Source organism: Geodermatophilus sp. SYSU D01186, assembly GCF_054050215.1.
In genome coordinates, this window is sequence record NZ_JBJGYW010000001.1 from 1 (window position 1) to 111,681 (window position 111,681).

A 111,681-nucleotide genomic window follows, 5' to 3' on the forward strand; every position below is an offset into this window, starting at 1 on the left:
GTGGCCCCCTCCCGCGACGGGAGGGGGCCACTGCCGTGTGTCGGTACCCGCCCTCAGTTGGTCTGGCGGGGCTTCGGCTCGGCGCGGGCGTCGAGCTGGATCTCCTTGTGCGCCTCGGGCACGCCGCTCTTGAGCTCCTTGGTCCGCTCGATCTCGGCGTCGAGCTCGATGCCGAACAGCAGCGCCACGTTGGTCAGCCAGAACCAGATGAGGAAGACGATGACACCGGCCAGCGCCCCGTAGGTCTTGTTGTAGCTGCCGAAGTTGGCGACGTAGAAGGCGAACAGCGCGGAGGCGACGGCCCAGACGACGATCGCCACGACGGCGCCGGGGCTGACGAACTTGAACCCGCGCAGCCGCACGTTGGGCGTCGAATAGTAGAGGACGGCGATCATCAGCGCGAGCAGGACGACGATCACCGGCCACTTGACGACGTTCCAGATGGTCAGCCCCGTCTCGCCCACGCCGATGGCCTGGGCGATCGCGTCGACGACCGGGCCGCTGAGCACGAGCAGCGCCACGATCACCGCGGCGAACAGGATGCCGATCAGCGTGACCAGCAGCTGCAGCGGCTTGAGCTTCCAGACCTTGCGGCCCTCGGGGGTCTCGTAGACCACGTTCGCCGCGCGGGTGAACGCGCCGACGTAGCCGGAGGCGGACCACACGGCGCCGGCCAGACCCAGGATCAGGCCGAACCCGGCCGCGCCGGTGTTGCCGGCGATCTGCTGGATGACCGGGTTGAGCGTGCTGGCCGCCTGCTGGGGCACGACCGCGGTCAGGGCGGTGGTCAGCTGCTCCGGGTTGGTCAGCAGGCCCACGATCGACAGCAGGGCGATCAGCGCGGGGAACAGCGCCAGGACGCCGTAGTAGGTCAGCGCCGCCGCCCAGTCGGTGAGGTTGTCCTCGCTGAACTCCTTGAGAGTGCGCTTCAGCGTGCCGACGGTGGTGGGCTTCGTGTCGGCGCCGTGGGGCTTGCTGTCGAAGCGGGTGTCGTTGACCTTGGGGTCGTCGGGCGCGGGATCACCGGCGACGTTGCCGGAGAACCGGGTGTCCTTCGCGGCGGCCTCGCCGCGGGATCCGGTGGAGCGGGCCATGGGTTCGTCCTCCGGTGGAGTGGTTGCTCGTCAGCGCTCCCGGTTCCCCGGACGGTCCCGTTCCATGCCCGCCCGCGGTGTGTCGCGACCACCCTGTGACCTGCTCGGCGGCCGTGTGCGGCGTCCCTCGATGGGGGTGGGTCCGCGCCGGAGTGTCAGCAAGACCTCACGCCGTGACGATTGAGACGGCGGTCGGCGGGGGAAGGAGGAGCCCGACGACGTGCTGCGGGGCCCGCCCCGCGGCAGAGCCGAGAGAACACATGGGGGATGTACAGATGGTGCTGTGGCCGGCCGTGACCCTGATCGGGTTCCTGGTCCTGACCGCACTCGTGATCGTCATGGGCACCTCGTCCACGGCGCGGTACGAGCGGGAGCAGCGCGCCGCCGGCGCGCGCTCCACCAGCCGTGCCGCGGCGGCCGAGCCGGTGGGTGCCGCCCGCGCCGCCTGAGGGAGGACCTCCCTCCCCCCACGCCTCGCAGGCTCGGCGTGGGCCCCTGGAGGGCGGCCGTTCCAGCGCGTCACATGGTGACCCGCGCGCCCCGCGCTCCGTTCCGGAGTCGCGGGGCGCGGGCGCGGGCGCGTCAGAGCCAGGCCTCCGGGGTGTCGAGGACGGTGCGGTCCAGCGACTCCAGGAGGTCGAGCTGGACGGCGACCTTCGGCAGCTCGTACCGGTGGAACCAGCGCGCCGCCGCCCGCTTGCCCTGGTGGAAGTCGCTGGTCTCCTCCCGGGTGGCCAGCGCCTGTTCCAGCCACAGCCACGCCACGACGACGTGGCCGGCCGCCTCGAGGTAGACGGTGGCGTTGGCCAGGGTCACCGCCGGGTCCCCCGCGCCCCAGAGCGTCGCGGTCACCGAACCCAGCCGGGCCACGGCGGCATCGAGGTCCGAGGCGAACCCCGCCCACTCCGTGCCGGCCGCGCGGGCCGTCGTCGCCCCGATCGTCTCCCCGAGCAGCGCCAGCCCCGCGCCCCCCTGCATCACGACCTTGCGGCCGAGCAGGTCCAGCCCCTGGATCCCGGCCGTCCCCTCGTGGATGGGGTTGAGCCGGTTGTCGCGGTAGAACTGCTCGACCGGGTAGTCGCGGGTGTAGCCGTAGCCGCCGTGCACCTGGATGGCGAGGTCGTCGGCGACCGGTCCCCACTGCGACGGCCACGACTTCGCGATCGGCGTCAGCACCTCCAGCAGCAGGTGCGCCCGCGCGCGGTCCTCCGGCGTCGCGCCGGTCTGCTCCTCGTCGACCAGCCGCGCGCAGTACAGCGCCAGCGCCAGGCCTCCCTCCGCGTAGGACTTCGCGGCCAGCAGCATCCGGCGGACGTCGGTGTGCGCCACGATCGGCACCGGCGGGGCCATGCCGCCTCCCGGCCCGCCCCGGTCGGTCGGCGGGCGGCCCTGGGTGCGGGTGCGGGCGTAGGCGAGGGCGTGCAGGTAGCCGGTGTAGCCGAGCGCCGCCGCGCCCGCCCCGACGCCGACCCGCGCCTCGTTCATCATGTGGAACATGTAGGTCAGGCCCCGGTGCTCCTCGCCGACGAGGTACCCCACCGCGCCGGCCCGCCCGCCCGGGGTGTGCACGCCCTCCCCGAAGTTGAGCAGCGTGTTCGTCGTCCCCCGGTAGCCCATCTTGTGGTTGAGCCCGGCGAGGACGACGTCGTTGCGCTCGCCCAGTGAGCCGTCGTCGGCCACCAGGTGCTTGGGCACGACGAACAGCGAGATGCCCTTCACGCCGGGTGGGCCGCCGGGCACCTTGGCCAGCACCAGGTGGACGATGTTCTCGCTCAGCTCGTGGTCGCCGGCGGAGATCCACATCTTGTTGCCGGTCAGCCGGTACGTGCCGTCGTCCTGCCGCTCGGCGCGGGTGGTGATGTCGGCCAGGGACGAGCCGGCCTGCGGCTCCGACAGCGCCATCGTGCCGAACCAGCGGCCCTCGAGCATCGGCCGCACGTAGGTGTCGACCTGCTCGCGGCTGCCGTGCGCGACCAGCAGCCGGGCGTTGGCCATGGTGAGGAACGGATAGGCCGAGGTGCCGACGTTGGCCGCCTGGAACCACGCCATGGCGGCCTGGGAGACGGTGTGCGGCAGCTGCATGCCGCCGAGCTCCTCGTCGAACGTGCCGGCGACCAGCCCGGCGTCGGCGAACACCCGCAGCGCCCGGCCGACCTCGGGCACCATCTCCACCCTGCCGTCGACCATGCGCGGCTCGTGCTCGTCGGCGGCGCGGTTGTGCGGGGCGAAGTGCTCGGTGGCGATCTGCTCGGCCAGGTCCAGCACCGCGTCGAAGGTCTCCCGCGAGTGGTCGGCGTGGCGGGGACGCTTCACCAGCTCCTCGACGCCCAGCCACTCGTGGAGGAGGAACTCCAGGTCGCGGCGGGACAGGATCAGCGACGGGCGCACGGGTGCCTCCAGGAGCGGGGAGCGGGAGCCGCCGCCACAGTAGGCCGCGGGCCGGGGCGGTCGTTTCGCATCGCCGGTCGTGCGGCCGGGGAATCCAGGTCGTATCGTCCCGAGCGCGGGGGTCGTCGCCCGCCGGACCGTGCGGGGAGCGCCGATGGCGAGCTCGGAGGGCTCGCCCCGGCAGCGCGGGACCTCGTGGCGGCGGCGGGCGGTCGAGGCGCTGGCGTCGATCGGTGAGGCGGTCTACTTCCTGGACCCCCAGGACCGTTTCACCTGGCTCAACGCCGCGGCCGAGCGACTGCTGGAGAGATCGGCCGGCGATCTGGTCGGCCGCACGGTCTGGGAGGCGTTCCCTGAAGCGCTCACGTCCCCTCTGCGGGACGCCTACCGCGACGCCCGCGGGCAGCGGCAGCCCCAGTTGGTGGAGTTCTTCTACGGTCCGCTGGACCGGTGGTTCCAGGTCCGGGCCTACCCGACCGGCGATGACGTGGTGGTCTTCTTCCGCGACGTGCACGAGCGGCGCACGCTCGACGAGGAGCGGGCGGCGGAGTCCTCGCTCATCCGCGCGGTGCTCAACGCGCTGCCCGCCCGGACCGCGATCCTCGACGCCGACGGCACGATCCTGACGACCAACGCGGCGTGGGCTGCCGGCGCCGCGGTCGACGGCCGCCCGTTCGCCAGCGGCGGTGCGAACTACCTCGAGGCCTGCCGCGCCGCGGCGGCCGCCGGCGTCCGGGACGCCCGCACCGCCGTCGAGGGCCTGGAGGCGGTGTTCGAGGGGCGGGCGCCGTCGTTCTCCCTCGACTACGCCTGGCCGGTGGCCGCCGGGCGGGGCGGCGAACCCCGCTGGTGGCACATGCAGGCCTTCCCGGTGGACGACGGGCCGCGCGTCGTCGTCACGCACAGCGACATCACGGACCGGGTGACCGCCGAGCAGCGCGCAGCCTGGCAGGCCCGCCACGACCACCTCACCGCCCTGCCCAACCGGGCGGCGCTGCACGAGGTCATCACCGACGCGCTGGCCGAGGACGACAGCGGGCGGGTCACCGTCCTGTACATGGACGTCGACGGCTTCAAGCACGTCAACGACTCACTCGGACACTCCGCGGGGGACCTGCTGCTGCGCGAGCTGGCCTCCCGCCTCGCGCACCGCACGCGCCCGACCGACGTCGTCGGCCGGCTGGGGGGCGACGAGTTCGTCGTGGTCGCCCGCGACTGCGACGCCGCCGGCGGGGAGGCCCTGGCCCGGCGGTTCCACGGCGTCTTCGACGAGCCCTTCGAACTCGCCGGCACCCGGCTGCCGCTGACCGTCAGCATCGGCATCGCCGCATCCGACGCCGCGCATGCCGGCCCGGAGGACCTCCTCCGGGACGCCGACGCCGCGATGTACGCCGCCAAGGCCGGCGGTCCGCACCGGTACGTGGTCTTCACCCCGGCCCTGCGCAGCGAGCTCGAGGACCGCTGGCAGATCGCCAGCCGGCTGCGGGACGCCGCCGCGAACGGCGAGTTCGAGGTGCACTGGCAGCCGGTGGTGCACCTGGCCAGCGGGGAGGTCACCGGCTGCGAGGCGCTCCTGAGGTGGGACCACCCCCGGCGCGGGCCGGTCTCGCCGGCGCAGTTCATCCCGGTCGCGGAGGAGAACGGGCTGATCGTGCCGGTCACCCGGTGGCTGCTGCAGGTTGTCGGCGCCCAGGCCGGCGCCTGGTCGCGGGAGGGGCTGGACCTGACGGTCGCGGTCAACATCAGTGCCGTCCACCTGGCGTCCGGGACGCTGGTCGAAGACGTGCTGGGCGCGCTCGCCGACAGCGGCCTCGACCCGGGTCGGCTGGTCGTCGAGCTGACCGAGACGAGTCTCGCCGGGGATCCGGAGCAGGCGGCCGCACAGTTCGCGGTCCTGCGCGAGCACGGGGTTCGCATCGCGATCGACGACTTCGGGACCGGCTACAGCTCGCTGTCGGCCCTGGCCACGCTGCCGGTCGACGTGCTCAAGGTCGACCGCACCCTCGTCTCGGGCCCACCGGGGGACCGCGCCACGGCTCCCGTGGCGATCCTCGGCGCGGTGTCCGCGCTGGGCTCAGCGCTGGGGCTGCAGGTCCTGGCGGAGGGCGTCGAGACCGCCGAGCAGGTGGCCCGCGCCCGGCGGGTGGGCTGCACGTACGCCCAGGGCTTCGCCCTGTCCCCGCCGCTGCCGGCCGAGCGGCTGGGCGCCCTGTTGGCCGACGGGCTGCGGCGCACCGGGCGGCAGGTGCTGCCCCCACCGGACCAGGCCCCCTGACGCGAGGCGGCCGCCCGGCGCGATCCAGCCGCCGAACGCGACGAGACCCCTCCCCGCGGGTGCGGGGAGGGGTCTCGGTCGAGCGGGTGCGGTCAGCCGCGGTGGCGGCCGCCGGTGGTGCCGGCGTTCCCCGGGCGGCCGGCCGGCGGCGCGGTGGACGTCGGAGCCGCGGCGCCGACCGCCTGAACGGCCTGCTCGAGCTCGTCGTCGGCGACCGGGTCGCCCGCGGTCTGCTCGGCGGCCTGCCGGGCCTGGATGCCGGACTTGTTCGACAGCGCCAGCTGCGGCAGGAACAGGAACACGAAGAACCCGAGAGCCACGACGCAGGCGGCGATCAGGAACACCAGGTCGATGGTGTTCGAGAAGCCGGTCTTGAACGGCAGCGCGAGGTGGGACGGCAGCTCCTGGATGAAGGAGGTGTCCGACAGGTCCCCGCCGCCCTGGAGCTGGCCGCTCTGCAGCGCCTGGGCCACCCGCGGGTCGGTCGAGGCGGCCAGGGCGTCGCTGATCTCCGTGGGCAGCCGGGTGAACAGCACCGACAGGAACGCGGCGGTGCCGATCGTGCCGCCCATCTGGCGGAAGAACGTGACCGACGAGGTGGCCACGCCCATCTCCCGCGGCGAGACGGCGTTCTGCACGGCCAGGATGACCGGCTGGAAGTTGAACCCGAGGCCCAGGCCCATGAGGACCATCAAGGGCACCAGCGCCCACACCGAGGTGTCGGCGTCCACGACGAACGACATGGCCACCAGGGCGACGGTCATCAGGGCGATGCCGACCAGCGGGAAGACCTTGTACTTGCCGGTCTTGCCGATCGCGATGCCGGAGCTCATCGCGCCGACCATGATCCCGGCGACCAGCGGGATCATCTGCAGGCCGGCGACCGTCGCGCTGGAGCCGTGCACGATCTGCAGGTACTGCGGGAGCAGCAGCAGCCCGCCGAACATGCCGGCGCCCATCACGATGCTGCCGATGCCGCTGACGGTGAAGCTGCGGTTGCGGAACAGCCGCAGGGGGAGCAGCGCCTCGTCGCCGTAGGCCCGCTCGGCCAGGACGAACAGCAGGAAGCCGACGGCCCCGATCACGTAGCAGACGAGCGACCGGCCGGAGTCCCAGCCCCAGAGGCGGCCCTGCTCGGCCACGATCAGCAGCGGGACGAGGAAGGTGATCAGCGCGAGCGCACCCGGCCAGTCGATGCGGTGGTCGCGGCGCTCGTGCGGCAGGTGCAGGACGCGGTAGACCGCGGCGAAGGCGAGCAGGCCCAGCGGCACGTTGATGAAGAAGATCCAGCGCCAGCCGGTGAGGCCCAGCAGCGAGGTCTGGCCGGCGAAGAAGCCGCCGATGACCGGGCCGAGCACGCTGGAGGTGCCGAAGACGGCCATGAAGTAGCCCTGGTACCGGGAGCGCTCCCGGGGCGGCACGATGTCGCCGATGATCGCCAGCGCCAGCGACATCAGGCCGCCGGCGCCGACGCCCTGCAGGGCCCGGAACGCGGCCAGCTCGTACATCGAGCTCGCGATGCCGCACAGCACCGAGCCCACGACGAAGACCGCGATGGCGAACAGGTAGAACGGCCGCCGTCCGTAGATGTCGGAGAGCTTCCCGTACAGCGGCGTGGCGATCGTCGAGGTGATGAGGAAGGCCGTGGTGGCCCACGCCTGCAGGTCGTAACCCTGCAGGTCGTCGGCGATGGTGCGGATGGCGGTGGAGACGACGGTCTGGTCGAGGGCGGCCAGGAACATGGCGACCATCAGCCCGACCAGGATCGTGACGATCTGCCGGTGGCTGAAGACGCCGTCGGAGTCCGGGGCGGCGGAGGCCGCGCGGGCGCTGCTCCGCCCGGACGCGCCGGCTCGGGTGCTGTGGGTCATGACTTCTCTCTCGGGGACGGCGCGGTCGGGGACTCGGCGGGCAGGGACGAGGCGACGTCGTCCAGCAGGCGGCCGAAGAGCGTGGTGAACGTGGTGAGGTCGGCGGCGGACCAGTCGGCGGTGATGCGGGCGAGGACGGCCTCGCGCTCGCTGCGCATCTGCTCCAGCGCGGCCTGCCCGGCGTCGGTGACGACCAGCCGGCTGGCCCGGCCGTCGGTCTCGTCGGCGACCCGCCGCACCAGGCCCTGCTCGATGAGGGTGGCCACGTGCCGGCTGACGGTCGACGGGTCGGCGTGCACGAGGTCGGCGAGCGCGCCCTGGCGCAGCGGGCCGATCCGGACGAGCGGGAACAGGAGCACGAGCGCGGCGCGGTCGCGACCCTCGCCGGCCTGCGCGCTCTTCAGCGCGTGGACCAGGCGCATGAACCGCGGCAGCTGCTCGCCGAGGGTGCGGACCCCGGCCGCGCGGTCGGCGGCCGCGGTGGGCTCGGTGGAGGTGGGGGGCACGGGGATCTCCGGGGCAGGACGATGGAACACATGCACGCTACAACCGGTTGTTCGAGGCAAGCAAACAGTTGTGCCGTGCACGTAAGTGAGACGGGCCACGTCCGAGGGCCGCGGTGCGGTGGGATCCTGGACGGGAACCCGCCGACCGGCGCGCCACCCGCGCGGTCGTCCGTCTGCGCCCGACCGTCGCGCCGGGCCGCGATGCACCCCATCCCGAGGAGGACCCGTGGCCACCCCGCCCGACGACCTGCGGACGCGGCTGGCCGGCCTCACCCTCGAGGACGAGCACCGCCTGGGCCGGCGGCTCGACGGCACCCGGCGCACCCGGGACGCCGGCGCCCGCGCCCGCCAGCGGGCGGCCATCGCCGCCGACGTCGCCGCCGCCGAGGAGCGGATCGCCCGCCGCCGGGCCGCCGTCCCGCCGGTGGGCTACCCCGCCGAGCTGCCGGTCAGCGCCCGCCGCGACGACATCGCCGCGGCGCTGCGGGACTCGCAGGTGGTCGTCGTCGCGGGTGAGACCGGGTCGGGCAAGACCACGCAGCTGCCCAAGATCGCCCTCGAGCTGGGCCGCGGCGTCCGCGGGCGGATCGGCCACACCCAGCCCCGCCGGATCGCCGCGCGCACCGTCGCCGAGCGGATCGCCGAGGAGCTGGACCGCCCGCTGGGCGACGTCGTCGGCTGGAAGGTGCGCTTCACCGACCAGGTCGGCGACACGACGCTGGTCAAGGTCATGACCGACGGCGTCCTGCTCGCCGAGATCGGCCGCGACCGGCTGCTGCGCCAGTACGACACGCTGATCATCGACGAGGCGCACGAGCGCAGCCTCAACATCGACTTCCTGCTCGGCTACCTCGCCCGGCTGCTGCCGCAGCGGCCCGACCTCAAGCTCGTCATCACCTCCGCGACCATCGACGTCGAGCGGATCGCGAAGCACTTCGGTGCGGACGGCGCCGAGGTGCCGGTGGTCGAGGTGAGCGGGCGCACCTACCCGGTGGAGGTCCGCTACCGGCCGGTGGTCGACCCCGACGCCCCCGAGGGGGACCCCGCCGCCGACCCCGACCGCGACCAGGTCAGCGCGATCGCCGACGCCGTCGACGAGCTGGTGGCCGAGGGGCCGGGCGACGTGCTGGTGTTCCTCGCCGGCGAGCGCGAGATCCGCGACACCGCCGACGTCCTCACCGAGCGCTTCCCGGCCGCCGAGGTCGTGCCCCTCTACTCGCGCCTGTCGGCCGCCGACCAGCACCGGGTCTTCGCGCCGCACACCGGCCGGCGGATCGTGCTGGCCACCAACGTCGCCGAGACCTCGCTGACGGTGCCCGGCATCCGCTACGTCGTCGACACCGGCGTGGCGCGCATCTCGCGGTACAGCTCGCGGCTGAAGGTGCAGCGACTGCCGATCGAGCCGATCAGCCAGGCCTCGGCGCGGCAGCGGTCGGGGCGCTGCGGACGCACCTCCGAGGGCATCGCCATCCGGCTCTACACGGAGGAGGACTTCGAGAGCCGGCCGGAGTACACCGACCCGGAGATCCTGCGCACCAGCCTCGCCTCCGTGCTGCTGCAGATGGCCGCCATGGAGCTCGGGGACGTCGCCGACTTCCCGTTCATCGACCCGCCGGACCGCCGCGCGGTCGCCGACGGCCTGGCACTGCTCGAGGAGCTCGGCGCCCTCGACGAGCGCGGGAAGCTCACCCCGACCGGGCGCGCCCTGGCCGCGCTGCCGCTGGACCCGCGGATGGCGCGCATGGTGGTCGAGGCCGACCGGCGCGGCGTGCTCGAGGAGGTCCTCGTCATCGCCGCCGGCCTGACCATCCAGGACCCCCGCGAGCGGCCCACCGAGCACCAGCAGGCCGCCGACCAGATGCACGCGCGGTTCGCCGACGAGAACTCCGACTTCCTGGCGCTGCTCAACCTGTGGCGGTACCTCGGCGAGCAGCAGGAGGCGCTGTCGGGCAGCCAGTTCCGGCGCACGATCAAGCGTGAGTTCCTGCACTACCTGCGCATCCGCGAGTGGCAGGACCTCTACGGCCAGCTGCGCAGCACGGCCCGCCGCCTCGGCATGTCCGTCGGCGAGCTCGCGCCCGAACCAGACGAGCGCGGCATCTCCACCGCGCTGCTGTCCGGCCTGCTCTCGCACGTCGGGGTCCAGGTGGAGGACGCCAGACGCAAGGACGGCGACCGGCGGCGCGGGGGCCGGGAGTACCTCGGCGCCCGCAACGCCCGGTTCGTGATCGCGCCCGGCACGCCGCTGGCGAAGAAGCCGCCGCGCTGGGTGGTCGCCGCCGAGCTGGTCGAGACCAGCCGGCTGTTCGCCCGCACCGTCGCCCGCATCGACCCCGAGGTCGTCGAGCGGCTGGCCGACCACCTGGTGAAGCGGCAGTACTCCGAGCCGCGCTGGGACGCCAAGCGTGGCTCGGTGGTCGCCACCGAGCGGGTGACCCTCTACGGCATCCCGCTGGTCGTCGGCCGGCGCGTGCAGTACGGGTCGATCGACCCGGTGGTCTCCCGCGAGCTGTTCATCCGGCACGCGCTGGTGCAGGGCGAGTGGACGACGCACCACCGGTTCTGGCCGGAGAACCAGAAGGCCATGAAGCGGGTCGCCGAGCTGGAGGAGCGGGCGCGGCGCCGCGACATCCGGGTGGACGACGAGACGCTGTTCGAGCTCTACGACGCCCGCATCCCCGCCGACGTCGTCTCCACCCGGCACTTCGACAAGTGGTGGAAGACCGCCCGGCGGGAGACCCCCGACCTGCTCACCTTCACCCCGGAGATGCTCACCAACGCCGCGGCGGCCGGGCAGGTGCGGGCCGAGGACTTCCCCGACGAGGTGCCGCTGTCGCAGGGCCTGACCCTGCCCCTGTCCTACGCGTTCGCGCCGGGCACCCCGCAGGACGGCGTCACCGTCGACGTCCCCCTGGCCGTGCTCGACGCCGTCGCCGAGCGGACGTCGGGGGAGTCGCTGGCCTTCACCGTCCCGGGGCTGCGGGAGGAGCTGGTCACCGCGCTGCTGCGCACCCTGCCCAAGCAGTTCCGCCGCGCCCTGGTGCCCATCCCCGACCGGGTGCGGGAGGTGCTGCCGCACATCGCCCCGACCGAGCCGCTGCTGCCGGCGCTGGAGCGCGAGCTGCGCCGGTCGGCGGCGATCACCGTGCCGCCGGACGCCTGGGCGCCCGACCAGGTGCCCGACCACCTGCGGGCCACGTTCCGCGTCGTCGACGACCGGCACCGGCCCCTGGCCACCGGCAAGGACCTGCAGGCACTGCGCCGCGAGGTGGCGCCGCAGAGCCGGGCGAGCCTGGCCGCGGCGGCGTCGGACGTCGAGCGCACCGGGCTGACCTCGTGGTCGTTCGGCACCCTGCCCCGCACCGTCGAGGTCCGCCGCGGCGGGCACGTGGTCACCGCTTTCCCGGCGCTGGTCGACGAGGGCGCCACGGTGGGCGTCCGGGTGGTCGCCACCGAGGTGGAGGCGACGCGGCTGACCTGGCGCGGCGCACGGCGGCTGCTGGTGCTGGTCGCGGGTTCCCCGGCACGGCAGGTGGTGAAGTCGCTGTCCCCGCGCACGCGGCTGGCGCTGCAGTTCAACCCGGACGGCGAGATCCCCGCGCTGGTCGACGACTGCGTGGACGCGGCCGCCGACGAGCTCGTCGCGGCCGCCGGCGGCCCGCCGCGGGACGAGGCCGCCTTCGCCGCCCTGGTCGAGACCGCCCGGGCCCAGCTGCTGCCCCTGACCACCGACACGGTCGGCAAGGTCGAGGCGGTGCTCACCCAGGCCCGCGAGGTCGCGGTGGCGATCGGCGCGGCCCCCGGACGGCGGGTGCCCGAGGCGGCGATCGCCGACCTGCGCCGGCAGATGGGTGGGCTGCTGCACCGCGGCTTCGTCGCCGCGACCGGCCGCCGCCGGCTGCCCGACGTCGTCCGCTACCTGCGGGGGATGGCGTACCGGCTGGAGAAGCTGCCGGCCAACGCCGTCCGCGACGAGCTGTGGACGGCGCAGGTCGCCGCGGTCACCGCGGAGTACGAGCAGCTGCGCACGCAGGTGCCGGCCACCGGGGCGCCGGACGACCCGGTGACGCGGGTGCGCTGGATGGTCGAGGAGCTCCGGGTCGGTCTGTTCGCGCAGACCATCGGGACGCCGCGGGCGATCTCCGAGCAGCGGGTCTACAAGGCGATCGACGCGCTGACCGCGTGAAGACGTCCGTCCCCGTCCCGCGTTGATCACGGGGTCGGTGCGGCCCTGGCCGCACCAACCCCGTGATCGACGGGCGGAGGACTAGTCCTGCCCGCCGGTCGCCCCTTCGGCGTCCCGCGGCGTCAGGTCTGGGCGGCGGCGCGGTCGCGCAGCAGGGCGGAGATGCGCTGCCGGGTGACGCCGAAGAGGGCGGCGATCCGGTTGATGCTGACCTGCTCGGACTGCAGCGCGTGCGCCTGCTCCCGCCGCCAGGCGCCGCCGGCGGTGGCCAGGGACGCCATCACGCTGCTGAGCTGCTCCACCACGAGGGGCCGCCGCTCGGTGGTGACGATGTCCAGCCACGCCCGGCCGGAGCGTCGTTCCTCGAGCAGTCGACCGGCCCGCTCACGGGCGTCGGTCAGCTCGGTGAGGCAGGTGTCCAGCACGGTGAGCAGGTCGGCCAGCGCGTCGGCGGCGACGTCGGGTGTCTCCGCGGTCTCCTGCTCGACGTCCACGACGCCTCCCCCCACCGCCGCAACGGCGATGAATCGACAACAACCGGATTGCACACTACGGGGCCGGAACTCGGGTTGCACGCAAGTCCCGTGACGCCGACGCCGACGGCGGGCAGGGTTTGTCCTCGGTGCCTGGCGGGGAGCCCCCAGGGCACCGACCGAGCCAGGAGGAGATGCGATGAGCGAGCCGACCGGCCGCACCGAGAGCGCCGGCGAGGGCCTGTCCGACGAGGAGATGGTCCGCACCGTCGCCGAGCAGACCGACAGCGCCTCCGAGCACGCCGACGTGGCGGGCAAGGACTGGGACGGCGACCCGTCCTCGGCGCCGGACCCCAACAGCTGAGCGGACGGCGGGGGTGAGCTCCCCCGCCGGGCCCCGGGTGCGGCGGGCGCGTCCGTCCGCCGTGCCCGGACCGGCCCGGACGGTCGCCCGCTGGGCCGTGCGGCACGGGATGCCCGCGGCCTACCTGACCCGTGCCGTCCGCCGGGGTGACCTCCTGGCCCGGCTGCTGCGCGACCCCGCGCTGCGGGCCGAGCCGTACGCGCTCTACGAGCAGCTGCGCGCCCGCGGCCCGTGGGTGCCCAGCGCGCTCGGGCCGGTGACCACCTCGCACGCCGCGGCGTCGGTGCTGCTGCGCTCGGACCGCTTCGGCGTCGGGTTCGACTGGGCGGCCACGCCCCGCACGGTGCGCTGGGCCCTCGCCTTCGGCGACGACCCGGCCGCCACCGGCGTCGCCGAGCCCCCCTCGATGCTGGTGGTCGACCCGCCCGACCACACCCGCTACCGCCGGCTGGTGAGCCGCTCGTTCACCCCGCGCGCGACGGCGGACGCCGAGCCCCTGGTGCGGCGGATCGCCGACGACCTGCTCGACCGCCTGGAGGGCCCGGCCGCCCGCGGCGAGACCGTCGACCTGGTCGCCGCCTACGCCGCCCCGCTGCCCGTGCTGGTCATCTGCGACCTGCTCGGGGTGCCCCCCGACCGGCAGGCGGACTTCCTGCACTGGGGCGCGGGCGCGGCGGCCACCCTCGACCCCGGCCTGCCGTTCCGCCGCTTCGTCGCCGCCGACCGGTCCCTGCGGGACCTGCACGCGTTCCTGGCCGGGCACTTCGCGCGGCTGCGTCGCGAGCCGGGCGACGACCTCGTCAGCCGGCTCGTCGCGGCCGCGGACGACGGCGCGCTCACCGACCGCGAGCTGCACGCCACCGTGATGCTGCTGCTCGGCGCCGGCTTCGAGACGACGGTCAACCTGCTGGGCAACGCCGTCGTCCTCCTCGACGCCCACCGGGAGCAGTGGGACGCCCTGCGCGCCGACCCGTCGTGCTGGCCGGACGCGGTGGAGGAGGTGCTCCGCCACGACAGCCCCGTGCAGATCACCGGCCGGATGGTCCGCGAGGACACCACGGTCGCCGGTACGGACCTGCGGGCGGACACCCGGGTCGTCGTCCTGCTGGGGGCGGCCAACCGCGACCCGGAGGTGTTCACCGACCCCGGCCGGTTCGACGTGACCCGGCCCGACGCCCGCGAGCACCTCGCCTTCTCCGCCGGCATCCACTACTGCGTCGGCGCGGGCCTGGCGCGGCTGGAGGGTGCCGTCGCGCTGCAGGCCCTCACCGAGCGCTTCCCCCGCCTCCGGGTGGCCGGTCGCCCCGTCCGCCGGGACCTGCAGACCCTGCGCGGCTTCGAGCACCTGCCGGTGACGCTGCGCTGACCTCGGGCGGCCGCTCCTCCACCCCGGTGGCTGGACCCGGCCCGTGGCGCTGCTGCTCGTCGTGCTCGCGCCGATGACCTGGGCCGGCTGGGGTGCGGCCCGGGACGTCGCCCTCCGGCCGTCGCCGAGGCCGGCCCGGTCTCCGCCCTCGGGTCGCCCAGCACGGCGCGACGCCGACCACGGCGGGCCGCTGGTCGAGGGCCACGGCGACGACCGCGGCCACGAGGAGCAGCGTGGCTCCGCGGGACCGCGCCGTCCTCCCGGCGTCCATCCTGGTCAGCTCACCACAGCGGGGACGCCTCGCGGAGCGGCGCCGGTCATTCCGCAGGACGGGAGGGGGTTGGCGCGACGGGGTCCGGGCGGCGATAGTGACCGCGGTCTCTCGCCCGACGGAAAGTGAGCGCATGAGCATCCTCGGTACCCGCGTGGTCCGCACGGAGGACCCGCTGTTCCTCACGCGTGGTGCGACCTACACCGACGACCTGGTCGACGACCGGCTCACCGGTGCGCTGCACGCAACCTTCGTCCGCTCGCAGGTCGCCCACGGCCGCGTGCTCTCGGTCGACGCCTCTGCCGCCCGCGAGGCGCCCGGGGTCGTCGCCGTGTACACGGCCGAGGACTGCGCGGACCTCGCCCCGCTGCCCGCCGGCCTGCCGATGGTCCCGCCCGCCATGCAGCGGCCGTGGCTGGCCACCGACAAGGTCCGGTTCGTGGGCGACATCATCGCCGTCGTCCTCACCGAGGACCGCTACCAGGGCGAGGACGCCGCGGAGCTCGTCTCCGTCGACATCGACCCGCTGCCGGCCGTCGTCTCCACCGCCGACGCCGCCAAGGACGAGGTGCTGCTGTTCGAGGAGGCCGGCACCAACGTGGCGGCCGTCTTCGGCGGCCCGCCCCCGGAGGACTTCTTCTCCGGCTGCGAGGTGGTCGTCCGGCAGGCGGTCAAGAACCAGCGCGTGGCGCCCGTCCCGCTGGAGACCCGCGCCGCCGCCGCGGCCTGGGGCGAGGACGGCCGGGTCACCATCTGGTGCACCAACCAGGGCGCCCAGCAGGCCAAGGGCGAGATCGCCGGCTGGCTCGGCGAGGACCCGGCGAACGTCCATCTGATCACCCCCGACGTCGGCGGTGGGTTCGGCGCGAAGATCGGCGCCGACCCCGAGTACGCGTTCGTCGCCTGGCTGGCGCGCAGGGCCGGCCGGCCGGTCCGCTGGACCGAGAACCGCTCCGAGAACCTGCTCGGCATGCTGCACGGCCGCGGCCAGGACCAGGTGGTCACCATCGGAGGCCGCCGCGACGGCACCGTCGAGGCCTACGCCATCCACGTCGACCAGGAGGCCGGCGCCTACCCGCGGGTCGGCATCATCCTGCCGACCCTCACGATGCTGATGGCCGCGGCGACCTACGCCTTCCCGAAGGTGCACGCCTCCGCGCGGGCGCTGGTCAACAACGCCACCTCGATCGGCGCCTACCGCGGGGCCGGCCGCCCCGAGGCCACCGCCGCGGTCGAGCGGGCGATCGACATGTTCGCCGCGGAGATCGGGATGGACCCGGCCGAGGTGCGCCGGAAGAACCTCGTCCCCTCCTTCCACGAGCCGCACACGACCCCCTCGGGGGCCACCTACGACTCCGGCGAGTACGTCGAGGCGCTGGACAAGGCGCTCGAGGCGGCCGGCTACCAGGAGCTGCGCGCCGAGCAGGCGCGCCGCCGCGAGTCCGGCGACGTGAAGCAGCTGGGCATCGGCCTGTCCACCTACGTGGAGATCACCGGCGCCGACACCGGCCTCGGCGCGGCGGAGTCCGCCGAGCTCGAGGTCCACGCCGACGGGACGGCGACCGTGCTCACCGGCACCTCGCCGCACGGTCAGGGCCACGCCACGGCCTGGGCGATGCTGGCCAGCGACCAGCTCGGCATCCCGGTCGAGAAGATCACCGTCCTGCACGGCGACACCGACCGGATCCCGCGCGGCGGCGGCACCATGGGCTCCCGCAGCCTCCAGCAGGGCGGCGCCGCGGTGCACCAGGCGGCCACCGAGCTGATCGAGCTGGCCCGGCAGCGGGCCGCCGAGCAGCTGGAGGCCGACCCGGGCGACCTCGAGGTGGACCTCACCTCGGCCGGGCTGAGCGTCCGCGGCACCCCGGGCTCCGGGCTCACCTTCGCCCAGCTCGCGGAGAAGGAGCCGCTGGTCGTGCAGACCCGGTTCGAGGCCGCGGCCCCGACGTTCCCCTTCGGGGCGCACGTCGCGGTCGTGGAGGTCGACACCGAGTCGGGCAAGGCCGAGCTGCAGCGGCTGGTGGCCGTCGACGACGCCGGGATCATCGTGAACCCGCTCCTCGCCGAGGGGCAGCGCCACGGCGGCTTCGCCCAGGGTGTGGCGCAGGCGCTGCTGGAGGAGGTCCTCTACGACGCCGACGGCAACCCGCAGACCTCGACCCTGGCCGACTACCCGTTCGTCTCGGCCACCGAGCTGCCGAGCTTCGAGCTGGTCGACATGGCCACGCCCACGCCGATGAACCCCCTCGGCGCGAAGGGCATCGGCGAGGCGGGCACCATCGGCTCCACCCCCGCGGTCCACAACGCCGTCATCGACGCCGTCGCGCACCTCGGCGTCCGGCACATCGACATGCCCACCACCCCCATGAAGGTGTGGCGGGCCATCCAGCAGGCTCAGCAGGAGGGCACGAACTGATGAAGGTCTCCCTGACCGTCAACGGTCAGCAGCGCACCGACGAGGTGGAGCCCCGCCTGCTGCTGGCGCACTACCTGCGGGAGGTGTGCGGGCTCAAGGCCACGAACATCGGCTGCGACACCACCTCGTGCGGCGCGTGCACCGTCGTCGTCGACGGCCTGACCGTGAAGTCGTGCACCGTGCTCGCCGCCCAGGCCGACGGCTCGCAGGTGACGACGCTGGAGGGCCTGGCCGGTCCCGACGGCGAGCTGCACCCGATGCAGAAGGCGTTCCGCGAGGAGCACGGGCTGCAGTGCGGGTTCTGCACCCCCGGCATGGTCATGGCCGCCATCGGCGTCCTGGCCGACAACCCCGACCCCAGCGACCGCGAGGTCCGGGAGGGGCTGGAGGGCAACCTCTGCCGCTGCACCGGTTACCACAACATCGTCCGGGCGGTGCAGTCCGCCGCCAAGGCCGGCCCGGCGGCCGGTCAGGTGCCGCAGTCGCAGGAGGTCGCCCGATGATCCCCGGCTCCTTCGAGTACGTCCGCCCCGGCTCGGTGGACGAGGCGATCGCCGCCCTCGTCGAGCACGGGGACGACGCGAAGGTCATGGCCGGCGGGCACTCGCTGCTGCCGATCATGAAGCTGCGGCTGGCCATGCCCGAGGTGGTCGTCGACATCAGCCGGATCCCCGGCCTGTCCTACGTCCGCGTCGACGGTGACGAGGTCGCCATCGGCGCGGGCACGCGGCACCACGAGCTGGAGAAGGACGACGTCGCCCGGGCCGAGGTGCCGATCCTGCCCTACACCGCCAGCCAGGTCGGCGACCCGCAGGTCCGGCACCGGGGCACCATCGGCGGCACCGTGGCGCACAGCGACCCCGCCTCGGACCTGCCGACGGCGCTGCTCGCGCTCGGGGGCACGGCCGTCGTCCAGGGCCCGAACGGCCGGCGGAGCATCCCGCTGACCGAGTTCTGGCTGGGTTTCTTCGAGACCGCGCTGTCGCCCGACGAGCTGATCGTCGAGATCCGGGTGCCGCGCACCGGCTCGGCCGGCTGGGCCTACGAGAAGTTCACCCGGCGGGCCAACGACTGGCCGATCGTCGCCGCAGCGGCGGTCGACGGCCGGGTGGCGCTGGCGAACATGGCCGGCACGGTCGTGCGGGCCACGGCGACCGAGGAGGCGCTGGCCCGCGGCGCGTCGATCGCCGAGGCCGCGGCGCTCGCCGACGAGGGCACCAGCCCGGGCGCCGACATGCACGCCGACCAGGAGTACCGCCGCCACCTCGCGCGGCTGCTCACCCGTCGGGCGCTGGAGAAGGCGGCCGGGGGAGCGTCGGCAGCCGCCTGAGGCGGAGTGCGCCCCGGCCCGGTTCCCGCACCGGGAACCGGGCCGGGGCGCGCACACGCACGAGGCCCGGTCCCCTGGTGGGGAACCGGGCCTCGGTGCGTCCTGCGGTGGTTCAGCCGGCGGGGGTGAGCATCCCGGCGCCCACGGTGGCGTTGGTCGCCTCGTCGACCAGGATGAACCGGCCGGTCGCCCGGTTGCGGGTGTAGTCGTCGACGAACAGCGGCTGGGTGGCCCGCATCCGCACCCGGCCGATGTCGTTGAGGCCCAGCTCGGTCGCCTCGAGGTCGCGGTGCAGCGTGTTCACGTCCAGGCGGTAGGCGAGGTCCTTGACCATCGCCCGCACGGTGCGGGTCGTGTGCTTGACCGCGATCCGCTGGCGCGGGCGCAGCGGCTCGTCGGCCATCCAGCAGACCAGCGCGTCGAGGTCCTGGGTGGCGGTCGGCGCGTTCTCCGGTCGGCAGAGCAGGTCGCCGCGGGAGACGTCGAGGTCGTCGGCGAGCCGCACGGTGACCGACATCGGCGGGAACGCCTCGTCCACCGGGCCGCGGGGGCCGTCGATGCCGGCGATCGTCGTCGTCAGGCCGCTGGGCAGCACCTGCACCTCGTCGCCCGGGCGCAGGACGCCGCTGGCCACCGTGCCGGCGTAACCCCGGTAGTCGTGGAAGGCGTCGGACTGCGGGCGGATCACGTACTGCACGGGGAACCGGGCGTCGGTGAGGTTGCGGTCGCTGGCCACGTGCACGTGCTCGAGGTGGTGGATGAGCGTCGGCCCCTCGTACCACGGGGTGTCGGGGGAGTGCTTGACCACGTTGTCGCCGTGCAGCGCGGAGATCGGGATGACCGTCAGGTCGGGCACGCTCAGCTTGGCCGCGAACGCGCTGAACTCGTCGGCGATGCCGTCGAAGACCTCCTCCGACCAGTCGACGAGGTCCATCTTGTTGACCGCGACCACCAGGTGTGGCACCCGCAGCAGCGAGGCGAGGAACGCGTGCCGGCGGCTCTGCTCCACCATGCCCTTGCGGGCGTCGACCAGCACGATCGCGAGGTCGGCGGTGGAGGCGCCGGTGACCATGTTGCGCGTGTACTGCACGTGCCCGGGGGTGTCGGCCAGGATGAACGTGCGGCGCGGGGTGGCGAAGTAGCGGTAGGCGACGTCGATCGTGATGCCCTGCTCGCGCTCGGCCCGCAGGCCGTCGGTGAGCAGCGCCAGGTCGACGAAGTCGCCCTTGCTGGCGCGGGCGACCGCCTCGTACTGGTCCTCGAAGATCGCCTTGCTGTCGAACAGCAGGCGGCCGATCAGCGTGCTCTTGCCGTCGTCCACCGACCCGGCGGTGGCGATGCGCAGGATGTCCTTGCGCGCGGTGGCCAGCTCGACGGCGTGCTCGGCGACCGCGGAGTGCAGGTCGACGGCGCCGTCGGCGTCGAGCGGGACGGTGCTGCTGGTGTCCGAGGCCATCAGAAGTAGCCCTCCTTCTTCCGGTCCTCCATGGCGGCGTCGCTGACCTTGTCGTCGCCGCGGGTCGCGCCCCGCTCGGTCATCCGGGTCACCGCGATCTCGGCGATGACCTCCTCGACCGTGGTCGCCTCCGACCGGACGGCGGCGGTGAGGTTCGCGTCGCCCACGGTGCGGTACCGGACCGTCGCGGTGAACGGCTGCTCGTCGTCCCGGGGGCGGATGAACTCGTTGACGGCGTAGAGCATCCCCTGCCGCTCGACGACCTCGCGCTCCTGGGCCAGGTACAGCGGCGGGATCGCGATGTCCTCGCGGGCGATGTACTGCCAGATGTCGAGCTCGGTCCAGTTCGACAGCGGGAACACCCGGATCGACTCGCCCAGGTGGATGCGGCCGTTGTAGAGGTCCCACAGCTCGGGGCGCTGGTTCTTCGGGTCCCACTGGCCGAACTCGTCGCGGAAGGAGAACACCCGCTCCTTGGCCCGCGCCTTGTCCTCGTCGCGGCGGGCCCCGCCGAACAGTGCGGTGAAACCGTGCTCCTCGACCGCGTCGAGCAGCACCGGGGTCTGGATGCGGTTGCGGGAGCCGTTGGGCTCCTCCTTCACCAGGCCCTTGGCGATCGCGTCGGGCACCGAGGCCACGATCAGCTGGACGCCGAGCTCGGCGACCCGCTTGTCGCGGAACTCCAGGACGTCGGGGAAGTTCAGCCCGGTGTCCACGTGCATGACGGGGAACGGGATGCGGGCCGGTGCGAACGCCTTGCGCGCCAGCTCCAGCATCACGATCGAGTCCTTGCCGCCCGAGAAGAGCAGTACGGGACGTTCCAGCTCGGCGGCCACCTCACGGATCACGTGGATGGACTCGGCCTCCAGCGTCTCCAGCTGGGAGAGCCGGTAGTCGGGTGTGCTCACGTGCCAGTGCTCCGGGGGTCAGGGGACGGGGCTCGAACCAGCACCAACCGCACCGGTCCGGGGGAGATTCCCGTCCAGTCTCCGCCATGCCCGCGCCGCTGCGGCAGTGACCCCGGACTCACCCCGCCGTGGCGACGGCGTCCAGCAGCCGGCCGGCCACCTCCGGACGGCAGACGACCAGGTCCGGCAGCGACGGGTCGGCCCCGTTGTAGCGCAGCGGCGACCCGTCGATCCGGACGGCGGTCAGCCCGGCGGCGAGCGCGACGGCGACCGGGGCGGCGGAGTCCCACTGGTACATCCCACCGGCGTGCACGTAGGCGTCGACCTCCCCGCGGACGACGGCGGTGACCTTGTAGCCGGCCGAGCCCATGGGCACGAGCTCCGCGTCGAGCGCGGCCGCGGCGGCGCCGGCGGCAGCGGGCGGTCGGGTGCGGCTCACCGCGATGCGCAGCCGCCCCCCACCGGACGCCGGGACGACGGCCGGTGGGTCGGTCACGAGCACCTCCCCGAGCGCGGGCAGGGCCACCGCGGCGGCGGTCAGGTCGCCACCGGCCCACAGCGCCACGTGCACCGCCCAGTCCGGCCGGTCCTCGCCGTACTCGCGGGTGCCGTCGAGCGGGTCGACGATCCACACCCGGTCCGCGGTCAGCCGGGCCGGGTCGTCGACCGCCTCCTCGCTGAACACGGCGTCGTCCGGACGGCGGGCGGCCAGCAGACCGCTGATCGCCGCCTGCGCCGCAGCGTCGCCGGCGTCCCCGAGCGCGCGGCCGGTCCGCTGCCCGTCGGCGCGCAGCTGCAGCAGCGCGGCGGCGGCGGCGCCGGCGGCCTCCGCGGCGACCTCGACGTCGGTCACGACCGGTCCGCCAGGGCCGTCGCGTCGGTGGGCCGGCCGGGTGGGGCGTGCCGGCCCGAGGCGTCGGTGATGGCCCCGAAGTAGGCCGCGTGCCGCTCCTCCCGCGGCATGACGAACACCCCGTGCGCCGCCACGAGGACGTGGTCGGGGGTCTCGGCCGTCGCGATGGTGCCGGTGACGACGCACTTGCGGCCGGCCGCCTCGGTGACGCGGGCGCGCAGCAGCAGCGGCGTGGACAGCGGCACGGGGCCCCGGTAGTCCACCTCCAGGCGGACCGTCATGCCCCACAGGCCCGCGGCGATCGCGGCCGAGCCGAGCAGCTGGTCCATGAGCAGGCTGCTCACCCCGCCGTGCACGTACCCGGGTGGCCCCTCGTACGCCATGCCGAGGGTCGCCTCCGCGACGACGCCGTCCTCGGTCGGCCGGATCGACAGCGGCGGGGCGATCGCGCTGCCGACGCCGCTCACCGGGTTGTAGACGCGGCGGAACACCAGCGGGTCGTCCAGCGCCGGCAGCTGCGTCGGGGGGCGCCGGGCCGCGGTCAGCCGGGCGGTGGCCGCCCGGGCCTCGGCCGCGGCGGCGCGCAGCTCGGCGGCGGGGACGGTGGTGCGCACCGAGGCGTCGACCAGCTCCCGCAGGGCACTGCCGAGCTCGCCCACCGCGGCCATCAGGTCCGGGTCGTACGGGCGCGCGCCGTCGTCGGAGTCCACGGTCGGACCGTAACCGCCGTGCTCGCGGTTCAGGCCCCCGCCCCGTCGTCCGCGGCCGGGCCGCCGGCGACGTCGTCCGCCCCCGGGGCGCCGGCCCCGTTGGCGACGGCCGGCCCCGAGCGGGGCAGACGGACGGTGAACACCGCCCCGCGGCCCGGCGCGGTGTCCAGGTGCACCGTCCCGCCGTGCGCGGTGACCAGGGCGGAGACGATCGCCAGGCCCAGCCCGGTGCCGCCCTGGGCGCGGTTGCGCGACGGGTCAGCGCGGTAGAAGCGCTCGAAGACGCGGTCGGCGTCCTCCGGGGCCATCCCCGGACCCTCGTCGGCGACCCGCAGGACGACGACCCCGCCGTCCTCCGCGTCGCCGGGGACGTTCCCGACGGCCGGCTCGTCGGAGATGCCGACGGTGACCGGGGTCGTGGCCGGCGTGTGCACCAGGGCGTTGGTCACCAGGTTGCCCACGACCTGGCGCAGCCGCGCCTCGTCGCCCAGGACCACCGGGAGCTCGCTGAGCGACTCGTCCAGGTGCAGGGTGATCGGCCGGTCCGGCTGGACGGCCCGGGCGTCGTGGACGGCGTCACCGGCCAGCTCGCCCAGGTCGACGGGGGTGATCGTCAGTGGGCGCTGCTGGTCCAGCCGCGCCAGCTGCAGCAGGTCCTCGACGAGGACCCCCATGCGGGCGCCCTCGGACTCGATCCGCTGCATGAGCCGGCCGGTCTCCTCCGGGTCGCGGACCGCGCCCTGCCGGTAGAGCTCGGCGAAGCCGCGGATGGAGGTCAGCGGGGTGCGCAGCTCGTGACTGGCGTCGGCGACGAAGCGGCGCATCCGGCTCTCGGAGGCGCGGGCCTGCTCCTCGGAGGACTGCTGGGCGCGGAAGGCGCTCTCGATGCGGCCGAGCATGCCGTTGAGGGCGGTGGTCAGCCGGCCGACCTCGGTGCGCTGGTCGCCCTCGGGCACCCGCTGGGACAGGTCGCCGGCGGCGATCGCCCGTGCCGTGCGCTCCACCTCGGTCAGCGGCCGCAGGCTGTTGCGGACGACGAGGTACCCGGCGGCCCCGAGCAGCACCAGCACGATGAGCCCGACGACGACCTCGATCCGCACCAGCCGGGCGATGGCGGCCTTGTCGCCCTCCAGGTCGGTGCCGATCACGAGGGTGTAGCCGCCGGGCAGGTCGCCGGTCAGCACCCGCCAGTCGGTCCGGCCGTCGGCGGAGGAGGCGGTGAACGGCCGGCTGACCGGCCCGTACTCGTCGAGGTCGCCGTCCAGCACGGGGGCGTCGGCGAGGTCGGGCGGGCCCTGCAGGTCGACGACCTCGTCGGAGTCCGGGGCCTGGCAGCCGTAGTAGGCCGAGCCCGGCATCGCGCCGTACTGGCCGCCGAGACAGGCCTCGAAGATCTGGCGGCTGCGCTCGCCCTGGTGCACCGCGGCGCGCAGGGCACTGTCCTGCTGGTCGATCAGGTACCCGCGCAGCAGGGAGGTGGCGGCGAAGCCGGTGGCCGCCAGGCCGACCGCCACCAGGGCGACCAGGAGGGCGACCAGCGTGATCCGCAGCGGGACGCGCGGGCCGCTGCCTCCCCGGACCGGGGGCGGACCGCTCGGGTCCCGCGGGGGAGCCGGGGAGGGGCCGTTCACGTCGTCACTGGTTCGCTGCCGCGGGGCGTTCCGCTCCTCGCTCGCTGGCGCTCGCTGCGATGCTCGCGCCCCTGTCCGCTCACGAACCGCGGGGGAGCCGCAGCGTGTACCCGACGCCGCGGATGGTGTGCAGCAGGCGCGGCTCGGTGGTGTCGACCTTGCGCCGCAGATAGGAGATGTAGGACTCGACGACGTTCGCCTCGCCGTTGAAGTCGTAGTTCCACACGTGGTCCAGGATCTGCGCCTTCGACAGCACCCGCCCCGCGTTGGCCATCAGGTAGCGCAGCAACTTGAACTCCGTCGGCGAGAGGCTGACCAGCTGGCCGGCCTTGACCACCTCGTGCGACTCCTCGTCGAGCTCGATGTCGGCGAAGGAGAGCCGCGGCGACTCGGCAGGGCGCTGCGGACCGTTGCTGCGCCGCAGCACCGCCCGGATGCGGGCCAGCACCTCGTCGAGGCTGAACGGCTTGGTGACGTAGTCGTCGCCACCGAGGGTGAGGCCGGAGACCTTGTCCTCCGCCGCGTCGCGGGCGGTGAGGAACAGGACCGGCGTGTGCCGCCCGCTCTCCCGCAGCCGGCGGACGACGCCGAAGCCGTCCAGGCCCGGCATCATCACGTCGAGGACGAGCAGGTCGGGGCGGAAGTTCGCCGCCATCGCCAGGGCCTGCTGACCGTCGGCGGCCGTGGCCACCTCGAACCCGGCGTAGCGCAGGCTGGCTGAGAGCAGTTCCCGGATGTTGGGCTCGTCGTCCACCACGAGGAGGCGCGCCTCCGGTGCCGAGCTCCTGCCGGTGCCGCTCACAGCACCTCCCGTCGAACGTGCAGCCGTCGTCATGGTCCCAGCGTGCGGCCGCGCGCTGGAGCACTCCTGGGCACCGGCTGTGAGAAGTCTGTACGACGTCAGCCGGTGGGCGACATGGCGCGGCCGCGCCGCCAGTAGCCGATGGCGTGGTGCTGGGCCCGCCCCAGGCCCCAGCGGCCGCGCAGGTCGGCTCGGATGGTGCGGACGGCGGCGGACTCGGCGGCCACCCACGCGAAGACGTCGTCGCCGTCGGGCCGGTCGAGCCCCGCGACCGCGTCGGCGAGCAGCGGGCTCTCGCCCGGCAGGGTGCCGTCGCGGTGCAGCCAGCGAACCGTGACGCCGTCCGGCGCGGGCAGCGGCTGCTGCTCGGCGGCGTCGGCCACCTCCAACAGCGCCACCCCGCGCGTGTCCGGTGCGGCCGCGGCCAGGATCCGGGTGATCGCCGGCAGGGCGGTCTCGTCGCCGGCCAGCAGCAGCCAGCCGGCGGCCCGCTCGCCCAGCGGCCCGCCCCCGGCGACGGCGATCGGCGTGCCCGGGACCGCCGCGGCGGCCCACGCGGCGGCGGGGCCGTCCCCGTGCAGGACGAAGTCGATCTCCACCTCGCCGCGGTCGGGGTCCTGCCGGCGGGCGGTGTAGCTGCGCAGGTGCACCCCGTGCGCCCCCTGCGGCCACACGATCCGGCCGTCGCGGGCCACCGCTGGCCAACGCGGCGCCGGGTCGCCGACCCGGGGCACCAGCAGCGAGATCGTCGGGCCGGCGGCCGCCACCGCGGCCGGGGTGCCCGACAGCAGCACCCGGCGCATCGAGGGGGTGACGTCGGTGACCGAGACCACGGTGAGGACGTCGACCGGGCGGGTGGCGTCAGGAGCGGTCACGGACACCGAGCCTAGAACGGGCCGACCCGGCCGACCCCGGGGGAATGGAGTCGACCGGGCCGGCGATCGAGGACGGGACCACGTGACCGTGGGTAGCTGCGGCGTCGCCGTCCACCAGGGGCGACGTCGTAGCGCTTCCCGTCTGTGGCCACGCTACGTGACTTGAGACCGTTGGGTAGTGCCCGCACGGGTGATGCGGCGTTCCGATCGGGTGATGTGTGTCGGCACCGCCCCGGGGGCAGGGGCAGGGGGACAGCGTCGGAGGGCCTGGAGGCCGCACATGGCAGACGAGTTCAGCACGGGCGACCACGTCACGTGGAGCAGCCACGGCAGCCGGACCGAGGGCACCGTCACGCGAAAGATCACCGAGGAGACGGAGGCCTCCGGCCGGAAGGTCAAGGCGAGTCCGGAGGAACCGCAGTACGAGGTGGAGAGCGACAAGAGCGGGAAGACGGCGGTGCACAAGCCCGGCGCCCTGCACGAGAAGTGACGAACGGACCAGGAGGGACGCGATCGTGAGCGAGACCGGAGACCAGTTCGCCGGCGTGTCGGCGCGCAGTACCAAGCACAACCCGCGGCTCGACGAGGAACTCGAGCACGAGGTCCAGGGCATGTTGAAGGCCGAGCGCGCGACCCGCGCCGAGGAGTGGCGCGAGGCCGAGCCGGTCGCGGAGGGGGACCCCGACCTGACGGCCGACCCGACCGGCACGCTCGTGGGCGGCACCCCCGTCGGCATGGACGCCGACGCCGTCGTCCGCCGGGCCGAGCTGGCCCGCTGGCTCGACCGCGCCGACTTCCCCAGCGAGGGCCCCGCCCTCGTCGAGGCCGCACTGGACCACCGCGCCCCCGACGCCGTCGTCGACGAGCTGCGCCGGCTGCCCGAGGGGGAGACCTACGAGCGCATCGGGGACGTCGTCCGCGCGCTCGGCTACCCGACCGAGACCTGAGCCGCGGCGGTCAGGAGCCGGCGCGGTCCGGCTCCTGACCGCCGTCCACGGCGGCGCGCTCCTCGTCCTCGGCGATCTCCTCCGCGCCCCGCCGCCGGAACAACCGCGAGCCGGGGAAGCCCTTCACCACGTGCCGCAGGTCCTGCATGGTGTCGAGCAGGTCGTGCACGTCCTCGGCGACGTTGCCCATCGAGGCCACGACCGGCAGCACGTCCTCGTCCAGGTGCGTCATCAACTGCGGCAGCCGGTCGATGAAGGTGACCACCGCCTCGACCTCGTCCGGGTCGACGCTCGCGGCCAGCCGGCGCACCGCCGGTGCCAGTGCCAGCAGGGGGCCCTCGAAGACGTCGACCAGCGGGTCCACCCGGCCCAACAGGCCCTCCGCCGAGCCGACCGCACCCTCGGCCCGCGCGATCGTCCCGCCGACGGCCGCGATCGCGTCATCGGCCTTCTGCTGGGTCTGTCCGACGGCGCTGATGGCGTCGTCGGCCTTGCGCTGGGTCTCCCCGACGGCGCTGATGGCGTCGTCGGCCTTCTGCTGGGTTCGTCCGACGGCGCTGATGGCGTCGTCGGCCTTGCGCTGGGTCTGTCCGACGGCGCTGATGGCGTCGTCGGCCTTGCGCTGGGTCTGTCCGACGGCGCTGATGGCGTCGTCGGCCTTCTGCTGGGTTCGTCCGACGGCACTGATGGCGTCGTCGGCCTTGCGCTGGGTCTGTCCGACGGCGCTGATGGCGTCGTCGGCCTTGCGCTGGGTTCGTCCGACGGCGCTGATGGCGTCGTCGGCCTTGCGCTGGGTCTCCCCGACGGCGCTGATGGCCTCGTCGGCCTTCTGCTGGGTCCGGCCCGCCGCGTCGATGGCCTCGTCGGCCTTGCGCTGCGTCTGTCCCACGGCGCCGAGCAGGGCCTCGGCGCGGCCGGCGGCGCCCTCGACGCGACCCACCACGGCGTCGACACGGTCCAGCAGCGACTCCACCCGACCGACCACCGCTGCCACCCGGGGGACCAGCGCCAGTGCCTCGGAGACGCCGTCGCGCAGCCCCTCCACCGCGGTGATCACGTCCGACGGCCCCGGTACGAACGGCAGCTTCACCTCGGCGACGCTACGGCTGCGCCAGGAGTCACGCTCGGTGACTCCGCGCGTCGGCAGGGTGCGAGCCGTTCCGCCCGTATCGTGGGGTGCGGTCGCGACCGCGCGGTGCGCAGTCACCCGCGCCCGCGCGAGAGCAGGCGGCGCGGGTCACGGCGCCATGGGTACGACGATGGGAAGTCGACGCCGGTGGGGGACAAGCGGACGCGCGACGACGCGGGCGACGGCCGCGCGCCCGGCCGGTTCCGGGGCCGCCGCAAGCCGTCGTCCCCGGAGCCGGGCGTGCCCGCCCGCGAGCCCATCACCGTCGAGCAGCTGATCGCCCGTCAGGGCGGCGAGGTCGGCCGCCGCCGGGCCGCCCGCACCGGCGAGATCCCACTGCCCCTCGGCGAGCAGGCGCCGGCCCACCGGCGCGGCCTGCCACCGGTGCCCGGCGACGACGCCCGTGCCGAGCCGCGGGAGCGCCGCGCCGACGACACCCCGGCCCGGCCCCGCGAGCGCGCCGCCGACGAGACGCCCCGCCGCGGCTTCCCGCCCGTCCCCGCCGCCTCCGCGGCCGGGACGACCCCGCCGGAGCCGCGCCCCACCTCGCCGCCGGGGCCTCCCGCCCCCTCCGAGGAGCCGCCCGCGGCCCGGTCCGCGCGCAGCGGGCTCCCCCCGGTACCGCCGCTGCCGGGGCGTCCCTCCACCCCGCTGTTCCCCCCGCTGGCCGACCAGCCCGGCCACCGCCCGTCGCGGCCGATCGCGCCGCTGCCCCCGATCCCGGGACGCGACGTCCCCCTCTCCGGTGCGACCCGCCTCGGCCCGCCCGGGCCCCGCGCCCGGCGCGCGGCGCGACGCGCGGCCCGCACCCCCGGACGCCGGCGGCTGATCCGTGCCGCCCTGGGCCTGCTGGTCGTGGTCGGCGTCGTCGTCGCCTACCACCTGGGGCTGTACTTCTACGTCGACCAGAGCATCCAGCGGGTCCAGGCGCTGGCCCCTCAGGGTCCGGAGGTGCTGGCCCCCCGGCTGCAGGAGGGCGCGGCCACCTACCTCGTGGTCGGCACCGGCCTGCCCGGCGCGGAAGGCCCCGCGGCGGTCGCCACGCTGCTCGTCCACGTCTCGCCGGACGAGGAGCGCGCGGCTCTGGTCAGCGTCCCGCCGACCGCGCTGGTCGACACCCCGGCCTGCGTGGGAGCCGACGGCGAGCTGCGGGAGCCCGCGACGGAGGCCTTCGCCGCCTCGCTGCTCGACGGCGGGCCGGCCTGCATGGTCCGGGCCGTGCAGCAGGTCTCCGGGCTGCGGGTCGACCACTACCTCGGCGTCGACCTCACCCGCCTGCCCGACATGGTCGACGCCCTCGGCGGCGTCGCCATGTGCCTGCCCCAGCCGACCGAGGCGGTGGCCGCCTCCGCGCAGCCGCTCCCGGCCGGCGGCAGCCAGGTGACCGGCGAGCAGGCGTCGGCCTTCCTCACCCCGGGGGACGCCGGTTCCGACGTCACGGGCGCGGCGGTGGCCGAGCGCGCCCAGCTGCTGCTCACCGCAACCCTGCGGACGGCGATGTCGTGGGGCGCCCTCGGCAACCCCGTGACCCTCACCCAGTTCCTGATGCGCTCCTCCGGCGCGCTCACCGTCGACGAGGACACCAACCTCGGCGACCTGCGCACGCTGGCCGGCACGCTGGGCGACCTCACCGGGGACGCCGTCCAGCGGACCGGCCTGCCGGTGTCGCAGGTCGGGTACGTGCCGGCCGGCACCGAGCAGGCCTACGTGCTGCTGGACTCGGGTGCCTCCCGGTCCCTGTTCGACGCGGTCATCGACGAGGGCGGCCTGCCGCCGGAGTTGACCGCCCAGGCCGCGGCGGACGACGCCGCCGCGGCCCCGCCCACGGCGGAGGCCCAGGCCGAGCAGCCCGCTCCCGCGCCGGCCGAGCAGGCGCTGACCGTCCCTCCCGGCGGGATCACCGTCGACGTCCTCAACGGAACCGGCACCAGCGGTCTGGCCGCCACCGTCGCCGACCTGCTGCGCGGGCAGGGCTTCGGCGTGGGCGCGGTCGGCAACGAGCCGGGGACGGTCAACGAGTCCGTCGTCCGCTACGGGCCGGGCGCCGAGCAGCGGGCCCGCACGGTCGCCGCCGCCGTCCCCGGCTCGGTGCTGCAGGCCAGCGACACGATCGGCGACGCAGTCCAGCTGGTGATCGGCCCGGGGTACTCGACCGTCGTCCCCGTTCCGGCGCCCTCGGGGGAAGCCGCCGCCGCGGCGCCGGCCCCGGAGGCCGCGCCCGCGCCGCCGACCGAGCCCGCCTCGAGCACGGCCCCCGTCAGCTGCAGCTGAGCCGGACGGCTCAGGCCAGCTCCTGGATGCGGACCGTGTTCCCCGCGGGGTCGCGGAAGGCGCAGTCGCGGACGCCGTAGGGCTGCTCGGTGGGCTCCTGCATGACCTCGGCCCCGCTGGCCTGCACGCGCTCGAAGACGCCGTCGAGGTCCTTGGTGGCCAGCACGATGGAGGCGTAGGTGCCCTTGGCCATCATCTCGGCGATGGTGCGGCGCTCGTCGTCGGTGATGCCGGGGTCGGCGGCCGGCGGGTGCAGGACGACGGAGGTGTCGGGCTGGTCGGCCGGGCCCATCGTGAGCCAGCGCATCCCGCCGTACCCGACGTCCATGCGGAGCTCGAAGCCGAGGGTGTCGCGGTAGAACGCCAGCGAGGCGTCCGGGTCGTCGTGGGGGAGGAAGGTGTGGTGGATGGTGATGTCCATGGCGATCACGCTAGGGACGGCGCGCTGACCGGCGCTTCTCGATTCCTGACCGGTCTGGTCACCTGCTTGGCCACGCACGACGGGATCCCGGCCGTCGTGTGCGCCGCGAGCCGCCGGTAGGTGCTGGGCGGCATCCCGACCAGCTCGCTGAACCGGGTGCTGAAGGTGCCCAGCGACGAGCAGCCGACCGTGAAGCAGACCTCGGTGACGCTCAGGTCGCCCCGCCGCAGCAGCGCCATCGCCCGCTCGATCCGCCGCGTCATGAGATAGCCGTACGGCGACTCCCCGTACGCGAGCCGGAACTGGCGGCTGAGGTGCCCGGCCGACACGTGCACGCCGCGGGCCAGCGCCTCGACGTCCAGCGGCTGTGCGTACTCCCGGTCGATCCGGTCCTTGACGCGGCGCAGCAGGGCGAGGTCGCGCAGGTGCTGCGCCTCCACGGGTCTACTGGTCACGGCCGAGATGGTGCCAACACCGCGGCACGGCCGTCGACCTGTTCGCCGGGATCGGCGGCGCTCCCGGCTGGACGGGCAGCAGGGGGCCGCCGCGGTGCGGCGACCCCCTGCTGCGCGGAGCGCGTCCGCGGCCTCAGGTCACCCGAAGCGGCCGGAGATGTAGTCCTCGGTGGCCTTCTGGTCGGGGTTGCTGAAGATCTTCTCGGTCGGGTTGAACTCGATCAGGCGCCCCGGCTGGCCGACGCCGTTGAGGTTGAAGAACCCGGTGAAGGAGCTCACCCGCGCGGCCTGCTGCATGTTGTGCGTGACGATGACGATGGTGAAGCGCTCCTTGAGCTCCGTCATCAGGTCCTCGATCGCCAGCGTGGAGATCGGGTCGAGTGCCGAGCAGGGCTCGTCCATGAGCAGGACGTCGGGCTCGACGGCGATCGCGCGGGCGATGCACAGCCGCTGCTGCTGACCGCCGGACAGACCCGACCCGGGCCGGTCGAGGCGGTCCTTGACCTCGTTCCACAGGTTGGCGCCCCGCAGGGACTTCTCCACCAGGTCGTCGGCCTCGGACTTCTTCATCCGCTTGTTGTTCAGCCGGTTGCCGGCGATGACGTTCTCGTAGATCGACATGGTCGGGAACGGGTTCGGCCGCTGGAAGACCATCCCGATCTGCCGGCGCACGTTCACCGGGTCGACGTCGGCGCCGTAGAGGTCCTGGCCGTCCATGACGACCTTGCCCTCCACCCGCGCGCCCGGGATCACCTCGTGCATCCGGTTGAGCGACCGCAGGAAGGTGGACTTGCCGCACCCCGACGGACCGATCAGCGCGGTGATGTTCCGCGGTTCGATGGAGACGTTGACGTCCTGCACGGCGAGGAAGTTGCCGTAGTAGATGTCCAGGTCCGAGACCTCGATGCGCTTGGCCACGTACGTGTCCTCCTGACGGGATCGGTCAGCGACCGGTCTTGGGGGCGAAGAAGCGGGTGATCAGGCGGGCGACGACGTTGAGCGCCATGACCAGGATGATGAGGAGCAGAGCCGCCGTCCAGGCGCGGTCGAGGAACGCCTGCGTGTCCGTACCCGGCTGGGTCAGCTGGAAGTACGCGAACACCGGCAGGGTCGCCATGCGCCCGTCGAACGGGTTGAGGTTGGTGCCGGTGATGAGACCGACGGTCACCAGCAGCGGCGCGGTCTCGCCGACGACGCGGGCCACGGCCAGCGTGACGCCGGTGCCGAGGCCGGCGATCGCGGTCGGCAGGACCACCTTCACGACCGTGCGCCACTTCGGGACGCCCAGGGCGTAGCTGGCCTCCCGCAGCTCGTTGGGGACGAGCTTGAGCACCTCCTCCGACGACCGGACGACGACCGGGATCATCAGCACCGACAGGGCGACGGCGCCCATGACACCGAGCCGCACGTCGTTGCCGAAGACCAGCGTGAACAGCGCGAAGGCGAACAGGCCGGCGACGATCGACGGGATGCCGGTCATGACGTCGACGAAGAAGGTGATGGCCTTCTTGAGGCGGCCGGAGCCGTACTCGACCAGGTAGATGGCCGTCATGAGGCCGATCGGCACCGAGATGATCGTGGCGAGCACCGTGATGATCAGCGTGCCGAGGATGGCGTGGTACGCGCCGCCGCCCTCGCCGACCACCCGGAACATCGAGTTGCTGAAGAACGTGCCGTCGAGGCGGTCGAGGCCCTTGTCGAGCACCGTCCAGACCAGCGAGACCAGCGGGACCATCGCGACGCCGAAGGCGGTGGTCACCAGCGCCGTCATCAGCCGGTCGGTGGCCTTGCGGCGGCCCTCGACCGCCCGCGACACGACGTAGACCGCCAGCGTGCCCAGGATGACGCCGTAGATGACGGTGGAGGTGACGGCGAAGCCGGTCGCGGCCGAGAGCGCGGCGCCCAGGGCGATGCCCACCAGGTACAGCCCCAGCGGCGCGGGGCGGGGCAGGCGGCGCTCGACGCGGACCGGCCCGCGCGACGGCGCGGAGACCTCGGGCGCGGACTGCGTGTCGGTGCTCATCAGTTGGCTCCGGAGAAGTCGGCGCGACGGTTGACGATCCAGCGGGCGATCATGTTGACCGCCAGCGTGATCACGAACAGCACCAGCCCGCTGGCGATGAGGGTGTTGACGCCCAGGCCCGTGGCCTCCGGGAACCGCAGCGCGATGTTCGACGCGATCGTCGAGGGGTTGGAGTTGCTGATCAGGTTGGCCGTGGCCCCCGCGCCGCCCGACAGGACGATCGCGACCGCCATCGTCTCGCCCAGCGCGCGGCCCAGCCCGAGCATCGCGCCGCCGATGACCCCGGACTTGCCGTAGGGCAGGACGGCCATCCGGATCATCTCCCAGCGCGTCGCGCCCAGGGCCAGCGCCGCCTCGCGGTGCAGCGCCGGCGCCTGGCTGAAGACCTCGCGCGAGATGGCCGAGATGATCGGCAGGATCATCACCGCGAGCACGAATCCGACGGTGAGCATCGTGCGGCCGCTGGTGGAGGCCGGCCCGGCGAAGAGCGGGATGAAGCCCAGGGTGTCGGCCAGCCACTCGTGGAACGGCACGAGGGTGGGCGCCAGGACGGCCAGACCCCAGAAGCCGTAGACGACGCTGGGGATGGCCGCCAGCAGGTCGATGACGTAGCCCATGCCCGACGCGATCCGCCGCGGGGCGTAGTAGGTGGTGTAGAGGGCGATCGCGACGGCGAGGGGCGTGGCGATCACCAGCGCGAGGACCGCGCCCAGCAGCGTGCCGACGACGAGCGGCCAGACGTAGCTGCCCAGCCCCTCCCCACCGGGGATGTCCTCCGCCGGGGCGGTCAGGGCGGGGACGGCCTCGCTGATGAGGAACGCCGCCACCCCCGCGAGGACGACGAGGATGAAGATGCCGGAGCCCTTGGCGCTGCCGGCGAACAGACGGTCGCCCGGCCGGCGGACGGTCCGCTGCGACGTCGGTTCGGATGGTGCCTTCGTGGCGGTCACCGCTGCTCCGTGGGATCGATCAGGTGGGGATCTCGGGGGCCCGTGTCCGGGCGGCACGGTGGCCCGGGGCGTCAACCGACGTCCCGGGCCACCGCTGGTGCTCGGCTGGGGTCAGCCGGCGGTGATGGCGTCGACGGCGCTCTGGGCCTGCTGGCGGAGCGTGTCCGAGATCGGGGCGTTGCCGGCGTTGTCGGCGGCGGCCTGCTGCCCGTCCTCGCTGATCACGTACTCCATGAAGGCGCGGACGTTGTTCGCCGTCTCCTCGTCGTCGTACTGGATGCAGCCGACGTGGTAGCTGACCAGGACGACCGGGTACTCGCCCGAGCCCTCGGTCTGCCGGTTCACCTCGATGGCGAAGTCGTGGTCGCCGCGGCCCTCGAGGGCCGGGGAGTTCTCGACGACGGCGGCAGCGGACTCCGGCGTCGGGGCGACGAACTCGTCCCCGACCGCGACGCTGACCACGCCGAGGTCGCCGGCGCGGCTGGCATCGGCGTAGGTGATGGCGCCGGCCGTGCTCTCGACGACGCCGACGACACCCGAGGTGCCGTTGGCGGCCTCGCCGCCCTGCAGCGGCCAGACGCCGTCGGGCTCGGAGGTCCACACGTCACCGGCGGCCTGGAACAGGTAGTCGGTGAAGTTCTCCGTGGTGCCCGAGTCGTCACCGCGGTGCACCGGCGTGATGGCGGTGTCCGGCAGCGTGGCGTCGGGGTTCTCCGCCGCGATCGCCGGGTCGTTCCAGGTGGTGATCGAGCCGTTGAAGATGTTGGCGATGGTCGCGGGCGACAGGTTCAGCGAGTCGACGCCCTCGAGGTTGAAGATGACCGCGATCGGCGAGATGTAGTTCGGCAGCTCGAAGATCTCGCCACCGGCGCAGCGCTCCTGCGCGGAGGCCAGCTCCTCCTCGTCCAGCGCGGCGTCGGAGCCCGCGAAGTCGGTGGTGCCGGCGATGAACTGCTCGCGGCCGGCGCCGGAGCCCGCCGGGTCGTAGCTGAAGTCCACGTCGGGGTACTCGCCCTGGAAGCCGGCCTGCCAGGCCTCCATGGCGGCCTGCTGGCTGCTGGCGCCGGCGCCGACGAGGGCGCCGCTCAGCTCCTGGGTGGCCTCGCCGCCGCCCCCGCTGCCGGAAGCGTCCCCCTCGTTGGCCGCGCCACACGCGGCCAGGGCCAGCGTGGCGACGAGCGCCGTGGACAGGGTGAGGGCGCGCGTGCTGCTGCGCAGCTTCAAGTCAGTGCCTTTCGAGCGGGTGCCCGGACCTCGATGCCAGGCAGGGTGGACCAACGAGGCCCGAAGGTAGGCAGCCGAAGTGGACGCATCCGGGTCGCTCGGTGAACGACCGGTGAACGCACGCGGAGCGTTTCCCGACGGGGTGAGAACCAGGTCACGTCGAGCAGGTGAACGCGCGCGCGGCCCGCTTGCGGACGGGATCGTCCGGTACTAGTGGGTCCGCCGCCAGGAGACGTCGACGGCGTGCCGGGCGAAGCCGCTGCGCTCGTAGAGCGTCACCGCGGCGGTGTTGTCCTCCTCGACGTAGAGGAGCACCTCGCCCAGGCCGCGGCCCCGCAGGTGGGCCAGGCCGACGTCGGTGAGCGCGCGGCCCAGACCGAGCCCCTGGGCGTCGGGGTCGACGCCGAGCACGTAGACCTCGCCGACGGCCTCGGGACCCTCGTCACCGGGCGGGTGCACCTTCGTCCAGTGCGAGCCGAGCAGCGTGCCGCCGTCGTCCGGGTCGCCGCGCCAGGCCAGGAAGAAGCCCTCGGGGTCGAACCACGGCTCGGCCTCGCGCAGCCGCAGGTCCTCCGGCGTCCAGCTGCCCTGCTCGGGGTGGCCGGCGAAGGCGCGCGCGTTGACCCGCAGCCAGGCGTCCTCGTCCCGGCCCGGCCGGAACGGCTGCACCCGGACGTCGCCGGGCAGGGCCGGCCGCGGGTCGGGGTCGACGCCGGCGAGGTCCCGCCGCATCTTCAGCAGCACCCGGGCGCGGGTGTAGCCGCGGCCGGCGGCCAGGTCCGCGGAGCCGGGGAGGTCGCCATGCGCCCACACCCGCAGGGGGCGGTCGCCGGCCAGCTCCTCCAGCCGGGTCAGCAGCCGGCGGCCGACCCCGTGGCGGCGGACGTCGGGGGCGACGACCAGCTCCGCCTCGGCGTCACCGGTGCCGTCCCCGCCCTCGAAGCGCGCGTAACCGGCCAGCTCGCCGTCCGCCGTCGCGACCAGCACGTCGCGGCCACCGGCGGGGCCGCCGTGCTGGAGCCGCAGCTCGGCCTCCTCCGACAGCGGGCGGACGCCGTCGGCCGCCGTCGCGGCGCGCAGCAGCGCGAGCACCGCGGGGACGTCGGCCGCGTCGAGGCGGCCGACGTCCCGGACGCGGAGGGCAGCGGACAGGGCGGCCTCAGACCAGCTCGGTGTCGGCCTCGGCGCGGGCGGCGGCCGCCGTCGCGTCGGCGACCTGCTGGTCGAGCTTGTAACCCACGTTGCGGACGGTGCCGATCAGCGCCTCGTGCTCGGTGCCGAGCTTGGCCCGCAGCCGGCGCACGTGGACGTCGACGGTGCGGGTGCCGCCGAAGTAGTCGTAGCCCCAGATCTCCTGCAGCAGCTGGGCCCGGGAGAACACCCGGCCCGGGTGCTGCGCCAGGTACTTGAGGAGCTCGAACTCCTTGTAGGTCAGGTCGAGCGGGCGGCCGCGCAGCTTGGCCGAGTAGCTGTGCTCGTCGATGACCAGTTCGCCGGCCTGGGTGACGCCGCCGTCGACGCCGTCGGCGGGGGTGGCGGCGGCCATCCGACGGGCGGTGGCCCACTTCAGCCGGGCGTCGACCTCGGCCGGGCCTGCGGTGTCGAGCAGCACGTCGTCGACGCCCCAGTCGGCCGACAGCGCGACCAGGCCGCCCTCGGCGAGCACCGCGACCAGCGCGGAGGCGACGCCGGTGGAGGACAACAGCCCGCAGAGGGTGCGGGCCTGGATGAGGTCGTGGCGGGCGTCGACCAGCACGACGTCGCCGGCGTCGCCGTCGAGCAGGCTGGAGAGCTCGGGCGCGACCACGCGGACCTGGTGGCCCAGCAGCCCGAGGGCGGGCAGTACCTCGGTCGTGGCCTGCCGCGCCGCGGTCATGAGCACGAGTCGCATGTCGTCTCCTCGGGGGAGGCGGGGACGCGGACGTCCGGGGGCCCACGACGGCGCTGTCGAGAGAGAGACAGCAGGATAACCGACGTGTTGCCGATCCCGTCCGCCGTGACCGAACCGCGACCAGTGACGGTGACCACGGAGGACGGCGTCCGGCTCGCGGTGTCGTCGTCCCGTCCACCCTGCCGGCGCAACCGCCGCCCGGGGCGCGTCCGCTGACGTTCGTCGTGGCGCACGGGTTCACCGACTCCGTCGACCGGCCGGACTCCAGCCGCCTGGCCGGTCGCGCCCACGCCGCTGCTGCTCGTCCACGGCGACCGCGATGCCTACTCCCCCCTCGAGCACTCCCGCGCGCTGGCCCGGGCGGCCGGACCGGCGGCCACCGCGTGGGTCGTCCCCGGTCCCGGACACGCCGAGAGCGGCGTGGCCGGTCCGCTCGTCGAGCGGACCGGCCGCTGGGCGTCTGAGACGATCAACGGGTGACAGCGGCCACCCTGCGCACCGGCATCCCGGCCCGCGGGTACCACCTGCCCGCGCTCGGGGCGGCCGCCGCCGGGGCCGCGCTGCTGGTGCTGCTCGGCCAGTTCGCCGGGAGCCCCGGCCGGGTGGCGGCCGTCGCCGTCCTGCAGGTCGCGCTGGTGGCGGCCTGGGTGCCGGCCACCGGCATCCCGGCCCGGGCCGGCGCCCCGGCGCTGGGCCTGGCCGCGGCCGCCGGCGCCGACCTGCTCGTGGTGCTGCCGGAGCGTCCCGAGCTGGGTTCGCTGCTGGCCGTCCCGGGCCTGGGCTTCCTCGCGGCGGTGCTGCACCAGATGCTGCGCCGGGCGCCCCGCCGGGACGTCGTCGGCTCGCTGGCCGGGGTCGTCCTCCTGCAGTGCGCGGTGACCGCCCTGGCGGTGTGGGTGCTGCTGGGCCCCGAGGGCGCGGACTCCGCGGCGGCGACGACGGCGCTGCTGGTGGTCGGCGTCACGTTGGTCGCGGGCCACCTGGTGGACCTGGCGCTGCCGCGTCCGGCGGTGGCCGACGGCGTGCCCAGCGGCGTCGTCGGCCTGGTCGTCTCGGTGCTCACCGGTGCCGGCGCCGCGCTGGCCCGGCACGGCAGTGCGCAGCTGGCCGACGTCCTCACCGTGCTGCTGTTCGGGCTGGCGCTGGCGGGGGTGACCGCGCTGGTGGGCCTGGCCGCCGGCTTCCTGGTGGCCGAGGGGCCACGGACGGCGTGGGCCGTGCCGCTGGTCCAGACGGCCCTGCCGTTCGCCGCGTGCGCCCCGGTCGCCTTCTCCCTCGTCCTCCAGAACGCGCTGTAGGGGCCGGCCGGTGCGCGCTCTGCTGGTGGTCCTGCTCCTCCTCGTGGGGCTCGCCGTCCTCGCCGACCGGGTCGGCGTCGGCATCGCCGAGGACCGCGTGGGGCAGGCGATCGCCGAGCGCGGGCAGCTGGCCGGGCAGCCGGAGGTCGACATCGCGGGCTTCCCGTTCCTCACCCAGGCGATCGCCGGCCGGTACGACGACGTCCGGATCGACCTGACCGCGGCCGACCTCGGCCAGCCGGAGGGCACGCGGGCCGACGTCCGGCTGCACGGGGTGGAGGTGCCGCTGTCCGACGTCCTGTCCGGGTCGGTGGAGCAGGTGCCGGTCGACCGCGTCGACGGGACGGCCACGCTGTCCTACGCCCTGCTGTCCGCCCGGCTGGGCCCGGGCACGACCCTGAGCCGGGACGGGGACGGGCTGCGCGTCGAGAGCACCGTGGAGGTGGCCGGCCTCTCCGTGCCGCTGACCGCCGTGGGCACCGTGAGCCTCGACGGCGACGCCGTGGTCGTCGAGGTGTCCGACGCCTCCGGCGCCGGGGTGGACGTGCCGGGCTTCGTCGTCGACCGGGCCGCGGACCTGCTGGACCTGCGCTACCCGATCCCCGCGCTGCCCTTCGGGCTGCACGTGACCGGGGTGACCCCCGGCGAGGAGGGCGTGGACGTCGCCGTCGAGGCGACCGACACCGTGCTGCGCGGCTGAGGGCGCGGGGAATCCGCACGGGTCCGGCCGGGTTGGGGCGGGGGATGAGTGCGACAGGAGCAGCCGTGCTGGCCGTCGCCCTGCTGGCAACGGCGGCCGCCGCCTGGTGGCTGCGGAGGAGGGACGGCGCCGTGCGCAGCCCGGGCAGCGAGCCGTCGACGGTGACCGCCGTCCTGGAGGGGCTGGGCGTGCGCCCCCAGGACGCCGACCTGACCGTCGTCCAGTTCTCGACGGCGTTCTGCGGGCCGTGCCGCGCCACGCGGGCCCGGCTGCAGCAGCTGGGCGCGACCCGGCCGGGCCTGGCCCACGTCGAGGTGGACGCCGAGAGCCACCTGGACGCCGTCCGTCAGCTCGACGTCCGCCGCACCCCGACGCTGTTCTACCTCGACCGCTCCGGCGCCGTGATCGGGCGCAGCAGCGGGGCCCCGCGGGCCGAGGAGCTGACCGCGCTGGTCGACGCCCGTGTGGGTGGACCCGCCGGTGCGCGGGACGGGCGGAACGTGTGATCGGTTACCCTCGCGCCGTGGGCATCCTGCTGACCTCGCGCCGCACAGTCGACCTGTGCCGCGTCGGCAGCTGCCTGTGTCCGGGCGCCTGAGGGCGAGCCCCGCCTCGTCCAGACGTGCCCTGACCGCCGTCCGGAAGCTCCGTCCACCATGCCCCCTGCCCCACCCCGAGCCGACCGCCAGGTCGACGTCCGGGGCCCGCGCTTCGCCGCGTGGGTCACCAGCGCCGTCCTCGCGGTCGCCCTGCTGACCGCCTCCGGCTGGTTGGTGGCCGTCCAGGCCGCCGTCTTCGCCGTCGGTGCGTTCGCCGGCCTGCGGTACGCGCCCTACGGGGTGCTGTTCCGTGTCCTCGTGGCCCCGCGGCTCGGCCCGGTCCGCGAGCGGGAGCCCGAGGCGCCGCCGCGCTTCGCCCAGCTCGTCGGGCTCGGCTTCGCCGTCGTGGGCGCGGCGGGGTACCTGCTCGGAGCGCCGCTGGTCGGCGCCGTCGCGACCGGTCTCGCGCTGGTGGCGGCCCTGCTCAACGCGGCCACCGGCTTCTGCCTCGGCTGCGAGCTCTACCTGACCGTCCGCCGGGTCCGTCCCGCGCGAACCGCCTGACCGACCCCCACACCCGACCACAGGGAGGAACACCCCCCATGAGCCGCAACGACGTGCTCGTCTCCGCCGAGTGGGCGCAGGAGAACATCGGCGCCCCCGGCATCGTCTTCGTCGAGGTCGACGAGGACACCACCGCCTACGACGGCGGCCACATCGAGGGCGCGGTCAAGCTCGACTGGAAGAAGGACCTCCAGGACCCGCTGCGCCGCGACTTCGTCGACAAGAGCGCCTTCGAGGCGCTGCTGTCCTCGCGCGGCATCGGCAACGACGACACCGTGCTGCTCTACGGCGGCAACAACAACTGGTTCGCCGCCTACGCGTACTGGTACTTCAAGCTCTACGGCCACGAGTCGGTCAAGCTGGTCGACGGCGGCCGCAAGAAGTGGGAGCTCGACGGCCGCCCGCTGTCGAAGGACGCCGTGCAGCGCCCCGCCACCCAGTACGTGGCCAAGGACCCCGACCTGTCGATTCGCGCCTTCCGTGACGAGGTCGTCGCCTCGATCGGCTCGAAGAACCTCATCGACGTCCGCTCGCCCGACGAGTTCTCCGGCAAGATCCTCGCCCCGGCCCACCTCCCGCAGGAGCAGGCGCAGAAGGGCGGCCACGTGCCCACGGCGAAGAACATCCCGTGGAGCAAGGCGGCCAACGAGGACGGCACCTTCAAGTCCGACGAGGAGCTGGCCAAGCTCTACGACGAGCAGGGCTACGACGACAGCAAGGCCACCATCGCCTACTGCCGGATCGGCGAGCGCTCGAGCCACACCTGGTTCGTGCTGCGCGAGCTGCTCGGCAAGCCCGACGTCAAGAACTACGACGGCAGCTGGGTCGAGTACGGCTCGCTCGTCGGCGTCCCGATCGAGAAGTGAGCTGACATGTGCGGAGCTCCGAAGCAGGGCGGTGCCCTCGCCGGCATCGACCTGACCACCCAGACGGTCATCCAGGGCTCGGTCTGGCACGACGGCGCGCCCGTGGCCGGCGCCTACGTGCGGCTGCTCGACGAGACCGACGAGTTCACCGCCGAGGTCGTCACCAGCCCCGAGGGTGAGTTCCGGTTCTTCGCCGCGCCGGGCGAGTGGAAGCTGCGCTCGCTCGCCCCGGTCGGCAAGGGGGAGCGCGTGCTCACCGCCGAGGTCGGCCTGAACGAGACCACCGTCGCCATCGGCTGACGACCCACCCGCGACAGCGCCCGTCCCGGCAACCGCCGGGGCGGGCGCTGTCGTGTGTCGGCACACCGGCGCCGATCGGTCAGGGTGGCACCGCCGCCGCGTGGCTCGGCGTGACCGGCAGGTCAGAGGCCGAGCAGGCCGGCGAGCTCGCCCATCGCCACGTCGAAGTAGCGCTCGGCGTCCTCGACCGAGCCGACGAGGTGCCCGAACAGCTCGAAGCTGATCGTGCCGAAGAGCCCGCTCCAGGCCAGCAGCGCGCGCAGCCGGACGGCGTCGTCGAGGGCGGGGTGCTCCCCGCCGAGCACCTCCACCGTGCCCTCGCTGAGCAGCGACGGGTCCCGCGGGACCCCGGCCGCCGGGGGCAGTGCCCCGCCGCGGGCGGCGTCGCCCAGGACCCGGCCGAGGACGACACCGACCCGGGCGGCGGCCGGCACCGTGTCGCGGGGTGCCGCGTAGCCGGGCACCGGGGAGCCGTAGAGCAACGCGTACTCGTGCGGATGGGCGCGGGCCCACGCCCGGACGGCGCGGCAGACCGCCAGCCAGCGCTCGCGCGGCGCCGCGGCGGGGTCGTCGGCGGCCTCGGCGGCGGCGCCGAGCGCGTCGTAGCCGTCGATGATCAGCCGGGTCAGCAGGTCGTCGCGGCTGGGGAAGTACCGGTAGAGCGCCGAGGAGGCCATGCCGAGCTCCCGGGCCACCGCCCGCAGGGACAGCGCCGCCGCGCCCACCTCGGCCAGCTGTCGTCGCGCGGCGTCGGTGATCTCGGCGGTCAGCTCGGCGCGGACGCGCTCGCGGGCGGTGGGCGGCATGGGGACCATCGTGGCGCGCCGTGAGCGGTGGACGCAACAGAGAGCAGCGCTCTTGACGTGTGCCGAGACGGTGTGCGAGCGTCGTCCGCGAGTGAGAGCACTGCTCTCGAAACGGCGAGGAGGCGACGTGGCACTGCACGTGATCGTGGGCAAGGGCGCGGTCGGGACGACGACGGCGGAGCTGCTGACCGCCCGGGGCCACCGGGTGCGGGTGCTCTCGCGCAGCGGCGGCACGTCGACCGACGCGGTGGAGCACCGGGCCGTCGACGCCGCCGACGCCGGCGCGCTGGCCGAGGCGGCCCGGGGCGCGCAGGCGATCTACAACGCGGTCAACCCCGCCTACTCCCGCTGGGCCACCGACTGGCCGCCCGTCGCGGCGGCCCTCCTCGACGCGGCCGAGCGCACCGGCGCGGTGCTGGTGACCATGGCCAACCTCTACGTCTACGGCCGCCCGAGCGGCCCGATGAGCCCGGACAGCCCGCTGGCCGCCACCGACCTCAAGGGGCGCGTCCGGACGGCGATGTGGCGGGACGCGCTCGCCGCCCACGAGGCGGGCCGGATCCGCATGGCTGAGGCGCGCGCCGCGGACTTCGTCGGACCGCAGGTGCCCGCCGCGCACTCCCACCTGGTGCGCCAGTTGCCCGCGCTGCGCCGCGGCCGTCGGGCCTGGGTGGTCGGCGATCCCGACGTCCCCCGCAGCTGGGCGTACCTGCCCGACGTCGCGGCGACGCTGGCCACCCTCGGCACCGACGAGCGGGCGCTCGGCCGGGCGTGGCACGTGCCCAGCCCGCCGCCCCGCTCGCAGCGGCAGGCGATCGGCGACCTGGCCGCGGCGATGGGGGTGCCCCCGGTGCCGGTCAGCGGCATCCCCTGGCCGGTGCTGCGGGCCGTCGGGGTGCTCTCGCCGACGATGCGCGAGGTGGTCGACGTCCGGCACCAGTTCGACCAGGAGTTCGTCGTCGACGCCACGGCGACCACCGCCACCCTCGGCCTGACGGCGACGCCCTGGTCCGAGGTCGTGGCCGCGACGGCCGCGGTGGTGCCCACGACCGCGTGACGAAGGACCCCGTCCTCCTCGCCACTCGCAGGCTCCCGGCGAGCCTCTGGACGGGGCCGTTCCAGCGCGTCACCAGCCGGCCCTACGGTGGGGGCCATGGTCTCTGCCTGGGTCCTCGTCGCCCTGACGTCTCTCGCGGCGCTCGGTTGCGGGTACGGCGCCGCCCGGCTCGCCCGCCGGCCGAAGGGGGCGCGACGGTGACGGACGCGACCGAGCTCCCGGTGCCGGACACCGCCGACGTCCGCACCGGCCCGGAGGTCTCCGAGCAGCTGCTCGGCGTCCTGCCGCTGCTGGGCGAGTGGCACGGCGAGGGGCAGGCCACCGGCGCCGGCGGCGACCACCGGTTCGGCCAGTGGATCCGGTTCAGCCACGACGGCCGTGGGTTCCTCGCCTACGAGTCCCGCACCTGGCGGCTCACCGACGACGGGAAGATCGTCGGCCCCGACGTCCGGGAGTCCGGCTTCTGGCGCCCGCGCGGCGGGGACGACGTCGAGCTGCTGGTGGCCAGCCCCGACGGCCTGGTCGAGATCTACGTCGGGCGGGCGCGGACGACGACCAGCTGGGAGCTCACCAGCGACGTCGTGGCCCGGACGCCGGACGCGCCCGACGTCGCCCGCGCCGTCCGGCTCTACGGCATCGTCGAGGGCGCGCTCATGTACGCCGTCGACCGCGCCGGCACCGACTCGCCGCTGCGCCCCACCATGTCCGCCCGCCTGGAACGGATCCGATGACCGACGCCGCGCGCCCCGGCACCCCGCCGTCGCCCACCCGCCCACCACCCCCCGCCAGGTCGCCGACCGCTACGTCGACGCCGTCTGCGACCTGGACCCGATCGTCGCCACCTCGCTGGGCACCCGCCCCGGCGACGACCGGCTGCCCGACCCGAGCCCCGCGGGGCTGGAGGCCGAGGCGCAGCTGGCCCGCGACACCCTCACCGAGCTGGACCGGGTGCTCGCCGCCGACCCCGCGCTGGCCGACGACCCCGTCGAGCGGCGTTGCGCCCGGCTGCTGCGCGAGCGGCTGGGCGCCGAGCTGGCCCTGCACGAGGCCGGTGAGGGGCTGCGCGCGCTGTCCAACCTGTTCAGCCCGGTGCACTCGATCCGGCAGGTCTTCCTGCTGATGCCGTCGTCCTCCGAGGAGGACTGGGCGGTGATCGCCCGGCGGATGGCCCGGGTGCCGGAGGCCTACCGCGGCTTCCGGGCGTCGCTGGAGGAGGGCGCCCGCCGCGGGCTGTTCGTCGCGCCGCGGCAGGTGTCCACGGTCGTCGGGCAGCTCGGCGAGTGGCTGACCGGGCCCTTCTACGCCGGCTTCGCCGCCGGGGGCCCGGACGCCCTGCGCGCGGAGCTGGAGAAGTCGGCGCGGGCCGCCGACGAGGCGGTCGCCGAGATCCGCGACTTCCTGCGCGACACCTACGCCCCGCAGGTCGAGGGGACGCCGGACGCCGTCGGCCGGGACCGCTACGCCCTGCACGCCCGCCGCTGGACCGGCTCGGACCTCGGGGCCGGCAACGGGCTGGAGGAGGCCTGTGCCTGGGGGTGGGCCGAGCACCGGCGGATCCTCGCCGAGCAGCGCGCCGCCGCTCAGGAGATCGTGCCGGGCGGCACGCCGATGGAGGTCATGAGCTGGCTGTCGACCCACGGCGAGGCCGTGGACGGCGTCGACGCCATCCGCGAGCGGCTCCAGGCGATGATGGACGAGGCGATCGAGGCCCTCGACGGCGTCCACTTCGACCTGGCCGAGCCGGTGCGCCGGGTGGAGGCGATGATCGCGCCGCCCGGCAGCGCCGCCGCCCCGTACTACACCCGGCCGGCGCAGGACTTCTCCCGCCCGGGCCGTACCTGGCTGCCGACGCTGGGCCGGGAACGCTTCCCGCTGTGGGACCTCACCTCGATCTGGTACCACGAGGGCGTCCCGGGTCACCACCTGCAGCTGGCCCAGTGGGCGTACGTCTCCGGGCAGCTGTCGACCTACCAGACCTCACTCGGCTCGGTGGGGGCCAACGTCGAGGGCTGGGCGCTGTACGCCGAGCGGCTGATGGACGAGCTCGGCTACTTCCGCGACCCCGGCACCCGGCTCGGTTACCTGGACGCCCAGCAGCTGCGCGCCATGCGGGTCGTCGTCGACATCGGCATGCACCTGCGCCTGCCGGTCCCCGACGACGCCGAGGGCGTGCTCGCCGAGCACCGCGGGCAGCCGTGGACCCCGGAGCTCGGCCGCGCCTTCTGCGGTGAGCACAGCGGGGCCAACCCCGCGTTCCTCGACAGCGAGCTGGTCCGCTACCTGGGCCTGCCGGGTCAGGCGATCAGCTACAAGCTGGGGGAGCGCGCCTGGCTGGAGGGCCGGGCCGCGGCTCGGCGCGCGGCGGGGAACGGCTTCGACCGCAAGGCCTGGCACATGGCGGCGCTGTCGCAGGGCTCGCTGGGCCTCGACGACCTCGCCGCGGAGCTCGCCGTCCTCTGAGGGGACGCGCTAGTCGTCGGGGGCGTCGAACGGCAGCGGGTTGACGATGTCGGCGTCCCAGGTGACGCGCTGGCCGGGGGACACCTCGGCCACCTCGATGCCCTCGGCGCCGAGGACCTCGTCGATGCACGCCCGGCTGCCCCCGACGTAGGTGGTGACCAGGTCGATGTCGGTGGCGACGAACCAGGCGCGGTCGGCCGGCCACCACAGGTTCGCGCTCTGCTCGGAGGGCTCCGGCGCCAGGTTGGCCGCGGCCAGCCCGATCGGCCCCCGCAGCAGCCAGTGCTCGCGCCCGGGCAGGGCCAGCGTCGGCCGGTCCGAGACGATGGAGCCGAACCCGGACCAGACGCCGAACCAGCAGTCCCCGGGCGTGGTCGTGTGCCGGGCGAGGACGTCGGCCAGCCGGCCGGCCACGGCCACCGGCAGGTGACCCATCGCGGGGGCGCCGTCCCACAGGGGGGACTGGTCGGCCTCGGTGAAGAACTCCATCGCGCCGGTGATCGAGCCCCACTCCATGGCGGGGTGGGCCACGGTGCGGTTGGCGGCGGCGACCTCGGTCCAGGAGACGTCGACGTCGCGCAGGCCGTGGTAGCGGGCCGCGGGGTGGAAGACGCGGGCGTAGGCGGCGAACACCGGGGGCACCAGCCCGCCGACGACGTGCTCGGAGAAGGGGCGGACCGCCTCGGCGATCCAGGCGCCTGGGGAGACGTCCTCCTGCACCGGGCGGCCGGCGAAGGTCACCTGACTCCCCCCGGAGAACGGACAACCCCCGGGCTGCTCCGCGGCGCGGCCCCTGCCGGAGCAGGGGAGCAGCACGCGGGCCGACTGGACAACGGTCGGCGGCCCGGGGGTCGGGTGACTGTCCGGTTCTCGCTCGCCGCCGTACGACGGACGGGCGATCTGCCGTCGCTCAGACTGTCGTCTGAACGGGCGGCCCATCTGGACGGCGGCTAGCGGACAGCCACCTCACGAGTCCGATAAGCATGCAAGTTACGGACCACCTCCTCTCTCGTGTACCTCGACGGTACGTCGCGTCCGAGGGGTCGGCAACGCGGTTTCTCAGCCCTCAGCTGAACCGCCGATCGTGCGTCCCGGTGGCGTGGCACCCGGCGGCCGGACCCGGTGCTCGGCGGCCTGGTCGACCGTCGTGACCTGGTAGACGTCCGGGATGCCGTCGGAGTCCCGGTCGACCCGCTCCTCCTCGTACATGCGCCGGTAGCGGCGGTTGCGCAGCCGCAGCAGGACGGCGGCGAGGAGGGCCGCGAGCAGCGTGCCGGTGAGGATGCCGACCTTGGCGTGTTCGTAGGTCGGCGAGCCCAGGCCGTAGGCCAGCTCGGTGATCAGCAGCGAGACGGTGAAGCCGATACCGCCGAGGAGCGCGAGCCCCACGACGTCCGGCCAGCCCAGGTGCTCGTCCAGCTCCGCGCGGGTGAAGCGGGCGACCAGCCAGGTGGCGGCGGTGATGCCGATCGCCTTCCCGGCCACGAGACCGACGGTGATCCCGAGGGCGACGCTGTCGGTGATCGACGCGGTCAGGCCGGAGAGCCCGCCGAGCGCCACCCCGGCCGAGAAGAAGGCGAAGACGGGGACCGCGATGCCGGCCGACAGCGGCCGGATCCGGTGCTCGAAGTGCTCCGCCAGCCCCGGACCGGCGTCCGGGCCGCCGGCCGCCGCGCTGCGCACCACCGGCACGGTGAAGGCCAGCAGCACCCCGGCCACGGTGGCGTGCACACCCGACTCGTGCACCAGCACCCAGGTGACCGCGGCCAGCGGCAGCAGCAGCCACCAGGAGCGGATCCGCTTCTGCACCAGCAGGCCGAACAGCGCCAGGGGGACCAGCGCGAGCGCCAGCGGCACCAGCGAGAAGTCGTCGGTGTAGAAGATCGCGATGACGACGATGGCCAGCAGGTCGTCGACCACGGCGAGGGTGAGCAGGAAGGTGCGCAGGGCGCTGGGCAGGTGGGTGCTGATCACCGCCAGGACAGCGAGGGCGAAGGCGATGTCGGTCGCCGACGGGATGGCCCAGCCGCGCAGCGCGCCGTCGTCCCGGCCCAGGTTGAACAGCACGAAGAACAGCGCCGGCACCGCCATGCCCCCGACGGCCGCGGCCACCGGCAGGGCGGCCCGGCGCGGGTCGCGCAGGTCACCGGCGACGAACTCGCGCTTGAGCTCCAACCCGGCGACGAAGAAGAAGATCGCGAGCAGGCCGTCGGCCGCCCAGGTGCCGAGGGTGAGGTCGAGGTGCAGCGAGGCCGGACCGACCCGGGTGTCGCGCAGCGTCTCGTAGCTCTCCGCCCACGGGGAGTTGGCCCACACCAGGGCCAGAGCGGCGGCCGCGAGCAGCAGGGCGCCACCCACGGTCTCGCGGCGGAGGACCGTCGCGATGCGGCTGGCCTCGGTCCAGGACCCGCGGCCGAACAGGCGGGTGGTTGTCGTCACGGGTGGCTCCAGGGGGAGGGGTCGGGTCGGACGCCGCCGACCAGACTTCCCGGCACACCTTCCCCGAACCCTACCGGCCCGCGACCAGGAGCGGATGGAGGCCGTCTGCTCCGTACAGTGGACGCCGTGACCCCCCGCCCGGCCGTGCCCACCCGCAGGCGCCGGTGAGGCTCGCCGAACTGGCCGGGCGGCGGATCGGGGTCTGGGGGCACGGGCGTGAGGGGCGCGCCGCGGTCCGGGCCGCCGTGAGCGCCGGCGCGGCGGGGATCGTCGTCGTCGACGCGGTCCCACCGGATCCGGCGCAGCTGCCGCCGGGAACCGAGGTGGGCACGGACGTCGGCGCGCTGGCCCGCTGCGACGTCGTCGTCCGCTCGCCGGGCATCAGCCCCTACCGCGAGGACGCGCAGGCGCTGGCCGCCCGCACCACCCTCACCTCGGGCACCGGGCTGGCGCTGGCCGAGTTCGGCGCCCGGGCGGTGCCGACCCTCTGCGTCACCGGCACCAAGGGCAAGAGCACCACCAGCGCCCTGGCCGCGACCGTGCTGGAGGCGGCCGGCCGGCCGGCGGTGCACGCGGGCAACATCGGCACGCCGCTGCTCGACGTCCTCCTGGACGGCGCGGTCGGCGAGGGGACGTCGCTGGTCGTCGAGGTCTCCAGCTACCAGGCCGCGGCCGTCGACGACTTCACCGGCTGGGGCGCGATCACCTCCCTGGCCCCCGAGCACCTCGACTGGCACGGCGGGGTGGAGGCCTACTACCGCGACAAGCTGCACGTCTTCGCCGGCTGCGCGCCCGGGACGGTGGTCGCCGGCGCCCAGCCCCGCCCGATCGCCGAGCGGTACCTGGACCCGGCGCTGCTGGTCGACCCGGGCGACGTCGTCCCCCCGGCGCAGCTGGAGGGTTTCCGCCCCGAGCACCTGCCGGGCGGGCACAACGTCGCCAACGTGCACGTCGCGCTCGCCGCCTGCGTCCGGATGGGCGTGGACCTCGACGCCGCCGGGGACGCCGTGCGCGCCGCGGTCGCCGGCTTCCGGGCGCTGCCGCACCGGCTGTCCCCGGTCGCCATGCTGGACGGCGTCACGTTCGTCGACGACACGCTGAGCACCACGCCCGTGTCGGTGCTCGCCGCGCTCGACGCCTTCGCCGACCGGCCGGTCACGCTGGTCGCCGGCGGCCAGGACCGCGGCCTGGACTACACCGACCTGGCCCGCGCCGTCGTCGCCCGGGCCGGCGGGGTGCGGGTGGTGACCGTGCCCGACACCGGCGCCCGGCTGGCCGCCGACGTCCGGGCCGCGGCCGCCGACCAGGGAGTGGCGCCCCCCGTGACCGAGACGGCCGGCCTCGCCGAGGCCGTCGCCGAGGCGGTGCGGACGACGCCCGCCGGCGGCGTGGTGCTGCTGTCGCCGGGCGCGCCCAGCTACAACCGCTACCGCAACTACGAGGAGTTGGCGCGGACCTATGAGCACATCCTCCGGGACGCCGGTGCCCAGCGTGTCTGACGACGTCTTCGTCGTCGCGGAGCGCTCGCTGGACCTCACCACCGGCGAGGCCGCGTTCACCTACCGGCTGGGCGAGGACGAGTTCACCGAGCGGCTGGTCGTGGACACCGAGCGGGTGGCCGAGGTCGACCTGGCCCGGCTGGACGCCGCGCTGGACCTCGTCCACCTGGTCATGGGCACCAGCTACTACAAGCTGCGCGCGCCCGGCCGGGTGCGGGTGACCCGGCCGCTGACCGCCGCCCAGCTCGCCGTCGCCGAGGCCGCCTACACGCACGGCCTCGGCGAGTTCGCCGCGGTGAACCGGCTGCCGGTGCCGCACGCGGTGGAGTTCGACGTCCAGCTGCGGCCGGCCGACGCGCCGCCCGCGGACGCCGCCGGTGCGGGCGCGCTGCTCCCGGTGGGCGGCGGCAAGGACTCCGCGCTGGCGCTCGTGGTGGTCTCCCCGGCGACCGCGCTGGCGATCAACCCGACCGGCGCGCAGCGCGACGTCACCGCCGCTGCCGGGGTGCCGCTGATCGGCGTCCGCCGGCGGCTGGACCCGCTGCTGGCCGAGCGGACGGCGGCCGGTGGGCTCAACGGCCACGTGCCGGTGACCGCGATCAACTCGGCGATCTCCACCCTGGTCGCGGTGCTGTGCGACTTCGGGCCGGTCGTCTTCGCCAACGAGCGCTCCGCCGACGAGGAGACCCTCGAGATCGACGGCGCCGGGGTGAACCACCAGTACTCGAAGTCCTACGAGTTCGAGCGGCTGTTCGCCGCGGCAGCCGCGGAGCTGGGCGTCGGCTACTTCAGCCTCACCCGGCAGCTGTCGGAGCTGGCCACGGTCGCCGCGGTCGCCGCGCTGCCCGGGCTGCGCGACGAGATCCTGAGCTGCAACCGCTCGTACACGCAGAAGCACATGGGTGGCGAGGCGACCCAGCGCTGGTGCCTGCACTGCGACAAGTGCCTGTTCACCTTCCTGTGCTTCGCGGTCTTCCTCACCCCCGACGAGGCGGTCGCGATGTTCGGCGGCAACCCGCTGGCCGACCTCACCCTCGTCGACGGGTTCCGCGTCCTGTGGGCCACCGAGAAGCCGTTCGACTGCGTGGGCGAGCGGGCCGAGAGCGCCGCGGCCATGGCGCACCTCGCGGGCAGCACGGCCTGGGGCGGGTTCCCCGTGGTGCAGGCGCTGGGGGAGGAGGCGACGTCCTTCGCCGCGGTCACCGGCGCGACGGTCGCCGGCTTCCTCGAGCCGCACGGGCCGCACGCCGTCCCGGCGGCGTACCTGGACTCGCTGCGGCGGGTGCTGGCGGAGGCCCGCCCGCCGGTCACGTGACCGAGCCCGCGAGGTCACGCAATGGACAGGTGAGCGACCGCCTGGCCGCCATCGAGCGGGCCGTGCTGCGCCCCGGTGCCCGCGACGTCGCCGGCCTGGGTGCCGCCGTCCGCGGGCAGCTCGGCCGGCTCGCCGAGGGCCTGGCCGCGGCCGGGGCCGCCGGGAGCCGCGTGGGGCTGGTCACCGGCGTGCACATCGCGTGGGCGCCGGCGCCGGCGGCGGAGACCGACGGCCCGGTCGGCACCGCGGTGCTGGCCGCGGCGCTCGCCCGGATCGGCGCCGAACCCGTCGTGGTCACCGACGAACCCTGCGCCGACGTCACCGCCGCCTGCCTGGACGTCCTGGGCGCCGGCCGGCTCACCGTCGTCCCACCGGCGGACGACGAGGCCGCCGTCGTCGCCCGCGTCGAGGCGCTGGCGCCGTCGCACCTGGTCGCGGTGGAGCGGCTGGGACCCAACGCCGAGGGGCGGGTCATGACGATGCGGGCGGTGGACATCACGGCGTCCACCGCGCCGCTGCACGCGGCGTTCGCCCTGCCGGGCCTGGTCACCGGCGCGGTCGGCGACGGCGGCAACGAGATCGGCATGGGCAACGTGCCGGCCGCGGTGGTCGCCGCCGAGATCGCGCAGGGCGAGCGGATCGCCTGCCGGGTGCCGGTGGGCGCGCTGGTGACCGCCGGGACGTCGAACTGGGGGTGCTCGGCGCTCGTGGCGGCGCTCGCCGTCCTGGTGCCCGGGCACGGCGCGGCGCTGCGGGCGCTGCTGGACCCCGCCGTCGACGGGGCCGTGCTGGACGCCGCCACCGCCGCCGGCGCGATCGACGGCGTCACCGGGGTCGCGGGGGCGACCGTGGACGGCATCCCGGTGCCCGCCTACGCCGACCTGCTGGCCGAACTCAGGGATCTCGCGCGGGCTTAGGCTCGCAGGCGTGGCCGACTCGCACCGCACGGAGCTCGCCGCCCCGCTCGCCGAGCGCCTGCGGGCGCGGGGTCTCCGGCTGACCACCCAGCGCCAGCGGGTGCTGGCCGCGGTCGCCTCCCTCGAGCACGCCACCCCCGAGGCGATCAGCGCCCGGCTGCGCGAGGAGGCCGGCCCCGACGGCGCCGCGCCCGACACCTCGACGGTGTACCGCGCCCTCGAGCTGCTCGAGCGGCTCGGCCTGGTCTGGCACACCCACCTCGGCAAGGGCGCGCCGGTCTACCACGCCGCCGAGCACCCGCACCTGCACGTCGTGTGCCAGGGCTGCGGGGAGATCTCCTCGGCCGACCCGGCGCTGCTCGACACGGCCGCGGAACGTCTGGCCGCCGACCTGGGTTTCCAGCTGGACGTGGGGCACGTCGCGCTGTCGGGGACGTGCCGCACCTGTCGTGCACGCGCTGGAACGGAGACCTCATGAGCACCTCACCCCTCCTCTCGCGCCCCGGCGCCGTCGCCGTGGAGGACGGGTCGGTCGCCGCCCACTACGGCGACCCCCTGCGTGAGCAGCGGGCACTTGCCGAGGGCGCGGGTCTCGTCGACCGCAGCGACCGCGACGTCCTGGCCGTGCCCGGCGCCGACCGCCTGACCTGGCTGCACAGCCTCACCACCCAGCACCTCGACCGGCTGGCCGACGGCACCGGCGCCGAGGCGCTGCTGCTCTCGCCGAACGGGCACGTCGAGCACCACCTCGTCCTCGCCGACCTCGCCGGCACCACCTGGGCCGACGTCGAGCCGGGGTCGGGTGCGGCGCTGCACACCTTCCTCGACCGGATGCGCTTCCTGCTCCGCGTGGAACCGGCCCTGGTCACCGCCGAGTGGGCGCTGCTGTCGCTGGTCGGCCCGCGGGGGTCCGAGGTGCTCGCCGCGGCCGGGCTGCCCGTGCCGGCCGCCCCGTACGCCGTCCTCCCCGTCGACGGCGGCGGCTGGGTGCGCCGCATGCCCGCCGTCGGGGACGGCGCCGACGTCGTCGACCTGCTGGTGCCGCGGTCGGAGCTGGGCGCGCGGGCCGACGCGCTGCTCGCGGCCGGGGCGACACCCGCCGGGCTGGACGCCTACGAGGCGCTGCGGGTCGAGGCGCGCCGCCCGCGGTTCGGTGTCGACACCGACCACCGCACGATCCCGAACGAGACCGGCTGGCTGACCAGCGCCGTCCACCTGGACAAGGGCTGCTACCGCGGACAGGAGACCGTGGCGCGGGTGCACAACCTCGGCCGCCCGCCGCGGCGCCTGGTGCTGCTGCACCTCGACGGGCTCAGCGAGGAGCTGCCCGCCCCGGGGACGCCGGTCCAGAGCGGCACCCGCGAGGTGGGCCGGGTGGGCACCGTGGTCCGGCACCACGAGCTCGGGGTCGTCGCCCTGGCGCTGGTCAAGCAGTCGGTGAAGGCGGACGCCGAGCTGAGCGTGGGCGGCGCGCGGGCGGCCGTCGACCCCGACGACGCGCCGGCGGAGCTGGACGACACTCGCGCCGCCGCCCGCGACCGGGTGCGAGCCGTGCGGTCTGCGACGATCGGCCGGTGAGTCCGAGCACGCTGATCACGGTCGCCCCGACGGGGGCGGAGTCGGCGAAGGCCGACGTCCCGGCGCTGCCGGTGACCGTCGAGGAGGTCGTGGCCACCGCGCGGGACTGCCAGGCGCTCGGCGCCTCCGTCGTCCACCTCCACGTCCGCGACGCCGAGACCCGGCCGACGCTGGACCTCGGCCGGCTCCGCGAGGTGGTCGCCGCCGTCCGGGAGGCCACCGACCTGGTGGTGCAGCTGTCCACCGGCGGGGCGGTGACCGACCCGTTCGACGCGCGCCTCGCCGTCCTCGACGCCGGGCCCGACGCCGCCTCGCTGTCGCTGGGCACGGTGAACTTCGGCCGCGACGTCTTCAGCAACCCCTGGGACCTCATCGTCGAGCTGCACACCCGCATGCAGCAGCAGGGCGTCGTGCCCGAGTACGAGGTCTTCGACCTCGGCCACCTCGCCACCCTGGCCCGGCTGCTGGACCGGTACGGCCCGCCGCACGGCGGGCACGTGCACGTCGACCTGGTCATGGGCGTGCCCGGCGGGATGCCGGGGACGACGCAGGCGCTCGCGGCCTGCCTGCCGCACCTGCCGCCGGGGGCGACGTTCGCCGCCACCGGCGTGGGCCGCACCTCGCTGCCGGTGATGCTGGCCGCGCTCTCGGCCGGGGGTCACCTGCGGGTCGGCATGGAGGACACCCTGACCTACGCGCCCGGTGAGCCGGTGCGCGACAACGCCCAGCTGGTGGCGCGCGCGGCCGGGCTCGCCCGGATCGCCCAGCGTCCGCCGATGAGTACGGGGGACGCCCGCGCGTTCCTCGCCATCGACCCGCCCACCCCCACCCGCACCACCGTGGAGGCTGTCCCGTGACCCCCGAACCCACGCCCGCCGGCGGCGCCGCCGTCGACGCCCTGCTCGACCCGGGCTTCCTGGAGGCCGCCGTGCAGCGGCCGATGGCCGACGTCCGCAGGCTGCGCCGCCAGGCCGAGCAGGAGGAGGTCAACCTCTCCTACACCCGCCGGCTGCTGCAGGGTCGGCTGGACATCGTGCGCCGGGAGCTGCAGCGCCGCGCCGAGCACGACGGCCGGTCGCTGGTCGACCTGCTGCCGGAGATCCTCGCCGAGAAGGGCCGCGGCCCCGCGCACGGTCTGGGCCGGCACCAGACCGTGCAGCCGGCCGCGCCGGAGGAGTACGAGTCCTGGGTCAACGGCCTCACCCGCGGCATCGACCTGTCGGCGGTGCCGGAGCTCGGCGACGGCGACCTGGAGCAGGCCGCCCGCTCGCTGGCCGCCGCGGAGAGCTCGCTGTCCGAGCGCCGCCGTGGCGTGCAGAAGGTCATGGACGGGCTGGCCGCGGAACTCGGCCGGCGCTACCAGAACGGCGAGGCCGACGTCGCCGCGCTGCTGGCCGACGAGGGCCGCCACTGATGGAGGACCCCCTCCTCCCCACCTCTCGCTCCGCTGGATGCGGGACCCGGGAGGGGGCCGCTCCGGTCGTGACACAGCCCGGCTCCGCGCCGCTGACGCCGGCCGTCTGGCCGGAGAACCCGGTGCTGGTCGAGGTGTGGCGGTCGGGGTTCCTGGAGTCGGTGCACCGCGGGGCGGCGGTCGTCGTCGGCGCCGACGGCGAGGTGCTGTGGGCGGCCGGGGACGTCGACCGGCCGATCCTGCCGCGCTCGGCGAACAAGCCGGTGCAGGCCACCGCGATGCTGGCCGCGGGCTGGGCGCCCCGGTCGGAGGAGGAGCTCGCCATCGGCGCCGGCTCGCACTCCGGGGAGGACGCGCACCGCGAGCTCGCCGCGGCGGTGCTGGCCGCCGCCGGGCTGGGCCCCGACGACCTCGGCTGCCCGCCGGCGCTCCCGCAGCACGAGCCCACCCGCGCCGGATGGCTGGCGAGCGGGCGGGCGCCGGAACGCCTGGCGATGAACTGCTCCGGCAAGCACGCGGCGATGCTCGCCGCCTGCGTGGCGGCCGGCTGGCCGACCGAGGGGTACCTCGACCGCGAGCACCCCCTGCAGCAGGCGATCGAGGCGCGGCTGGGCGCGGCCGCCGGGACCCCGGTGACCGCGGTCGTGGTCGACGGGTGCGGGGCGCCCCAGCACGCGCTGCCCCTCACCGGCCTGGCCCGGGGGGTGTCGTCGCTGGTCGAGGCGTCGCCGGGCAGCCGCGAGCGTGCCGTGGCCGACGCCATGCGGGCGCACCCGTGGTTCGTGGCGGGCACCGGGCGGGAGGACACCGATCTCATGCGCGCCGTCGACGGCCTGCTGGTCAAGGGCGGGGCGGACGGCGTGCACGTGGCCGCGCTGCCCGGGCGCGGAGCGGTGGCGCTGAAGCTGGACGACGGCGGCGAGCGGGGCCGCACGCCCGCCCTGTGCGCGGGCCTGCGGCGGCTCGGCGTCCCTGCGGAGCTGCTGGCCCCGTGGTCGCTGGTGCCCGTGTCCGGTGGGGACGACGTGGTCGGTGAGGTGCGCTCGGCCACGGTGGCGGAGGGTTGAGCCGAACCGCCGGGGTGTGAGGCGGCTCACGTCCGGGTGCTAGCTCCACCGCTTGCAGGAGCTAGCACCCGCGGTTAGCGTCGGAGGCGTGCAGAAGCCCGGCGAGTTCGTCCGCGAGCAGGTGACCACCGTCCGCGAGAAGGTGGACCAGCTCGCAGGCAGCGTCGCGGAGACGGTGGCCGCCGAGCGGTCCAAGGTCTCGGCGACCAGCTCGCAGGTGGGTGACTACATCCGGGAGCAGCGCAACGCCGCGCGGGTGTCCCTGCGAGAGCTCGCCCGCAGCGCCGGGGTGAGCAACCCGTACCTGTCCCAGGTCGAGCGGGGCCTGCGCAAGCCGTCGGCGGAGATCCTCGCGGCCATCGCCAAGGGCCTGCAGATCTCGGCCGAGACGCTCTACGAGCAGGCCGGGATCCTCGACCGGCGGGCCGGCAACCCCGACACCGTGGCGGCGATCCGCAACGACGAGTCGCTCTCCGAGCGGCACAAGGCGGTCCTGCTCGAGCTCTACGAGACCTACGTCCGCGAGCACGCCGCGACCGCACCCGCTGCACCGACCACAGCTCCGCGCCCCACCCCCGTCCCGAGTTCCTCCAAGGAGTCCGCATGAGCACCGCCGAGACCCTCAAGAAGGTCGGCGAGACCGTCGCCGTCCAGAACAAGACCGTCCTGCTGGCCGCCGTCGGCGCCGGTGACCTCGCCGTCGAGCGCGCCCGCGCCGTCGTCGGCACGCTGCGCTCGCGCGCCGAGGCCCTGCCCGGCGAGGCCCAGGTCCAGGCCGACCTGGCGGCCAAGGAGGCCCGCGCCCGCGTCGAGGAGGCCGCCGGCCGCGCCCGCAGCGCCGCCCAGTCCGCCCGCACCTCGGCCCAGCACGTGGCCGCCGCCGTCCGCCCGGAGTCGGTCAAGACCACGGTGACCGGCCTGGTCAGCACCGCCCGCACCCAGACCGTCGCCACCCTCGAGACCCTCGCCGTCCGCGGCGGCGAGGTCGTCGAGGAGCTGCGCCGTCAGCCGGCCTTCCGCAAGGTCGTCTTCCGCGCCGAGCGGGCCGTGGACGCCGTCGAGGACCGCCTCGAGGAGGTCCTCGAGGAGACCGCCGAGACCGTCGCCGAGGCCTCCAACGAGGTCACCTCCGTGGCGCAGAAGGCCGCGGCGAAGACCGCCAAGGTCGTCGACGCCGCCGAGGAGAAGACGGCGCAGGCCGCCGACAGCGCCAAGGCCACCATCGCCGAGGCCGACGCCCCCAAGGCTCCGGCCAAGAAGAGCTCGGCCGCACGCAAGAGCACCCCGGCCAAGGCCTCCGCGCGGGTCTCCCGCGCTCGCACCGCCAAGCCGGCCGACCCGACCGCCGTGCCGGCCAAGAGCGACGCCTGACACACCGCACCACCGTCCAGGGCCCCGGAGCGCACCGCGCTCCGGGGCCCTGTGCCGTCCCGTGACCGGTGGTCGCCGGCCCCCCTGATGGGGTGGCGGCGTGCCTGAGAACACCGCGAGTGCCCCGGACGGCGGCCCTGCGGCGGGTACCCTCCGGACATGCTGTCCTTCGACGGGGTCATCTACCTGGGGCTGTACTACGGAGCCCTGGCGCTGACCGCGTACGCGCTCGTCGACGCGCTGATCCGGCCGGCCGCTGGCTACGTCGCCGCTGGCAAGCTGACGAAGCCCGCCTGGGCCGCGATCACCGGCCTCGCCGTCCTCGTCGTGTTCTGGCAGGGCCCGATGAGCTTCCTCGGGCTGCCGGCCATCATCGCGGCGATCGTCTACCTGGTCGACGTCCGGCCCGCGGTGCGCGGGCTGCGCCGGGGCGGCAGCAGCTGGTGACCGTCAGCCCCGGTCCGCGGGCATGACGATCCACAGCACCAGGTAGGCGATGAACTGCGGGCCGGGCAGGATGCACGACAGCACGAACGCCAGGCGCAGCCCGGTGGTCGACAGTCCGTAGCGCCGGGCGATCCCCGAGCAGACACCGGCGATCACCTTGTGCTGGGTGTCGCGGCGGAGCGGTGGGCGGACGGGCGAGGTCATGCGCCCGACCCTACGGTTCGAGCGTGCTCCTGCGGGCGGTCCTCGGCGACATCACGCAGGCCGACGTCGACGTCGTCGTCAACGCGGCCAATCCCGGTCTGCTCGGCGGGGGTGGGGTGGACGGCGCGATCCACGCGGCGGGCGGTCCGGACGTCCTCGCGGAGTGCCGGGCCCTGAAGGCCGGCCTGCCCGGCGGCCGGCTGCCCCGCGGCTCCGCCGTGGCGACGACGGCCGGCCGGCTGCCCGCCCGCTGGGTGGTGCACACCGCCGGGCCGATCTGGTCGGCCACCCGGGACCTGTCGGCGGTCCTGCGCTCCTGCTACACCGAGAGCCTGCGGGTCGCCGACGGCCTGGGCGCGCGCTCGGTGGCCTTCCCCGCGATCTCGGCCGGCGTCTACGGCTGGCCGCTGGAGGACGCCGCCGTCCAGGCGGTCGCCGGGGTGCGTGCCGCCGAGGTGGAGCACGTGCAGGAGGTGCGCTTCGTGCTGTTCGGCGACGCCGCGCTGGCGGCGTTCGAGGCCGCGCTCAGCGGCTGAAGACGCCCTCCGGGGGCTCGGGCGAGGCGACGGCGTCGGCGTCGTGCACCGGCTGGACCTTCCCGGCGAACCGGTCGAGGTCGGCGCCCTCCACCACCCGGCTGGGCATGGGGTCCCCGGCGCAGCGGCGCACCAGGGCCGCGATCGGCAGCTCGGCGTCCGAGGCGACCGCCACGAGGTTGCCGAAGCGGCGGCCGCGCAGCGTGCCGGGCTCGGCCAGCAGGCACACGTGCGCGAACACCGCGCGCAGCGTGGCGGTCTGGGCGCGGGCGAAGCGCAGCGGCGGCCCGTCGGCGACGTTGGCCGCGTACACCCCGCCGGGGCGCAGCACCCGCCGCGCCTGCTCGGCGTACTCGACGCTGGTCAGGTGCGCGGGCGTCCGGGCGCCGGCGAAGACGTCGCTGACCACCACGTCGGCGCTCCGGGCCGGCAGCGCCTCCAGGCCGGCGCGCGCGTCCGCGGCGCGGACCCGGATGCGTGCGCCGCGGGGGAGCGGGAGGTGGGCGCGCACCAGGTCGGTGAGCTGCTGGTCGATCTCCACGACCCGCTGCCGCGAGCCGGGGCGGGTGACCGCGACGTAGCGGGGGAGGGTCAGCGCCCCGCCGCCCAGGTGGACGACGTCGATCGGCGCCCCCTCCTCGCCGGCGAGGTCGAGCACGTGGCCCATGCGGCGGACGTACTCGAACTCCAGGTGCGACGGGTCCTCGAGGTCGACGTGCGACTGCGGCGTCCCGTCGACCATGAGCACCCAGGAGCCGTCGCGGTCGGCGTCGCCGAGCAGCTCGGCGGTGCCGCCGTCGACGGGCGTGGGGCCCGGGGGGACGACCTCCGGAACGGGACGACGGCTCATCGGCCGCGCAGCAGGGCCTCGGCGGCGGGCTCCCCGTCGACGGTGACGTCGGCCGGGCGGCCCCACAGCCGGCGGAGCAGGGAGGCGGCGGGCGCCTCCAGCCGGGCGTCGGCGGGGCCGTCGTCGTCGCGCACCTCGACGACGCCGTCGGTGAGGCGGACCAGCCACGTGCGGCCGGTGTCGGTGCTGTGCACGGCGACGCTCGCGGTGGCGGTGGCCAGCGGCTCGGTGTGCGCCCAGCGGGGGACGACGACCCGCAGCAGCTCGTCGACGCCGTCCTCGGCCAGGTCGGGGTCGACGGCGGTGAGCGGAACGCCGGCGGCGCCCTCGAGGTCCATCCGGTGGACCACGAGCTCGTGCGCCTGCCGGCGGGCCCAGGAGGCGGCGGTCTTCTCCGCGGCGGGGCTCATGTGCCAGCACGGGGAGTCCGGGGGCGTGTCGCGCAGGGCGTGCAGCAGGCCGGTCAGGCCGGCGGCGTACCAGTCGACCAGCCCGTCCTCCGGCGGGACCGGCGGCGGGGCGGGCCGGTCGGCGGTGCCGGCGCGCACGATCGCGGTGGCCCACCGGTGCACGGCGCCGAGGTGGCCGACGAGGTCGCGGACGGTCCAGGCGGGCACCCACGGCACCGGGGTGCTCCAGTCTGCCGCCGTGAGCCCGGCGTCGACCTCCTGCACCAGGACGCCGAACCGCTCGCCCTCCTCGACGACGGCCTCGATGCAGCGCTGTCGCAGGGGTTCACCGACCAGGGACGTCACGCTCCCATCGTGCCCGAGCCCGGCGAGACCGCCGATCTCGCGTGGTGGCGGGGGCGCATCGCCACGAGATCGCCGATCTCGCGTGGTGGGCCGGGCTCAGGTGGGGGCGACGGCCGACCAGCGCACGGTCACCTCGCCGTGCCGCCACCGCCGCGAGGAGCCGACGAACGGCCAGCCCTGGTCGGCCAGGGACTGGACGGCGGCGGTCCAGCGCTGGCGCGGGCCGAAGGTGGACAGCCCGGCGGCGGCGGCCCAGGCGGCGTCGAACGCGCGCAGGAACTCGTGCACCGGCTGGCCCGGCACGTTGTGGTGGATCAGCGCCTTGGGCAGCCGTTCGGCGAGGTCGGAGGGCTCGTCGAGGTCCGACACCCGCGCCGACAGCGTGAGGGTGAGCGGCCCGTCGGCGTCCAGGGCCACCCACGCCGCCCGCCGTCCCCACTCGTCGCAGGTGCCCTCCACGAGCAGCCCGCCCGGGCCGAGGGCGGCGCACATGGTCTCCCAGGCGCGGCCCGCGGACTCCTCGTCGTACTGGCGCAGCACGTTGAACGCCCGCACCAGCACCGGGTGCAGCCCGGCCAGCTCGAACCCGCCCACGCGGAAGTCCACCCGCGGCGGGTCGCGGTCGTCGGCGACGGCGGCCACCCGCGCGGGGTCGATCTCCAGGCCGACGACCTCCAGGCCGTGGACCTCCGGACCCAGCCGGTCGGCCATCTCCAGCGTGGTCACCGCCGAGGAGCCGTAGCCCAGGTCGACGACGAGCGGCCGGGCGGCGTCGCGCAGCCGGGGGACCTGGGTGGCCAGCAGCCAGCGGTCGATGCGGCGCAGCCGGTTGGCGTTCGTGGTGCCCCGCGTCGGCAGGCCCAGTGCCCGCGCGCGGCCCGCCGCCAGGCGGGGGTTGGCCTTCTTCGGGGTGAGGACGGCCCGGCGCTTGTGGTCCCCGCCTCCCGCCTCGCTCACCGGTCCAGAGCGTAGACCCGGTTAGCGTGGAGCCGTGCACGTCCGACGGAACGCCCCCCTCGCGGAGCTGACGACGCTGGCGGTGGGAGGTCCCGCCGAGCGGCTCCTCGAGGTCACCGACGCCGGTGAGCTGGTCGCCGCCGTCCGCGACGCCGACGAGGCCGGCCGGCCGCTGCTGGTGCTCGGCGGCGGCTCCAACCTGATCGCCCCCGACGACGGCTGGCCCGGGGACGTCGTCGCCGTCCGCAGCCGCGGGGTGCAGCGCAGCGGCGGGCAGCTGGTGGTCCAGGCCGGCGAGCCGTGGGACGACCTCGTCGCCGCCACCGTCGAGCAGGGCCTGGCCGGCATGGAGGCGATGTCGGGCATCCCCGGCTCGACCGGCGCCACCCCGGTGCAGAACGTCGGCGCCTACGGCCAGGAGGTGGCGCAGGTCCTCACCTCGGTGCGGGTGTACGACCGGGCGGAGAAGGCCGAGCGGGTGCTCACCCCGGCCGAGTGCGGGTTCGGCTACCGCGACAGCCGGCTCAAGCGCGAGCCCGGCCGGTTCGTCGTCCTGGAGGTCGGCTTCGCGCTGGAGCCCGGGGCGCTGTCCCGGCCGGTCGGCTACGCCGAGCTGGCCCGCCGGCTGGGCGTCGAGCTCGGGGAGCGGGCGCCGCTGGCCGACGTCCGCGCCGCGGTGCTGGAGCTGCGCCGCGGCAAGGGCATGGTCTGGGACCCGGCCGACCCCGACAGCCGCAGCGCCGGCTCCTTCTTCACCAACCCGATCGTGCCCGCCGCGCAGTCGGTCGAGGGCTGCCCGAGCTGGCCGGCCGGCGACGGGCGGGTCAAGCTCAGCGCCGCCTGGCTGGTGCAGCACGCCGGGTTCGGCCGCGGCACCCGCGAGGGCCGCGTCGGGACGTCGTCCCGCCACAGCCTGGCCCTGACGACGGCCGACGGCGCCACCGCGGCCGAGCTGCTGGCCTTCGCCGACAAGGTGGTGACCACCGTGCGGGAGCGCTTCGGCGTCACCCTGGAGCGCGAGCCGACCGCCGTCCGGCCCTGATGCCGGCCACGGACGCGCGGTTCCGAGTGGCGGTCCGGGAACCCTGCCGGGTGAGCAACTCCGGGGACCATGCGCTCTGAGCGGCCGGGCGACCCGCACCGTCCCCGGAGTTGCTGCAGTATCCGGCCGGGGGCGTCAGCTCAGGACTCGCGGTGCACCTTGTGCTGGGCGGCCTGGGCGCGGGGGCGGACGACGAGCAGGTCCACGTTGACGTGGTGCGGGCGGGTGAGGGTCCAGGCGATGCAGTCGGCGACGTCCTCGGCGACCAGCGGCGCGCGCACCCCGCGGTAGACCGCCTCCGCCTTCTCCTGGTCGCCCACCCGGTTGAGGGTGAACTCGTCGGTCTTCACCATCCCGGGTGCGATCTCGACCACACGCACCGGCTGGTCGAACAGCTCCAGCCGCAGGGTCTCGGCCAGGGTGTGCACCGCGTGCTTGGCCGCCGTGTACGACGCCCCGCCCTCGTAGCTGATCAGGCCCGCGGTGGAGCCGACGAACAGCAGGTCGCCCGCGCCGGAGGCGATGAGCGCGGGCAGCAGCGCCTTCGTCAGCCGGACGGTGCCCAGCACGTTGACCTCGTAGGTGCGGGCCCAGGAGTCCAGGTCGGCCTCGGCCACCGGGGCGGCGTCGAAGGCCCCACCTGCGTTGTTGACCAGCACGTCCACCCGGTCCAGCGCGCCGGTGAACTCCGCGACCGAGGCGGGGTCGGTGAGGTCCAGGGGCAGCGCCCGGGCGCCGATCTCCTCGGCCAGTGCGGTCAGCCGGTCCATGCGCCGGGCACCGAGGACGAGGTCGAACCCCTCCGCCGCGAGACGCCGCGCGGTGGCCGCGCCGATGCCGCTGGAGGCGCCGGTGACGACGGCGGTACGGCCCTGACCGGGCAGGACGGCGGGACCGGAGGGAGACTGGGGTGAGGGGCCGGGCATGAACCCCATCCTGGCGCTGTTGCAGGATGGAGAGTCGAGCGGGTGCCGTCCGGTGCCCACAGCCGAGGCGGGAGGTCGGACGTGGCCGCTCGCCGACGTCCCCGGTCGGCCGTGCCCCGGCGCGTGGCGACGCTCTCGGTGCACACCAGCCCGCTGGACCAGCCCGGCGCCGGTGACGCCGGCGGCATGAACGTCTACATCGTCGAGGTCTCCCGCCGGCTGGCCGCCCGCGGCATCGAGGTCGACGTCTTCACCCGCGCCACCTCCAGCGACCTGCCGCCGGTGGTCGAGATGAGCCCGGGCGTCACCGTGCGGCACGTGAGCGCCGGTCCGTTCGAGGGCCTGGGCAAGGAGGACCTGCCCGGGCAGCTGTGCGCCTTCACCGCCGCGGTGCTGCGTGAGGAGGCCCAGCACGAGCCCGGCCACTACGACGTCGTCCACTCGCACTACTGGCTGTCCGGCCAGGTGGGGTGGCTGGCCCGCGACCGGTGGAGCGTCCCGCTCATCCACACCGCCCACACCCTGGCCAAGGTGAAGAACGCCGCGCTCGCCGCCGGCGATCGGCCCGAGCCGCAGGGCCGGGTGATCGGTGAGGAGCAGGTGGTCGCCGAGGCCGACCGGCTGATCGCCAACACCGACGACGAGGCCCACCAGCTGGTCGACCACTACGCCGCCGACCCGCGCCGCACCCTCGTCGTCCCGCCCGGCGTCGACCTCGACCGGTTCACCCCCGGCGACCGGACGGCGGCCCGCCGCGGGCTGGGCATCGCCGACGACGCCGTGGTGCTGCTGTTCGTGGGGCGCATCCAGCCGCTCAAGGCGCCCGACCTCCTGCTGGAGGCCGCCGCGCGGATGCTGGCCGACGACCCCGCGCTGCGCGACCGGCTGCAGGTGCACGTCATCGGCGCACCCAGCGGCTCCGGTCTGGAGGCGCCCCGCCAGCTCGAGCAGCTGGCCGCGCAGCTGGGCATCGCCGACCTGGTCCGCCTCCTGCCGCCCCAGCACGCCGAGCGGCTGGCCGAGCACTACCGGGCCGCCGACGTCGCCGTCGTCCCCAGCCACAACGAGTCCTTCGGGCTGGTGGCGCTGGAGGCGCAGGCCTGCGGCACTCCGGTGGTCGCCGCCGCGGTCGGCGGCCTGCGGACGGCGGTCCGCGACGGGGTCTCCGGGGTGCTCGTCGAGGGCCGTGACCCGGCCGACTACGCCGCCGCCATCCGGTCGGTCCTGGGCCGCCGCGAGCTGCTGTCGGCCGGTGCCCGCCGGCACGCCGGCGCCTTCTCCTGGGAGCGCACGGTGGACTCCCTGGTGGCGGCCTACACCGCCGCGGCCGAGGAGATGGCGGTCGCCGCGCGGCAGGTGGCGTCCGGCCCGGTGCTGCGCGCGGCCCGCGGTCTGGGGGCGGTGCGCGGCTTCGGCGCCCAGGTGGCCCGGTGAGCGGTGCAGGGGACGTCGCCGCGCTGGACGCGGTGATCGGGCGGACGCTGCAGGACGCCGAACTGGTCCACGAACACCCCGCACCGGGCCGCTGGCTGGTGGACCTCCCCGGCACCAAGAAGCTCAAGACCGTCTGCGGACTGATCGTCGGCGAGCACGCGCTGCGGGTGGAGGCGTTCGTCTGCCGCCAGCCCGACGAGAACCGCGAGCAGCTGTGGACCTACCTGCTGCAGCACAACGCCCGCATGTACGGCGTCGCCTACTCCGTCGACAGCGTCGGCGACGTCTACCTCACCGGCCGGCTGCCGCACGCGGCGGTGACCCCGGAGGAGCTCGACCGCATCCTCGGCGCGGTGCTCAGCTACGCCGACGACCACTTCAACACCATGTTGGAGATCGGCTTCGGCACCTCGATCCGCCGCGAGTGGGAGTGGCGGGTCAAGCGCGGGGAGTCCCTGCGCAACCTGGAGGCGTTCGCGGACTTCGCCGACCCGCAGCGACGGTCGCGTCCCGCGGCCGGCGCGGACACCGGAGCGTGACGGCGACCGACCGCACGGCGGTCCCGGCCGCGGACGACCGGCCCGGCTACGCGCGCCGCTGGTGGGTGCTGGCGACCATGACGGTCTGCCTGCTCGTGGTGATCATGGGCAACACGACGCTCAACGTCGCGATCCCCACCCTGCAGCGCGAGCTCGGCGCCACCCAGGGGCAGCTGCAGTGGGCGATCGACGCCTACATCCTGGTCTTCGCCGGCCTGCTGTTCTCCTGGGGCGTCCTCGGTGACCGGATCGGCCGCCGGACGGTGCTGCTGCTCGGGCTGTCGATCTACACCGCCGGCTCGCTGCTGGGCGCCTTCAGCGACAGCCCGGTCGAGCTGATCGTCTGGCGCGCGGTCATGGGCATCGGCGGGGCGGCGGTGCAGCCGGCCACCCTCGCCGTCATCACCAACGTCTTCCCGCCCGGCGAGCGCGGCCGCGCCATCGGCATCTGGGCAGGGGCGGCGGGCCTGGCGGTGGCCGGTGGCCCGCTGGCCAGCGGCGCGGTCCTGGAGCACTTCTGGTGGGGCGCGATCTTCCTCATCGCCGTCCCGGTCGCCGTCCTCGGGATCATCGCCACGCTGCTCGTCGTCCCGGAGTCGCGCGACCCGTCGCCGGGCCGGCTGGACGTCCCCGGCGTCCTGCTGTCGATCGCGGCGCTCGTCGGCCTGGTCTACGGGATCATCCACGGCGGCTCGGGTGCCGGCTGGACGTCGCCCGGCGTGCTCGTGCCGCTGCTGGGCGGCCTCGCGCTGCTCGTCGTCTTCGTGCTGCTGCAGCGACGCTCCACCCACCCGGCGCTGGACGTCTCGCTGTTCCGCAACCCGGCGTTCTCCGCCGCCGCCGCCGCGCTGGGCCTGAACTTCTTCGCCCTCATGGGCGCGACGTTCTACCTCGTCTACTACCTGCAGGGCGTGCGCGGCTACGGGCCGCTGGCCAGCGGTGCCGCGCTGATCCCCATGGCGCTGGGCATGGCGGTCATGGCGCCGGTGACCTCGCGGATCGCGGAGCGGCTCGGCGCCAAGCTCGTCGTCGCCGGCGGCTTCGCCCTGATCACGACCGCCGTCCTGGGGTTCCAGCTGCTCGACGGCGACTCGCCGCTGTGGCTGCTGCTGGTCGTCCTCTCGGTGCAGGGCCTCGGCATGGGCGCGGTGATGGCGCCCACGACCGAGTCGATCATGTCCGTCGTCCCGCGGCACAAGGCCGGGGCGGGCGCGGCGGTGAACAACTCCGTGCGCCAGGTGGGCGGCGCCCTGGGCGTGGCCATCCTCGGCTCGCTGCTGGCGGCGTCCTACGCCGCGAACCTCGGGGACGCCGTCGACGCGCTGCCCGCCGGCGCCCGGGCGGAGGCCAGCACCTCGCTGGTGGCCACCCTGGAGGCGGTCGAGGGCGCCCGCGCGACGGGGGACGCCGAGGTCGCGGCGGCCGCGGCCGGCGTCGTCGACCCCGCCCAGGCCGCCTTCGTCTCGGCCATGCACCTCACCGCGGTGGGCACGGCGGCGGCCACCCTGGTCGCCGCCGTCGTCGTCCTCGCCTGGCTGCCCGGCCGCCGGCGGGCGGCTCAGGACGCGGTGCCGGCCCACCAGTAGGTCGTCGAGCCGCGCGGCCGGTCGTCGCGGAAGCGGCGCATCGCCTCGGCCACCTCCGGCTCCCGCTCCACCGGCAGGCACAGCCGGCGCCGGGTGAAGGCCAGGACGACGTCGGCGGGCGCGTCCTGCCAGGGGTCCGGCCGGGACTCGGTGGCCGACTCCGCCGCGACGCCGAGCTCCGCCAGCACCTCTCCGAACAGCGCCGCGCTCGGGCCGGTGGGCCGGTCCTGACCGTGGAAGTGCCGCCACAGCGGCCCCATCGACGTCCAGGGGTGCACGTCGCCGAGCTCCAGCACCACCCGCCGGCGGGCGTGGCCGGTCAGCGCGGCCACGAACTCCTCGATGTCGGGCACGTTGTAGACGACGTCCGCGGCGACGACGACGTCGGCCACCGGCACCTCCCCGGCGACGTCGGGCCACGTGCCGCACCAGGTCCGCACCGGGGTGGCTCCGGCCGCCGCGCGGTAGCGGTCGAGCATCTCGGGGGAGGAGTCCACGGCGAGCAGCTCCGCGGCGCCCACGGGGATGCTGGCCCGGCCACCGCCGCAGCCGACGTCCAGCACGCTGGCCGGCGCGACCTCCCGGACGACGTCGACGGTGCGGCCGGGCCGGCGGTCGCTGCCGAACAGGCCGGGCGGGAAGCCGTAGGGCGACTCGGGGGCCGCGGCGAGGATCGCCGGGTCGATGGCCCACGCGGCCAGCTCCTCACGCCAACGCTGCACTGCGCTCATGCCGTGATCCTGCCCGGACCGGTCCCCGCGGCCGTTCTCAGCCGTTAGCGTGGCGACGGTGCAGGACGGGCCCGCGCAGCAGCGCTTCGTCCGCGCCCTCGTGGGCGTGGTGGCCGCCTCCGCGCTGGCCTACCCGATGCTGCTGTGCGCGGTGCAGCTGGCCCTGGCCCAGCTGGTCGTCGTCGACGTCCCCGCGGTCGTGCTGTGGCTGGCCGTCGCGGTGACCTGCAGCGTCGCCGTGGTGGCAGCCCTGCGCTGGGGTGCCTCGCGCCCGGTGCGCAGCCCGTGGCTGCTGGCCGGCCTGCTGCCGCCGGGGGTCTTCGAGCTGTGGGTGGTGTGGCCGCTGCTCACCACCTGAGCCACGACCCCCGGACGTCGGGCAGGATGGCCGTGTGACGAGGACACCCCCCGGGACGCTGGTGCTGCTCCGCCACGGCGAGAGCGAGTGGAACAAGGCCAACCTGTTCACCGGCTGGGTGGACGTGCCGCTGTCGGAGAAGGGCCGCGTCGAGGCCGCCCGCGGCGGGGAGCTGCTGGCCGAGCACGACCTCCTGCCGGAGGTCGCGCACACGTCCGTGCTCAAGCGGGCCATCACCACCGCCGAGCTGGCGCTGGCCGCGGCCGACCGGCAGTGGATCCCGGTCAAGCGCTCGTGGCGGCTCAACGAGCGGCACTACGGCGCGCTGCAGGGCAAGGACAAGGCCGCCACCCTCGCCGAGTACGGCGAGGAGCAGTTCACCGTGTGGCGCCGCTCGTACAGCACCCCGCCGCCGCCCATCGAGTCGGGCAGCGAGTACGCCCAGGACGGCGACCCGCGCTACGCGATGCTGCCGCCGGAGGTGCGCCCGGCCACCGAGTGCCTGGCCGACGTCGTCGTCCGGATGCTGCCGTACTGGTACGACGCGATCGTCCCGGACCTGCGGGCCGGGCTCACCGTGCTCGTCGCGGCGCACGGCAACAGCCTGCGGGCGCTGGTGAAGCACCTGGACGGGATGGGGGAGGACGAGGTCGTCGGCCTCAACATCCCCACCGGGGTCCCGCTGCGCTACGACCTGGACGACGAGCTGCGCCCGGTCAAGCCCGGTGGCGAGTACCTCGACCCGGAGGCGGCGGCCGCCGCGATCGAGGCGGTCAAGAACCAGGGCAAGAAGTAGGACCATGACACGGCAGCGGCCCCCTCTCCCGACGCGAGAGGGGGCCGCTGCCGTGTCCCCCGGGCTCAGCCCGCGGCGCTGATCCGCCGCTCGCCGGTGACGAGGTAGACCACGCGGCGGGCGACGCTCACCGCGTGGTCGGCGAAGCGCTCGTAGTAGCGGCCCAGCAGGGTGATGTCGATGGCGGTCTCGACGCCGTGCGGCCAGTCGTCGGAGAGCACCTCGCGGAACAGCTCCCGGTGCAGGCGGTCCATCACGTCGTCGTCGTCCTCGAGCTCGAGCGCGGCCTCGACGTCCTGCTTCGCGATGACGGTGCCGGCCTTGGCGACCAGGCTCTCGGCGACGTGTCCGGCCTGCAGGAACACCGGCCGCACCTCCTGGGGCACCGCCGACTCGGGGAAGCGCATCCGCGCGACCTTGGCGATGTGCTCGGCGAGGTCGCCCATGCGCTCGAAGTCGCTGGCGATGCGCATGGCGGTGATCACCGTGCGCAGCTCGGTGGCCACCGGCGCCTGGCGGGCCAGCAGCGTGAAGCAGCGCTGCTCGATGCTCTCCCGGGTGTTGTCGAGCGCGTCGTCGGCAGCGATGACCAGGTCGGCGAGGGTGACGTCGGCGTCGAGCAGGGCGGTGGTCGCCTTGGCCAGCTGTGAGCCCACCGAGTTGGCCATGTCCACCAGGCAGCCCCGGATGTCGTCGAGCTCCTCGCGGTAGTTGTCGCGCACCGTCGTCCTCCTCGCCGGCCGGTGAGGGCCGTGTCCGCAGCGCCGGGCCGGCGTCTGCTCGCAGCCCTGGCGCGTCCGGGATCGAGAGTAGGTCGGGATGGGGACCCCATCCGGCCTCCGGGGTGAACGGGTGGGCACGGGAACGTGAACATCGCCGGTACGGCTCCGCGCCGCCACTCCGACGGGGGATGACCGGAGGTCCGGGCCGCCTAGCATCGGCTGTGGGAGCGGGCTCGCGAGCGGTGCGGCCGCACGCGGCGGCGAGGAGGAAACGTGAGTCCCACGGTCGCCCTCGTGGTCGGCCTCGTCATCGGTGGCGCCCTGGTCGCCACCGTCCTGCTGCGCTACAACCGCGCCGACCTCGACCGCTCGCCGCCGCCGCCGGCACCGCCGCTGTCGGAGACCATCCTGGCCCGCCGGCTGGTCGACCTCATGGACCCGGCGGTCGTGTTCCTCGACGCCGACGACGTCGTCCTGCTGGCCAACCCGCCGGCCCGCGCCCTGGGCATCGTCCGCGACACCCGGCTGCTGGTGCCCGAGCTGCTGGTGCTGGCCAACGAGGTCCGGACCGGCAGCCGCCGCCGGATCGAGGTGGACCTGCCCGGCGAGCTGGTCGGCGGCGGCCCGCGGCAGGTGGGGGTGCACGGCATCCGCCTGGAGACCGGCGCCCTGCCGGGGCCGGTGGCCCTCGTGCTGATGGACGTCACCGAGGCGCGGCGGGTGGAGGCGGTCCGGCGGGACTTCGTCGCCAACGTCGGCCACGAGCTGAAGACGCCGGTCGGCGCGCTGCGGCTGCTGGCCGAGGCCGTGGAGGACGCCGCGGACGACCCCGACACCGTGCGCCGGTTCTCCGCCCGCATGACCCACGAGGCCGAGCGGCTGTCCCGGCTGGTCCGGGAGCTCATCGACCTGTCCCGGCTGCAGGGCGGCGAGCCGCTGCCCGAGCTGGAGCCGGTGGAGGTCGACCGGGTCGTCGCCGAGGCGGTGGACCGCACGGGCCTCGCGGCGTCGGCCAAGCAGATCACCATCGCCTCCGGCGGTCAGCACGGCCTGGTGGTCCGCGGCGTCGAGGCGCAGCTGGCCACCGCGGTGACCAACCTGCTGGCCAACGCCGTCGCCTACAGCCCGGAGGGCACCCGCATCGCGGTCGGCGCTCGCGGCCGGTCCGGCTTCGCGGAGATCACCGTGACCGACAGCGGCATCGGCATCCCGAGGGAGGACCGGTCGCGGGTCTTCGAGCGCTTCTACCGCGTCGACCAGTCGCGGGCCTCGGCCACCGGTGGCACCGGCCTCGGGCTGGCCATCGTCAAGCACGTGGCCAGCAACCACGGCGGCTCGGTCAGCGTGTGGAGCGAGGAGGGGCTCGGCTCGACGTTCACGCTCCGGATCCCGCTCGCGCGGCCCACGGGCCCCGAGCCGGCCGCCGCCCCCGCCGGCCCCAGGTCCTCCCGCACCGGCGACGCGGTCGCCGGCCCCCAGCCCACCGGCGGCACCGTCGCCGGTCCCGATGCCGGCGACGTGGTCGCCGGTGACGCCCCGAAGGGACGGTCATGACGCGAGTGCTCGTGGTGGAGGACGAGGAGTCCTTCTCCGACGCGCTGTCCTACATGCTGCGGCGGGAGGGCTACGACGCCGTCGTCGCCCCCACCGGGCCGGAGGCGCTGGCGGAGTTCGACCGCGGCGGCGCGGACATCGTGTTGCTCGACCTCATGCTCCCCGGCCTGCCCGGCACCGAGGTGTGCCGCTTGCTGCGGGCGCGCAGCAGCGTGCCGATCATCATGCTCACCGCCAAGGACTCCGAGGTCGACAAGGTCGTGGGCCTGGAACTCGGCGCCGACGACTACGTCACCAAGCCGTACTCCGCCCGCGAGCTGGTCGCCCGGATCCGGGCCGTGCTGCGCCGCCACGGCGACGCCGACCCCCCCGTCGACGGCGCCCTGGAGGCCGGTCCGGTCCGCATGGACGTCGAGCGGCACGTCGTCTCCGTGGACGGCGAACAGGTCGCGCTGCCGCTGAAGGAGTTCGACCTGCTGGAGCTGCTGCTGCGCAACGCGGGGCGCGTGCTCACCCGGGTCCAGCTCATCGACCGGGTGTGGGGCTCGGACTACGTGGGTGACACCAAGACCCTCGACGTCCACGTGAAGCGGCTGCGGGCCAAGATCGAGCCCGACCCCGCCAACCCCAAGTACCTGGTGACCGTCCGGGGCCTCGGCTACAAGTTCGAGGCCTGAGGCCTCGGCCGGGCGGGGCTCACTGGCCCCGCCCGGTCTCCTCCTGCAGCTCGTCGATCTTGCGCGAGGCGTCGGCCTTGGTGATGTCCTCGGGGACCTCCTCGCCGGCCTCGCGCGCGAGCGTGTTCAGGTAGCTCTTCTGCGCGCCGGTGGCCGGCTCGTCGCCGGTCACCCACTCCGACGGGTCCTTCTCCGTGCTGCGGTCGGGGTTCGCGGTGGATTCGCTCATGTGTTCGAGCGTAGGGCCACCCGTACCGGTCCGCAGGTCGAGCGGTCAGGTGCGGGCCAGCTCCCGGGCCGGGGTGGCCGGCGCACCGGCCCGCTCCTCGCGGACGGCGTCCCACCGGCGGCCGGTGCGGTAGACGTGCACCGTCCCGCAGGAGGGGCACTCGACGTGCATGGCGATGTGCGTCGGGTGGTTGACCACCGAGCGGATGCGCCGGTCCGCGACCAGCTCGTCGGTGGAGGTGACGGGGCAGGTAATCAGGAACATGGGACGAGCGTGCTCCCGGCCACACCGCCGGACGAGTGGCAGGACTGACCGCAATCGCAAGTTCTCTGCCATCATGGCGGCATGGCAGGAAGCGACCGTCCCCTCGTCGTGAGCACCGTCGTCGCCGACGGTCTCGTGGGCAGCTTCGGGCTCGGCGTCGCCGCCGAGGTGTTCGGCTACGACCGCCGCGAGATGGGCCTGCCCCGCTTCGACTTCGGCCTGGTCACCGAGCAGCCGGGCGTCGTCCGCACCGACACCGGCATCCCGATCACCGTCGAGCACGGCCTCGAGCGGCTGGCCGCCTCCGACATCGTGACGATCACCGCGTGGGAGCTGTTCAGCCGCGTGCCCACGCCGCAGCTGCTCGACGCCTTCCGCGCCGCGCACGCCAACGGCGCGCTGATCGTCAGCCAGTGCACCGGGGCGTTCGTGCTGGCCGCGGCCGGGCTGCTCGACGGGCAGCGGGCCACCACGCACTGGAAGTACGCCGGCGAGCTCGCCGCGCGCTACCCGGCGGTGCAGGTCGACCCGATGGTGCTCTACGTCGACAACGGCCAGATCATCACCGGGGCGGGCACCGCGGCCGGGGTGGACACCCTGCTGCACGTCGTCCGCCGGGAGTGGGGCGCGGCCGCGGCCAACGCGCTGGCCCGCGAGATGGTGGTCCCGCCGCACCGCGACGGCGGGCAGGCGCAGTTCATCGACGCCCCCGTCCCCGCGTGCGAGGACGACCTGCTCGGTGCCGTCCTGGAGTGGGCGTCGGCGCACCTCGCCGAGGAGATCAGCGTCGAGGTGCTGGCGCGGCGGGCACTGATGAGCCCGCGCAGCTTCGCCCGCCGCTTCAAGGCCACCACCGGCACCACCCCGCACGCCTGGCTGCTCGGCCAGCGGCTGGCCGCCGCGGAGGAGCTGCTGGAGAACAGCGACGCCCCGGTCGAGGAGATCGCCCGGCTGGTCGGCTTCGGCACCGCCGCGGGGCTGCGCGAGCAGTTCGGCCGCCGCCGGGGCGTCTCACCGCGGGCCTACCGGCAGACCTTCCGGGCCGCGGCCCTCGTGGGGGACGACGACCGCGCCGCCTGAGGACCCGTCTCCCCCGCCACTCGCGAGCTCCCGGCGGGCCCCTGCACGGGGCCGCACCCCACCCGAGGCGTGAGAGCGTCGCGTGCGCTCAGGCGCCGGGGATGGGGCGGGCGACGCCGACCAGCGAGTCCAGGCGGGTGGCGTTGGCGGGGGCCAGCGGGCTGCGGATCACCTCGGTGAGCGCGAACCCCGCCCGGGCCAGGAGCAGTGCGTGCGTGCGCGGGGTGAAGTGCCAGATGTGCTCGGTCGGCTTGAGCGTCCACCAACGGGTGCCCAGCAGCCGGGCCGGCAGGGACGAGTAGTACGGCGTGGAGAACAGGACGACGCCGTCGTCGGCCACCAGCGAGCGCGTCGTCCGCCAGAAGGCCAGCGGGTCGGGCACGTGCTCGACGGTGTCCCAGGCGCACACGACGTCGAACCCGGGGGTCAGCGGGGCGTCCTCGACCTGACCGCAGAACACGTCGAGCCCGAGGGTGTCGCGGGCGTGCGCCGCGCCGGTGCGGGAGAGCTCCACGCCTGCCGTGCGCCAGCCCGCGTCGCGCGCCGCGGCCAGGAACAGGCCGTAGCCCGCGCCGACCTCCAGCAGCCGGCCGCCGGTGGAGGCGCCGCCGTGCTCGCGCTCGATGAGCCGCAGCCGGCCCGCGGTCCAGGCGCGCTGCAGCAGCATGGCGGGGGAGAAGCGCCCGGCGTCGGCGCCGTCGTCGCCGGTGAGCGCGCTGCCGTAGACCCCGCCCTCGAAGTAGCCGGCGTCGTCGTAGAGCCGCTGCAGGGCCTCCGGGCGCAGCCGCGGGCTGATGAACACCAGCGCGCACTGCGGGCAGCGCACCACGCCGAACGGCGCGACGTCGTGGACCAGCGTGCCGGGCACTCCGCACAGACAGCAGACGACGTCCTCGGTGTCCTGCGCCGTCCACGTCGCCAGCTCACTCACCGGGTCAGCCTACGGAGCCCTCCGCCGGGCCCGGGGAGGCGGGAGCCGCCGCGCCGACGGGCGGGTCGGCCGCACCGGAGCCGCCCTCGGCGGCGGCCGGGTAGCGCAGCGCGAGCAGCGAGGCGACCCGCTCCCGGACCGCCGCCGACACCAGGCTGCCGTCCTCGCCGGGCGCGAGCAGCTCACCGGGGACGACGACGTAGCGGTCGGGCGCGGCGTCGGCCAGGGCCAGGAACGCCCGGCGCACCGCCTCCGGGTCGGCGCCGTCGGGTGCCGAGGTGACCGGGGCGTCCACGACCACGGTCAGGTCCGGCAGGAGCCCGCGGGTGGCCCACAGCGAGGTGCGGAAGATGCGGTCGCCGTCGAGCCCCTGCCCGGCGCCGTGGAAGGCGACGGAGGTGTCCACGTAGTGGGTGTTCACCACCACCTGGTTGCGCTCCAGGGCCGGCCGGATCACCGTCGCCACGTGCTGGGCGCGGTCGGCCGCCGCCAGCAGTGCCGCCGTGTGCGGGCCGACCGCGCGGTCGTCGTCGTCCGGGACGGGCTCGGTGGGCGGGAACCCGGTGCCGGTGCCCGGGCCCGGCGGGAACAGCACGCCGCGCACCTTGCGGCCCAGCTGGGTGTCGCTCGGCTCGGAGGTGACCAGCACCGGGCGGCCGTTCTCGCGCAGCACCGCGGCGAGGTCCCCGGCGTACCGGTGGGTGAGGTCGCGGTCGGCGCCCTCGACCACCACGAAGAGCCCGACGCTGCTGGCCGAGGCCGACAGCAGGTCCGACCGGCCCCACAGCAGCCGCAGCACGTCGCGGAACCGCGTGCGGGAGCGGCCGGGCGAGACCTGCCGGGTGGCGTACGCGCTCACCAGGAGCGCGATCAGGCCGCCGACCATCAGGGTGAGCCCGGGGCCGGTGGGGCTGAACACCAGGCCACCGAGGCGGACGTCGTGGCTGCCCAGCAGCCCCGCCAGACCCGGGCCGACCGCCACGGCCAGCAGCAGGACGATGCGGACCGAGGAGACGAGGAAGGCGTAGACGCGGCCGCGCAGCCGGTCCTCGACCTCGAAGCCGATCAGCGTGTAGCCGATGATCCAGCTGACGCCGGCGAACAGGCCGACCAGGAAGGCCACGCCGGTGGCCAGCACGAACTCCCGCAGCACCGACATCGCCAGCAGCGCCAGCCCGGCCAGGCCGATCGACCGGGCGAACAGGACCCGGCGCGGCACCGTGGGCAGGATGCGCGGCCCGGCCAGCATGCCGATCGCCAGGCCGGTGAACACCACGCCGAAGACGACGGAGTAGCCCGCCGTCCCCGCGTCCAGCGTGGCGACGTACAGCTGGGCGACGCCGATGATCAGCCCGCCGGCTCCGAAGGCCCCGATGACGCCGACGTAGAGCGCCCGCATCACCGGCTGCCCGCGCAGGAAGGACACGCCCTCCACCACGAGGGAGAAGACGTTGCGCTGCCCGCCGTCCCGGTCCACCGGCGTCCCGGGGATCAGCCTGCGGGACAGCAGCACGGTCAGGGAGCTGACGCCGAAGGTCGCGGCGTTGAAGACCAGTGCGACCACGATCGCGGTCCGGGCCTGGCTGCCCTCGCTCTCGCCGAGCAGGCGGCTGGCGGTCGACAGCAGCGCGAACACCAGCGCGGCCACCGGGACGGCGCCGTAGACGGAGAACAGCGAGATCTGGTTGGCCACGGCCAGCCGCTCGCGGGGCACGATCGCCATCCACATCGCCTGCTTGGCCGGGTTGGTGAACAACCCGACCGCCTCCACGAGGAACTGGGCCACGTAGAGCCAGGTCAGCTCGTAGGTGACGGCGATGGACAGGTAGAGCGCGAGCGCCAGCAGCTCGCCCACGATGACGGTGGTCCGCCGGTCCAGCCGGTCGGCAAGCGCCCCGGCGAGCGGGCCCAGCAGCAGGTCGGGGAGCAGGCGGGTGAGGATGACGCCGGAGATCGCCGCGCCCTGCACCGCCAGCGACTCCTCGCGGGTGAGCTGCTGCGCCATCGCCGTGGTCGCCAGCAGCCCCAGCCAGTCGCCGAGGCTGGAAAGGGTGATCGCCGCCCACAGGCGGCGGAAGACGGGGATGCGGACCAGGACGAGGAAGGCGTTGTCCGGGCGGACGGAGTCCGGCCCCACGGCCCCGCCGCGGAGCCGCTTCCCGGCCGCCGGAGGGCCCGCGGCCGCGCGCTCCTCGATCACAGTCCCCGCCGTCCGCTCGTCGACCCGTACCGGACGAGGGTAGTGGCGGGGCGCCGGAGGTCAGGCCTGCCGCACCCCGTCCGGGTGGTCCGCCCCGGGGCGGCGCCGGTGCAGCACGACGGGGACCGGTGCCGGGCTCGCCGGGTGCGGGGCGACCAGGCCGGCGTCCAGCCGGGCCTCGGTGAGCCGGCGCAGCTCCTCGTACGCGGGGCCGCCGAGGAGCGCGGTCAGCTCCACGGCGTAGGTGAGCACCAGCGGCTCGGGGGAGACGTGCGCGGCGGGGGAACCGGTGCACCACCAGTGCAGGTCGTGCCCGCCGGGGCCCCAGCCGCGCCGGTCGAACTCACCGATGCTGGAGACGAGGACCTTCGTGCCGTCGGGCCGCTCCACCTCCTCCTGCTCGCGGCGCACGGGCAGCTGCCAGCAGACGTCGGGCTTGGTGAGCAGCGGGTGCAGGTCCTCCCGGAGCGCCATGCGGTGCAGCGCGCAGCCGGTGCCACCGGGGAACCCCGGCCGGTTGAGGAACACGCAGGCGCCGTCGACGCGCCGGGTGCGCAGGGAGCGGACGCCGCCGTCCTCTGGGGCCTGCCCCTCCTCAGCCCAGTCCTCCTCGGTCCAGGCGCCGCGGCCGACGGGGGCGAGCTGCCAGTCCTCGTCGGTGAGGTCGGCGACGGCGGCGGTCACCCGGGCCAGGTCGTCCTCGTCGGTGAAGAAGGCGCCGTGGCTGCAGCAGCCGTCGTCCGGCCGGCCCTCGACCACCCCGGCGCAGCCGCGGCCGAACACGCACGTCCAGGCCGACGTCAGCCAGGTGAGGTCGGCGCGGACGACGTGGGCGGGGTCGGCGGGGTCGGGGAACTCGACCCACTCGCGGGTGAAGTCCAGCGGCACCTCGGGAGGGACGTCCTGCACCCGGCCAGCGTAGGAGCCGCGGCGCGGACGCCGGGCGCCGTCGCCGCGCAGGCCGCCCGGCGCCGACCGAGGGGCCGACTGCCGACCGGATCAGCCCGCCCGAGCCGCGACCGGCAGACTGACCGCATGCGGCTCGGGGTGCTGGACGTCGGATCGAACACCGTGCACCTGCTGGTGGTGGACGCGCACAGGGGCGCGCACCCGACCCCCATGCACGACGACCGCGAGGTCCTGCGCCTGGCCGAGCACGTCGGCCCCGACAACCTCCTGTCCAAGGAGGGGGAGAAGGCGCTGGTCAAGGCGGTGCGCAAGGCCTGCGACCAGGCCGAGGAGCGGGGCTGCGAGGAGCTCCTGGCGCTGGTGACCTCGGCGATCCGCGAGGCGGACAACGGCCTGGAGGTGCTGGCCCGGGTCCGGCAGCGGACCGGCGTGGACCTGCAGGTGACCAGCGGCGAGGAGGAGGCCCGGCTGACCTTCCTCGCCGTCCGCCGGTGGTTCGGGTGGAGCGCCGGCCGGCTGCTCGTGCTCGACATCGGAGGCGGGTCGCTGGAGCTGGCCAGCGGGTTCGACGAGGACCCCGACGTGGCACTGTCCCTGCCGCTGGGTGCCGGCCGCATGACCCGCCGCCACCTGCCCGAGGCGCGCACCGGCGGCCGCCCCGACCTGCGCGCCCTCGAGGAGCTCGACGCGTACGCCGCCGACCTGATCCGGCCCGCGGCCAAGAAACTGCTGGCCGGCGGCCCGCCGGACCTGGTGGCCGCGACCAGCAAGACGTTCCGCACGCTGGCCCGGCTGACCGGCGCGGCGCCGTACTCCGCCGGGCTGCGCGCGCCGCGGCAGCTCACCCTCGACGGGCTGGTCCAGCTGATCGGGTTCGTCTCCCGCATCGAGTCCGCGGCACTGGCCGAGCTGCAGGGCGTGTCCCCCGACCGCGCCCACCAGGTCCCCGCCGGTGCCGTCGTGGCGCGCGCGGCGATGCGGGCGCTCGACGTACCGTCCGTCCGGATCTGCCCGTGGGCACTGCGGGAGGGCGTCATCCTGCGGCGACTGGACTCCTTGGAGGAGCAGCTGTGACCACGTCCCCCGGGGACCGGGGCACCTCCCGCAGGGACCCGGAGACCGGTGGCCGGCCGCTGGCCGACATCCTCCGGGAGGCCGGGCTGGAGTCCCCGGCGCGGGGCCGGCGGCGCCGGGAGGACGACACCGACACCGGCGTCCGCCAGCGGGGGAGCGGAGGTGAGCGCCCCACCGACACCGGCCGGGGCGGTGAGCGCGCCCCCTTCGGCCGCCGCGCCGTCGACCGCACCGGCGACCTCGCCCGCCCGACGCCCACGCCCGACCGCCGGCGCGCCCGGCCGGAGCCCTCGACCGCGGCGATCCCGGGCCTGCGCCCGTCGCAGAAGCCCGGCGTGCCCGGTGCGGCGACGTCGGCCACCGGGTCACTGCGGGCCCAGAAGCCGGCCGACGCCGGGCCCTCAACGGGGCCGATCCCCGTCGTCCGGTCCGACGACGACGTCCCGCTGCTCGACGAGGAGGCCCTCGGCCCGCGCGAGGGGGCGATGGCCTGGCTGCGCTTCGCCGGCGAGCTCGTCGTCGCCCTCGCCGCCGGCGTCGGCATCTACTTCCTGTTCACCGTGCTGTGGGAGCTGCTGCCCTACCTCGCCGTCGTGCTCGCGCCGCTGGCCGTCGCCGCCCTCGTGGCCGGCGTGGCGGCGTGGCGGCAGCGGCAGGACAAGGAACCGGCCGGCTTCCGGCTGGTCGGCGTCCTGGTGTTCGCCGGGACGGTGCTGACCATCGCGCCGGCCGCCGGCCTGCTCTCCGGTAGCTGAGGAGCGCTCCCCAGCGGGGGCCTGCCTCAGTCGTCGTCGGCGTCCTCGTCGGGGCCGGCCGCGAACTGCTCGACCATCGCGGCGGTGAACGCGTCGAGGTCGTCGGGCTTACGGCTGGTCACCAGGTTGCCGTCGACGACGACCTCCTCGTCGACCCACTTCGCCCCGGCGTTGCGCAGGTCGGTCTGCAGGGAGGGCCACGAGGTCATCCGGCGGCCGCGGACGACGTCGGCCTCGGCCAGCACCCACGGAGCGTGGCAGATCGCCGCCACCGGCTTGCCCGACTCGAAGAAGGCCTTCACGAAGGCGACGGCGTCGGCGTCGGCACGGACGAAGTCCCCGTTGATGACACCGCCCGGCAGCACCAGCGCCGCGTACTCGTCGGGATCGGCGGAGCTCACGGCGACGTCGACCTTCTTGGTGTCGGCCTTGTCGATGTGGTCGTAGGCGGTGATCTCCCCGGCCTCGAGCGACACCAGCTCCGGCTCCGCTCCGGCCTCCTCCAGCGCCTGCCACGGCCGGTCCAGCTCGACCTGCTCCACGCCGTCGGTCGCGAGGACCGCCACCTTCATCCCGTCCAGTTCTCCTGCCATGCGGCCGCCGCTACCCCGGCCCCGACGGCGACACACGCGGCCGCACTACGTTCGGCACGTGAGCTCGCAGACCCCCTCGCCGGTGCGCCGCCTGCTGGGCCGGCGCCCGGACGCGCGTCCCGGAGCCGGCCGGCGGTCCGGGGACCCGGTGCCGACCGCGGCCGACCTGGTGGCGTCGGGGTTCGCGGTCGCCCTCGAGCACCGGCCCTCCGCCGACGCCGTCGACCCCGCCGCCGAGCTCCGGGAGCTCGCCGCGCGGGTGGCCGCCGCCGGGATCGCCGGCCGGTGCGAGTTCACCGTCCCGGTGGACCGGCTCGGCGCCGCGGACGCCGCCGCGGTGGCGGGCGCCGCCGCCGACGCGGGGCTCGGCGTGGCCCTGGCCGACGACACCGCAGCGGTGGACGCCCTGGCCGCGGACCTGCCGGCGCCGGTCGTGGTGGTCCCCGCGGACCGACCCGGCGCCGAGCAGCGCTGCCGCGACCTGGCCGGCGGGCGGGTCCGCCTGGTCGGCGGGCGGGGCGCCGCGGCCGACCTGGCCTTCGTGCGCTGCCTCAACGTGCTGATGGCGGGGCCCGGGCGCCCCGCGGTCGGCACTCCCGACCCGCGGCTGGTCGCCATCGCCGGCGAGCGGGCCGCCTGGAACGAGCGAACACCGGACAGCTGGGAGTACGTCATGCCGTGGAGAGTCCGCACCGAGCAGCAGCGCCGGCTGGTCGCCGGCGGGTACGGGGTGCGGGTCGCCGTCCCGTCGGGGGAGGCGGCCGCGGTCGCCACCCTGCGCCGGCTGGCGGGCCTGCGATGAGCGCGGGCGGGCGCGAGGGCCTGGCGATCATCGGCGGCGGCAAGATCGGGGAGGCGCTGCTGTCGGGCCTGGTCCGTCGCGGCGGGCCCGACGGCATCGTGGTCTGCGAGCGCAGCCCCGAGCGGGCCGCGGAGCTGACCGAGCGCTACGGCGTCCCGACCCTCGGGCTGAACGAGGCGGCGGCGCGGGCCCGGGTGCTGCTCCTGGCGGTCAAGCCGCAGGACATCGGCAGCCTCCTCGGACTCCTGGGCGACGCGGTCGACGCCGACCACCTGGTCGTCTCCGTCGCCGCCGGCGTCCCGACGTCCACGATCGAAGCGGCCCTGCCGGAGGGCGTGCCGGTGGTGCGGGTCATGCCGAACACGCCGGCCCTGGTCGACGAGGGCATGTGCGTGCTCTCGGCCGGTGCGCACGCCGACGAGGCGCACCTGGACGAGGCGGAGGCGCTCCTGGCCGCCGTCGGGCGGGTGTGCCGTGTGCCGGAGAGCCAGCAGGACGCCGTGACGGCGCTGTCCGGCAGCGGTCCGGCCTACTTCTTCTACCTGGTCGAGGCGATGATCGACGCCGGCATCCTGCTCGGCCTGCCGCGGACGCTGGCCGCGGACCTCATCGTGCAGACCGCCCTGGGCTCGGCGGTGATGCTGCGCGACTCCGGGGAGCACCCGGTGCAGCTGCGCGAGGCGGTCACGAGCCCCGGGGGGACGACGATCGCGGCGATCCGGGAGCTGGAGCGGCACGGGGTGCGCGCGGCGCTCATCGCGGCGATCGAGGCCGCGCACGCCCGCTCGGTCGAGCTCGGTCAGCGTGCAGAGGGTCGGTGACCATACCGCTCAGGGACGGCGATTTGTCGACGATCCGTGACCGGATGCGGACGTGTCGTCGACGACGCGCCCAGACACACGTCGACCTGGTGACATAGGTGTAGTTCTGCCCAGGACGGACCGGTCCGCATGTCCGTTTCTTCCATCGCTTCTGTCCCACCCATCCCCCTACTCTCTGTATCAGCACGTGCGTGTCCCGTAGTCGGTGGGGAAGCCGGCGCCCGACACGTGCTAGGTCCGGAGATGAAGTCATGACCATGCCTCAGCGCACCGCCACCGCCTACGCCCGTCCCGGCGTCCCGGCCCCGCGTCAGGTCGGCCGCCCGATGGCCGCCGCCCAGATGGCCCGCCCGATCGCCCCGGCGCACCCGGCCGCCATGCCCGTCGGCCGCCCGGCCGTCCCCGCGCCCCGCGCGTCGGTCACCTTCCTGACCGTGGCCGAGGTCGCCAGCATGATGCGGGTCTCCAAGATGACCGTGTACCGCCTGGTGCACGCCGGCGAGCTCTCCGCCGTCCGCGTCGGCCGGTCCTTCCGCGTCCCGGAGCGCGCCGTGCAGGACTACCTCCGCGACGCCTACACCGACATCGCCTGAGAGAGGACCTCCCTCCCGGGGAGGACCCGCTGTGCCGGCTCCGTTCCCGCGGCAGCGTCGCCGCGGGGGCGCCGGGTACGCTCGGGCGCCGGGCGACGCCGGGTCGATGCAGTACCGGCCGTCGCACACGAGCTGATCACCTCGCGCGGCGGCCGACGGGACCCTGGTCCCCTCTGGACGTCGCGCGGCGACGACACCAGGAGCACAGGGCATGGGTTCGGTCATCAAGAAGCGCCGCAAGCGGATGGCGAAGAAGAAGCACCGCAAGCTGCTGAAGAAGACCCGCGTCCAGCGACGCAACAAGAAGTGAGCTGACGCTCGTGCCGCCCGCGGTCGTCCTGGTCACCGGTGTGAGCCGGTGGCTCGGCGGTGCGCTGGCGGCCGAGCTCGCTCGCGACCGCTCCATCGGGCGCGTCATCGGGGTCGACACCGTCCCCCCGTCGACGGAGATGCTCCGGCAGCTCGGCCGCACCGAGTTCGTGCGTGCCGACATCCGAAACCCGCTGATCGGCAAGGTCATCGCGACGGCCTCGGTCGACACGGTCGTGCACATGAACATCAGCTCGACGCCGGCCGGCTCCGGCGGGCGGGGGCCGATGAAGGAGCTCAACGTCATCGGCACGATGCAGCTCCTGGCGGCCTGCCAGCGGGCGCCGTCCGTGAAACGGTTCGTGCTGAAGTCGACCAGCGCCGTCTACGGCGCCTCGTCGCGTGACCCCGCCGTCTTCACCGAGGCCATGCAGGCCCGGCGGGTCCCCTCGGGCGGGTTCGCCAAGGACAGCCTCGACATCGAGGGCTACGTCCGGTCCTTCGCCCGCCGCCGTCCCGACGTCGCGGTGGCCGCGCTGCGGTTCACGAACTTCATCGGCCCGCGCATCGACTCCCTGCTCACGCACTTCCTGCGCATGCCCCTGGTGCCCACGGCGCTGGGCTACGACGCGCGGGTGCAGCTGCTGCACGAGGACGACGCCCTGGCCGTGCTCGCCCGTGCCACGACCGGCGACTTCCACGGCACGGTCAACGTCGGCGGGGAGGGCACGCTGCTGCTGTCGCAGGCCATCCGCCGGCTGGGCCGCCTGCACCTGCCGCTGCCCTCGCCCACGCTCGGCTCGCTGGGCCGCCTCACCCGGCGGTTCGGGTTCGTCGACTACTCCCCGGAGCAGATGCGCTTCCTCAACTTCGGCCGGGTGGTCGACACGACCGTGCTGCGCGAGGAGTTCGGCTACACCCCGCGCTTCACGACGGCCGAGGCTCTCGCGGACTTCGCCAGCACGGTGCCGCCGGTGGTGCCGCCGGACCTCGTCGGCGGGCTGACCTCGCGGACCGAGGCCCTCGTGGACCGGGTGGGCGCGACGGCCGGCGCGGTCGGGCGGCGGCTGCGCCCGGTACCGGCCGCCCCAGGACTGCGGGCGGTGCGCGATGCCTGAGGCACGGGTCATCCCGCTGCGGCCCGAGGACGACGATCCGCACGTGTCGCGGTCGCCGTCCCCGACCTGGGAGGAGCAGGTCGCCGGCGGCCTGGAGTTCCTCCGCCGCCGGCTGACCGGCGACTACGAGACCGATGAGTTCGGCTTCGACCCCGACCTCACCGACCACGTGCTGCTGCCGCTGCTGCGCCCGCTGTTCTCCCGCTGGTTCCGGGTGGAGACCCACGGGGTGGAGAACGTGCCCGACACCGGCGGTGGGCTGGTGGTGGCCAACCACTCCGGGACGCTGCCGGTCGACGCGCTGATGACGACGGTGGCGCTGCACGACGACCACCCGGCGCGGCGCCGGCTGCGGCTGCTCGGTGCCGACCTGGTCTTCGAGATGCCCTTCGTCGGCACCGTGTCGCGCAAGATGGGCACCACGCTGGCCTGCAACGAGGACGCCGAGCGTCTGCTGACCGGCGGCGAGCTGGTCGGCGTCTTCCCGGAGGGCTTCAAGGGGATCGGCAAGCCGTTCCGGGAGCGGTACACCCTGCAGCGGTTCGGCCGGGGTGGTTTCGTCACGGCGGCACTGCGCACCGGCGCGCCGATCATCCCGTGCGCCATCGTCGGCGCCGAGGAGATCTACCCGATGCTCGGCAACGCCAAGACCGTCGCCCGGCTCCTCGGTCTGCCGTACTTCCCGATCACGCCGACCTTCCCGCTGCTCGGCCCGCTGGGGCTGCTGCCGCTGCCGTCGAAGTGGCTGATCGCCTTCGGGGAGCCGATCGAGACCGCCTCCTACGGCCCCGCGGCCGCCGAGGACCCGATGCTGGTGTTCAACCTGACCGACCAGGTGCGGGAGACCATCCAGCAGTCGATCTACCAGCTGCTGCTGCAGCGCAGGTCCGTCTTCGGCTGAGGCCGCCCGGCCCGGCCGCCGGGTGCACGGTCTGTGCACCCGTCGTCATCTGCCGGGAGTGGAGCCCACGATCTGTGCACAGATCGCGCGGGCGCCGCACGTCACCAGGGCCAGCGCTGGCGGCGGCGGAGGGCCAGCGCCCCGCCGACCAGGCCGCCGGAGAGCGCGGCGGCGGCCACCGTCGGGACGCCGATCTTCGCGGCCTTGCGCCCGGTCCGGAAGTCGCGGACGTCCCAGCCACGGGAGCGGGCGACAGCGCGCAGCTCGGTGTCGGGGTTCACGGCGACCGCCGTCCCGACGAGGGTGAGCATCGGCAGGTCGTTGGAGCTGTCGCTGTAGGCGGTGCACCGGGTGAGGTCCAGGCCCTCCCGCTCGGCCAGGGCCCGCACCGCCTCCGCCTTCGCCTCCCCGTGCATCAACTCGCCGACCAGCCGGCCGGTGTACTGCCCGTCGACCACCTCGGCCACGGTGCCCAGGGCGCCGGTGAGGCCCAGCCGGTGGGCGATGATCCGGGCCAGCTCCACGGGGGTGGCGGTGACCAGCCACACGCGCTGACCGGCGTCGAGGTGCTTCTGGGCCAGGACGCGGGTGCCGGCCCAGATCCGGTCGGCCATGAGCTCGTCGTAGATCTCCTCGCTCACCGCGACGATCTCGTCGACCGGGCGGCCCGCGACGAACGCCAGCGCGTTCTCCCGGATGGTGTGCATGTCGTCGGCGCTCTCGTTGCCGGCGACCCGGAACTTGGCCTGCTGCCACACGAACTGGGCGAGGTCACGAGCCCGGAAGTACTTGCGGGCGGCCAGCCCGCGGGCGAACCAGAACAGTGACGCGCCCATCATCATCGTGTTGTCGACGTCGAAGAACGCCGCCGAGGTCAGGTCGGGGACGACCGCCGGCGCCGGCTCGACCTCGGCGGCCGCGGCCGACGCGGCACCGGCGACGTGCGCCCGGGTCTCCTCGTCGGGCATCTCGCCCGCCGTCCGCGCGCGGCGGCCACGGAAGGGGAGTCCCGGCACGACGACCTCCCTGTCGACCCGGTGCGGCCGGCGGGCGGCCGGGCAGCGGGGTGGTGGTGGACCTGGTCCCGAACCCTAGTTGGGCCCCGGTGGGGTCGCCGTCGCGGGTTCAGCAGACGAGGAACGGGATGCAGATCGGCAGCGGCGTGTCGACCAGGGGCGGCGGCGGGGTCCGCGTCGGCACCTGCGGCGGCAGCGAGGGGGTCGCCGGGACGGGCGTGCCGCCGCGGGGCGCCGGCACGGGGACGGTGGGCGCGGCCGGGGCCGGTGCCTCGGCGCTCGGCGGGGCCGAGGGTGTGGCGGAGCCGGCGCCGCCGGGTGCCGCGGGCGCCGACGTGGGGGCCGGGGCGGTCGTGGGGGTCGCGGCGATGCCGGGGTCGGCGGTCCGCCGGGCGCCCCCGGGGGCGGACGGCTGCGGCGTCGGGTCCGCCGGCGGCGCGGCACCGGGTTCCTCGGCCGGGCAGGGTGCGGGCACGGGGCCCAGGACGTCGGTGCCGTCGGTCGCGGCTCCGCCCGGGCAGCCGAGCGCCGTCGCCAGGCCGGTGGCGCGCTCGGTCACCTCGATCAGCAGGTCCGCGGACTCCCGCGCCGCCTCGGCTGCGCCGTCCGGCAGCCGCGGCCGCAGGTCCGTCAGCCCGGCGGCCTGCTCCGCGGCCCAGTCGCCCAGCTCGCGCAGGAGTGCGGCGTCCCCGCCGGCGACCGCCTGGCCGGCCAGCAGGGCGGCGCCCTCGGACGCCTGCGCGTCCATGGTGTCCAGCAGCGCGACCACGACCTGGGGCGACCCGGTGCCGTCCAGCGCGTCCAGCTCCGCCAGCCGGGTGCCGGCGAGCTCCAGCAGGGTGAGCCCGCGGGAGTCCCCGGCCAGGGCCAGCCGGCTCTGCTCCGTGCCGCGCTTGACGCCGTAGAGGACGTCGCCCGGTGCGGCGTCTGCGGCGAGGGCGACCAGGGCGCCGAGGGTGGTCACGGTGAGCGCGGCCCCGGCCAGGCCGGCGGTGAGCCGGGTGCGCCACGGGCGGGTGGCGGCGTCGCCTGCCCGGAACGCCAGTGCCCGCCGCGGCCGGGACGGCGCAGGCTGCGGCGCGCGCACGGCCGCCATCGCCACGAGCCGGTCGCGGGTCGCGGCGCGGAAGGCCGGGTCGGGTGCGTCGTCGAGGCCGGCGGCCAGCGACTGCAGGCGGGAGACAACGGCGTCCTCCCGGTCCCGGACGGCGGCACGCCGGCAGGCCGCGGGCGCGGCGCCGTCGTGCGTGCTCACCTGGGGCCTCCGGGGGATCGGGTGCACGACGGGGTGTCGTGCGTCCACTCCGGCAACGACATCGGCGGGCGGGCCGTTACGGCGTACCGGCGGGCATCCGGGGTGGCGTTCATCGCAGTCCCTCGGGCAGCAGGGCGGCGAGGCGGCGCACCGCGCGGTGCTGGAGTGCCTTGATGGCGCCGTCCTTCTTGCCCATGACGGCCGCGGTCTCCGAGACCGACAGCCCCTGCAGGAAGCGCAGCGAGATGCACTCCTGCTGCTCGCCGCCGAGCTGCCGGATGCAGGCCAGCAGCTGCTCGTTGGTCAGCTGCTGCACGACGGCGTCCTCGGGACCCTCGGTGGCGAGGTCGGCGTCGCGCATGTCCGCGGTGGTGACCTCGAGCCGGAAGCGGCTGCTCTTCACGTGGTCGAGCACGAGGTTGCGGGCGATGGTCACCAGCCAGGCGCCCACGTCGCGGCCCTGGAACGACAGCGAGTCGATGCGCCGCAGCGCCCGGACGAAGGTCTCGCTGGTGAGGTCCTCGGCCAGCGCCTGGTCCCCCACGCGGTGGTACAGATACCGGTACACCATCGTCACGTAGTGGTCGTAGAGCTGCCCGAACGCCTCGGCGTCCCCCTCCTGGGCCCGCCGCACCAGCTGCCAGACGTCGAGCGGCGCCTCGACCTCCGCGGGAGGGGCCGACCGCGGGTACGGGGTGGGCCGCGGTCCGGCGGCGGACGGCCGTTCGTCCACCGGGTGCGGCTGCGGCATGCGGGCGTTCGTCTCCTCGTCGGCCCGCCGAGTCCTCCGGTTCCCGGGTGCGCGCCGGCGGGGCGCGCGGTGCTGCGGGGCAGCGCCCATGGTGACAACATCGTCGCGGCCCGTCCACGCCACCCGGTCACCCGCCGTGTCGTGGCCCTTCCCGCGGGTGGCCATGACCGCTCCACCGGAGGAGATGCGCATGACCGACGTCGGAGCGTCGCTGTCCGATCTCGTGCGGACGGCGGCCCGGGAGCGTCCGGGAGCGCCGGCGGTGGTCGCGGGGGAGGAGCGGCTGACCTGGGCCGAGCTGGACGCCGAGGTGGACCGGGCGGCCGCCGGGTACGCCGACCGTGGCCTCGCACCCGGGGAGCGGGTCGCGGTGCAACTGCCCAACGGGGTGGACTGGCTGCGGGCGGCCCTGGGCGCGCTGCGGGCCGGGCTGCCCGTCGTCCCGGTGAACACCGCCTACACCGACGCGGAACTCGAGTACGTGCTCACCGACTCCGGCGCGTCGCTGCTGGTGGCCGCGCACGAGCGCGCACCGCTGGCGGGGGTCCCCGTCGCGACCGGCCCGCCGTCGGGGGACGGGCCGCCCCCGGACGTGGCCGACGGCGCCACGGCACTGTCCTTCCTGGCCTACACGAGCGGCACCACCGGCCGGCCCCGCGGCGCGATGTTGTCGGCGGCCGCCCTGCGCGCGAACCAGGAGCAGTGCCTGGCGATGCGGCCGGTGCCGGTCCGGCCCGACGACCGGGTCCTGCTCGTGCTGCCGCTGTTCCACGTCTACGGGCTCAACGCCGGCTTCGGGCTGGTCGCGGCGACCGGCGCCTGCGCGGTGCTCATGGAGACGTTCGACCCGGCGGCGGCGCTGGCGCTCATGGCCCGGGAGGAGGTCACCGCCGTCCCGGGTGCCCCGCCGATGTACCAGGCGTGGCTGGCCGCGGCCGACGCGGCGGGCTCCGACGCCGGGCTGCGCCGCGCCTTCGCCGCCGTCCGGATGGCCTCCAGCGGCGCCGCGCCCCTGCCCGCGGAGGTCTGGACGGCGATGCGGGAGCGGGCCGCGGTGACGGTGTGGGAGGGGTACGGCCTGACCGAGGCCTGTCCCGTGGTGGCCAGCACCCTGGCGACCGGGCGGGCGAAGCCGGCCTGCATCGGCGGCCCGCTGCCCGGCGTGGAGGTGCAGTTGCGCGACACCGCCCTCCACGAGACCGGCGGGGACGGCGCGGGTGGCGAGCTCGCCGAGGACGGCCCCGGCGAGATCTGGGTGCGCGGGCCCAACCTGTTCTCCGGGTACTGGCCCGACGGCGCCGACGGGCCCGACGCCGACGGCTGGCTGGCCACCGGTGACCTGGCCTACGCCGACGAGGACGGCGACCTGCACCTGGTGGACCGGCGCAGCGACCTCATCCTGGTCAGCGGCTTCAACGTCTACCCAGCGGAGGTGGAACGCGTGCTCGACACCCACCCGGCGGTCGCCGAGAGTGCCGTCATCGGGGTCCCGGACGCGCGCACCGGCGCCGCCGTGCGCGCCGTGGTGGCGCTGCGGCCCGGCGCCGACGTGACCTTCGAGGAGCTGCGCGACCACGCCGCGGCGTCCCTGGCGCGCTACAAGGTGCCGACGTCGGTGCAGGTCCTCGCGACGCTGCCGCACTCGATGACCGGCAAGGTGAGCCGGGCGCGGTTGCGTGAGCTGGGGCTCACCGAGCCGCAGCCGGCGGGGGCCGGCGATGACTGAGCCGGCGCGGCTGCAGCTGCTCACCCGCCAGGGCTGCCACCTGTGCGAGAACGCGGCGACCACGCTGGAGCAGATCGCCGCGGAGGCCGGGCTGGTCACGACGTCGGTCGACGTGGACGCCGACGCGGAGCTGCAGGCGGAGTTCGGCGACCGGGTGCCCGTGGTGCTGCTCGACGGCCGGGAGCACTCCTACTTCACCGTCGACGTGCCGCGGCTGCGGCGCGACCTCGGGCTGTCCTGACGTCGGCCGCGGGCCGCGGGGCGGTGTGTGCACTCGTCGTGGTCTCGCGCCGCCCGTGACGACGGGGCGTGCGCACACCGCCTGAGCTGCCCCGGGGTCACCCGGGCGGGTCGATCCGGGAGGCGCGGGGTATGGTCTCCACCACAGCAGGCCCCGTCTGCGCTGGAGATGAGCCGTCCACGGCCCCCAGCGACTTTGTTCCTGCGTTCACAAGCGGTTACCGTGGCTGTCGCCGGGCGGCAACCCGCCCGCGTCCCCGATGTCGATCGACCGCTTCCGGCACCCGCCGGACGTACGGGCGCGACTGCTGTGGAGCAGGAACATGACCGAGCTGGCGAGGTCGTGCGGCGACCCAGCTCCCCAGGGCACGGGGTCCACGAGCGCCAGCGAGGAGAGGCCCGTGTCCCACCCGCGGCCCCGGATCCCGGAGGCCACCGTCGCTCGCCTCGCCGTCTACCTGCGGGTCCTCACCGGGCTCGCGGACGGCGGCCGCAGCAACGTCTCCTCGGGTGAGCTGGCCTCCGCGGCCGGCGTCAACCCCGCCGGCCTGCGCAAGGACCTCTCCCACCTGGGCCCCTGCGGCGTCCGCGGCGTCGGCTACGAGGTGGCCACGCTGCGCGACCGCATCGCCCGGGTGCTGGGCGTGGAGCGCTCGCGGGCCTGCGTGCTGGTCGGCATCGGCAACCTGGGCGCCGCGCTGGCCGACTACGCCGGCTTCGGCAGCCGGGGCTTCCGGTTCGTCGGCCTGTTCGACGCCGACCCGGCCCGGGTGGGCCAGGCGGTCGGCGGGCAGCCGGTCCGCCCCATGGAGGAACTCGACGAGGTGGTCGCCGCCGCGGCGGTCACCATCGGGGTCATCGCGACACCGGCCGAGGTCGCCCAGTCGGTCTGCGACCGGCTGACCGCGGCCGGGGTGAGGAGCATCTTGAACTTCGCACCGGTGGCGTTGTCCGCGCCCGCGGGGGTCGACGTCCGTCAGGTCGACCTGTCCGTGGAGCTGCAGGTCCTCGCCTTCCTCGGTCACCAGCGCGGGGCCGCGTCCGTGGAGGTCCTGGCATGAGCCTGCTCGCGGTCGGCGTCAGCCACCAGAACGCGCCCGTCGCGCTGCTAGAGCAGTTCGCGATGGGCACCGACGACACCGTCAAGGCGCTGCACGAGCTGGTCGGCACCGACCACGTCAGCGAGGCGATCGTGCTGGCCACCTGCAACCGCGTCGAGGTCTTCGCCGAGGTCGACCGCTTCCACGGCGGCGTCGCCGAGGTCAGCCGGGTGCTCGCCCGGCAGGCCGGCGCGACGGTCGAGGAGCTCTCGCCGTACGTGACCGTGCACTACGAGGAGCAGGCCGTCACGCACCTGTTCACGGTGGCCGCCGGGCTGGACTCGATGGTCGTCGGCGAGACACAGGTCCTCGGCCAGCTGCGCAACGCCTACGCCCTCGCCCGCGAGCAGGGCACCGTCGGCCGGGCGCTGCACCCGGTGGCCCAGCGGGCCCTCCGGGTGGGCAAGCGGGTGCACTCCGAGACCGGCATCGACCGGGCGGGGGCCTCGCTGGTGTCGGTCTCCCTCGACCGTGCCGAGGACCGGATCGGCGCGCTGGAGGGCCGCTCGGTGCTCGTGGTCGGCGCCGGCTCGATGGGTGCGCTGGCCGCGACCACGCTGGCCCGCCGGGGTGCGGCGGTCACCGTCAGCAGCCGGACCCCCGAGCACGCCCAGCGGCTGGCCACCTCCGTCGAGGGCCGCGCCGCGGACCTGTCGGCGCTGCCCGAGGAGCTCGCCGCCGCCGACGTGCTGGTCACCTGCACCGGCGCGCGCGGGCTCGTCATCGTCACCGACGTCGTGGCCGCGGCGATGGCCCGCCGCCCCGACCGGCCGCTGGTCGTCATCGACCTCGCCCTGCCCCGGGACGTCGACCCCGGCGTCGCGGCGCTGCCCGGCGTGCACGTCGTCGACCTGGCCCTCCTGCAGGGTGAGCGGACGGCGGCCGGCGAGCACCCGGCCGGCCCGGTCGCCGCCGACGACGTCGCCGCGGCGCACGCCCTCATCGACGCCGAGACCGCGCTGCTGCGCGCCGAGCGGCAGGCCGCCGCGGTGGCGCCCACGGTCTCCGCGCTGCGCAGCCAGGCGGCCGAGGTCGTCGCCGCCGAGCTGCTGCGGCTGTCCACCCGCGTGCCGGACCTGGACGCCAGGGCCCGCGCCGAGGTCGCCCGCACGGTGCACCGGGTCGTGGACAAGCTGCTGCACGAGCCGACGGTGCGGGTCAAGGAGTTGGCCAGCGCCCCCGGCGGCGTGGACTACGCCGACGCGCTGCGCGCCCTGTTCGGCCTCGGCATCGACGCCGAGGTCGCCCCGGAGCGGACCAACCTGGCCGAGGCGGTCACCGTCGACCCCGAGGAGCTCGGATCCGGGGGCCTCACGTGACGACCACCACCGGCACCCTCCGGCTCGGCACGAGGGCCAGCCAGCTGGCGACCACCCAGTCCCAGGCCGTCGCCGACGCGATCACCGCGGCCAGCGGCGTCCGCGTCGAGCTGGTGCACATCAGCACCGAGGGGGACCGCTCGTCCGCGGCGATCGCGCAGCTCGGCGGCACGGGCGTGTTCGTGGCGGCGATCCGCCAGGCGCTGCTCGAGGGCGCCGTCGACGTCGCCGTCCACAGCTTCAAGGACCTCCCCACGACCCCCGAGCCCGGGCTGACCGTGGCCGCCGTCCCGACCCGCGAGGACCCGCGCGACGCGCTGGTCGCGCGGGACGGGCTCACGCTCGGCGAGCTGCCGCCCGGGTCCCGGGTCGGCACCGGCGCCCCGCGCCGCGTCGCCCAGATCCGGGCGCTGGGCCTCGGGCTGGAGGTCGTGCCGATCCGCGGCAACGTCGACACGCGCATGGCCCGGGTGCTCGGGCGGGCGGGGGAGAGCGCAGATCTGGACGCCGTCGTGCTCGCCCGCGCCGGGCTGACCCGCCTGGGCCGGCTCGACGCGGTCACCGAGACCCTCGATCCGCTGCAGGTGCTCCCCGCCCCGGCGCAGGGCGCGCTGGCCGTGGAGTGCCGGGCCGACGACGTCCGCACGCGGGAGCTGCTCGGCGCCCTCGACGACGCCGCCACCCGGGCCTGCGTGGTCGCCGAGCGCACCACCCTGGCCGCGCTCGAGGCCGGCTGCAGCGCGCCGGTCGCGGCCTACGCCGAGCTGGCCGAGGGGGAGGACGGCCCCGAGCTGTTCCTCCGCGCCTCGGTGACCGCGCTCGACGGCAGCGACGGCGTCCGCGGCTCGGTCACCGGCCCGCCGGCCGAGGCCGAGCGGCTCGGGCGCGAGCTCGCCGCGGAGCTGATCGACCGGGGCGCCGCCGCCCTCATGGCGGCCTCCAGGTGACCGCGCTCGCGAGGTCACCCCGACGACCCAGCACCCCCACCCCGGCCGGGCAGACCGTCCCGGCCACTCCGACCCCCGCACACCAGCCCTCACGGGCCAGGAACAGGAGCACGCGATGACGCGCTTCCGCAAGCAGCACGGGACGGCCGGCAAGGTCGTCTTCGTCGGCGCCGGCCCGGGCGACCCCGGGATGCTCACCGCCCGGGCGACCGCGGCGCTGCGCGAGGCCTCCACGGTCCTCGTCGACACCGCCGTCCCGGCGGCCATCCACGACGCCGTCCGCGAGGAGCGCCCCGAGCTGGAGCTGACCCCGGCGGTCGGCGAGCCGGCCGAGGTGGCCAAGGCCGCCGTGGCCGCGGCCAAGAACGGCGGCACCGTCGTCCGCCTGGTCGCCGGTGACCCGTTCACCGACGACGCCGTGGTCAAGGAGGTGCTGGCCGTGGGCCGCACCTCGGTGGGCTTCGACGTCGTGCCCGGCGTCGCCCCGGCCACCGCGGTGCCGGCGTTCGCCGGTGTCGCCCTCGGCGGCACCGCGCTGAGCGCGGACCTGCGCGGCGGCGAGGCCGACCTCGCGGCGCTGGCCGCCGCGGCCAAGAGCCTGGACGCGCCGCTGGTCCTGTCCGGCAACGCCGAGGAGCTCCCCGACGCCGCCGCGCGGCTGGTCGAGGGCGGCCTGTCCGGCACCACCCCCGTCGTGGTCACCACCGGCGGCTCGGGCACCGGGCAGAAGAGCGTGGTCGCCAAGCTCGCCGCCGTGGCGGAGAAGACCGCGGGCCTGGACGCCGTCACCGGTCCGGTCGTGGCCACCGTCGGCTCGGCCGTCGACAAGCGGGGCAAGCTCTCCTGGTGGGAGAGCCGGCCGCTGTTCGGCTGGCGGGTGCTGGTGCCGCGCACCAAGGACCAGGCCGGCGAGATGAGCGACCGGCTGCGGGCCTACGGCGCCGTCCCGGTCGAGGTGCCGACGATCGCCGTCGAGCCGCCCCGCAGCCCCGCGCAGATGGACCGCGCCATCAAGGGCCTGGTCACCGGCCGCTACGGCTGGATCGTGTTCACCTCGGTGAACGCGGTCAAGGCGGTGCGGGAGAAGTTCGCCGAGCTCGGCCTCGACGCCCGCGCCTTCGCCGGCGTCAAGGTGGCCTGCGTCGGTGAGCAGACCGCCGAGGCCGTCCGCGCGTTCGGCATCGTGCCGGAACTGCTGCCCACCGGGCCGCAGTCCAGCGAGGGACTGCTGGCCGACTTCCCCGAGTACGACGACGTCCTCGACCCGATCGACCGGGTGCTGCTGCCCCGCGCCGACATCGCGACCGAGACCCTCGCCGCCGGCCTCAAGGAGCGCGGCTGGGAGATCGACGACGTCACCGCCTACCGCACCGTCCGTGCCGCTCCGCCGGCCGCCGCGGTCCGCGAGGCGATCAAGGGTGGCGGCTTCGACGCGGTGTGCTTCACCTCGTCGAGCACGGTGCGCAACCTGGTCGGCATCGCCGGCAAGCCGCACGCCAAGACCGTCGTCGCGGTGATCGGCCCGCAGACGGCCGCGACCGCGCAGGAGTTCGGCCTGCGGGTCGACGTCCAGCCGGAGACCGCCGCCGTGGCCCCGCTGGTCGACGCGCTCGCCGAGTACGCCGAGTCCCTCCGCGAGGCGGAGGACGGGGGCGAGAAGTGAGCGAGCTCGCGAGCTCACCGGTGGAGCCCGCACGCCCGGTCGCGCCGCCGACGAGCGCCGGCGAGGAGGAGGCGTGACCGCCGGGTTCGCCCGGGGGCGCCGGCTGCGGTCGACACCCGCGCTGCGGCGGCTGACCGCCCAGACGCGGCTGGCCCCGGCGGACTTCGTGCTGCCGGTCTTCGTCAAGCAGGGCATCAGCGAGCCGGTGCCGATCCGCTCGATGCCGGGCGTCGTCCAGCACACGCTGGACTCGCTGCGCAAGGCCGCCCACGAGGCGGCCGAGGCCGGCGTCTCGGGGCTGATGCTGTTCGGCATCCCGTCGGAGAAGGACCCGGTCGGGTCCCAGGCCGACGCCGCCGACGGCATCGTCAACGTCGCGCTGCAGCAGCTGCGCGCCGACCTCGGCGACGAGCTGGTGCTCATGGCCGACCTGTGCCTGTGCGAGTACACCGACCACGGGCACTGCGGTGTCGTGACGCCGGCCGGCGTCGTCGACAACGACCCGACCCTCGACCGCTACGCGGCGGTGGCGATCGCCCAGGCCCAGGCCGGCGCCCACCTGGTCGCCCCCAGCGGGATGATGGACGGGCAGGTCGCGGCGATCCGCGCCGGCCTGGACAGCGCCGCCTTCACCGAGGTGCCGATCCTGGCCTACGCCGCCAAGTACGCCTCGGGGTTCTACGGGCCCTTCCGGGAGGCTGCCGAGGGGGCGCCGCAGTTCGGCGACCGCTCGACCTACCAGATGGACCCGCCGAACGTGGACGAGGCGCTGCGCGAGGTGGCGCAGGACCTCGCCGAGGGCGCCGACGCGGTCATGGTCAAGCCCGCCCTGCCCTACCTGGACATCGTCGCCCGCGTCGCCGACTCCGTCGACGTCCCGGTCAGCGCCTACCAGGTCAGCGGCGAGTACGCGATGGTCGAGGCGGCCGCCGCCAACGGCTGGGTCGACCGGCAGCGGGCCGTCCTCGAGACGCTGACCGCCATCCGGCGGGCCGGTGCCGGCACCGTGCTGACCTACTGGGCAGTGGAAGCGGCGCAGTGGTTGTCCCCCACCCGCCCCTAGCGATGACGTACGACGAGCCCGGGGGCTCCTGGCGGCCGTTCTGGCTGGTCGCCGGGGTCCTCGGGCTCCTCGTCGTCCTGGGCCTGGTGCTGCCGGGTCCGGACCTGCCGCCGCCAGCGGCCGCCCTCGGTGCGCTCGCCGTCCTCGGCGTGGTGGCCGCCGGGGTGCTCTCGGCCCGCCGCGCCTGGACGGTCCGGGTGGACGACGAGGCGCTCACCGTCGGCCGGGAGCGCGTCCCGCTGGCCGACGTCGACTCCAGCCACCTGCGCGCGGTCGGTGCGGGGACGGCGGGGGTGGACGCCGGCGCCCCGGTGCTCGGCGGTGGCTGGTCGGTCCCGCGCGGGCGGGCCGGGCTGCCCCTGCGGCTCACCGACGGGCGCACCGTGCTCGTGCCCACCCGCGACCCGGCGGCGCTGACCACCGCGCTGCTCGCCGCCGTCCCGGACACCCCGGACGGCTCCACAGGTTCGAAGGGGACACTGGCGTCGTGACCTCGCTGGACTCCACGCTGTACGACTACGAGGCCCCCGCGTCGGCCGGCCTGTTCGCCCGCGGGCAGCGGGTCACCCCGGGCGGGGTGAACAGCCCCGTGCGCGCCTTCCGCGCCGTGGGCGGCACCCCGCGGTTCATGGCTCAGGGCTCCGGGGCCTACCTCACCGACGCCGACGGACGCCGCTACGTCGACCTGGTCGCCTCCTGGGGCCCGCTGCTGCTCGGCCACGCCCACCCCGCGGTGGTGGAGGCGGTCACCGCCGCCGCCCGCCGGGGCCTGTCCTTCGGGGCGCCGACCGAGGGTGAGCTGGAGCTGGCGGAGGAGATCATCGCCCGCGTGGCGCCGGTCGAGCAGGTCCGGCTGGTCAACTCCGGCACCGAGGCGGTGCTGTCGGCGGTCCGGCTGGCCCGCGGCGTCACCGGCCGCCCGCTGGTGGTCAAGTTCGCCGGCTGCTACCACGGCCACGTCGACGCGCTGCTGGCCTCGGCCGGCTCCGGCGTGGCCACCCTCGGCCTGCCCGACACCCCGGGCGTCACCACGGGCGCGGCCGCCGACACCGTCGTCGTCCCCTACAACGACGTCGCCGCGGTCGAGGCCGTGTTCGCCGAGCGCGGCGACCGGATCGCCGCGGTCATCACCGAGGCCGCCGTCGGCAACATGGGCGTCGTCCCGCCGCTGGACGGGTTCAACGCCGAGCTGCGCCGGATCACCGCCGCGCACGGCGCGCTGCTCATCGTCGACGAGGTCATGACGGGCTTCCGGGTCTCCCGGTCGGGCTGGTACGGCCTGGACCCGGTCGACGCCGACCTGTTCACCTTCGGCAAGGTCATGGGCGGGGGGCTGCCCGCCGCCGCCTTCGGCGGTCGCGCCGACCTCATGCAGCACCTCGCCCCGGCCGGCCCGGTCTACCAGGCGGGCACGCTGTCGGGGAACCCGGTGGCCGTCGCCGCCGGCCTGGCCACCCTGCGCAACTGCACCGACGCGGTCTACGCCCGCTGCGACGGGGTGGCCGCCACCCTGCGCGGGGCGGCCAGCGCGGCGCTGTTCTCCGCGGGTGTGCCGCACCGCGTGCAGCAGGCCGGGTCGATGTTCTCGGTCTTCTTCGTGCCCGACGAGCGGCAGGTCCGCGACTACGACGACGCCCGCTCGCAGGATGCCGCCCGCTACACCGCCTTCTTCCACGCCATGCTCGCCCGCGGGGTGTACCTGCCGCCGTCGGCGTTCGAGGCGTGGTTCGTCAACGCCGCCCTCGACGACGGGGCCGTCGAGCGGGTGCTCGAGGCGCTGCCCGCGGCCGCCCGCGCCGCCGCCGCGGTGGAGCCCGCCGCCGCGCCGGCCGCCGAGGACCCGGCCGAGGTGAGCACCTGATGGCCGAGACGACGGTGGTGCACGTGCTGCGGCACGGCGAGGTGTTCAACCCCGAGAAGGTCCTCTACGGCCGGCTGCCCGGCTACCGGCTGTCGGAGACCGGCGAGGCCATGGCCCAGGCGGCCGCCGAGTGGTTCGCCGAGCGGCGGCCGATCACGCACCTGGTGTCCAGCCCGCTGGAGCGCGCGCAGCAGACCGCCGCGCCGATCGCTGCGGCGCTCGACCTGCCGGTCGCCGTCGACGAGCGGCTGATCGAGGCGGGCAACGCCTTCGAGGGGCTGCGGGTCGGCGTCGGGGACGGCGCGCTGCGCCAGCCCCAGCACTGGTGGAAGCTGCGCAACCCGTTCCGGCCGTCGTGGGGCGAGCCGTACGTGGAGATCGCCGTGCGCATGGTCGCCGCGGTCGAGGCCGCCCGCGACGCCGCCCGCGGGTCGGCCGCGGTCTGCGTCAGCCACCAGCTGCCGATCTGGACGCTGCGCCTGCACCTGGAGGGACGCCGCTACGCGCACGACCCGCGACGGCGGCAGTGCGGCCTGGCCAGCGTCACCTCGCTGGCCTACGAGGGCGACCGGTTCGTGGGGCTGTCCTACGCAGAGCCCGCCGGCGCCACCGACCCCGACGCGGTCCCCGGAGCATGAAGCGGGCGGTCGGCGTCCTGCTGGGCGCGGTGTTCCTCGCGGGCTGCTCCACCGGCTCCTCCGCCGTCGACGTCAACAACGGCGGCCAGTTCCGCTTCGTCGCCGGCACCCCCGCCGGGGAGGTCATCCCCGCGGACGAGCGCGCCGCGGCACCCGACTTCTCCGGCACCCTCCTGGGCGGCGGCGACTTCTCCTCGACCGAGCTGGCCGGCGACATCGCCGTCCTCAACTTCTGGGGCTCGTGGTGCCCGCCCTGCCGGGTGGAGACGCCGCAGTTCCAGGAGGTCTACGCCGACGTCCGCGACCAGGGCATCGCGTTCCTCGGGCTGAACGTCAAGGAGACCAGCGAGCAGTTCGCGCAGGCGTTCGTCGACAGCGAGGGCATCGAGTTCCCCTCGCTGTACGACCCCCGCGGTGAGGTGGCGCTGGCGTTCCGGGACTACCCGGCCAACGCCATCCCGTCCACCATCGTGCTCGACCGCGACGGCCGGGTGGCCGCCGTCTACACCGGTGAGGTCGCCCAGGAGGACCTGCGCGCGGTGCTCGACCGGCTGCTGGCGGAGGAGGGCTGATGGGGGAGACCTTCAGCGGCCTGGTCACCGACGGCCCGCTGCTCGTCGCCGCCGCCGTCGCGGCCCTCGTGGGGCTGGTCAGCTTCGCCTCGCCGTGCGTCCTGCCGCTGGTGCCGGGCTACCTGTCCTACGTCACCGGTCTGGCCGGGGCGGGCGCCACCACCCCCTCGCGATCATGGGGCCGCGACCAGCCCGGGGGCTCCGGCGGTGGTCGGGGCGCCGTGATCGCGGAGAGGGTGGCGGCCGACGATCGCTCCACCCGTGGCCGCATGGTGCTCGGGGCGCTGCTGTTCGTGCTGGGCTTCACCGCGGTCTTCGTCGCGTTCGGCGCGGCGTTCGGCGGGCTGGGCCGGCTGCTGCTCCAGCACGCCGACGTGCTCACGCGCGTCTTCGGGGTGGTCACCATCGTCATGGGGCTGGCCTTCCTCGGCTGGCTGCCGCTCCTGCAGCGCACCGCCCGCCTGTCCGCCCGGCCGGTCGCCGGGCTGGCGGGGGCGCCGCTGCTCGGCGTCGTCTTCGGCCTCGGCTGGACGCCGTGCCTGGGCCCGACGCTCGCCGCGGTCAACTCGCTGGCCTACGTCGAGGCGACCGCCGGCCGCGGCGCGCTCCTCGGCGTCGCCTACTGCCTCGGCCTCGGCGTGCCGTTCGTCCTGGTGGCCCTCGGCGCCCGCTGGGCCCTGGGTGCGACGTCGTTCCTGCGCCGGCACGCCCGCACCGTCACCCGCGTCGGCGGCGCGCTGCTCGTCGTCGTCGGCGTGCTGCTGGTCAGCGGCGCGTGGACGGAGATGATGGGCTGGCTGCGCTCGTGGCTCGCGACCACCGGCTTCGGGGAGTCGGCGCTGTGAGCGTCCAGGCCCCGCCGCGGCCGGACGCCGCGCCGCAGCCGCCTGCCCGCCCCACCGTCGGACGGCGGGCCCTCACCCTCTGGCTGCGCTGGTGGCGCCGGCTCACCGCCATGCGGACGGCGATCATCCTGCTGCTCCTGCTGGCGCTGGCCGCGATCCCGGGGTCCCTGCTGCCCCAGCGCTCGCTGAGCCAGAACAACGTCACCCAGTACTTCGCCGACCACCCCACGCTCGCGCCGTGGCTGGACCGGCTGTACCTGTTCGACGTCTTCAGCTCACCGTGGTTCGCCGCGGTCTACCTGCTGCTGTTCATCTCCCTCATCGGCTGCGTCGTGCCGCGGCTCGTCGAGCACGTCCGGGCGCTGCGCGCGACCCCGCCGCCCGCGCCCCGCCGGCTGCTGCGGCTGCCCGACTCCGGCGAGCTGGCCACCCCGCTGGCCGGGCCGGCCGCCCTCGACGTGGTGGAGGAGGAGCTGCGCGTCGCGCGGTTCCGCGTCGTCCGGCGGGAGACCGGGGCCGGGCCGGAGCTGTCGGCCGAGAAGGGCTTCTGGAAGGAGTCGGGGAACATCCTGTTCCACCTCTCCCTCGTCGCCCTGCTGCTCGGCCTGGCCGGCGGCAAGCTCTGGGGGTACGAGGGCAGCATCCTGGTCACCGAGGGCCAGGGGTTCTGCAACTCCTTCCAGCAGTACGACACCTACTCCGCCGGCCCGCTGGTCGAGGGCGCCGACCTCACCCCGCTGTGCGTGGACCTCGACGACTTCCGCGCCGAGTACGAGGAGGACCTCACCGCCTCCTCCTACACCGCCGACATCACCTACGGCGCGCCCGGCGAGGAGGGCCGGACGACGACGATCGGCGTCAACGACCCGCTGCGCGTCGACGGCGACCGGGTCTACGTGACCGGCCACGGCTACAGCCCCCGGTTCACCGTCACCCTCCCCGGCGGGCAGGTCTTCGAGGGCGTCTCGGCGCCGTTCCTGCCCGCGGACCAGGCGACGATGTCCAGCCAAGGCGCGCTCAAGCTGCCTGACCTCGGCGCCGGCACCGACGACCAGCTCGCGCTCGAGGGCTTCTTCGCCCCCACCGGGGTGCTGCAGGGCGGCATCCTGACCTCGATCGACCCGCGGCCGCTGAACCCCGAGGTCGCGATCATCGCCTACCGCGGCTACCTGGGCCTGGACTCCGGGCTGCCGCAGTCGGTGTACTCGCTGGACCAGAGCCAGATCGAGCGGGGGCGGCTCAGCGAGGCCGGCCGGGCCAACCTCGCCGTCGGGGACTCCCTGGCCCTCGACGACGGCACGGTCATCACCTTCGACGGCTACGCCCAGTTCGCCGCGTTGCAGTTCTCCCACGACCCCGGGCAGCTGTGGGTGCTGGCGTCCGCCATCAGCCTGCTGGTCGGCCTGCTCGCCCTGCTGCTCCTGCGCCGGGAACGCGTCTTCGCCCGCGTCGGGCCCGCGCCAGGTGGCGGCGGTACCGTGCTGACGATCGGCTCGCTGACCCGCGGCGGCGGCGAGAGCGCCACCCGCTTCGCCGAGCTGACCCACCGGCTGCGGACGGCGCTGGACGCGCGGTCCCCCCAGCTCCCCGCCCCGTCGTCCGCCGGGGCCGCACCGGAACCGGAGGCTCCCCCGAGTGACCGTTGACCAGTCGCTGGCCGACCTGTCGGACACCCTGTTCTCCATCGCCGTCGCGCTCTACTCGGTCGCCGTCGTCGCCTTCTCCGCGCAGCTGGCGTTCGGTCGCCGTCCGGCCGCCCGGGAGCTGGTCGGCGCGGGCGTCGGCGCCACCGGGGGAGCGGAGGCCCCCGCCTCTCCGCCGCGCGGCTCGCGATGGGCGTCCATCGGGCTCGGCGTCACCGGTCTCGGGGCCGTCGCGCACGCCGGCGTCCTGGTCACCCGGGGGCTGGCCACCGACCGGCTGCCCTGGGGCAACATGTACGAGTTCGCCACCGCCGTCGTCCTGGTGGGTGTGGTCGCGTTCCTCGTGCTGGCCGTGCGGATCCCGGCCGTGCGCACCATCGGTGCGTTCGTGCTCGCGCCGGTGGTGCTCAGCCTCGTCGCGATCGGGCTGTTCCTGTACGCGGAGGCCGGTCCGCTGGTCGCCGCGCTGCGGTCGAGCTGGCTCGCCGTCCACGTCAGCACCGCGATCATCGGGTTCGGCGTCTTCTTCGTCAGCGGGATCGCCAGCGTCCTGTACCTGCTGCGGGTCCGGCACGACACCCGCGGGGACGACGCCGGCACCTCGGTGCTCTCCCGGCTGCCCGGCGCGGCGACGCTGGACCGGGTCGCCCACCGCACCGCCGTCTTCGGCTTCCCGATCTGGACCTTCGCCGTCATCGCCGGGGCCATCTGGGCCGAGAGCGCGTGGGGCCGCTTCTGGGGCTGGGACCCCAAGGAGACCTGGGCGTTCATCGCCTGGGTGGTCTACGCCGGCTACCTGCACGCCCGGACGACGGCCGGCTGGCGCGGTCGCCCGGCGGCGTGGGTCAACGTGGTGGGCCTGGCCGTGATGGTGTTCAACCTGCTCTACGTGAACATGGTGTCCACCGGGCTGCACAGCTACGCCGGCGTCAGCTGAGCCCTCGGCAGCCCCTCCGTCAGGGGGACACGTTCACCGCTCCGGTGCCCAGCAGCGTGACGAGGGACACCGGCGCGTGCTTCCATGCGCGCATGACGCGAAACTGGGCGGTCCGCCGTGGGTAGGCACTCGGCCGCCGACGGCGCGGCGGTGCACCCGGTCGTCGCCGCGGCGCTGGCCCGGCGTGCGCCGGGGGAGCCGGCCGGGCGGCACGGTGACCTGCGCGCCGACGCGACCGAGAGCGGGCTCGGCTGGCCGGGCGGGTCGACCACGCACGAGGGGCTCGGTTGGCCCGGCGGCATGTCGGCCGACCCGGTCCGTCAGGCCGCGGCGGTCGCGGAGGCCCAGCCCCCGGCGCGCCCCCGCGGCTGGCGCCGCTTCTTCCGGGCGGCCTGACGGAGGACCCCCACCGCTCATCCCGTCCGGGGCACCGCCCGAGCGGGTGGGGAGGACGGGGTCAGCCCTCGGTTCTCGGCCCCGTCCAGGGCACCGCCCGAGCGGGTGGGGAGGACGGGGTCAGCCCTCGGTTCTCGGCCCCGTCCAGGGCACCGCCCCGAGCGTGCGAGGGGTGGGGAGGACGGGGTCCTTTCTCATGCGGGTGAGCCGTCGTCCCGGCGGGTGCGGCGCTCGAGCTCGCGCAGGAACTCCGGGTCGTCGTCGGGCGCCAGCGGAGGGCCGCTGCGCGTCGGCCGCGGCCGAGGCCGCATCGCGGGCCGCACACCCCTCCCCCCGGGCCCACCCGTCGGCGTGGCGCGCAGGACGAGCACCACCACGGCGACCACCAGAACCAGCACCACCAGGAACGCCATGGCGATCTCCCCCTCCACCGAGTCGAGCCCGAGTGCACCCCACAGTACGTCCGCGGCGATACTCGACCGCGGCACTGGAGCGCCGCGGGAGGGGAGAGCGCCATCGACGCCGTCGACCGGCAGCTGATCGACCTGCTCGGCGCGAACGGGCGCGCCAGCTACGCCGAGCTCGCCCGCCAGGTGGGGCTCTCCGCACCGGCCGTGCACGAGCGCGTCGGCAAGCTGGAGGCCGCGGGCGTGATCATGGGCTACCGGGCCGTCGTCGACCCGGCCGCCGTGGGCCTCGACGTGACCGCGCTGATCAGCGTCATCGAGAGCGACGCCGTCGACGACACCGGCATCGAGGACGCGCTGCGCGCCATGCCGGAGGTCGAGGACTGCTGGCGGGTCGCCGGCGCCGAGGGCTACGTGCTCAAGGTCCGCGTGACCGACATCCCGGCACTGGAGGCCACCATCAGCGCGTTGAACAGGATCCGGGGCGTCGCACGCACCCGGACGACCGTCGTCCTGAGTACCAAGTGGGAGGGCCGCCATGGCCGAGAACGCTGAGCCGACGGTGCCGGGGGCGCCGACGGGCGGGCCGGCGGCACCGCCGAAGATCGCACCCTGGCTGGTGATCTACACCGTCGGCCGGTTCGCCATCGCCGCCGCCCTGGTGCTCCTGCTGTGGTGGGTGGGCCTGGACTTCTGGTCCGGCGCGCTGTTCGGGCTGCTGTTGTCGATGCCGGTGTCCTACCTGCTGCTGCGCCCGTCGCGAGAGCGGCTCACCGAGGGGCTGGCCGCCCGCAGCCTGGCCCGGCAGCAGGCCAAGCGGGACGTCCAGGCCCGCCTCGCCGGCGACGACGCCTGACGGAGGACCCGCTGCCCCGCTCGCAGGCTCGCGGCGGGAGCCTGCAGCGGGGCCTCAGCCGCTGAGAGCGAGGCCGGCGCCGAGCAGGACGCCGGTGACCAGTGTGAGCCGCCCGGTGCCGCCGAGGGCGCCGATGAGCGCCGGCCCCCGCCCGCCGGTGAGGACGGTGCGCACCGGCGGCACGGCCAGCGGGACGGCGAGCAGCGCGAGCAGCGCCTCCGGCCGGACGACGCCGATGCCGACCACGACGGCGAAGGCGACGACCGGCAGCGCCGCGAACGTGACGCGGGTGCCGCGGTCGCCCATCAGGACCGCCAGCGTGCGCTTGCCGACGGCGGCGTCGCCCTCGATGTCACGCAGGTTGTTGACCACCAGCAGGGCCACGATCAGCAGGCCGATCGGCACCGACGCGGCGACCGCCAGCCCCTCCACCGAGCGGGTCTGCACGAACGTCGTCCCGACGACGGCGACCAGGCCGAAGAAGACGAAGACGAAGACCTCGCCGAGGGCCCGGTAGCCGTAGGGGAGCGGGCCGCCGGTGTAGGTCCAGGCGGCGACGATGCACACCGCACCCACCGCGACCAGCCACCAGGACGACAGGGCCGCGAGCGCCAGCCCGGCCACCCCCGCGACGGCGAAGGACAGCACCGCCGCGACGAGCACCTGCCGCGCCGTGGCCGCGCCGGAGCCGACCAGCCGCATGGGCCCCACCCGCACGGTGTCGGTGCCGCGCTTGCCGTCGGAGTGGTCGTTGGCGTAGTTGACCGCGACCTGCAGCGCGAGCGCGACCACCAGGGCCAGCAACGCCGGCACCAGCCGGAAGCCGTCGAGCGCCGCGGCCGCGCCGGTGCCCACGAACACCGGGGCGACGGCGGCGGGCAGCGTGCGGGGGCGGGCGCCGGCCAGCCACTGGGCGGGGGTGGCCATCAGCGTGCGCTCCCGGGGTCGATGGAGGCGGCCAGCCCACGACGGTCGGGCTTGCCGGTGTGCAGGGTCGGGACGGCGGCGACGCGGTGCAGCTCCCGGGGTGCGGCCGGTGCGCCGAGCCGCTCGGCGACCCACGGCCGCAGCACGGCCAGCTCGGGCTCGGCTCCCGGCACCGGGACGACGGCGGCGACCACGCGCTGCCCCCACTCGGCGTCGGGGCGGCCGAAGACCACCGCGTCGGCGACCGACGGGTGCTCGCGCAGCGCCGCCTCGACCGCGGCCGGCGCGACGTTGACCCCGCCGGTGATGACGACGTCGTCCAGGCGACCGTGCACGGTGAGCCGGCCGGCCGCGTCGAGGCTCCCGGCGTCGCGGGTGCGGAACCAGCCGTCGGCGAAGGCGGCCGCGGTGCCCTCGGGATCCAGGCGGTAGCCCAGCGCGAGCACCGGACCGGCCAGCTGGATCCCGCCGTCGCTCACCCGCAGGCGGACGCCGTCCAGCGGCCGCCCGTCGTACACGCAGCCGCCGGCGGTCTCGGTCATGCCGTAGGTGGTGACCACGGCGACGCCCTCGTCGCGGGCGCGCGCGAGCAGCGCGGGGTCGGTGGCCGCACCGCCGACGAGGACCCCGGCGAAGGCGCGCAGCGCGTCGGGCTCGGCGTCGAGGTACCGGCGCAGCTGGGTGGGGACCACCGCGGTGTAGCGCCGCTCCTCCGGCATGCGGGCGACCGCGGCGGCCAGCGGCTCACCGGCGGCCAGCACGGTGGGCTCCGAGCCGGCGAGCGCCGACCGGCAGAGCACCTGCAGCCCGGCGATCGCCGACACCGGCAGGGCGAGCAGCCACGCGCCGGGGCCGCCCAGCCGGCGCAGGGTCGCCTCGCCGGAGGCGCGCACCGCGGACGCCGGCAGCAGCACGCCGCGGCCGCTGCCGGTCGATCCCGAGGTGACGACGACGAGGTCGGCGCCCGGCTCGAGCGGCTCCTGCGGGCGCAGCACCCGCTGGGCCGCCTCGACCGCGGTGGGCGGCCCGGCGGGGAGCACGGCCAGCGGGGCGGTGCCGTCGAGGGCGGCTCGGAGGTGGGGCAGCAGCGCCAGGGGATCGGCGGGCGCGGGCACGAGGGTCAGGTGCCGGGCCACGGGTCCTGAGAGTAGGGACCCTCCTGCCCCCCACCGCTCACAGGCTCGTGGCGGGGCCCCGCAGGAGGGCCTGACTACGCTGATGCGCGTGATCGACACCGACGGGGCTCGGGTCTGGTCGGTGCCGATGCGCACCCGGTTCCGCGGCATCGACGTCCGCGACGGCGTCCTGGTGCGGGGGCCGGCCGGGTGGGGCGAGTTCTCCCCGTTCTGGGACTACGACGTCGCCGAGAGCCGCCGGTGGTGGGCCGCGGCCGTGGAGGCGGCGGTCGACGGGTGGCCGCCGCCGGTGCGCGACACCGTGCCGGTCAACGTCACCGTCCCGGCGGTCGACGCCGAGCGGGCCCACGCCATCGTCACCGCGTCGGGCTGCCGCACCGCGAAGGTCAAGGTCGCCGAGCCCGGGCAGACACCGGCCGACGACCAGACCCGGGTCGAGGCCGTGCGCGACGCGCTGGGCCCGGCCGGCGCGATCCGCGTCGACGCCAACGCGGCCTGGGACGTCGACACCGCCGTGGCCCGCATCCGCGCGCTGGACCGCGTCGGCCTCGAGTACGTCGAGCAGCCCTGCGCCACGCGCGAGCAGCTCTCCGCGCTGCGCCGGCGCATCGACGTCCGGGTGGCCGCCGACGAGGTGGTGCGCCGCTCGGCCGACCCGCTGCGGGTCGACCTGCGCGAGGTGTGTGACGTCGTCGTCCTCAAGGTGCAGCCGCTGGGGGGCGTGCGGGCCGCGCTGCGGGTGGCGGAGGCGCACGGCCTGCCCTGCGTGGTGTCCTCGGCGCTGGAGTCCTCGGTGGGCATCGCCGCCGGTGTCGCGCTGGCCGCGGCGCTTCCCGAGCTGCCGTTCGCCTGCGGCCTGGCCACCGTCGCGCTGTTCACCGGCGACGTCACCAGCGCGCCGCTGCTGCCGGTGGACGGCGTCCTGCCGGTGGTCCGGCCCGAGCCCGACCGGCTGGCCGACGTCCCTGCCGACCCGGCCACCCAGGCGCGCTGGCGCGACCGGCTGGCCGCGGTGGCCGCCGCGTGAACCCGTCCACCGCCTGCGCGCGGGTGCTGGTCGACGAGCTGGTCCGTGGCGGCGTCACCGACGCGGTGCTCGCTCCCGGCTCCCGGTCGGCGCCGCTGGCGCTGGCGCTCGCCGAGGCCGAGCGCTCCGGGCGGCTGACGCTGCACGTGCGCGTCGACGAGCGGACGGCGTCGTTCCTCGCCCTGGGCCTGGCCAGGGCGTCGGGGCGGCCGGTGCCGGTGCTCACCACGTCCGGGACGGCGACGGCGCACCTGCACGCCGCCGTCCTCGAGGCCGACGCGGCCGGGATCCCGCTGCTCGCGCTGACCGCCGACCGCCCGCCGGAGCTGCGCGACACCGGCGCCAACCAGACGATCGCCCAGCCGGGGATGTACGGCCGGGCGGTGCGCGCCGCGGTCGACGTCGGCGTCCCGGAGGCCGGGCGGGAGGCGGCGCAGAACCGGTACTGGCGCTCCCTGGTGGCCAAGGCCCTGCTGACCGCGCGCGGCACGCTCTCCGGCGACCCCGGCCCCGTGCACCTCAACCTGCCGTTCCGCGAGCCGCTCATGCCCGAGGGGGCCGTCCCCGAGCTGACCGGTCCGTGGGCCGGCCGTCCGGACGGCGCGCCGTGGACGGCCGCGACCGCACCGTCCCCGGCCCCGGTCGGGGACGCCGGCCCGGCGCGCACCCTGGTCGTCGTCGGCGACGCACCCCCGGCGCTGGGCCGGGCGGCGGCCGCGCTGGCGACCGCGCAGGGCTGGCCGGTGGTCGCCGAGCCGTCCAGCGGCGCGTGGGGGGCGTCGCTGCGCGCCGGCGCGCTGCTGCTGGGCGCGCCGGACTGGCTGGCCGGGCACCGCCCCGAGCGGGTGCTGGTCGTGGGCCGGCCGACGCTGTCGCGGCCGGTGTCGGCGCTGCTGTCCGACCCCGCCGTCCGGGTCGAGACGGTCGCCGCCGCACCGCGCTGGGCCGACGCCGGACGGTCGACCGCCGCCGTGGGCGCGCTGCCGGCCGGTGGCGCGCCGGGCGACGCCGCCTGGCGGGGACGGTGGGCGGCCGCGGCCGCGCGGGTGGGGACGGCGGTCGACGAGCTGCTGGACGCGGCCGAGGGGCTGACCGCGGCCCGGCTGGCCCGTGACCTCGTCGCCGGCCTGCCCGACGGCGCGCTGCTGGTGCTGGGCTCCTCCACCCCGGTGCGCGACGTCGACCGGCTGGCCGTCCCCCGGGCGGGGGTGACCGTGCTGGCCAACCGGGGCGTGGCCGGCATCGACGGCACGGTGTCCACCGCCGTCGGCGCCGCGCTCGTGCACCAGCGGGCCGGGGGCGGCCCGGCCGTCGCGCTCCTGGGCGACCTCACGTTCCTGCACGACCTGCAGGGGCTGCTCGGCGGCGAGGGCGAGCCGCGCCCGGACCTCACCCTGGTCGTGCCCGACAACGACGGCGGCGGCATCTTCGCCCAGCTGGAGCCCGGGCAGCCGCAGTACGAGGCCGGCTACCGGCGGGTGTTCGGCACCCCGCACGGCCGCGACCTCGTCGCCGTGGCCGAGGCGCTCGGCTGGACCGCGGTCCGGGTCGACCGCCCCGACGACCTCGCCGCCGCGGTCGCCGCCGGAGGGCCCCGGGTGGTCGTCGTCCGCACCGGTCAGCGCGCCGAGGCCGACCTCGCCCGGCAGCTGCGCACCGCCGCGACCGAGGCCCTGGGCTGATGGCCGCGCCCGCCACCGTCGAGGAGTACCTGGCCGGGCTGCCCGAGGAGGTGCGGGGGCGGATGGCGGCGATCCGGGCCGCCATCCGGGACGCCGTCCCCGGGGTCGGCGAGACGATCCGGTACGCGATGCCCACGTTCACCCTCGACGGCCGGTAGGTGGTGCACGTCGCCGCCTGGAAGCGGCACATCGCGCTGTACCCGCTGCCCGAGCCGGGCGCCGCCCCGATCTCGGGGAGGAGGTGGCGCCCTACCGCGGTGCGAAGGACGCGATGCACCTCCCGCACCGCGACCCGCTGCCCCTGGACCTGGTGGTGCGGGTGGTGCAGGTCCTGGCCCGTCACGCCGAGGGCTGATCGAGTGGCTGCCGGGAGGCCGGCGGAGCACGCTGTGACCCCCGTCCCACCGTGCTGGAGGAGCCTGCGATGGTGAGCCCCGAGCCCGAGACCGGCCGCGAGTTCTGGCGCGACATCAAGCCGATCGAGAACGTCTTCCGCAAGGACGCCGCCCCCGAGATCTTCCTGCCCGACACCCTCGACGACGACGAGCGGTACTTCATCCCGCTGTCGGACACCGTCGGCTCGCGCCCGCTGTGGATCTCGCTGACCCAGAACCGGTGGGCCGACGTCCTCTGGGCGAGGGAGGCCGGGCTGGTGAACCGGCACTACCACCCGCACCAGGTCTTCGGGTACACGCTGTCGGGCAAGTGGAGCTACCTGGAACACGACTGGGTGGCCACCAGGGGGACCTTCGTCTACGAGACGCCGGGCGAGGCGCACACCCTGGTGGCGCACGAGTCCGACGAGCCGATGCGGGTGCACTTCAACGTGACCGGCCCGCTGATCTGGCTCGACGAGGACGGCCAGCCCAACGGCACCTTCGACGCCTACGACTACCTGGAGCTCGCCCGCGAGCACTACGAGCGCGTGGGTCTGGGCGCCGAGGCGGTGGAGCGGCTGCTGCGCTAGCTCTCCAGTGCCGCCTGGAACGCGGCGAACTTGGCCTGGGTCTCGGCGAGCTCCGCGGCCGGGTCGGATCCGGCGACGATCCCGCAGCCGGCGAACAGCCGCGCCGACGCCGGGTCGTCGTCGCAGAGCTGGGCGCAGCGCAGTGCGAGGCCGAACTCGCCGTCCCCGCGGGCGTCGAGCCAGCCGACCGGGCCGGCGTAGCGGCCGCGGTCCATGCCCTCGAGCTCGGCGATCAGCCCGGCGGCGGCCGGGGTGGGGGTGCCGCAGACCGCGGCGGTGGGGTGCACCGCGCCGACGAGCTCCAGCAGCCCGGCCCGGCCGCGGGCACCGCCGCGCGCCTGGACGCCGGTGACGTCGGTGGCCAGGTGGCGCACGTTGGCCAGCGTCAGGAGCTCCGGCTCCTCCGGCGCGGTGAGGGTGGCGCAGTAGGGCTGCAGGGCCCCCACCAGCGAGTCGACGGCGAGCGCGTGCTCGGCGCGGTCCTTGGCCGAGCCGAGCAGCGCCGCGGCGAGCCGGTCGTCGTCGGCGCCGGCCCCGCGGGGCGCGGTGCCGGCCAGCACGCGGGAGGAGAGGGTGCGGCCGGTGCGGCGCAGCAGCAGCTCCGGCGTCGCCCCGAGCAACCCGTCGACGGCGAAGGTCCAGCAGTCCGGGAACCGCGCGGCGAGCCGGGCCAGCAGCGACCGGGGGTCGAGCGGGGCGTCCGCGGTCACCAGCAGGTCGCGGGCGAGGACCACCTTCTCCAGCTCCCCGGCGGTGATGCGCTCGACAGCCGCCTCGACCGTCGAGCACCACGACGCCGGGTCCAGCGCGCCGTCGGCGTAGCGCAGCCGGCCCAGCGCGGCGGGCACCGCGGCCGGTGCGGACGCCAGCACCTCGGCGGGGTCGGCGTCGCCGACGGTGGTCACCCAGGCGACGCCGTCGCGCCGGCCGACGACCACCTCGGGGACGACGAACACCGACGTCCCCGAGGCGGGGTCGAAGGCGATGCCGGCGAAGAGGACCGGCCCGGACCCGGGGACGCCGATCGGGTCGTCGACGTCGAGGCCGGCGCCGTACTCGGCCCACCAGTCGGCCGCCTCGGCGAGCGCGGTCGGCCCCGAGACCTCCAGCCGGGCGGCCTCGCCCCAGCCGACCAGCCCCTCGCCGCGGCGCACCCAGGACAGCGCGCCGGTCGCGGGGAGGAGCTCCAGCAGGGCGGGGGCCGCGGGCAGCGGCGTCGTGGTGACGAGAGGGGTGACCGCGTCCCGGGAGGTCACGGCAGCCACTGTCACAGGACCCAGCGTAGGCAGCCCGGTAGCGTCGCCGCTGTGGGAGACCGGCGAGAGAGCGCACACACCGCGGGGTTGCGGGCCGGTCTGGACAAGCAGCCGGCCGACGTCGCGGCCATGTTCGACCGGGTCGCCCGGCGCTACGACGTCACCAACACGGTGCTCTCCGGCGGCCTGGACGCCTCCTGGCGGCGGGCCACCCGCGAGGCCCTCGGTGCGCGCCCGGGGCAGACGGTGCTCGACGTGGCGGCGGGGACCGCGGTCTCCACGGTCGAGCTTGCCGCCGGGGGCGTCTCCGCGATCGCCTGCGACTTCTCCCAGGGCATGCTGCGGGCAGGGGCGTCGCGCCCGGTGCCCAAGGTGGCCGGCGACGCGATGGCCCTCCCGCTGGCCGACGAGAGCGTCGACGGCGTGGTCATCTCCTTCGGCCTGCGCAACGTCGCCGACCCCGACGCGGCGCTGCGCGAGTTCTCCCGCGTCACCCGGCCCGGCGGCAGCCTGGTGGTCTGCGAGTTCTCCAGCCCGACCTGGGCGCCGTTCCGCACCGTCTACACCGAGTACCTGATGCGGGCGCTGCCGCGGATCGCCCGCGCGGTGAGCAGCAACCCCGACGCCTACGTGTACCTCGCCGAGTCCATCCGGGCCTGGCCCGACCAGCCGGCGCTGGCCGCGCGGCTGCAGGCGGCCGGCTGGGCCGACGTGGGCTGGCGGGACCTCACCGGCGGCATCGTCGCGCTGCACCGCGGCCGCAAGCCCCGCGCCTGACCCCCTCCGCGGGCGGGATCGCCGATCTCGCACACCTCCGCGCCCACGACCCGCGAGATCGCCGGTCTCGCTCGCCGGCTCGGCTCCGAGCTGCGGAGATCCCCTGTCCCGGCACCCTGGGCACGACCGTGACGTGCGTCTCCCGGAAGGGTGACTTGTCAGCAACGTCACACCCAGGCCTAGAGTGGAGCCGACGGACTTTGTGAACCATTTCACAAAGTCGGCACACTCCAGGGGAGGGGTCGACGGTGGACGTGCGCGACCGGCGGGCCGACGTGGTCGTCGTCGGTGCCGGTCCGGCCGGGTCGGCGGCGGCGTGGCACCTGGCCCGCGCCGGGCGGGACGTCGTCGTGCTCGAGAAGTCCCCGTTCCCGCGGGAGAAGGTCTGCGGCGACGGGCTCACCCCGCGCGGCGTGAAGGCGCTGGCCGACCTGGGCGTGGACACCACCGGGTGGGTCCGGCACAAGGGGCTGCGCGTCACCGGCGGCGGTCAGGTGGTCGAGGTCGACTGGCCGGTGCTGGAGCGGTGGCCCTCCCACAGCCTGGTACGCAACCGCCGCGACCTCGACGCGCAGCTCCTCGCGCACGCGCGGGACGCCGGCGCGCGGGTCGTCCACGAGGTCGCCGTCTCCGCGCCGCTGCTCGACGACGCCGGCCGGGTCGTCGGCGTGCACGCCGAGCACGGGCCGGACCGGGAGCCGGCGA

General features: G+C 75.4%; 116 protein-coding genes and 1 pseudogene (1 of these 117 only partly in view). 73 read left to right on the forward strand and 44 right to left on the reverse strand.

The features are described from left to right. Positions 1-53: 53 nt before the first annotated feature. The gene (locus tag ACI784_RS00005; protein WP_457012183.1) at positions 54-1,094 is read right to left on the reverse strand and encodes a YihY/virulence factor BrkB family protein; all 1,041 of its coding nucleotides are present in this window, start codon (positions 1,092-1,094) and stop codon (positions 54-56) included. Between the two features lie 275 nt (positions 1,095-1,369). On the opposite strand from ACI784_RS00005, the gene ACI784_RS00010 reads away from it, so the two are divergent. Then, the gene (locus tag ACI784_RS00010) at positions 1,370-1,543 is read left to right on the forward strand and encodes a hypothetical protein (RefSeq protein ID WP_456922461.1); all 174 of its coding nucleotides are present in this window, start codon (positions 1,370-1,372) and stop codon (positions 1,541-1,543) included. A gap of 133 nt (positions 1,544-1,676) precedes the next feature. Here ACI784_RS00010 and ACI784_RS00015 read toward each other — a convergent pair whose 3' ends face one another. Beyond that, positions 1,677-3,482, reverse strand: a complete 1,806-nt coding sequence (locus tag ACI784_RS00015; RefSeq protein ID WP_457012184.1) for an acyl-CoA dehydrogenase — start codon at positions 3,480-3,482, stop codon at positions 1,677-1,679. A 154-nt stretch (positions 3,483-3,636) separates the two neighbouring features. Here ACI784_RS00015 and ACI784_RS00020 point away from each other — a divergent pair, with 154 nt between their 5' ends. Further along, entirely contained in the window at positions 3,637-5,757 is a 2,121-nt protein-coding gene (locus tag ACI784_RS00020) for a putative bifunctional diguanylate cyclase/phosphodiesterase (RefSeq protein ID WP_457012185.1), read from the forward strand. A 92-nt stretch (positions 5,758-5,849) separates the two neighbouring features. Here the strand turns inward: ACI784_RS00020 and ACI784_RS00025 are convergent, their stop codons facing one another. Further along, entirely contained in the window at positions 5,850-7,628 is a 1,779-nt protein-coding gene (locus tag ACI784_RS00025; protein ID WP_456922464.1) for an MDR family MFS transporter, read from the reverse strand. Beyond that, complete coding sequence (locus ACI784_RS00030) at positions 7,625-8,134, reverse strand: MarR family winged helix-turn-helix transcriptional regulator (RefSeq protein ID WP_456922465.1); 510 nt, start codon at positions 8,132-8,134, stop codon at positions 7,625-7,627. Before ACI784_RS00030 ends, ACI784_RS00025 begins: the two co-directional genes overlap by 4 nt. 226 nt (positions 8,135-8,360) lie before the next feature. On the opposite strand from ACI784_RS00030, the gene hrpA reads away from it, so the two are divergent. Next, positions 8,361-12,320, forward strand: a complete 3,960-nt coding sequence (gene hrpA / locus ACI784_RS00035) for an ATP-dependent RNA helicase HrpA (protein WP_456922466.1) — start codon at positions 8,361-8,363, stop codon at positions 12,318-12,320. A gap of 122 nt (positions 12,321-12,442) precedes the next feature. Here hrpA and ACI784_RS00040 read toward each other — a convergent pair whose 3' ends face one another. Then, positions 12,443-12,814, reverse strand: a complete 372-nt coding sequence (locus tag ACI784_RS00040) for a hypothetical protein (protein ID WP_456922467.1) — start codon at positions 12,812-12,814, stop codon at positions 12,443-12,445. A 178-nt stretch (positions 12,815-12,992) separates the two neighbouring features. On the opposite strand from ACI784_RS00040, the gene ACI784_RS00045 reads away from it, so the two are divergent. From ACI784_RS00045 to ACI784_RS00065, 5 genes are all read left to right on the forward strand, one after another. Next, positions 12,993-13,157, forward strand: coding sequence for a hypothetical protein (locus ACI784_RS00045; protein ID WP_456854016.1), 165 nt, complete (start codon positions 12,993-12,995; stop codon positions 13,155-13,157). 13 nt (positions 13,158-13,170) lie between these two features. Continuing rightward, positions 13,171-14,523, forward strand: coding sequence for a cytochrome P450 (locus tag ACI784_RS00050; protein WP_457012186.1), 1,353 nt, complete (start codon positions 13,171-13,173; stop codon positions 14,521-14,523). Between the two features lie 404 nt (positions 14,524-14,927). After that, the gene (locus ACI784_RS00055) at positions 14,928-17,210 is read left to right on the forward strand and encodes a xanthine dehydrogenase family protein molybdopterin-binding subunit (protein WP_457012187.1); all 2,283 of its coding nucleotides are present in this window, start codon (positions 14,928-14,930) and stop codon (positions 17,208-17,210) included. Continuing rightward, complete coding sequence (locus ACI784_RS00060) at positions 17,210-17,713, forward strand: (2Fe-2S)-binding protein (protein WP_456922470.1); 504 nt, start codon at positions 17,210-17,212, stop codon at positions 17,711-17,713. The genes ACI784_RS00055 and ACI784_RS00060 overlap by 1 nt, the downstream gene beginning before the upstream one ends. Further along, positions 17,710-18,540 (forward strand): FAD binding domain-containing protein, encoded by an 831-nt coding sequence (locus ACI784_RS00065; RefSeq protein WP_457012188.1) that lies wholly within the window; start codon positions 17,710-17,712, stop codon positions 18,538-18,540. The genes ACI784_RS00060 and ACI784_RS00065 overlap by 4 nt, the downstream gene beginning before the upstream one ends. A 112-nt stretch (positions 18,541-18,652) precedes the next feature. Here the strand turns inward: ACI784_RS00065 and ACI784_RS00070 are convergent, their stop codons facing one another. The 7 genes from ACI784_RS00070 to ACI784_RS00100 all read right to left on the reverse strand — a co-directional run bounded on the left by ACI784_RS00070 (position 18,653) and on the right by ACI784_RS00100 (position 25,775). After that, entirely contained in the window at positions 18,653-19,996 is a 1,344-nt protein-coding gene (locus ACI784_RS00070) for a sulfate adenylyltransferase subunit 1 (protein WP_456922472.1), read from the reverse strand. Next, a complete protein-coding gene (cysD, locus tag ACI784_RS00075) occupies positions 19,996-20,904 on the reverse strand; it encodes a sulfate adenylyltransferase subunit CysD (RefSeq protein WP_457012189.1) in 909 nt (302 codons plus the stop codon). Before cysD ends, ACI784_RS00070 begins: the two co-directional genes overlap by 1 nt. A gap of 118 nt (positions 20,905-21,022) precedes the next feature. Next, positions 21,023-21,757, reverse strand: a complete 735-nt coding sequence (locus tag ACI784_RS00080) for an inositol monophosphatase family protein (RefSeq protein ID WP_456922474.1) — start codon at positions 21,755-21,757, stop codon at positions 21,023-21,025. After that, positions 21,754-22,467, reverse strand: a complete 714-nt coding sequence (locus ACI784_RS00085) for a PaaI family thioesterase (RefSeq protein WP_457012190.1) — start codon at positions 22,465-22,467, stop codon at positions 21,754-21,756. The genes ACI784_RS00080 and ACI784_RS00085 overlap by 4 nt, the downstream gene beginning before the upstream one ends. 29 nt (positions 22,468-22,496) lie before the next feature. After that, a complete protein-coding gene (locus ACI784_RS00090) occupies positions 22,497-24,098 on the reverse strand; it encodes a sensor histidine kinase (protein WP_457012191.1) in 1,602 nt (533 codons plus the stop codon). 79 nt (positions 24,099-24,177) lie between these two features. Further along, entirely contained in the window at positions 24,178-24,900 is a 723-nt protein-coding gene (locus ACI784_RS00095) for a response regulator transcription factor (protein ID WP_456922477.1), read from the reverse strand. A gap of 98 nt (positions 24,901-24,998) precedes the next feature. Continuing rightward, the gene (locus ACI784_RS00100) at positions 24,999-25,775 is read right to left on the reverse strand and encodes a siderophore-interacting protein (protein WP_456922478.1); all 777 of its coding nucleotides are present in this window, start codon (positions 25,773-25,775) and stop codon (positions 24,999-25,001) included. A 280-nt stretch (positions 25,776-26,055) separates the two neighbouring features. Between ACI784_RS00100 and ACI784_RS00105 the strand changes: the two genes are divergently transcribed. Together ACI784_RS00105 and ACI784_RS00110 are read left to right on the forward strand one after the other, a co-directional pair. Then, complete coding sequence (locus tag ACI784_RS00105) at positions 26,056-26,265, forward strand: DUF2945 domain-containing protein (protein ID WP_456922479.1); 210 nt, start codon at positions 26,056-26,058, stop codon at positions 26,263-26,265. A 25-nt stretch (positions 26,266-26,290) separates the two neighbouring features. After that, positions 26,291-26,722 carry a DUF2795 domain-containing protein gene (locus tag ACI784_RS00110; protein WP_456922480.1) on the forward strand — a complete coding sequence of 144 codons (432 nt, stop codon included), beginning with the start codon at positions 26,291-26,293 and terminating at the stop codon, positions 26,720-26,722. Between the two features lie 10 nt (positions 26,723-26,732). On the opposite strand, the gene ACI784_RS00115 is transcribed toward ACI784_RS00110, so the two are convergent. Next, positions 26,733-27,812: a hypothetical protein gene (locus ACI784_RS00115; protein ID WP_457012192.1), complete on the reverse strand. Its 1,080-nt coding sequence runs from the start codon at positions 27,810-27,812 to the stop codon at positions 26,733-26,735. A gap of 279 nt (positions 27,813-28,091) precedes the next feature. Between ACI784_RS00115 and ACI784_RS00120 the strand changes: the two genes are divergently transcribed. After that, positions 28,092-30,122, forward strand: coding sequence for an LCP family protein (locus tag ACI784_RS00120; RefSeq protein ID WP_457012193.1), 2,031 nt, complete (start codon positions 28,092-28,094; stop codon positions 30,120-30,122). A 10-nt stretch (positions 30,123-30,132) separates the two neighbouring features. On the opposite strand, the gene ACI784_RS00125 is transcribed toward ACI784_RS00120, so the two are convergent. The 8 genes from ACI784_RS00125 to ACI784_RS00160 form a co-directional block, all read right to left on the reverse strand. Beyond that, on the reverse strand, positions 30,133-30,543 hold the full coding sequence (locus tag ACI784_RS00125; protein WP_457012194.1) for a VOC family protein: 411 nt from the start codon (positions 30,541-30,543) through the stop codon (positions 30,133-30,135). A 5-nt stretch (positions 30,544-30,548) separates the two neighbouring features. Next, the gene (locus ACI784_RS00130; protein ID WP_456922484.1) at positions 30,549-30,998 is read right to left on the reverse strand and encodes a helix-turn-helix transcriptional regulator; all 450 of its coding nucleotides are present in this window, start codon (positions 30,996-30,998) and stop codon (positions 30,549-30,551) included. A gap of 138 nt (positions 30,999-31,136) precedes the next feature. Then, on the reverse strand, positions 31,137-31,916 hold the full coding sequence (gene pstB, locus ACI784_RS00135) for a phosphate ABC transporter ATP-binding protein PstB (protein ID WP_456922485.1): 780 nt from the start codon (positions 31,914-31,916) through the stop codon (positions 31,137-31,139). A gap of 25 nt (positions 31,917-31,941) precedes the next feature. Next, positions 31,942-33,021, reverse strand: coding sequence for a phosphate ABC transporter permease PstA (gene pstA, locus ACI784_RS00140; protein ID WP_457012195.1), 1,080 nt, complete (start codon positions 33,019-33,021; stop codon positions 31,942-31,944). Then, entirely contained in the window at positions 33,021-33,971 is a 951-nt protein-coding gene (gene pstC / locus ACI784_RS00145; RefSeq protein WP_456922487.1) for a phosphate ABC transporter permease subunit PstC, read from the reverse strand. Before pstC ends, pstA begins: the two co-directional genes overlap by 1 nt. A gap of 111 nt (positions 33,972-34,082) precedes the next feature. Then, positions 34,083-35,195: a phosphate ABC transporter substrate-binding protein PstS gene (gene pstS, locus ACI784_RS00150; RefSeq protein WP_457012196.1), complete on the reverse strand. Its 1,113-nt coding sequence runs from the start codon at positions 35,193-35,195 to the stop codon at positions 34,083-34,085. Positions 35,196-35,405: 210 nt separating this feature from the next. Continuing rightward, positions 35,406-36,347 (reverse strand): mycothiol synthase, encoded by a 942-nt coding sequence (gene mshD, locus ACI784_RS00155; protein ID WP_457012316.1) that lies wholly within the window; start codon positions 36,345-36,347, stop codon positions 35,406-35,408. Positions 36,348-36,354: 7 nt separating this feature from the next. Then, positions 36,355-37,086, reverse strand: coding sequence for a winged helix-turn-helix transcriptional regulator (locus ACI784_RS00160; protein WP_456922489.1), 732 nt, complete (start codon positions 37,084-37,086; stop codon positions 36,355-36,357). Between the two features lie 252 nt (positions 37,087-37,338). On the opposite strand from ACI784_RS00160, the pseudogene ACI784_RS00165 reads away from it, so the two are divergent. The 7 genes and pseudogenes from ACI784_RS00165 to ACI784_RS00195 form a co-directional block, all read left to right on the forward strand. After that, positions 37,339-37,566, forward strand: a pseudogene (locus ACI784_RS00165) (alpha/beta hydrolase); the annotation flags it as partial. Further along, a complete protein-coding gene (locus tag ACI784_RS00170) occupies positions 37,563-38,384 on the forward strand; it encodes a hypothetical protein (RefSeq protein ID WP_456922490.1) in 822 nt (273 codons plus the stop codon). The pseudogene ACI784_RS00165 and the gene ACI784_RS00170, both read left to right, overlap by 4 nt. A 10-nt stretch (positions 38,385-38,394) precedes the next feature. Further along, positions 38,395-39,084: an LmeA family phospholipid-binding protein gene (locus ACI784_RS00175; protein WP_456922491.1), complete on the forward strand. Its 690-nt coding sequence runs from the start codon at positions 38,395-38,397 to the stop codon at positions 39,082-39,084. A gap of 65 nt (positions 39,085-39,149) precedes the next feature. Then, positions 39,150-39,590 (forward strand): thioredoxin family protein, encoded by a 441-nt coding sequence (locus ACI784_RS00180; RefSeq protein ID WP_456922492.1) that lies wholly within the window; start codon positions 39,150-39,152, stop codon positions 39,588-39,590. 150 nt (positions 39,591-39,740) lie between these two features. Continuing rightward, positions 39,741-40,187, forward strand: a complete 447-nt coding sequence (locus tag ACI784_RS00185; protein WP_457012197.1) for a DUF4395 domain-containing protein — start codon at positions 39,741-39,743, stop codon at positions 40,185-40,187. Positions 40,188-40,225: 38 nt separating this feature from the next. Further along, positions 40,226-41,053: a sulfurtransferase gene (locus tag ACI784_RS00190; RefSeq protein ID WP_456922494.1), complete on the forward strand. Its 828-nt coding sequence runs from the start codon at positions 40,226-40,228 to the stop codon at positions 41,051-41,053. A gap of 6 nt (positions 41,054-41,059) precedes the next feature. Beyond that, positions 41,060-41,353 (forward strand): DUF1416 domain-containing protein, encoded by a 294-nt coding sequence (locus ACI784_RS00195; RefSeq protein ID WP_456922495.1) that lies wholly within the window; start codon positions 41,060-41,062, stop codon positions 41,351-41,353. Between the two features lie 122 nt (positions 41,354-41,475). Here the strand turns inward: ACI784_RS00195 and ACI784_RS00200 are convergent, their stop codons facing one another. Next, positions 41,476-42,159 (reverse strand): TetR/AcrR family transcriptional regulator, encoded by a 684-nt coding sequence (locus ACI784_RS00200; RefSeq protein ID WP_456922496.1) that lies wholly within the window; start codon positions 42,157-42,159, stop codon positions 41,476-41,478. Positions 42,160-42,286: 127 nt separating this feature from the next. Here ACI784_RS00200 and ACI784_RS00205 point away from each other — a divergent pair, with 127 nt between their 5' ends. The 3 genes from ACI784_RS00205 to ACI784_RS00215 all read left to right on the forward strand — a co-directional run bounded on the left by ACI784_RS00205 (position 42,287) and on the right by ACI784_RS00215 (position 45,676). Continuing rightward, a complete protein-coding gene (locus ACI784_RS00205; RefSeq protein ID WP_457012198.1) occupies positions 42,287-43,216 on the forward strand; it encodes an NAD-dependent epimerase/dehydratase family protein in 930 nt (309 codons plus the stop codon). A gap of 197 nt (positions 43,217-43,413) precedes the next feature. Then, entirely contained in the window at positions 43,414-43,947 is a 534-nt protein-coding gene (locus ACI784_RS00210) for an FABP family protein (protein WP_457012199.1), read from the forward strand. Positions 43,948-44,047: 100 nt separating this feature from the next. Beyond that, positions 44,048-45,676: a DUF885 domain-containing protein gene (locus tag ACI784_RS00215; protein WP_457012317.1), complete on the forward strand. Its 1,629-nt coding sequence runs from the start codon at positions 44,048-44,050 to the stop codon at positions 45,674-45,676. 9 nt (positions 45,677-45,685) lie between these two features. Here the strand turns inward: ACI784_RS00215 and ACI784_RS00220 are convergent, their stop codons facing one another. Beyond that, on the reverse strand, positions 45,686-46,417 hold the full coding sequence (locus ACI784_RS00220; RefSeq protein WP_457012200.1) for a hypothetical protein: 732 nt from the start codon (positions 46,415-46,417) through the stop codon (positions 45,686-45,688). A gap of 318 nt (positions 46,418-46,735) precedes the next feature. Next, on the reverse strand, positions 46,736-48,115 hold the full coding sequence (gene nhaA, locus ACI784_RS00225) for a Na+/H+ antiporter NhaA (protein WP_457012201.1): 1,380 nt from the start codon (positions 48,113-48,115) through the stop codon (positions 46,736-46,738). Positions 48,116-48,279: 164 nt separating this feature from the next. Here nhaA and murD point away from each other — a divergent pair, with 164 nt between their 5' ends. The 11 genes from murD (at position 48,280) to ACI784_RS00280 (ending at position 57,723) form a co-directional block, all read left to right on the forward strand. Further along, the gene (murD, locus tag ACI784_RS00230; RefSeq protein WP_457012202.1) at positions 48,280-49,614 is read left to right on the forward strand and encodes a UDP-N-acetylmuramoyl-L-alanine--D-glutamate ligase; all 1,335 of its coding nucleotides are present in this window, start codon (positions 48,280-48,282) and stop codon (positions 49,612-49,614) included. Next, positions 49,607-50,929 carry a hypothetical protein gene (locus ACI784_RS00235; protein ID WP_457012203.1) on the forward strand — a complete coding sequence of 441 codons (1,323 nt, stop codon included), beginning with the start codon at positions 49,607-49,609 and terminating at the stop codon, positions 50,927-50,929. Before murD ends, ACI784_RS00235 begins: the two co-directional genes overlap by 8 nt. 29 nt (positions 50,930-50,958) lie before the next feature. Beyond that, positions 50,959-51,846, forward strand: coding sequence for a glutamate cyclase domain-containing protein (locus ACI784_RS00240; RefSeq protein WP_456922504.1), 888 nt, complete (start codon positions 50,959-50,961; stop codon positions 51,844-51,846). Between the two features lie 10 nt (positions 51,847-51,856). Continuing rightward, positions 51,857-52,324, forward strand: coding sequence for a Fur family transcriptional regulator (locus ACI784_RS00245; protein WP_456922505.1), 468 nt, complete (start codon positions 51,857-51,859; stop codon positions 52,322-52,324). Further along, the gene (gene ygfZ, locus ACI784_RS00250) at positions 52,321-53,424 is read left to right on the forward strand and encodes a CAF17-like 4Fe-4S cluster assembly/insertion protein YgfZ (protein WP_456922506.1); all 1,104 of its coding nucleotides are present in this window, start codon (positions 52,321-52,323) and stop codon (positions 53,422-53,424) included. Before ACI784_RS00245 ends, ygfZ begins: the two co-directional genes overlap by 4 nt. Next, positions 53,421-54,281 (forward strand): 3-keto-5-aminohexanoate cleavage protein, encoded by an 861-nt coding sequence (locus tag ACI784_RS00255; protein ID WP_456922507.1) that lies wholly within the window; start codon positions 53,421-53,423, stop codon positions 54,279-54,281. Before ygfZ ends, ACI784_RS00255 begins: the two co-directional genes overlap by 4 nt. Next, positions 54,278-54,838 (forward strand): RsiG family protein, encoded by a 561-nt coding sequence (locus ACI784_RS00260; protein ID WP_456922508.1) that lies wholly within the window; start codon positions 54,278-54,280, stop codon positions 54,836-54,838. The genes ACI784_RS00255 and ACI784_RS00260 overlap by 4 nt, the downstream gene beginning before the upstream one ends. Positions 54,839-54,906: 68 nt before the next feature. Then, a complete protein-coding gene (locus tag ACI784_RS00265) occupies positions 54,907-55,905 on the forward strand; it encodes an asparaginase (protein ID WP_457012204.1) in 999 nt (332 codons plus the stop codon). 88 nt (positions 55,906-55,993) lie between these two features. Beyond that, positions 55,994-56,512 (forward strand): helix-turn-helix domain-containing protein, encoded by a 519-nt coding sequence (locus ACI784_RS00270; protein WP_456922510.1) that lies wholly within the window; start codon positions 55,994-55,996, stop codon positions 56,510-56,512. After that, on the forward strand, positions 56,509-57,276 hold the full coding sequence (locus ACI784_RS00275) for a hypothetical protein (protein ID WP_456922511.1): 768 nt from the start codon (positions 56,509-56,511) through the stop codon (positions 57,274-57,276). Before ACI784_RS00270 ends, ACI784_RS00275 begins: the two co-directional genes overlap by 4 nt. A 159-nt stretch (positions 57,277-57,435) precedes the next feature. Then, positions 57,436-57,723 (forward strand): DUF2516 family protein, encoded by a 288-nt coding sequence (locus ACI784_RS00280; RefSeq protein WP_456925157.1) that lies wholly within the window; start codon positions 57,436-57,438, stop codon positions 57,721-57,723. Positions 57,724-57,726: 3 nt separating this feature from the next. Here ACI784_RS00280 and ACI784_RS00285 read toward each other — a convergent pair whose 3' ends face one another. Further along, complete coding sequence (locus tag ACI784_RS00285) at positions 57,727-57,927, reverse strand: PspC domain-containing protein (protein WP_456925158.1); 201 nt, start codon at positions 57,925-57,927, stop codon at positions 57,727-57,729. Positions 57,928-57,950: 23 nt separating this feature from the next. On the opposite strand from ACI784_RS00285, the gene ACI784_RS00290 reads away from it, so the two are divergent. Then, entirely contained in the window at positions 57,951-58,463 is a 513-nt protein-coding gene (locus ACI784_RS00290) for an O-acetyl-ADP-ribose deacetylase (protein WP_456925159.1), read from the forward strand. Here ACI784_RS00290 and ACI784_RS00295 read toward each other — a convergent pair. From ACI784_RS00295 to ACI784_RS00305, 3 genes are all read right to left on the reverse strand, one after another. Further along, positions 58,453-59,313 (reverse strand): spermidine synthase, encoded by an 861-nt coding sequence (locus tag ACI784_RS00295; RefSeq protein WP_457012205.1) that lies wholly within the window; start codon positions 59,311-59,313, stop codon positions 58,453-58,455. The two genes, ACI784_RS00290 and ACI784_RS00295, sit on opposite strands and share 11 nt — an antisense overlap. Continuing rightward, a complete protein-coding gene (locus ACI784_RS00300) occupies positions 59,310-60,068 on the reverse strand; it encodes a maleylpyruvate isomerase family mycothiol-dependent enzyme (protein WP_456925161.1) in 759 nt (252 codons plus the stop codon). The genes ACI784_RS00295 and ACI784_RS00300 overlap by 4 nt, the downstream gene beginning before the upstream one ends. A 96-nt stretch (positions 60,069-60,164) precedes the next feature. Further along, on the reverse strand, positions 60,165-61,025 hold the full coding sequence (locus tag ACI784_RS00305; RefSeq protein WP_457012206.1) for a class I SAM-dependent methyltransferase: 861 nt from the start codon (positions 61,023-61,025) through the stop codon (positions 60,165-60,167). Positions 61,026-61,059: 34 nt separating this feature from the next. On the opposite strand from ACI784_RS00305, the gene ACI784_RS00310 reads away from it, so the two are divergent. Beyond that, a complete protein-coding gene (locus ACI784_RS00310) occupies positions 61,060-62,067 on the forward strand; it encodes a UDP-N-acetylmuramate dehydrogenase (RefSeq protein ID WP_457012207.1) in 1,008 nt (335 codons plus the stop codon). A 140-nt stretch (positions 62,068-62,207) separates the two neighbouring features. On the opposite strand, the gene ACI784_RS00315 is transcribed toward ACI784_RS00310, so the two are convergent. Then, positions 62,208-62,993 (reverse strand): SDR family oxidoreductase, encoded by a 786-nt coding sequence (locus ACI784_RS00315; protein ID WP_456925164.1) that lies wholly within the window; start codon positions 62,991-62,993, stop codon positions 62,208-62,210. A 123-nt stretch (positions 62,994-63,116) separates the two neighbouring features. Between ACI784_RS00315 and mshA the strand changes: the two genes are divergently transcribed. The 3 genes from mshA to ACI784_RS00330 are packed head-to-tail and all read left to right on the forward strand — an operon-like array spanning position 63,117 to position 66,552. Further along, positions 63,117-64,427, forward strand: a complete 1,311-nt coding sequence (gene mshA / locus ACI784_RS00320; RefSeq protein WP_456925165.1) for a D-inositol-3-phosphate glycosyltransferase — start codon at positions 63,117-63,119, stop codon at positions 64,425-64,427. After that, positions 64,424-64,966 carry a YbjN domain-containing protein gene (locus tag ACI784_RS00325; RefSeq protein ID WP_457012208.1) on the forward strand — a complete coding sequence of 181 codons (543 nt, stop codon included), beginning with the start codon at positions 64,424-64,426 and terminating at the stop codon, positions 64,964-64,966. Before mshA ends, ACI784_RS00325 begins: the two co-directional genes overlap by 4 nt. Then, the gene (locus ACI784_RS00330) at positions 64,963-66,552 is read left to right on the forward strand and encodes an MFS transporter (RefSeq protein ID WP_457012209.1); all 1,590 of its coding nucleotides are present in this window, start codon (positions 64,963-64,965) and stop codon (positions 66,550-66,552) included. The genes ACI784_RS00325 and ACI784_RS00330 overlap by 4 nt, the downstream gene beginning before the upstream one ends. Here ACI784_RS00330 and ACI784_RS00335 read toward each other — a convergent pair. Then, positions 66,525-67,283, reverse strand: coding sequence for a class I SAM-dependent methyltransferase (locus ACI784_RS00335; protein WP_457012210.1), 759 nt, complete (start codon positions 67,281-67,283; stop codon positions 66,525-66,527). The two genes, ACI784_RS00330 and ACI784_RS00335, sit on opposite strands and share 28 nt — an antisense overlap. 58 nt (positions 67,284-67,341) lie before the next feature. Here ACI784_RS00335 and ACI784_RS00340 point away from each other — a divergent pair, with 58 nt between their 5' ends. Then, positions 67,342-67,641 (forward strand): hypothetical protein, encoded by a 300-nt coding sequence (locus ACI784_RS00340; protein ID WP_456925169.1) that lies wholly within the window; start codon positions 67,342-67,344, stop codon positions 67,639-67,641. Between the two features lie 34 nt (positions 67,642-67,675). Further along, positions 67,676-68,437, forward strand: coding sequence for a phosphoglyceromutase (locus ACI784_RS00345; RefSeq protein WP_456925170.1), 762 nt, complete (start codon positions 67,676-67,678; stop codon positions 68,435-68,437). A gap of 65 nt (positions 68,438-68,502) precedes the next feature. Here ACI784_RS00345 and phoU read toward each other — a convergent pair whose 3' ends face one another. Further along, positions 68,503-69,159, reverse strand: coding sequence for a phosphate signaling complex protein PhoU (gene phoU, locus ACI784_RS00350; RefSeq protein WP_456925171.1), 657 nt, complete (start codon positions 69,157-69,159; stop codon positions 68,503-68,505). 273 nt (positions 69,160-69,432) lie between these two features. On the opposite strand from phoU, the gene ACI784_RS00355 reads away from it, so the two are divergent. Beyond that, positions 69,433-70,713: a sensor histidine kinase gene (locus ACI784_RS00355; protein WP_456925172.1), complete on the forward strand. Its 1,281-nt coding sequence runs from the start codon at positions 69,433-69,435 to the stop codon at positions 70,711-70,713. Further along, positions 70,710-71,390 (forward strand): winged helix-turn-helix domain-containing protein, encoded by a 681-nt coding sequence (locus tag ACI784_RS00360; protein WP_456925173.1) that lies wholly within the window; start codon positions 70,710-70,712, stop codon positions 71,388-71,390. Before ACI784_RS00355 ends, ACI784_RS00360 begins: the two co-directional genes overlap by 4 nt. 19 nt (positions 71,391-71,409) lie before the next feature. On the opposite strand, the gene ACI784_RS00365 is transcribed toward ACI784_RS00360, so the two are convergent. Both ACI784_RS00365 and ACI784_RS00370 read right to left on the reverse strand, forming a co-directional pair. Beyond that, entirely contained in the window at positions 71,410-71,619 is a 210-nt protein-coding gene (locus ACI784_RS00365; protein ID WP_457012211.1) for a DUF3072 domain-containing protein, read from the reverse strand. A 45-nt stretch (positions 71,620-71,664) separates the two neighbouring features. Next, entirely contained in the window at positions 71,665-71,883 is a 219-nt protein-coding gene (locus ACI784_RS00370) for a hypothetical protein (protein WP_457012212.1), read from the reverse strand. An 81-nt stretch (positions 71,884-71,964) separates the two neighbouring features. On the opposite strand from ACI784_RS00370, the gene ACI784_RS00375 reads away from it, so the two are divergent. Continuing rightward, positions 71,965-72,963, forward strand: a complete 999-nt coding sequence (locus tag ACI784_RS00375) for a helix-turn-helix domain-containing protein (protein WP_456925176.1) — start codon at positions 71,965-71,967, stop codon at positions 72,961-72,963. 88 nt (positions 72,964-73,051) lie between these two features. On the opposite strand, the gene ACI784_RS00380 is transcribed toward ACI784_RS00375, so the two are convergent. From ACI784_RS00380 to ACI784_RS00390, 3 genes are all read right to left on the reverse strand, one after another. Then, positions 73,052-73,894, reverse strand: a complete 843-nt coding sequence (locus ACI784_RS00380; protein ID WP_457012213.1) for a class I SAM-dependent methyltransferase — start codon at positions 73,892-73,894, stop codon at positions 73,052-73,054. Between the two features lie 4 nt (positions 73,895-73,898). After that, on the reverse strand, positions 73,899-76,031 hold the full coding sequence (locus ACI784_RS00385) for a bifunctional MFS transporter/dTMP kinase (protein WP_456925178.1): 2,133 nt from the start codon (positions 76,029-76,031) through the stop codon (positions 73,899-73,901). Between the two features lie 123 nt (positions 76,032-76,154). Then, positions 76,155-77,003 carry a hypothetical protein gene (locus tag ACI784_RS00390; RefSeq protein ID WP_457012214.1) on the reverse strand — a complete coding sequence of 283 codons (849 nt, stop codon included), beginning with the start codon at positions 77,001-77,003 and terminating at the stop codon, positions 76,155-76,157. Between the two features lie 126 nt (positions 77,004-77,129). Here ACI784_RS00390 and ACI784_RS00395 point away from each other — a divergent pair, with 126 nt between their 5' ends. Together ACI784_RS00395 and ACI784_RS00400 are read left to right on the forward strand one after the other, a co-directional pair. Further along, the gene (locus tag ACI784_RS00395; RefSeq protein ID WP_456925181.1) at positions 77,130-78,077 is read left to right on the forward strand and encodes a Ppx/GppA phosphatase family protein; all 948 of its coding nucleotides are present in this window, start codon (positions 77,130-77,132) and stop codon (positions 78,075-78,077) included. Next, positions 78,074-78,832 (forward strand): hypothetical protein, encoded by a 759-nt coding sequence (locus ACI784_RS00400; protein ID WP_457012215.1) that lies wholly within the window; start codon positions 78,074-78,076, stop codon positions 78,830-78,832. The genes ACI784_RS00395 and ACI784_RS00400 overlap by 4 nt, the downstream gene beginning before the upstream one ends. Before the next feature lie 26 nt (positions 78,833-78,858). Here the strand turns inward: ACI784_RS00400 and ACI784_RS00405 are convergent, their stop codons facing one another. Next, the gene (locus ACI784_RS00405) at positions 78,859-79,425 is read right to left on the reverse strand and encodes a type 1 glutamine amidotransferase domain-containing protein (RefSeq protein ID WP_456925183.1); all 567 of its coding nucleotides are present in this window, start codon (positions 79,423-79,425) and stop codon (positions 78,859-78,861) included. A gap of 58 nt (positions 79,426-79,483) precedes the next feature. On the opposite strand from ACI784_RS00405, the gene ACI784_RS00410 reads away from it, so the two are divergent. The 6 genes from ACI784_RS00410 (at position 79,484) to ACI784_RS00435 (ending at position 83,969) form a co-directional block, all read left to right on the forward strand. Further along, a complete protein-coding gene (locus ACI784_RS00410; RefSeq protein ID WP_457012216.1) occupies positions 79,484-80,227 on the forward strand; it encodes a hypothetical protein in 744 nt (247 codons plus the stop codon). Then, a complete protein-coding gene (gene proC, locus ACI784_RS00415) occupies positions 80,224-81,048 on the forward strand; it encodes a pyrroline-5-carboxylate reductase (RefSeq protein ID WP_457012217.1) in 825 nt (274 codons plus the stop codon). The genes ACI784_RS00410 and proC overlap by 4 nt, the downstream gene beginning before the upstream one ends. A 251-nt stretch (positions 81,049-81,299) precedes the next feature. Next, on the forward strand, positions 81,300-81,641 hold the full coding sequence (locus tag ACI784_RS00420; RefSeq protein WP_456925186.1) for a helix-turn-helix domain-containing protein: 342 nt from the start codon (positions 81,300-81,302) through the stop codon (positions 81,639-81,641). Positions 81,642-81,852: 211 nt separating this feature from the next. Then, positions 81,853-81,951 (forward strand): 30S ribosomal protein bS22, encoded by a 99-nt coding sequence (locus ACI784_RS00425; RefSeq protein WP_012854759.1) that lies wholly within the window; start codon positions 81,853-81,855, stop codon positions 81,949-81,951. Positions 81,952-81,961: 10 nt separating this feature from the next. Beyond that, entirely contained in the window at positions 81,962-83,068 is a 1,107-nt protein-coding gene (locus ACI784_RS00430; protein WP_456925187.1) for an NAD-dependent epimerase/dehydratase family protein, read from the forward strand. Then, positions 83,061-83,969 carry a lysophospholipid acyltransferase family protein gene (locus ACI784_RS00435; protein WP_456925188.1) on the forward strand — a complete coding sequence of 303 codons (909 nt, stop codon included), beginning with the start codon at positions 83,061-83,063 and terminating at the stop codon, positions 83,967-83,969. Before ACI784_RS00430 ends, ACI784_RS00435 begins: the two co-directional genes overlap by 8 nt. Before the next feature lie 101 nt (positions 83,970-84,070). Here ACI784_RS00435 and ACI784_RS00440 read toward each other — a convergent pair whose 3' ends face one another. The 3 genes from ACI784_RS00440 to ACI784_RS00450 all read right to left on the reverse strand — a co-directional run bounded on the left by ACI784_RS00440 (position 84,071) and on the right by ACI784_RS00450 (position 86,991). Beyond that, positions 84,071-84,985, reverse strand: a complete 915-nt coding sequence (locus tag ACI784_RS00440) for an HAD family hydrolase (protein WP_456925189.1) — start codon at positions 84,983-84,985, stop codon at positions 84,071-84,073. Positions 84,986-85,094: 109 nt separating this feature from the next. Further along, the gene (locus tag ACI784_RS00445; protein WP_457012218.1) at positions 85,095-86,240 is read right to left on the reverse strand and encodes a DUF5667 domain-containing protein; all 1,146 of its coding nucleotides are present in this window, start codon (positions 86,238-86,240) and stop codon (positions 85,095-85,097) included. A 109-nt stretch (positions 86,241-86,349) separates the two neighbouring features. Next, entirely contained in the window at positions 86,350-86,991 is a 642-nt protein-coding gene (locus ACI784_RS00450) for an ECF subfamily RNA polymerase sigma factor, BldN family (protein ID WP_456925191.1), read from the reverse strand. 190 nt (positions 86,992-87,181) lie between these two features. Here ACI784_RS00450 and ACI784_RS00455 point away from each other — a divergent pair, with 190 nt between their 5' ends. From ACI784_RS00455 to ACI784_RS00525, 15 genes are all read left to right on the forward strand, one after another. After that, entirely contained in the window at positions 87,182-88,717 is a 1,536-nt protein-coding gene (locus ACI784_RS00455) for a class I adenylate-forming enzyme family protein (protein ID WP_457012219.1), read from the forward strand. Continuing rightward, positions 88,710-88,958, forward strand: coding sequence for a glutaredoxin family protein (locus ACI784_RS00460; protein WP_457012220.1), 249 nt, complete (start codon positions 88,710-88,712; stop codon positions 88,956-88,958). The genes ACI784_RS00455 and ACI784_RS00460 overlap by 8 nt, the downstream gene beginning before the upstream one ends. 400 nt (positions 88,959-89,358) lie before the next feature. Next, a complete protein-coding gene (locus ACI784_RS00465) occupies positions 89,359-90,018 on the forward strand; it encodes a redox-sensing transcriptional repressor Rex (RefSeq protein WP_457012221.1) in 660 nt (219 codons plus the stop codon). Continuing rightward, positions 90,015-91,376: a glutamyl-tRNA reductase gene (locus tag ACI784_RS00470; RefSeq protein WP_457012222.1), complete on the forward strand. Its 1,362-nt coding sequence runs from the start codon at positions 90,015-90,017 to the stop codon at positions 91,374-91,376. Before ACI784_RS00465 ends, ACI784_RS00470 begins: the two co-directional genes overlap by 4 nt. After that, positions 91,373-92,323 (forward strand): hydroxymethylbilane synthase, encoded by a 951-nt coding sequence (hemC, locus tag ACI784_RS00475; RefSeq protein ID WP_456925196.1) that lies wholly within the window; start codon positions 91,373-91,375, stop codon positions 92,321-92,323. Before ACI784_RS00470 ends, hemC begins: the two co-directional genes overlap by 4 nt. Before the next feature lie 115 nt (positions 92,324-92,438). After that, positions 92,439-93,986 carry a uroporphyrinogen-III synthase gene (locus ACI784_RS00480; protein WP_456925197.1) on the forward strand — a complete coding sequence of 516 codons (1,548 nt, stop codon included), beginning with the start codon at positions 92,439-92,441 and terminating at the stop codon, positions 93,984-93,986. Positions 93,987-94,059: 73 nt separating this feature from the next. Next, a complete protein-coding gene (gene hemB / locus ACI784_RS00485) occupies positions 94,060-95,049 on the forward strand; it encodes a porphobilinogen synthase (RefSeq protein WP_456925199.1) in 990 nt (329 codons plus the stop codon). A 2-nt stretch (positions 95,050-95,051) separates the two neighbouring features. Further along, positions 95,052-95,540, forward strand: a complete 489-nt coding sequence (locus ACI784_RS00490; protein WP_456925200.1) for a hypothetical protein — start codon at positions 95,052-95,054, stop codon at positions 95,538-95,540. Further along, a complete protein-coding gene (gene hemL, locus ACI784_RS00495) occupies positions 95,537-96,910 on the forward strand; it encodes a glutamate-1-semialdehyde 2,1-aminomutase (protein WP_456925201.1) in 1,374 nt (457 codons plus the stop codon). Before ACI784_RS00490 ends, hemL begins: the two co-directional genes overlap by 4 nt. Further along, positions 96,910-97,548 carry a histidine phosphatase family protein gene (locus ACI784_RS00500; protein ID WP_457012223.1) on the forward strand — a complete coding sequence of 213 codons (639 nt, stop codon included), beginning with the start codon at positions 96,910-96,912 and terminating at the stop codon, positions 97,546-97,548. The genes hemL and ACI784_RS00500 overlap by 1 nt, the downstream gene beginning before the upstream one ends. Then, positions 97,545-98,120, forward strand: a complete 576-nt coding sequence (locus tag ACI784_RS00505; protein WP_457012224.1) for a TlpA family protein disulfide reductase — start codon at positions 97,545-97,547, stop codon at positions 98,118-98,120. The genes ACI784_RS00500 and ACI784_RS00505 overlap by 4 nt, the downstream gene beginning before the upstream one ends. Beyond that, a complete protein-coding gene (locus tag ACI784_RS00510) occupies positions 98,120-98,965 on the forward strand; it encodes a cytochrome c biogenesis CcdA family protein (RefSeq protein WP_457012225.1) in 846 nt (281 codons plus the stop codon). Before ACI784_RS00505 ends, ACI784_RS00510 begins: the two co-directional genes overlap by 1 nt. Then, positions 98,962-100,611, forward strand: a complete 1,650-nt coding sequence (resB, locus tag ACI784_RS00515; protein ID WP_457012226.1) for a cytochrome c biogenesis protein ResB — start codon at positions 98,962-98,964, stop codon at positions 100,609-100,611. Before ACI784_RS00510 ends, resB begins: the two co-directional genes overlap by 4 nt. Beyond that, positions 100,601-101,545 carry a c-type cytochrome biogenesis protein CcsB gene (ccsB, locus tag ACI784_RS00520; protein ID WP_456925206.1) on the forward strand — a complete coding sequence of 315 codons (945 nt, stop codon included), beginning with the start codon at positions 100,601-100,603 and terminating at the stop codon, positions 101,543-101,545. Before resB ends, ccsB begins: the two co-directional genes overlap by 11 nt. A 117-nt stretch (positions 101,546-101,662) precedes the next feature. After that, positions 101,663-101,941, forward strand: coding sequence for a hypothetical protein (locus tag ACI784_RS00525; protein WP_457012227.1), 279 nt, complete (start codon positions 101,663-101,665; stop codon positions 101,939-101,941). Between the two features lie 194 nt (positions 101,942-102,135). Here the strand turns inward: ACI784_RS00525 and ACI784_RS00530 are convergent, their stop codons facing one another. Next, entirely contained in the window at positions 102,136-102,354 is a 219-nt protein-coding gene (locus ACI784_RS00530) for a hypothetical protein (RefSeq protein ID WP_457012228.1), read from the reverse strand. Positions 102,355-102,456: 102 nt separating this feature from the next. Here ACI784_RS00530 and ACI784_RS00535 point away from each other — a divergent pair, with 102 nt between their 5' ends. Together ACI784_RS00535 and ACI784_RS00540 are read left to right on the forward strand one after the other, a co-directional pair. Next, positions 102,457-102,903, forward strand: a complete 447-nt coding sequence (locus tag ACI784_RS00535; RefSeq protein ID WP_456923036.1) for an Lrp/AsnC family transcriptional regulator — start codon at positions 102,457-102,459, stop codon at positions 102,901-102,903. Further along, positions 102,887-103,204: a DUF4229 domain-containing protein gene (locus ACI784_RS00540; RefSeq protein ID WP_457012229.1), complete on the forward strand. Its 318-nt coding sequence runs from the start codon at positions 102,887-102,889 to the stop codon at positions 103,202-103,204. The genes ACI784_RS00535 and ACI784_RS00540 overlap by 17 nt, the downstream gene beginning before the upstream one ends. A gap of 54 nt (positions 103,205-103,258) precedes the next feature. Here ACI784_RS00540 and ACI784_RS00545 read toward each other — a convergent pair whose 3' ends face one another. After that, entirely contained in the window at positions 103,259-104,131 is an 873-nt protein-coding gene (locus ACI784_RS00545) for a 1,4-dihydroxy-2-naphthoate polyprenyltransferase (protein WP_456922881.1), read from the reverse strand. Further along, complete coding sequence (gene menE, locus ACI784_RS00550; RefSeq protein WP_457012230.1) at positions 104,131-105,267, reverse strand: o-succinylbenzoate--CoA ligase; 1,137 nt, start codon at positions 105,265-105,267, stop codon at positions 104,131-104,133. Before menE ends, ACI784_RS00545 begins: the two co-directional genes overlap by 1 nt. A gap of 88 nt (positions 105,268-105,355) precedes the next feature. Here menE and ACI784_RS00555 point away from each other — a divergent pair, with 88 nt between their 5' ends. The 4 genes from ACI784_RS00555 to ACI784_RS00570 all read left to right on the forward strand — a co-directional run bounded on the left by ACI784_RS00555 (position 105,356) and on the right by ACI784_RS00570 (position 108,943). Next, positions 105,356-106,294: an o-succinylbenzoate synthase gene (locus tag ACI784_RS00555; RefSeq protein ID WP_457012231.1), complete on the forward strand. Its 939-nt coding sequence runs from the start codon at positions 105,356-105,358 to the stop codon at positions 106,292-106,294. Then, positions 106,291-107,976, forward strand: coding sequence for a 2-succinyl-5-enolpyruvyl-6-hydroxy-3-cyclohexene-1-carboxylic-acid synthase (gene menD, locus ACI784_RS00560; RefSeq protein WP_456922884.1), 1,686 nt, complete (start codon positions 106,291-106,293; stop codon positions 107,974-107,976). The genes ACI784_RS00555 and menD overlap by 4 nt, the downstream gene beginning before the upstream one ends. Next, on the forward strand, positions 107,976-108,134 hold the full coding sequence (locus ACI784_RS00565; RefSeq protein WP_457012232.1) for a hypothetical protein: 159 nt from the start codon (positions 107,976-107,978) through the stop codon (positions 108,132-108,134). Before menD ends, ACI784_RS00565 begins: the two co-directional genes overlap by 1 nt. 266 nt (positions 108,135-108,400) lie before the next feature. Next, positions 108,401-108,943 (forward strand): 2,4'-dihydroxyacetophenone dioxygenase family protein, encoded by a 543-nt coding sequence (locus tag ACI784_RS00570; RefSeq protein WP_456922888.1) that lies wholly within the window; start codon positions 108,401-108,403, stop codon positions 108,941-108,943. On the opposite strand, the gene ACI784_RS00575 is transcribed toward ACI784_RS00570, so the two are convergent. Continuing rightward, the gene (locus ACI784_RS00575) at positions 108,940-110,199 is read right to left on the reverse strand and encodes an isochorismate synthase (RefSeq protein ID WP_457012233.1); all 1,260 of its coding nucleotides are present in this window, start codon (positions 110,197-110,199) and stop codon (positions 108,940-108,942) included. The two genes, ACI784_RS00570 and ACI784_RS00575, sit on opposite strands and share 4 nt — an antisense overlap. 51 nt (positions 110,200-110,250) lie before the next feature. Between ACI784_RS00575 and ACI784_RS00580 the strand changes: the two genes are divergently transcribed. Beyond that, positions 110,251-110,976 (forward strand): demethylmenaquinone methyltransferase, encoded by a 726-nt coding sequence (locus ACI784_RS00580; RefSeq protein WP_456922890.1) that lies wholly within the window; start codon positions 110,251-110,253, stop codon positions 110,974-110,976. A gap of 248 nt (positions 110,977-111,224) precedes the next feature. Continuing rightward, positions 111,225-111,681, forward strand: partial view of a geranylgeranyl reductase family protein gene (locus tag ACI784_RS00585; protein ID WP_457012234.1) — the 5' portion only. Its footprint extends 803 nt past the window's final position; only the first 457 of its 1,260 coding nucleotides appear in the window; it begins with the start codon at positions 111,225-111,227; the stop codon falls past the right edge of the window.

What these genes read in the sequence shown, in the direction of transcription:
- ACI784_RS00055 (WP_457012187.1), top strand. Translation starts at nt 14,928, where the DNA reads ATGAGCATCCTCGGTACCCGCGTGGTCCGCACGGAGGACCCGCTGTTC.
- ACI784_RS00070 (WP_456922472.1), bottom strand. Translation starts at nt 19,996, where the DNA reads ATGGCCTCGGACACCAGCAGCACCGTCCCGCTCGACGCCGACGGCGCC.
- ACI784_RS00450 (WP_456925191.1), bottom strand. Translation starts at nt 86,991, where the DNA reads ATGCCGCAGCCGCACCCGGTGGACGAACGGCCGTCCGCCGCCGGACCG.
- ACI784_RS00195 (WP_456922495.1), top strand. Translation starts at nt 41,060, where the DNA reads ATGTGCGGAGCTCCGAAGCAGGGCGGTGCCCTCGCCGGCATCGACCTG.
- ACI784_RS00045 (WP_456854016.1), top strand. Translation starts at nt 12,993, where the DNA reads ATGAGCGAGCCGACCGGCCGCACCGAGAGCGCCGGCGAGGGCCTGTCC.
- ygfZ (WP_456922506.1), top strand. Translation starts at nt 52,321, where the DNA reads ATGAGCACCTCACCCCTCCTCTCGCGCCCCGGCGCCGTCGCCGTGGAG.
- ACI784_RS00370 (WP_457012212.1), bottom strand. Translation starts at nt 71,883, where the DNA reads ATGTTCCTGATTACCTGCCCCGTCACCTCCACCGACGAGCTGGTCGCG.
- ACI784_RS00510 (WP_457012225.1), top strand. Translation starts at nt 98,120, where the DNA reads ATGGGGGAGACCTTCAGCGGCCTGGTCACCGACGGCCCGCTGCTCGTC.
- ACI784_RS00315 (WP_456925164.1), bottom strand. Translation starts at nt 62,993, where the DNA reads ATGCCCGGCCCCTCACCCCAGTCTCCCTCCGGTCCCGCCGTCCTGCCC.
- ACI784_RS00020 (WP_457012185.1), top strand. Translation starts at nt 3,637, where the DNA reads ATGGCGAGCTCGGAGGGCTCGCCCCGGCAGCGCGGGACCTCGTGGCGG.
- ACI784_RS00360 (WP_456925173.1), top strand. Translation starts at nt 70,710, where the DNA reads ATGACGCGAGTGCTCGTGGTGGAGGACGAGGAGTCCTTCTCCGACGCG.
- ACI784_RS00405 (WP_456925183.1), bottom strand. Translation starts at nt 79,425, where the DNA reads ATGGCAGGAGAACTGGACGGGATGAAGGTGGCGGTCCTCGCGACCGAC.
- ACI784_RS00545 (WP_456922881.1), bottom strand. Translation starts at nt 104,131, where the DNA reads ATGGCCACCCCCGCCCAGTGGCTGGCCGGCGCCCGCCCCCGCACGCTG.
- ACI784_RS00565 (WP_457012232.1), top strand. Translation starts at nt 107,976, where the DNA reads ATGGCCGCGCCCGCCACCGTCGAGGAGTACCTGGCCGGGCTGCCCGAG.
- ACI784_RS00125 (WP_457012194.1), bottom strand. Translation starts at nt 30,543, where the DNA reads ATGGACATCACCATCCACCACACCTTCCTCCCCCACGACGACCCGGAC.
- ACI784_RS00010 (WP_456922461.1), top strand. Translation starts at nt 1,370, where the DNA reads ATGGTGCTGTGGCCGGCCGTGACCCTGATCGGGTTCCTGGTCCTGACC.
- ACI784_RS00500 (WP_457012223.1), top strand. Translation starts at nt 96,910, where the DNA reads ATGGCCGAGACGACGGTGGTGCACGTGCTGCGGCACGGCGAGGTGTTC.
- ACI784_RS00185 (WP_457012197.1), top strand. Translation starts at nt 39,741, where the DNA reads ATGCCCCCTGCCCCACCCCGAGCCGACCGCCAGGTCGACGTCCGGGGC.
- ACI784_RS00425 (WP_012854759.1), top strand. Translation starts at nt 81,853, where the DNA reads ATGGGTTCGGTCATCAAGAAGCGCCGCAAGCGGATGGCGAAGAAGAAG.
- ACI784_RS00275 (WP_456922511.1), top strand. Translation starts at nt 56,509, where the DNA reads ATGAGCACCGCCGAGACCCTCAAGAAGGTCGGCGAGACCGTCGCCGTC.
- ACI784_RS00365 (WP_457012211.1), bottom strand. Translation starts at nt 71,619, where the DNA reads ATGAGCGAATCCACCGCGAACCCCGACCGCAGCACGGAGAAGGACCCG.
- ACI784_RS00025 (WP_456922464.1), bottom strand. Translation starts at nt 7,628, where the DNA reads ATGACCCACAGCACCCGAGCCGGCGCGTCCGGGCGGAGCAGCGCCCGC.
- ACI784_RS00200 (WP_456922496.1), bottom strand. Translation starts at nt 42,159, where the DNA reads ATGCCGCCCACCGCCCGCGAGCGCGTCCGCGCCGAGCTGACCGCCGAG.
- ACI784_RS00335 (WP_457012210.1), bottom strand. Translation starts at nt 67,283, where the DNA reads ATGAGCGCAGTGCAGCGTTGGCGTGAGGAGCTGGCCGCGTGGGCCATC.
- ACI784_RS00060 (WP_456922470.1), top strand. Translation starts at nt 17,210, where the DNA reads ATGAAGGTCTCCCTGACCGTCAACGGTCAGCAGCGCACCGACGAGGTG.
- ACI784_RS00065 (WP_457012188.1), top strand. Translation starts at nt 17,710, where the DNA reads ATGATCCCCGGCTCCTTCGAGTACGTCCGCCCCGGCTCGGTGGACGAG.
- ACI784_RS00540 (WP_457012229.1), top strand. Translation starts at nt 102,887, where the DNA reads ATGGCCGAGAACGCTGAGCCGACGGTGCCGGGGGCGCCGACGGGCGGG.
- ACI784_RS00530 (WP_457012228.1), bottom strand. Translation starts at nt 102,354, where the DNA reads ATGGCGTTCCTGGTGGTGCTGGTTCTGGTGGTCGCCGTGGTGGTGCTC.
- ACI784_RS00435 (WP_456925188.1), top strand. Translation starts at nt 83,061, where the DNA reads ATGCCTGAGGCACGGGTCATCCCGCTGCGGCCCGAGGACGACGATCCG.
- pstA (WP_457012195.1), bottom strand. Translation starts at nt 33,021, where the DNA reads ATGAGCACCGACACGCAGTCCGCGCCCGAGGTCTCCGCGCCGTCGCGC.
- ACI784_RS00105 (WP_456922479.1), top strand. Translation starts at nt 26,056, where the DNA reads ATGGCAGACGAGTTCAGCACGGGCGACCACGTCACGTGGAGCAGCCAC.
- ACI784_RS00280 (WP_456925157.1), top strand. Translation starts at nt 57,436, where the DNA reads ATGCTGTCCTTCGACGGGGTCATCTACCTGGGGCTGTACTACGGAGCC.
- ACI784_RS00160 (WP_456922489.1), bottom strand. Translation starts at nt 37,086, where the DNA reads ATGCGACTCGTGCTCATGACCGCGGCGCGGCAGGCCACGACCGAGGTA.
- ACI784_RS00505 (WP_457012224.1), top strand. Translation starts at nt 97,545, where the DNA reads ATGAAGCGGGCGGTCGGCGTCCTGCTGGGCGCGGTGTTCCTCGCGGGC.
- ACI784_RS00285 (WP_456925158.1), bottom strand. Translation starts at nt 57,927, where the DNA reads ATGACCTCGCCCGTCCGCCCACCGCTCCGCCGCGACACCCAGCACAAG.
- ACI784_RS00480 (WP_456925197.1), top strand. Translation starts at nt 92,439, where the DNA reads ATGACGCGCTTCCGCAAGCAGCACGGGACGGCCGGCAAGGTCGTCTTC.
- ACI784_RS00190 (WP_456922494.1), top strand. Translation starts at nt 40,226, where the DNA reads ATGAGCCGCAACGACGTGCTCGTCTCCGCCGAGTGGGCGCAGGAGAAC.
- ACI784_RS00395 (WP_456925181.1), top strand. Translation starts at nt 77,130, where the DNA reads ATGCGGCTCGGGGTGCTGGACGTCGGATCGAACACCGTGCACCTGCTG.
- proC (WP_457012217.1), top strand. Translation starts at nt 80,224, where the DNA reads ATGAGCGCGGGCGGGCGCGAGGGCCTGGCGATCATCGGCGGCGGCAAG.
- ACI784_RS00460 (WP_457012220.1), top strand. Translation starts at nt 88,710, where the DNA reads ATGACTGAGCCGGCGCGGCTGCAGCTGCTCACCCGCCAGGGCTGCCAC.
- ACI784_RS00295 (WP_457012205.1), bottom strand. Translation starts at nt 59,313, where the DNA reads ATGAGCCGTCGTCCCGTTCCGGAGGTCGTCCCCCCGGGCCCCACGCCC.
- ACI784_RS00375 (WP_456925176.1), top strand. Translation starts at nt 71,965, where the DNA reads ATGGCAGGAAGCGACCGTCCCCTCGTCGTGAGCACCGTCGTCGCCGAC.
- ACI784_RS00455 (WP_457012219.1), top strand. Translation starts at nt 87,182, where the DNA reads ATGACCGACGTCGGAGCGTCGCTGTCCGATCTCGTGCGGACGGCGGCC.
- ACI784_RS00420 (WP_456925186.1), top strand. Translation starts at nt 81,300, where the DNA reads ATGACCATGCCTCAGCGCACCGCCACCGCCTACGCCCGTCCCGGCGTC.
- ACI784_RS00005 (WP_457012183.1), bottom strand. Translation starts at nt 1,094, where the DNA reads ATGGCCCGCTCCACCGGATCCCGCGGCGAGGCCGCCGCGAAGGACACC.
- ACI784_RS00570 (WP_456922888.1), top strand. Translation starts at nt 108,401, where the DNA reads ATGGTGAGCCCCGAGCCCGAGACCGGCCGCGAGTTCTGGCGCGACATC.
- ACI784_RS00490 (WP_456925200.1), top strand. Translation starts at nt 95,052, where the DNA reads ATGACGTACGACGAGCCCGGGGGCTCCTGGCGGCCGTTCTGGCTGGTC.
- ACI784_RS00470 (WP_457012222.1), top strand. Translation starts at nt 90,015, where the DNA reads ATGAGCCTGCTCGCGGTCGGCGTCAGCCACCAGAACGCGCCCGTCGCG.